This is a genomic window from Comamonas serinivorans, from assembly GCF_002158865.1.
Classification (GTDB): Bacteria; Pseudomonadota; Gammaproteobacteria; order Burkholderiales; family Burkholderiaceae_C; genus Comamonas_E; species Comamonas_E serinivorans.
On record NZ_CP021455.1, the window covers coordinates 2,552,925 to 2,668,267 of the forward strand.

Below are 115,343 nucleotides of genomic sequence, written 5' to 3' on the forward strand. Positions count from 1 at the left end.
CGGGCATTCGTTTTTGACTCATCGGCAACGACACCGTACTGCCACAACTTGATCTGCAATGCGTTTGACCAAACGTCGCAGAGCAACCCATCCTGCACATCGCCGGCGACATAAAGCGCACGCCGATGATCACCCGCCCAGCCGGCGAGTTGCCCGCGTCGTTCGGCAGGCCCAACACGTGATCGGCGCCGAACGCCATGCCGGCCCCGCCCTCGTCGCCCGCGTTCTCGCCGTGAAGCCGGGCGACGAGGTTTCAGCCCAGCGCAGCATGGCAACCAGCCGGGGCGCCAGCCCGCGCAGCACCTCGGCGTCGGCCGTGTTCGCGCTCAAGCGATGCGCCGCGCTGTGGCGACGGCGGTGAATCGTCTTTTGAGCAGTATTCATGGCCTGTCGATTGCGCATGAACGACATCAACACCATACCCATGGCATCCATGCCTCATCCTGCGCAGCAGGCTTGCGCCGCCCTGCCCGGCCAGCCTCAACGCCACCCGCCCCGGCGCGCGCGGTGTGCGGCCTGGCGCAGGTTGGCACTCGGGGGCAGAAAGCCCGCCGCCACGGTGCCGTCACCCAAGGCGTCGGCCAGGCGCGGCGCGTCCAGGTTCAGCCGCTGCCACAAGGCGTGCGTGCTGGGGTTGTCACCAAACAGCAGCTGCGTCACCAGCGGCGCCAGCGGCGTCTGCGCGGGGTCGATCAGCAGCACCAGGCGCGGGTCGTCGCGCTCGGGCTCTTCGAGCAGCCCCACCCAGCCCATGGCCTGCAGCGCATCGAACGCGGGCTGCACCTGCTGCGCGTCCAGCCGCAGGCGCCGCGCCAGCCAGGGCATGCTGCGGCCGCGGGCCGGGCCGCGCTGGGCGCGCGCCAGCAGCTGCAGCACCTCCAACGCCACCTGGAACTGCCAGCCGCCCGTGCTGGGCCGCCGCGCCACGCCGGCCATCAGTGCGGGCGCGTAGGCGGCCACCACCGCCCCCAGCAAGATGATGAGCCAGGCCACGTAGACCCAGACCAGCAAGATGGGCAAGGTGGCAAACGCCCCGTAGATCAGCGAATAGGTGGGGATGTTGCTGAGGTACAGCCCGATGCCCCAGCGCCCCAGGCTGAGGCAAGCCGCGGCAAACAGGCCGCCCGCCAGCGCATGCGACCAGCGCACCGGCGTGTTCGGCACCAGCTTGTAGAGCAGGCTCAGCCCCAGCATCAGCAAGGCCACCTGGGCCGTGTTCAACAGCACGCCCATGCCCGGCGCGACGTCGTTCACCCAGCCGCGCGCTTCCGCCATCAGGAACGAGGTGATGGCCACGCTGCCGCCAGCCGCCACCGGCCCCAGCGACAGCACGGCCCAGTACAGCAGCAGGCGCTGCGCCCAGGGCCGCGACTCGCGCACCCGCCAGATGGCGTTCAACGTCTGGTCGATCGTGTAGATCATGGACAGCGAGGTGAACACCAGGCCCACCAGGCCCAACAGGCCCAACTCGTTCGCCTGTGCGGCGAACTGCGTCAGGTAGTCGAGCACGGACTGCGAGATGCTGCGCGGCACCAGGTTGTGCACCAGCCAGCGCTCCAGCGCGACCTCGAGCTCGCGAAACAGCGGAAACGCCGTGAAGATGGCCAGCATGACGGCCAGCAACGGCACCAGCCCCAGCATGGTCGTGAAGGTGAGCGAGCTGGCCGTGAGCGCCAGGCTATCCTGGTTGAAGCGCTCCCACAGCGTGAGCGCGGTGTTGCGCACCGGAAAATGCGGCAGCAGCGACTGCAGTCGCTCAGGCACCAGGCGGGACAAGCGTTTGATGACGCGCATGCGTCGCTATGATGCCACCACACAGGGCCAAGTGACCCATACTCCCCGCGTGCCCGTGCGGTTGAACCGTTGCATGGTCATGATGGATTCCATGGCAGCGGATCAATCCACTGGGGTGCACCGGCGCTGCCGCTGTGAGGCCACCCTGCTGGGCCAACGCATGACATCCGGCCAGCCTGCTCGCCACCTACCGTCCCCTCAGACCCGCCCATGCCGCCCATGCCGCGCACCGACAGCCACCGCCACGACATCCAGATTGGCGAAGACGCCTGGATCGCCCACCTCGACGTGTCGGGGCGCGAACACACGGCCGTGCCCATCGACGACGCCCTGCAGCGCGCATCCGACCTCTGGAATGCGCTGGAGACGCTGTGCGACGCAGGCTGCTGCGGGGTGGACGCCTTCGACTTCGCGCCCGACAGCGTGCGCCAGGCCGCCGCAACCTTGGACCGCCGCCAGCTTGCCGCAGCGCTGCACGCCATGCACCAGACCATCGAAGCCCTGCCCGTCAGCGTCGTCGTGAGCCAACGGCTCAACTTTGTGGGCGACAAACGCACGGTCCTGGCCTTGCTGGCCCACCTCCACCGCCACGTCCAGCCCACATGAACGCAGACCCGTCCACCAAGGCCACGCCGGACCGCACCGGGCCGGGCCCGGCTTCACAGGCCGACCCCGCCTCTTCTCTGACGCCTCATCGGGCCACTGGGGTCGCTGAAGCCGCGGGGGCCACGTCCTTGCCCCCCGCGCCAACCGGCGCCCAGCCCACGCCCAGCGCAGCGGGCCTGCAGGCGGCCCGGCGCACGCGCGCGGCGGCGGTGGCCTGTGTGCTGGCGCTCATCGCGCTGTGCATGGGCTGGGAGCTGGCCTGGGCGCCCACGGTGCCCGGTGGCTCGTGGGTGCTGGCGGCCAAGGCCCTGCCGCTGCTGCCCGCCCTGCCCGGGCTGCTGCGCTTGCGCATGTACACCTACCGCTGGCTCAGCCTGCTGGTGTGGCTGTACGTCACCGAAGGCGTGGTGCGCGCTGCGTCTGAAATGGGCCCGAGCCGGCTCCTCGCGCTGGCCGAGGTGGCGCTGGCTGCCGCCCTCTTCGTCGCCTGCAGCCTGCACGTGCGGCTGCGGCTGAAGCACGCTCGGGCCGCCGCGACTGGGTTGAGCACAGCAACCGACGGGACCACCGGAGCCACGGCCATCCAGGCGGCAAGCAAGCACTCGGCCTGATCGCCCCGCCCTTGCGCCCGCGCCATGGATGTCCTCGTGCTGCACTGGCAACAGGCCAGCGCATTGCGCGCCTGCAGTATCCAGCCCTCTTCGATGGGCAATCATCGGGCACCACCCCATACTGCCGCTCAAGATGGCACGACACGGCGTGCCCTCCACCCAGGCAGACCGCCCGTTGCCAGCCCGAGTGGGGTGATCGGAATCGCAAACGCCGAGGCCGCACCGCCTCGCCGCCATCGCGCATGCGATCACCAGCCGAAGGCGACCCGCGTGGCCTGCGGCACAGCCGCCAGCAGGCACGTGGGGCGACGCGTCAGCGCAGGATGATGTCGTAGGCCACCGGCCCCATGGCCGATTCGCTTTGCAGCGAGATCGGCTTGCCGATGAACTCGGACAAGCCGGCAAGGTACTGCTGCTCGTCGTCCAGCAGCAGCTCGATCACCGTGGGCGTGGCGATGACGCGGAACTCCTGCGGGTTGAACTGGCGCGCCTCGCGCAGGATCTCGCGCAGGATGTCGTAGGCCACGGTGCGCGCGGTCTTCACCTCGCCCACGCCCTGGCACACCGGGCACGGCTCGCACAGCATGTGGGCCAGCGACTCGCGCGTGCGCTTGCGCGTCATCTCGACCAAACCCAGGCTCGAGAAGCCCGACACGCTGGTCTTCACGCGGTCGCGTTCCAGCTGCCGGCGCAGCTCGACCAGCACGGCCTGCTGGTGTTCGGGCTTCACCATGTCGATGAAATCGACGATGACGATACCGCCCAGGTTGCGCAGGCGCAACTGGCGCGCGATGGCGTGCGCGGCCTCCAGGTTGGTCTTGAACACCGTCTCGTCAAAGTTGCGCGCACCCACATAACCGCCGGTGTTCACGTCGAAGGTCGTCAGCGCCTCGGTCTGGTCGACGATGAGGTAGCCGCCCGACTTCAGGTCGACCCGCCGGCCCAGCGCCTTGGCCAGCTCGTCCTCGATCGAGAACAGGTCGAAGATCGGCCGCTCGCCCTTGTAGTGCTGGATGCGCTCGACCACGGTGGGCATGAACTCCTGCGCAAACACCAGCATGCGGGCGTGCTGCTCGCGCGAATCGATGCGGATGCTCTGCGTCTGGTCGCTCACCAGGTCGCGCAGCACGCGCTCGAGCAGGTCCAGGTCGCGCCGCAGCAGGTTCTTGGGCGGCAGGCGCAGCGCATCCTTGCGGATGCGGGCCCAGGCGGCCCGCAGGTAGGCGATGTCTTCGGCCAGTTCGGCATCGCTGGCGTCTTCGGCGTTGGTGCGCAGGATGAAGCCCCCCGCGCTCGGCGGCTTGTCGCCCTGCTGCTGCGCCAGCTTCACCTCGGCGTCGAAGGCGTCGCGCGCCAGCACCGTCATGCGGTCGCGCAAGGCATCGCGCATCTCGGGGGCAATCTTCTGCGAGATGCCGATGTGGTCGTCCTGCGGCAGGAACACCAGCATGCGGCCGGCGATGCTGATCTGCGTGGACAGGCGCGCGCCCTTGGTGCCGATGGGGTCCTTGATGACCTGCACCAGCAGCGTCTGGCCTTCAAAAATCTGCTTTTCGATGGGCGGCAGCCCCTGGCCGCCATTGCGCGAGACCGCGCCACCGCCTTCGGCCGTGCGCGGCATCACATCGGCCACGTGCAAGAAGGCCGCGCGGTCCAGCCCGATGTCGATGAAGGCCGACTGCATGCCCGGCAGCACCCGTGACACCTTGCCCAGGTAGATGTTGCCGACCAACCCGCGCTCTTGCGTGCGCTCGATGTGCAGCTCCTGCACCGCGGCGCTTTCCACCACGGCCACGCGCACCTCCTGGGGGGACCAATTGACCAGAATCTCCTGCGCGTTCGCGCTGCTTTTTTTGTCGTCCATGGCTTGCTCACATTGAATGGATGAGGGGCCATGCACGAGACATTGGCAGTATCACCCCATCCTCGTTATTCATTCAACGAGGATCAGGCCATACTGCCAAGCATCAACGCCACCAACCCACTGTCTTGAGCAATTGTGCCGTCTCGAACAGCGGCAACCCCACGATGCCCGTGTAGCTGCCCGCCACGTGCGCCACAAACTGCGCCGCCAAACCCTGGATGCCGTAGGCCCCCGCCTTGCCCCGCGGTTCGCCGCTGGCCACATAGCGCGCGACGTCGGTCTCGTTCAGCGGCGCAAAGCGCACCGCCGACACCGACAGGGCGGCCGCCCGTTGCCCGCGCCAGGCCACCGTCACCGCCGTCAGCACCTGATGGGTGCTGCCCTGCAGCGCGCGCAGCATGTGCGCGGCATCGGCGTCGTCGGTCGGCTTGCCCAGGATGCGATCCCCCAGCGCCACCGTGGTGTCAGCGCACAGCACAGGCGCCTGGGCGAGGTCCTCGCCGGGGTCGATGCCGCCCTGGATCGCCAGGCCGGGCTGGCCCGCTGCGGCACGCGCCAGCTGTTGCAGCGCCCCATCCAGCTTGGCCTGGGTGACGCGCTGGACATAGTCCGCCGGCAGCTCGCCCACGCGCACGGCCTCCAGCGCCTCGGCTGCGGCGGCGTCAGCCGGCAACAACACCGCGTGCGGCACACCCAGCTGCGTCAGCAGTTGCGCGCGGCGCGGGCTTTGCGAGGCCAGCAACAGGCGGGGCGTGGCAAACGGGTGAGCAATCATGGCTGGCAGGCGCACGCGGCGCGGGGTGGTGAACGGCGTGCGACTCTAGCGCATGGCGGGCTGGCTTCGCCGCCTCGCGCCACTTGGCGCATGCCAGGCGCTCACCGTCATCGCAGGCCCCGCCCGCGAACCTTCACAGGAGATTGGGGCATCACTTGTCGAAGCTGGCGCTCAGCGCACGCAGGTGTGTGGTCATCAACGCCCGGCTGCCTGGTATCCAACGCAGGCAGAGCCAGCCGCCATGGCACATGGATGGCCGCCTGTGCAGCTGCGCGCCAACCCGCCTCGCCACGGCCGCCCGCGGATGCATCACAGGGTCGACGTGGCCGATGGACGCTTGATTGCTCCAGGTATGGCGCCATTGGCAGCACTGCGGTGTCGTGCGCACCCCGTACTGGCCTGCTTCACCGATGTTGATGGTTTGTGCCGCACAGCAAAACAGACATTCCAGATCGTTGACCCGGCGGCCGTGGCGCGCCGATGATGACCGCAGAAGAGACGTCAACAGGAGACACCGCATGAACGACTTGAAGGCAACGACTCGGCGCAACACCGCATCGCATCTTGGCGGCTCCAGCAGGCGGGCCTTCGTGGGCAGCGCAGCAGGCTGGCTGGCCGGCGCCATGGGATCTGCAGCGTTGCCCAGCTGGGCATCTGACTCCGGCAGTCAGCCCATTCGCGTGGTGGTGCCTTTTGCCGCTGGCGGCTCCACCGATGCCCTGGCCCGCCTGTTTGCCCTGCACCTGGGCAAGCATCTGAAAGCGGTGACCTTGGTGGAGAACGCGCCCGGCGCATCGGGCACGCTGGGTGTGCAGAAGGTGATGCGCGCGCCTGCTGATGGGCGCACCTTGCTGTTGGGCATCACCGGTTCGCAGCTGATTGCGCCGGCCTTGCTGCCCACGGCCACCTACACCAGCGAGAAGGACTTCATCCCCATTGGCCGCATTGCCCAGACGGGCGTGCTGGTGCTGGCCAACGGCCAGTTCGCCGGCAGCACCGTGGCTGATATGGTGGCCGAGTCCAAAAAGAGCAAGGTGCCGCTGGCCTATGGCACCTGGGGCAGTGGCTCGGGTGGCCACCTGGTGATGGAAAGCGTGCGTCAGCACACCGGCATGGCGCTGGACCAGGTGCCCTACAAAGGTGAGGCGCCCGTGATGCAGGCCATGTTGGGCGGTGAGCTGGCCTGGGGCACGGCGGCTGCCTCCATGGCGCTGTTGCAGCATGTGCAAAGCGGCAAGATCAAAGGGCTGGGCATCTCGGGTGGCAAGCGCTGGTCGCGCTTGCCCGAGGTGAAGACATTCGAGGAGCAGGGCATCCCGCAGGTGCCCGCCAGCTGGTTTGGCGTGTTCGTGACCAAGGGCACGGCACCCAGCGTGGTGCAGCGGCTGCGCCAAGCCTTCGATGCCGTGTATGTAGATCCACAGGTGCACCAAAGCTTGCGGAGCCTGGGGCTGGACCCCGATCCCATCAGCACGGCGGCATTCACCGAGCAGATTCGGCGCGAGGCCGACATCTGGCGCACATTGGTGGTGAGCAGCGGCGCCAAGGCCGTGTGATGGCATGACGCGTGCCCATGGGCTCAGGCGCGCTCACCATGCCGGGGGGCTCTGCGCCGCCATGGCGCCTGCCATGCGCTGCTCGAGCGGTGCCAAGCCCATCCAGGCTGTTTGAATGCCGCATTGGGACAAGTCAGGCGCGCAAACTCACTTTGCTTGGTTGTTTGGCAGAACATGACGCCCGTGAAATCGGTCGAAGCTTCAATGCGCTGCCATCCTTTGGAGATCCCACGAGACTGAACAACCTGGCGCACGTTGTTCAGACCAACAAGGCGCGCGTTGCCGCCTTGTTGGTGCATCACTTCTTCTGCGGTGGCAGATCCGTGCAGGTGCCGTGCGCCACCTCGGCCGCCATGCCCAGGCTCTCGCCAAGCGTTGGGTGCGGGTGAATGGTCTTGCCGATGTCCACGGCGTCGGCGCCCATTTCAATGGCCAGCGCGATCTCGCCGATCATGTCGCCCGCGTGCGTGCCGACGATGCCGCCGCCCACGATGCGGTGGGTCTCGGCGTCGAACAGCAGCTTGGTGAAGCCCTCGTCTCGGCCGTTGGCGATGGCGCGGCCTGAGGCCGACCAGGGGAACAGGCCCTTGGTGACCTTCACGCCCTGGGCCTTGGCCTGTTCTTCGGTCAGGCCGACCCACGCGACCTCGGGGTCGGTGTAGGCCACGCTGGGGATGACGCGTGCGTTGAAGGCGCTGGTGGCCAGCTCCTTGTTGCCCTGCAGCTCGCCGGCGATGACTTCGGCGGCCACGTGGGCCTCGTGCACGGCTTTGTGTGCCAGCATGGGCTGGCCGACGATGTCGCCAATGGCGAAGATGTGCGGCACATTGGTGCGCATCTGCACGTCCACGGGGATGAAGCCCCGGTCACTCACCGACACCCCCGCGGCCTCGGCGCCGATCTTCTTGCCATTGGGCGTGCGGCCCACGGCCTGCAGCACCAGGTCGTAGGTCTGCGGCTCAGGCACCTGCACTCCCTCCTTGGCGGCCTCGAAGCTGACCTGAATGCCTTCGGGTGTGGCCTTGGCCGCGACGGTCTTGGTGTTCACCATGATGTGGTCGAAGCGCGGCGCGTTCATCTTCTGCCAGACCTTGACCAGGTCGCGGTCGGCGCCCTGCATCAGGCCATCCAGCATTTCGACCACGTCGAGGCGTGCGCCCAGCGTGCTGTAGACCGTGCCCATCTCCAGGCCGATGATGCCGCCGCCCAGGATCAGCATGCGCTTGGGAACGGCCTGAAGGTCCAGCGCGCCGGTGGAATCGACCACGCGCGGGTCATCGGGCATGAAGGGCAGGCGCACCGCCTGGCTGCCGGCCGCGATGATGGCGGCCTTGAAGCCGATGACCTGGCTCTGGCCCGTGGTGGCGCTGCCCTCGCCTTCTGTCAGCTCGACCTTGAGCGCGTTGGCCCCCACGAACTGGCCGAGGCCGCGCACGGTGGTCACCTTGCGCATCTTGGCCATGGCGGCCAGGCCACCGGTCAGCTTGCCGACGACCTTGTCCTTGTGGGCGCGCAGGGTGTCGATGTTGATCTGGGGGGCGCCAAACTCGACGCCCGCCTTGGCCAGGTGCTTGACCTCGTCGACCACGGCGGCCACGTGCAGCAAGGCCTTCGAGGGGATGCAGCCCACGTTCAGGCAGACCCCGCCCAACGTGGCATAGCGCTCAACCAGCACCACCTTCAAGCCCAGGTCGGCCGCGCGGAAGGCCGCCGAATAGCCGCCCGGGCCGGCGCCCAGCACGAGCACGTCGCACGACAGGTCAACGGGGCCGCCAAAGTCGACCGCTTGCGGCGCAGGCGCCTGGGTCGATGGCGCGGATGCAGGCGCAGCAGTATCAGCCGATACTCGTTCATCTTTAGACGGGGATAGCGGTGTACTGCCCGCAGATGGGGCAGGCGATGCCGAAGCATCCTGCGCCTCCAGGCTCAGCAGCACGCTGCCCTGGTTGACGGTGTCGCCCACCTGGACCTTGAGCGCCTGGACCACGCCGGCGTGGCTCGAGGGAATCTCCATGGACGCCTTGTCCGATTCGACGGTGACGAGCGACTGATCGACGGCCACGGTGTCGCCGGGCTTGACCAGGATCTCGATGACGGCGACGTCTTTGAAATCACCGATGTCGGGGACCTGAATGTCGATGCTTGGCATGGTTCACTGCTCCTTGGTTGGGGATGGCGCAACGGCGCCAGCCCGCATGCGTTGTCAGTTGCACATGGTAGCTTGCGAAACAGCCTCAACCGGCGCGCGGCCGGGTGGCTCGGGCCCGTTGCAGCCGGCCGTGGCGGGGTTTGGGGTGGGCACGCAGACCCTCGCACAACGGCCGTTCCATATCGCCTTGGCGACATTCAGGATTTGGTATGTGTGGTTTGCCGTTGAATACACCTGCATTGGCGGCGCATACTCAGGCTTTTTGACGAGGCCCGCCATGACCGACCGACTGCCCCCGCTTGACCCCAGCACCTGGACCGAGGTGCAACGCCAGTCGGCCCAGGCCGTGACAAGCGGGCCGCGCGGCGGGCTGGTGGGGCCCTTCGTGCCGTTGCTGCGCAGCCCCGAGCTCATGGACCATGTGCAACGCTTGGGGGAGTACCTGCGCTACCGCAACGCGCTGGGTCATGCCCTGGGCGAGCTGGCCATCTGCATCACCGCACGGCACTGGACGCAGCAGGTCGAGTGGGCGATTCACGCGCCGATTGCCGAGCAGGCCGGCGTGGCCGCCAGCACGCTGCAGGCCATCGCGCGCGGCGAGCGCCCCGACGCGCTGACGCCCGACCAAGGGCTGGTCTACGACTTCTGCACCGAGCTGTACCGCAGCCAGCGCGTGGGTGACGCGGTGTGGCAAGCCTTCGTGGCGCGCTTTGGCGAACAGGCGGCGCTGGACCTCACCGGGATTTGCGGCTACTACAGCCTGCTGTCCATGGTCATGAACGTGGCGCAGACGCCGACGCCGCCTTCGAGCTGGGCGCCCTTGGCGCCGCTGAACGGGCGCGCGTCCCGCTGAATCAAGCGGCGGCTGGCGCAGTTCAAGCGCCTGTTGCAGGTGATGCAGGCGTGGCAAGGACAGCCTTCGCGGGTGAGGAAGGCGGTTTCCCTGGAAAGGTGCAGGGATTACGCATTGCGCCCCGGCGAGCCACAGACATGCCGCCCCCGCGCTTGGGCGCGCCCCCTGCGGGCATCAAACGGCGGATTCGCCCTCTTCGCCGGTGCGGATGCGCACCACGCGCTCGACCGAGGTGACGAAGATCTTGCCGTCGCCAATCTTGCCGGTGCGTGCGGCGTTGACGATGGTGTCCACGCAGCGTTCGACCAGGTCGTCCGCCACCACGACCTCGATCTTGATCTTGGGCAGGAAATCGACCACGTACTCGGCGCCGCGGTAGAGCTCGGTGTGGCCCTTCTGACGACCAAAGCCCTTGACTTCGGTGACCGTCAAGCCCGTCACGCCGACATCTGCCAGGCCCTCGCGAACTTCTTCCAGTTTGAACGGCTTGACGATGGCGGTGATTTGCTTCATGGATGTACACAAGGTGAAGGATGAGAAACGCACGCCGGACACCGCAATGTCCGACGCAGCAGCGCCCACATGCTAACCGCCTTTGTAACCAATCTGCGCGATGGACCGGCCTGCAGCCGCGCCGGCTGCGTGCCATCGGACGAATGCAGCCCGTGGCATCGCCGCCCGCGATGCCTCAACGGCCGCACGCCGTGGTCAGTGCGATTGGCGATCCAGCACCGACTGGGCGCCCTTGCCCACGCCCCACAGCGCGCCGGGCTCGCGTTGGTCCACGAGCTGCTGGACCACCTCGTCCACGGTGTAGCTGCTGGGGCCACCCACACCTTCGCCCACGGGAACGCACGACGCCCGGTCGATGCCGAATTCGAGTTTGGCGCCGGCGCCAAACCGCGGCGGCACGACCTGATGCAGGGCGTAGCTCATGTCCACGGGCGGCTGACTCGCGCGGTACACGACGTCACCCTTGGGGTTGAGGATGGTGTAACAAGAGGCCGACGCCGTGGCACACGCCATCAGGCCCAACATCAATGCGAGTGCGTTCTTCATGCGGCCCATTATCCCGACCTTGACGCAAATTGACACGATTTTTGCGATCTGGCGCGTTCAGATGTGCATGGGGCGCGACGGATTGCACGCGCAGGCTGCGGAACCGGCCCCGTGGCGACCCTTGGGCCTGCCCTCGCCCAGATGGTTTGAGGCGTGATGGATCAGGCCAGGTGAGGCAGGGGGCGCGTCAGTCGAGGGCTAGAAGGCCTGAGCCTTCCTCAGGCACGGCCAAGTGTCACAGAGGCTGGCTGTGCGCCCCGCCCCCAGACGACGCGCAAGCCGGACAGACTGGCACCGCCGTGATCGGAGAAGCGACCTCGCCAATCTGTGACGCGAACGGCAGCAACCAGCAAGCAGCAAGCAGCAAGCAGCAAGCAGCAAGCAGCAAGCAGCAAGCAGCCAAGGATGCCGCCACAACGCCGCCGCAGACGCAAGCCACAATCGACGCCATGCATGTGCGCTGGTTGGCCACCCTGTCCTGGCCGGAATTCAGACACCACCCGTGGCGCAGCCTCACGGCCGTGATCGCGATCGCCCTGGGAGTGGCGCTGGCCTTCGCGGTGCAGGTCATCAACGCCTCGGCGCTGGCCGAGTTCGGCCAGGCCGTGCGCACCACCCAGGCCCAGGCCGACCTGGTGCTGCACAGCCGACAAGGGCCGTTGCCCGACACCCTCCTGGCGCAGCTCGTTCGCCACCCGGAGGTGGCCACGGCCCAGCCCGTGCTGACGGCCGAGGTGCGCCTGCAAGACGCCCAAGGCCGCTGGCAGCCGCTGCGGCTGATCGGCCTGGACGCGCTGAGCGTGGCCGACACCGCCCCCGATCTGCTGCCGCGTCGGCTGGCGGAGGCGAACGGCGCCACTGCGCCAGCCGATGCCGCCCCCGCCCGCCAGGCGGCCACCCGCGAAGCGTCGGCAGCGGCGTCGCCTCGGTCTGACGATGCCGCAGCCGACGCCTCGCGGGGTTGGCAGGACTGGTTCGCGCCCGACACCGTCTATTTGAATGCCGCCGCCCTGCGCCTGCTGTCGCCCAGCGCCCGCACAGGCACACGCGTGCTTGTTGATTTGAGCATGGGGTATGCCCATGCTTCCGATCAATTGATCAATGAGACAGCCTCATACTCTCCAAGCTCTTCATCTAGCCAGCACCCGTTGCGGCTTGCCGGCCGCCTGGCGGCCGGTGGCCCGCCCACCGCCGTGATGGACGTGGCCGCCGCGCAAGCGTTGCTCGGCCGCCAGGGCGAGCTGTCCCGCGTGGACCTCAAGCTGCACCGCAGCCTGTCGCCCGAGCAGGCCCAGCGGGTGCTGGCCCTGCCCGCCTCGGTGTGGCTCAGCCGCCCGCAGGACGCGACCGCGCGCACCGCATCGCTCACGCGGGCCTACCGCGTCAACCTGTCGGTGATGGCGCTGGTGGCGCTGTTCACCGGGGCCTTCCTCGTCTATTCGGTGCTGGCGCTCAGCGTGGCGCAGCGCGCGCCGCAGCTGGCCTTGCTGGGCGTGCTGGGCTGGAGCCCGCGCGAACGCCAGCGCCTCATCCTGCACGAGGCCTTGGTGCTGGGCGGCCTGGGCGCGGCCCTGGGACTGGCCCTGGGCTACCTGCTGGGCTGGGGCGCGATGCAGCTGCTGGGCGGCGACCTGGGGGGCGGCTACTTTGCGGGCCAGGCACCGCAGCTGCTCGTCTCGTGGCCGGCCGCCGCCCTGTATGGCGGCCTGGGCGTGCTGGCTACCGTGGCGGGCGCCTGGTTGCCCGCACGGCAGGCCGCCGCGCTGCCGCCAGCCCACACCCTCAAAGGCGCAGGCGTGGCCGATGCCCAACCCTTGCCGCTGGTGTGGGGCCTGGGTCTGCTGGCCCTGGCCGCCGCGCTGGCCGGCTTGCCGGCCGTGAACGGGGTGCCGGTGGCCGCCTACGCCTCGGTCGGGCTGCTGTTGCTGGGCGGCATGGCCTTGCTGCCGCTGGCCGTGGCCACGGCGTACGACCGGCTGGCGCCCTGGGTGCGCCGGGCCGCCCTGCCGTTGCTGGCCGTCGAGCGCGCACGGCGCTTGCGCGCCCTGGCCGCGGTGGCGGTGAGTGGCGTGGTGGCCGCCCTCGCGTTGTCGACCGCGCTGACGGTGATGGTGGCCAGCTTTCGCGCCTCGATGTTGAGCTGGCTGGACACCGTCCTGCCGGCCGAGCTCTATGTGCGCATGCCCACGCGTGACCCCGATGCCGGCCAGGCCTCACCTGGCCGGGCCGAGCCGCTGCCCGCCGGGCTGCTGTCGGCCCTGGCTGCGCTGCCGGGACTGACGGCCACGCCGCAGCGCAGCGAGCCCTGGCCACTGGACCCCACCCAGCCCGCGCTCACGCTGATCTGGCGCGACCTGAGCGCCGGTGCAGCACAAAGCCTGCCCCTGGTATCCGGCCCTGCCGATTCAGGGGCAAACGGCAGCGCCGAATACCCCCGCATCTACATCAGCGAACAGGTGCGCGACCAGCAGCAGCTCGCTGTGGGGCAGGTGTGGCCGGCGCTGGCCCGGTTTCTGCAAACCGACGGCCGCTACACCGTGGCCGGGGTGTACCGCGACTACGCCCGGCCCGGCGGCAGCGTGACCCTGGACTGGCGCGACCTGCAGGCACGCGGGGCCCCGCAGGCGCCCACCGACATCGCCGTGCGCCGGCGGGACCCTGACCTGAGCCCCGAGCAAGCACTGCGCCTGGTGCGCGACCAGGTGCGTGCACACGCTGCCCCGCCAAGCCGTCACACGCCAACCAACGCGGTTGCCGAGCCCAGGCCGCCAAGCGCCGGCGATGGCGCAAGCGATGCGCGCCATGCCGCGAGCGACAGCGCGGGCGACCGCGACGCCGCCAGTGAGGCGGACACCCGAATCCGCGCCCAGACCGCCCCCCGCGCCGGCCCCCAGCCAGCCACCGCCGGCACCGCAGCGGCGCCGGCACCCCAGGCCGCCCTGCCCGAGGTGCACAGCACGGCCGCGCTGCGGGCCCGTTCGATGGCGATCTTCGACCGCAGCTTTGCCGTCACCTACTGGCTGCAGATGATCGCGGTCGGCATCGGCCTGTTCGGCGTGTCGGCCAGTTTTTCGGCCCAGGCGCTGGCGCGGCGCAAGGAATTCGGCCTGCTGGTGCACCTGGGGCTGACGCGCGCGCAGATCCGCCGCCTGGTGGCGCTGGAGGGCATGGCCTGGTGCACCATCGGCGCCGTGGCCGGTGTGGCGCTGGGCCTGGCCGTGGCCCTGGTGCTGATCAAGGTGGTGAACCCCCAGAGTTTTCACTGGAGCATGGACCTCCACGTGCCACTGCTGCGCCTGCTGGCGCTGGGCCTGGCCGTGGTGCTGGCCGGCACCGTCACCGCGTGGCTGACGGCGCGGCGCGTGGCCGGCGGCGACGCGGTACGCGCCGTCCAGGAGGATTGGTGACGCCCGGCCGACTGCACTCACTCACCATGGGTATATGCCCGTTGCCGATTCATATTCATCGGACGCATGACCATACTGCTTGATTCAACATGACTGCCGATTCCTCCCTGTTTCGCCGCATGGCGGCCCTCCCGCTTGCAGATGGCGCACCGCGCCTCGGCCTGACACGGCGCCAGGGCCTGCTCGGGCTCTCGGCCGCCGGGCTGGCGCTGGGTCTGCCCGGTGGGGCCGCGCGTGCGGGCCCCATGTTGGCCACGGCGCCGAACCCGAGCGGCCAGAAACCGGACCACGCCAATCAAATGAGCGCGAACCGGGCCGGCCTCGACCCGCATCCTGGCCTGCCCGATCCGCGCCCGTTGCGGCTGGGCGCCCGCGGCACAGGCGCGCACCAGCAGCCGGGCGACTGGCACGACCACGGCAGCCACCCGGAGTGGGACACCGAGTGGTGGTACATCACCGGCCACCTCGGCGAAGCGCCAGCCAACGGCGTCTCGCCTGCTGCCACCGCGCTGCCATCCCACGCGCCTGCGGCAAGGCCAGCCTATGGCTTTCAGCTGACCTTCTTCCGTTCGCGCGTGCCGAACACCACCGACCTGCACAGCGCGCTGGCGGCCCGGCACCTGATCTCGGCGCACCTGGCCGTCAGCGATGTGCGCAACCAGCGCCTGCTGCACGAAGAGCGCATCGCGCGCGCCACGGCCGATGCGCGCCTGGGCCTGGGCGAAGCCACGGTCGGCGACCTGGGCGTTCGCCTGGGCAACTGGCAGCTGGTGCGCGACGACACCGGACCCCAGCGCCTGCACGCCCGGCTCCCCGGACGCGAGCTGGGCCTGGACCTGCGCTTCGACCTGACGCAGGCGCCCATCGTGCAGGGCGACGGCGGCCTGTCTCGCAAAGGGCCGGATGCACGCCAGGTCAGCTACTACTACTCGCTGCCGCAGCTGCGGGCGCACGGCGAGCTGCGGCTCGCCAGCGGGCAGCGCCTGCAGGTGCAGGGGCGCGCCTGGCTGGACCACGAATGGAGCACGGCCTTGATGCACCCGCAGGCCGTGGGCTGGGACTGGATCGGCATGAACCTGAACGATGGCAGCGCGCTGACGGCGTTTCGCCTGCGCGATGCCCAGGGCCGCACGATCTGGACCGGCGGCAGCTGGCGCGCACCCCCCGAGCCTGCAGAGGCGAGCGCCGTGCAAACGAGCGCCGTGCAAACGAGCGCCGTGCAAGTGGGCGCAGTGCAAACGGGCGCAGTGCGCGTGTTCGGCGGGCAGGCCTTGCAGTTCGAGCCGCTGACCACCTGGCGCAGCCCTGCCACCCAGGCCAGCTACCCCGTGCACTGGCGCATCCGCACGCCGGTGGGCGTGTTCGGCGTGCGCGCACTCATCGACGCCCAGGAGCTGGACGCCACCGCCAGCACCGGCGCCATCTACTGGGAAGGCCTGAGCGAGCTGCAGGACGAGCGCGGCCGCGTGCTGGGCTGGGGGTATCTGGAGATGACGGGCTACGCCGGCCGACTGCGCCTGTGAGGACTGGCACACCGGCCCAAGGAAGGTCTGCACAAAGCCGCCGATCCCGGGTTCACCCCCAAAATGCCCATTTGCCTGCCATGCAGGCGCCCGAGTGCAAGCCTTCACGCGCTCCAGTTTCTCGGTCAGGTTCCAATCGGTTGGCCGGGTCGAGCGGACGGCGTTTGTCGGGGCGCATGGCGATGTACCCGACCACGTCGCTTCGGGTATCAGGTGCGTGTGGCCTGCGGCTGCAACGGATTCCTGAGCGCCCGCTCCCGCACGATCCGGTAACCGCCCGACAGGTAGTTGGGAAGCGCATTGGGGTGATCATCCGTGGCGGTGTGAAGCCATACCTTGCGTGCCCCGGTCGCGAAAGCCTGTTCCGTCGCCGCCGTCAGCAGGTCTCGGCCGAGGCCACGACCTCGATACGTCGGAAGCAATCCAAAACCCTCGATCTTCACGCCTCGGGTCAAGCCGTTGAGTTCAAAACATCCCGCCTCATCCCCTGACACCTGAGCGACCCAAAAAGAGACCTGTGGCTGGCGAAGGTGCTCTTGCCAGCGCGCGGAACTCCAGCGACGGCGCTCGGTCCAGAACCCGGCTCCCACCTCTGACCACAGGCGTTGGCACAAGGCCGCATTGCGCAGCTTCACAGGAAGGACCTGGAGGCCCGCGGCCTGAAACGCCCTCGGCTGAAATGTGGCCGGCGTACATTCGAGCGTGAAGCTGCGGTGATGCATCAAGTTGCGCTTAACGGGTGAACTCAGCGAAAGTCAAAAGCGGTCTGACGGAGCGAGATGTTCTGCATCTTTGGGGACGGATCTGCTGAACGTCTCCGCCATCCGTGTCGGCCATCCCGGCCCAGTGGCCCGCCGGCGCTGAATCAGGTCTTCGGTCAACCGAACGGAACTCAGCCGCTCCGGGGCGAAGCATGCGGAGTCTATATGCCCTCGCGCTCGGCTGCGTCGCAAGTGATTCGCACGGTCTTCGTCAAAAACATGCGTCGGCGATCTCGATGACGCAGAACAAGGGTCTGCATACGGCGGCATCAGCGTGTACGCTGAATCGGGCCTGATGCAGGCGGTGCGGGCACGGCAGGCCATGTTCGCGCTGATGGACCTTTCCTAGGGGTTTGCAGCAGCCAGGGATTTTCCCTCTAGGACGGGGGGCAGGCTGCGCCCAGCATCTGCGCCTCAAGGCCGGGGCTGCACAGCGCACCCCGAACCGCCTTGCCATCCCGCCACCACCACAGGAGATCTGGCTTCATGAGCAAGCTCAACCGCCGTCAGTTCCAAACCCTGGGCGCCGCGGCGCTCGGTTTTCCGGCCGTCGTCCGTGCGCAAGACAAGTACCCCAATCGCCCGGTGCGCGTGGTCGTGCCGTTCGCCCCCGGCGGCGGCACCGACACGCTGGGCCGCGCCATCTGCCAGAAGCTGACCGAGTCGCTGGGCCAGCCCTTCGTGATCGACAATAAGCCGGGCGCCAGCGGCATCATCGGCACCGACGCCGTGGCCAAGGCCGCGCCCGATGGCTACACCTTGAACTTCAACATCAGCACCGCGTTGCTGATCAACCAGTTCCTCTACAACAAGCTGCCCTACAACCCGCTCAAGGACCTGTCCATGGTCTACAAGGCGGCGGACGGCTACACCATCCTGGCCGTTCACCCCAGCCTGCCGGTGAAGACGGGCACCGAGCTGATGGAGTACATCAAGGCCAACCGCGGCAAGCTGACCTACGGCTCGTATGGCCAGGGCTCCTTCCCGCACCTGGCCGGCGCCTACCTCGACCACATCACCAACGGCGGCATGCAGCACGCGGCCTACAAGGGCGAGGCGCCCTGCGTGCAGGACCTGCTGTCGGGCCAGATCCACATGACCTGGGCCAGCGCCATGAACCTGAAGCAGCACGCCGCCACCGGCAAGCTCAAGCTCATCGGCGTGCAGGGCAACAAGCGGCTCCCCACCCTGCCCGACCTGCCCACGCTGCCGGAATCCGGTCTCAAGGGCGATGCGTTCGAGCTCGTGGGCTTCCTGGCCATGGCCGCACCGGCCAAAACACCGATGGCGATCCAGGAGCTGATCGCGGCCGAAATCCGCAAGGCCTTTGCCGACCCGGCCATGAAGGAGCGCATCGACACCATGGGCTACGGCATGGTGCCCGACTCCAGCCCCGAGCGCTTCCTGGCCGACTACAAGCGCGACACGCCCAAGTGGGAGGCGCTGGTCAAGCTGTCTGGCGTGAAGCTGGACATCTGACATCGGGTCGTCAAGCGACGCCCCTCCCACAACCCGAACGGCGCCCCAGGCGCCGTTTTGTTCGCCCGGGTGCGGCTGAACCGCGAGCGCGACGATGGTTGAAGAGCCGGGTGGCCCCTCGGCCGGTTGCTGGCACACCGTGTCCCTCACGCCGAGGTCTTCGAACACGGCATCGACACTGGCGCCCCCCCTCACCACTGCCGTCGCGGTCAAGACGAGCATCGCCGACCAGGGGAGTGCCCACCACAGGCGAAAGCGCCTCGGACCCCCGCGCGACCGGCGCTACCCCAGCAGCCGAGCCCAGACCAGCCGCTTGTCGGCCAGGCTCAGGGCCGGCCAGGCCTTGACCTCGTCGAAGGTGCGTCGGCAGCCCCGGCACACGGCATCGCCTTGCGCGGTGGAACACACGGCGATGCACGGCGAATCCGGTTGAGCCTGCGCCCAGGCCTGCCATTGCGCCTGCTGGGCCGCGCTCAGGGCCGCGAGCGGCCAGTGCGCCAGGCGCAGGGCCAGCATGCGGCCCCAGACCTCGAGCCAGGGGTTGACCTGGGCAACCCGCGCGGCGTGCGCCGTCAGCTGCACGATGAGGGCCTGCACGTCGTGCCGGCTGATGGCCGGGGCGGACTCGCGGTGTCCAGGCGGGCTGACCGCCGGACTGGGCGACGGATAGGACTCGGCATGCGCCACATGCGCGCCAGTATGGCCATCAACCCGTTTGACCTGAATCGAGAGTGCAGGGAAACTCCCTGAATCCTGCGTTGAGGCCGTCAATCCCAACTCAGAGCCCCGCCCGTCTGGTACTCGATGACGCGGGTCTCGAAAAAGTTGCGCTTCTTCTTCAGGTCGATCATCTCGCTCATCCAGGGGAAGGGGTTTTCCTCCTGAGGAAACAACGCGGGCAGGCCAATCTGCACGGCCCGCCGGTTCGCGATGAAACGCAGGTAGCTCTTGAACATGCCGGCATTCAGGCCCAGCACGCCGCGCGGCATGGTGTCCTCGGCGTAGGCGTACTCCAGCGTCACGGCCTGCTCGAACAGGGCCACCACCTCGTCCTGGAAGCTGCTCGTCCACAGCTGCGGGTTCTCCAGCTTCACGGTGTTGATGAGGTCGATGCCGAAGTTGCAGTGCATGGACTCGTCGCGCAGGATGTACTGGTACTGCTCGGCCGCGCCCACCATCTTGTTCTGGCGGCCCAGCGACAGGATCTGCGTGAAGCCGACGTAGAAGAACAGCCCCTCCATCAAGCAGGCGAACACGATCAGGCTCTTGAGCAGCTTCTGGTCGTCGGCCAGGGTGCCGGTCTTGAAGTGCGGGTCGCTGATCTGGTCGATGAACGGGATCAGGAAGGCGTCCTTGGCGTGGATGGACGGCACCTCGTGGTAGGCGTTGAAGATCTCGGCCTCGTCCAGGCCAATCGACTCGACGATGTACTGGTAGGCGTGCGTGTGGATGGCCTCTTCGAAGGCCTGGCGCAGCAGGAACTGCCGGCACTCGGGCGCCGTGATGTGGCGGTAGGTGCCCAGCACGATGTTGTTGGCCGCCAGCGAATCGGCCGTGGTGAAAAAGCCCAGGTTGCGGCGCACGATGCGGCGCTCGTCCTCGGTCAGGCCGTGGGCGCTTTTCCACAGCTCGATGTCGCGCTGCATGTTCACCTCCTGCGGCATCCAGTGGTTGGCGCAGGTGGCCAGGTACTTCTCCCAGGCCCATTTGTACTTGAAGGGCACCAGCTGGTTGACGTCCGTCTCGCCGTTGATGATGCGTTTGTCGGCGACGCTCACGCGGCGTGCGCTGGCTTGCTCAGGGATGCGCAGGCCCGCTTGGGCGATGGGGTTCGCCGCCGGCGCCCCCCCTCCGGCAGCGAGCGGCGCAGACGGCATCTTGGGGCTGAGCACGGCATCGGCCCAACTGGGCCGTAACGCCGCCATGGGCGCCGCGCTGGCGGCAGTCGCCGCCGCACCTGGGATCGTCGCCCGTACGGACCCGGCCGCGCCTGGCAAGGCCGCACCGCTTGGCTGCAGTGAGCGTTCTGCCGCTGTGCTGGCCGGCTCCAACTGCGTGTCGTCGTCGAAGTTCAACATGTTGAACACCTTGGTGAAAGATTGAATGGAGGGTATGCATGGCTCACCGATGACCAATGTTCGGCAGCATCGGTGTACTGTCTTCATGCGCTTGCTTGAGCCACAGCGCATCTGGCTGCGCGAGCTCACTGGCAGGCTTCACAGTCCGGGTTGTCGATGGCGCAGAACTTCACATCGCTCGCAGGCAAGGCGCTGGCCAGAATCGCTTGCTCGGCAGCACTCAGGCCGGCGCTCGCCGGCGTGGCGCCGCTTTGCACGGCATTCAGGCTGCTGCGGTTCACCGTGGATTTCTCGGCCTGCGTGGCGCTGGTGGTGCGCAGGTAGTACGTGGTCTTCAGTCCGCGCACCCAGGCCAGCTTGTAAACGGCATCGAGTTGCTTGCCTGACGCCCCTTGCAGGTAGAGGTTCAGGCTTTGTGCTTGGTCGATCCATTTCTGTCGGCGCGACGCGGCTTCCACCAGCCACTCCGGTCCCACTTCAAACGCCGTGGCATACAGCTGCTTGAGCCAGTCGGGCACGCGCGCGATGGCGCCCAGCTGGCCGTCGTAATGCTTGAGGTCCATGACCATGACGGCGTCCCACAGGCCCAGGCCCTTCAGCTCACGCACCAGGTGCTGGTTGATGACGGTGAACTCGCCCGAGAGGTTGGACTTGACCGAGAGGTTGCCAAAGCACGGCTCGATGGAGGCATCGACCCCCACGATGTTGGAGATGGTGGCCGTGGGCGCAATGGCCACGCAGTTGCTGTTGCGCATGCCGTGTCGGGCGATCTGCGCCCGCAGCGCGTCCCAGTCCAGGGTTTGGCTGCGGTCCACGTCCAATTCACCGGGCAATCGGGTATCGGCCAGACGGCCCAGCGTATCCAACGGCAACTGCCCCATGCTCCACAGCGACCCCTCGTAGCTTTCGTAGCGGCCGCGCTCCGCAGCCAGCTCGCTCGACGCGGCGTAGGCGAAGTAGCACACGGCTTCCATGCTGCGGTCGGCAAACTCAACCGCGCCCGCGCTGGCATAGGGCAGGCGCAGCTGATACAGGCAATCCTGAAAGCCCATGATGCCCAGGCCCACTGGGCGATGGCGCGCGTTCGAGGCGGCGGCCTGCGGCACGGCGTAGTAGTTGATGTCGATGACGTTGTCCAGCATGCGCATGGCGGTGCGCGCCGTGCGCTGCAGCTTGGCCAGGTCCAGCGTCAGGAAGGCGCCCGCATCTGCGGCCTGACTGTCACCCTGGGCCGATTCGACCAAAACCAGGTGGCGCGCCAAATTGATCGACCCCAGGTTGCACACGGCAATCTCGTCGTCGCTGGTGTTCAGCGTGATCTCGGTGCACAGGTTGCTCGAATGCACCACGCCCACGTGGGGCTGCGGCGAGCGCAGGTTGCACGGGTCCTTGAAGGTGATCCAGGGGTGGCCGGTCTCGAACAGCATCGAGAGCATCTTGCGCCACAGGTCCTGCGCCGGAATCCGCTTGAAGTGCGCGATCTCGCCGGTCTGCGTCCTGGCCTCTGCGGCTTCATACGCGGCGTTGAAAGCGTTGCCGTACAGGTCGTGCAGTTCGGGCACGTCCGAGGGCGAGAACAGCGTCCACTCGGCCTTGGCCAGCACGCGGCGCATGAACAGGTCGGGAATCCAGTTCGCCGTGTTCATGTCGTGCGTGCGGCGGCGGTCGTCGCCGGTGTTCTTGCGCAGCTCCAGGAACTCCTCAATGTCGAGGTGCCAGGTCTCCAGGTAAGCGCAGACGGCGCCCTTGCGCTTGCCGCCCTGGTTCACGGCCACGGCGGTGTCGTTCACCACCTTCAAGAAGGGCACCACGCCCTGCGATTCGCCGTTGGTGCCGTGGATGTGGGCGCCCAGGGCGCGCACGCGGCTCCAGTCGTTGCCCAGGCCGCCCGCGAACTTGGACAGCAGCGCGTTGTCGCGGATGGCGCCGTAGATGCCGCCCAGGTCGTCCGGCACCGAGGTCAGGTAGCACGACGAGAGCTGCGAGCGCGGCGTGCCGCTGTTGAACAGCGTCGGCGTGCTGCTCATGAAGTCGAAGGACGACAGCAGCTCGTAGAACTCGATGGCGCGCGCGTTGCGGTCGTCCTCGCGCAGGGCCAGGCCCATGGCCACGCGCATGAAGAACTGCTGCGGCATCTCGATGCGGCGCTTGGCGATGTGCAGGAAGTAGCGGTCGTACAGGGTCTGCAGGCCCAGGTAGTCGAACTGCTCGTCGCGCTCGGCCCGGAGCACGGCCGCCAGGCGCGGCAGGTCGAACCCGCGCAGCTCGGCGTTCAGCAGATCGGCCGCGATGCCACGTTCGATCAGCGCGGCGAAGTGGGTGGTATAGGCCGATTGCCGATCATGAGCCGGCACCGTTTCACCCCATACCTCACGAGCCACGCTGTCCAGCAGCAAGCGGGCCGACACCTGGCTGTAGCCCGGATCAAGCTCGATGCGCGTGCGCGCGGCCAGCAGCAGGGCCTTGTCCACCTCGGCCTCGGCCACGCCATCGTAGAGCGTGCGCTCGGCCTCCTGCATGACGGGCGCGGGCTGCACGTCGGCCCCCAGGCCCCCGCAGGCGGCCGCCACCCGCTGTGCCAGCGCAGCCAGGTCCAGCGGCACCAGGCTGCCGTCGGGCCGTCGCACCCGCAGGGTGGTGGCTGCTGCCGAGGCGCCCGTGCGGGCCGCCTCCAGCGTGGCCAGGGTCGCGCGCTCCTGGGCGCGGGCCTCGCGGTACAGCACGTAAGCACGTGCCACGTCGTGGTGGCCGGAGCGCATCAGGGCCAGCTCCACCTGATCCTGTACGTCCTCGATCAGCAAGCTGCCGCCTGTGGGCTTGAGCCGCTGCAAGGCGCGCAGCACGGTGTCGGTCAGGGCTTCCAGGTCGTCGCGCGTGCTGGCCGCGGTGACCACGCCGGCGCCCTTGACCGCCACAAAGGCCTTGCCCATGGCGACGGTGATCTTGGCGGGCTCGAAGGCGACGACATCGCCCGAGCGGCGCTTGAGCCGATAGGCCAGCCAGGCGGCGGGCTCGCAAGACAAGGTGGCAACGGCATCCGCCGCAGGAGACAAGGTTGCAGACATGGGCACTCTCGAAAGGCAGTGGGTGGCATGAAACGCGCAGGCGGCACGCCGTGGCCGTCCAGGCCGGACGGCCACCAGCCAGGCGAAGCCAAGCCGCCTGCGCGCAGGAGGGACGCGGACCAGCGAGCCAGGGCTACGCCGGGCCGTGGATCAAAAAGAGAGGGTCAGCGCCCGCGTTGCGGGGCGAAGGATGGGGGGCATGCCGACGCAGATGCCCAGGTCCTGGTGCACCACGCGTCAACGGGGTGCACAGGACGCGCCATGCAGTGCACGGCAATCGCAAAAGGGGAACTCAACAGACGCGCGGCAAACGCTGCCGGCCAACACCACACAGGCATGGCGTACTCCTTGTGCCGGCGACCCCGCCTGGCATGGAAGGTGAAACACTCGCCGCGCGCGATGCGCGGCGTCGCTGTTGGCCGGTATCCAGACTGGTGGGATCCATCGATCGGCCTTCCCAAGGCGCAGGGCTTTCCTGCTGACCTCAGTGGCCCATCCTGATCGACGGCTGCGTGCAGACGCAGCACCCACTTACTGTTGCGGGGGCAGTGCATTCGAGGGACGGCAGCTGTGCAGCCACCGTCACCGACCATGCTTCCCGTTTAACCCTGCTCCACGATGTGGAACAGCGGCACCAACGGCGCGATTCTATGTCACGCCCCCGGCAGCTCGCCCAAAATCCGCGCCGCGGCCGCGGGCAAATCGCCGTGCCAAGCACCCGCGCAAGCCGGCAACACCGGCCCGCGTCAGAGGGTCAAGCACGCAAACGCCCTGGCGTGAAAAATCTGCCACACCCGAGGGCGTCGAGCGACCAGCGATGACACCGCTTTGCGCAACAATCGTCGCTGCCATGTCCAGCCCACACCCCACGGAAACCGCGCTCACCTGCCCCAGCTGCAAGGCCCGCCAGTCGCCCGACGCGGCGCGCTGGCCGCGCCTGCATCCGCACGTGCTGACCAACGGCCTCAGCTGCCAGCTGTGCGAGCAATGCCTGGGCATGCTGGTGGACATCGCCGAATACTCGACCTGGGTGGCGCGGCAAAAGCCGCTGCACGCCTCGGCCGATCCCGAGACCGCCACCGCCCTGCCCGAGCTGACGGACGCGGCCGAGCGCGTGCAGAGCTGGCAGGCCCTGGCGCTGCCATCGGCCCTGCCCGTGGCCCTGACCACCGAGGGTGACGAGCCCGAACTGGGCGAATGGGCCGATTCGCTGCCGGCTCCGCTCAAGCCCCGCAGCGCCGGCCCGGCCGCGCCAGCAGGCGGGGCCGCGGGCACGGCCACCGGCGACAGCCTGCACGCCCTCGTCTGCCCCAGCTGCCAGCGGCTGATGCTGCGCTACCGCGTGACCGAGCCCGACATCGGCCTGGATTTCTGCTTCGCCTGCACCCTGGTCTGGCTCGACCACGGCGAGTGGGAGCTGCTGGCCCAGCAGGGCCTGCACCTGAAGATCACGCACATCAGCACCTCGTACTGGCAGCGCAGCCAGCAGCGCCAGCGCCTGCAGGCCCAGCGCGAGGCTCACCTGCGCGAGCTGCTCGGCGATGCGGCCTTCGACCAAGCCATGGCCTTTCAGCGCTGGCTGGCCCAGCAACCCGAGCGCGAGGCCATCCTGCGCTTTCTGCGCAGCGACCCGCCGCTGGAGGCCTGATGCACATTCAGAGGTATATCGCCATTTTCATTGAAACCAAAATGAAAATGGCGGATACCCATTCAAATCCTCAAGCAAAGCCGTTCAAAAGCCGTCGGCTGGCCGCATCAGTTCGCATGGGCCGAACGCCTCAGTTCAGCAGCGCCACCTGGGTTTCGCGCTCGCCCTCATAAGGGTTGCGGCCATGCCAGACCTGCAGGTTGTCGACCAGCATCACGTCGCCGGCCTGCCAGCGCCAATGCACGGTGCGCGCGGCGCAGGCGGTGTCGATCTGGTGCAGCTCCTCGGCCGACAGCGATTCGCCGGTGCCCAGCGTGGCGCCCGTGGGGTGTTGCTGCGTGGCGCGGATCTGACGCGACAGCGCATCGCTTTGCGATTGCGGCCGCATGTGGATGACCGAGCGGTACAGCAACTGGCCGGTCTGCGGGTGGCTGACGAAGGGGTCCAGCGGCGTCAGCAGCGTCAGGCTGCCATCGGGGTTCCAGATCGGGGTCAGGCCTTTGTGCGCGCACAGCCGCTCCACGTCCTGCGGGTCGTCGGTGAAAAAGGCGTGGTTCCAGCCGCGCAAGTCCATGTGGGCGTAAGTGGGCTGCAGCGCATCCGACTTGGGGCCGTAGTTGGTGGCCATGCGCGTCTTGTGCGCGTGCAGCTTGGCGACGGCGGCCTGGGGCAGCCCTGCCACCAGGGTCCGCATGTCGCCGATGGTGGTTTCACCGCCCCTGGCCGCAATGCGGCGGGCGAAGAAGGCCAGGCGGCGCGGGTAGTCGCGCATGTAGGCCATCTCGGAATGCAGCGCCAGCTGCACGCTGGCCTCCAGGCGCGTGGCCTCCATCACGTCGCCCTTGACGGCCGAGCGCGGCGCGCGGCCGCCCGCATAGTCGCCCGTGAACTTGGGGAATTCGGCCACCAGCGCGGCGAAGTCGTCCGTCTCGGCGATGGGAAAGCCGCGCAGCACCACCGTGCCGTGGCGCACGATGAGCGCGTCGATGATGGGACGGACCTGGGCAAACCAGGCGCGGAACGCGGCCCGGTCCCGCAGGCCGTCGTCGGCGCATTCGATGAAGAGCGGCGCCTGGCCGGGTTCACGCTCGTGGCAGCGCACGCGCGCATCCAGGCCCAGGGCGCTGGCGTCCAGCAGCCGCGGTGTTTCAGGCAGGGCGCGGCTGGTGTAGGCCACCACGGGGCGGTTCATGGGCGCGTCGATCACGGTGTGCATGGGATTCTCAATCAATGGGGTATGGATGGATTCCCGTTCAAATTTGAACGGCAATGGCGCAATACTGCGCATCAATGTCAATGCCGGTAGCGTGTGTCAAGGCGGTCCAGCTCGCGCCGCACGGCGGCCCATTCGCGTTCGCCCCGGATGGCGGCGCCGCGTGCAAACGCATCGCGCGTGGCCTGCACGGCAGCCGCGTCGAACTCGATCACCTGCCCGGCTCCGGCCGCCATCGCATCGACCTGCACCTTGCAGGCCGACTCCAGCCAGTAGATGTTGAAGAACGCCTCGGCGATGGTGCGGCCGCACACCAGCAGCCCGTGGTTGCGCAGGATGACGGCGTTGTGCGGGCCCAGGTCATCGACCAGCGCCTGTTGCTGTTCGGGCAAGACCTCGGGGCCTTGAAAGTCGTGGTAGCCGATGCGGCCATGGAACACCGCCGCTTGCTGCGAAATGGGCCGCAGCCCGCCTCGCATGGCCGAGACGGCCGTGCTGGCCCGCGTGTGCGTGTGCAGCACACACACCGCATCGTGCCGCGCGGCGTGCACAGCGGTGTGGATGACGTAGGCGGCCGGGTTCAGGCCGAAGCCGTCGTCCGGCTTGTACAGCACCTCGCCATCGAGCCGGATCTTGTAGAGGCTGGAGGCGCAGACCTCCTGGTACAACAGGCCGTAGGGGTTGAGCAGGATCTGGTCGGGCTCGCCCGGCACACGGGCCGTGATGTGGTTGTAGATCAGGTCCGTCATGCCATACCGGTGCAAGGCGCGGTACAGCGCCGCCAGGTCTTGGCGCATGGCCCATTCCGCGTCCGACACACCGGCCAGCGGCGAACGGGTGGGGCCAGCCGTGCAAGGCGCAGGCCCAGGCGCGGCGGGTTGCGGCATGGCAGCCGCCAGGGGGGATCGCAGCAGGTCGTTCATGCTCACTCCATCGCCAGGCCCAACTCGCGCATGCTGCGGCGGTCGGACTCGTGCTGCGCCAGCGCGTACTGGCGATAGGCCTGGCTGCCCTCGAAGCGGTTGGGCATGGATTCGATGTCCAGCGCTCGCGCATAGGCCGCGTCCTGCGTGGCTAGCCTGAGCGCCTGCTCCAGCCGGCTCACCACGGCTTCGGGCAGGTTGCGCGGCCCGGCCAGGCCGATGGTCGAGCGCACCACGATGTCGTAGCCGGTCTCTTTAAAGGTCGGCACCTGCGGCCACCGGGGCAGGCGCTTGTCCTCAGCCACAGCCAGCAGGCGCAGCTTGCCGCCATTGGCCATGGCGCCCCAGCCCGCCTCCAGCATCACGTCGACGTGGCCGCCCAGCAGGGCCGTCACGGCATCGGCCCCGCCCTTGAACGGCACGTGGTTGAGCTGGATGCCGGCCTGCTGCTGCAGGCGATGGATGGCGATGTGACCCAGGGTGCCGCTGCCCACGACGGCCACGCTGAGCTGGCCGGGATTGGCCTTGGCAAAGGCCACCACCTCGGTCAAGGACTTGAACCGCGAGGCCGTCGGCACGGACAGCGCATAGACGTAGCTCGTCAGGCCCGCCACGTAGCTGAAATCCTGCGCCACGTCGTAGCTCACCTTCTGCAGATGCGGCAGGCGGAACACGGCGGGCGTGATCATGGCCAGGGTGTAGCCGTCGGCGGCGGCGCTGCGCGCCATCTGCGACGGCGCCAGCGTGCCGCCGGCACCTGGCTGGTTGTGCACCACCACGGGTTGCCCCAGGTCCTTGCCCAAGGCCGCCGCCAGTGCGCGCAGCTGGGCATCGGTGGGCCCACCGGGAGGAAACGGCACCACCAGCGTGATGGGCTTGCGGGGCCAGGCGTCGTTGGCGTGCGCGGGCCAGGCGGCCAGGCCGAGCAGGCCCGCGGTCAGCTGCAGGGCAGCGCGGCGGCGGGGATGGGAGGTGGGCAGGGTCATCGAGGAGTCTCCAGGAAATCGGGGGTGCCGTGCCGCCTCGGGGCGGTCTGGTCACGGCTGCGGACTGTAGGCAGCGCAGCGGTTTCCCGAAATTCCCATTCAAGGCATGGCGATTCCATGGTGGAATCACACTCGCGCGCCACATGGCGATTTTTCGCCCATCCAAACCCAGTAACTCGGTACAGTCGATGGCTCATCATCGATAAGCACGCCATACCCATCGAACCCGTTCCACATGCGCATCGACGACCTGCACGCCCTCATCGCCCTGAGCCAGCACCCCAGCCTGCACGCCACCGCCCACACGCTGGGGGTGACGCAATCGGCGCTGTCCAAGGCCCTGGCCCGGCTCGAGGCCCAGGCCGGCGCCACCTTGTTCGAGCGCAGCAGCCAGGGCATCGCCATCACCGCCATGGGCGAGACCCTGCTGCGCCACGCGCGCCAGGTGACCCAGGCCATGCACGACCTGGAGACCGAGCTGGGCGACGAGCGCAGTGCGAAAGCGGGCTTGATCCGGCTGGCCGCGCTGCCGCACCTGGTGCCCTCGTTCATCACGCCGCTGCTGGCCGAGTTCCACCTGAAGCGGCCCATGGCGCGCTTTTCCATCCGCACCATGCTGAGCCCGCAGCTGCTGATCCACCTGGAAGACGGCCTGGTGGACCTGGTCATCGCGGCCAAGCCCGAAGCCAGCCACCCCGGCCTCGCCAACGCCAGCCTGGGCCTGCTGGACGTGTGCATGGTGGCGCGCGCCCGGCACCCGCGCCTCACGCAGCTGCGCAGCCTGGGCGACCTGGTGCACGAGCGCTGGGTGCTGCCCGATCGCGGCATCTACCTGCGCCACTGGTTCGAGCAACTGTTTGCCCGGGCCGATTTGCCCCTACCCCCGGTCGCGGTGGAGAGCAGCCATTCGCAGCTGGCCTTCACCCACCTGCTGCGCCAATCGGACCTGCTCGGCCTGGTGCCGCGGCAGCACCTGAGCCAGCCCGAGGGCCAGGGCCTGGCCGCCTTGCCCGGCGTGGACATGGCCGCGCAGTACGACCTGCACGTGTTCTGGCGCGCCAAGGGCGTGTTGAGCCCGGTGGCCCGCGAGTTTCGCGACGCCCTGCTCGCACGCGGCCAGGACGCGCCGCTGTGAGCGTGGCGGGATGCCAGCGCGCGCCCGTCGCTCACACCGCCAGCGACCACGGCTGTGGCATGGGGCAGCCACAACGAATCCCGTCGCAACTGGTCAAGCCCGATGAAGCCGCCTCACTGCGCCACGCGGCGACCCAAGGCCCGCCAAGCCGCTGATCTACCCCAGCAGTCTGCCCGGTTGCCGGCCCCGCAAAGCAGCTTGTCCTGCGCACCGACAACGCCGGCCTTCACCTGCAGCTTCATGCGCTCGGTGCATCCGGCGCTTCCCCCACAGCGGTGCCTACGCAGCCAACCCGGGGCAGCGGGACCACAGGATGCCGCTCGTCGGCGACCCTGCCCGCCACCATTGCACAATCGCGGCTTCACACCGCCACCGCACCATGAGCCCCTGGACCGACTCCGAAGCCGCCCTGCTGCAGGATCTGCTGCGCAGGTCCCTCGCCGATGCGCACGGCTCCCAGGCCAACCGGCCGCAGGCCGACGCGCCGCAAGCCGTGTTGTGCCTGTGCGCCGAATGGTGTGGCGTCTGCCGCGAATTCCGCGCCGCGTTCGAAGCCGCTCAGGCCGACCATCCCGAGTGGCTGTTCCGCTGGGTCGATGTCGAGGACGACGCCGAGCAGCTCGATGAGCTGGACATCGAAACCTTTCCCACCCTGGTGCTGGGCTCGGCCACGCGCACCGTGTTCGCGGGCCCGGTGCTGCCCCAGGCCGGCGCGCTCGAGCGTCACCTGCGCCTGCTGACGGCCTGAGCCCCTGCGGCGACCGGTTGTTTGTTGTTTGCCTGTTTCCGGCCCCACGATCCCATGTCCATCTCCTCCTACATCAAAGAAATCGGCCGCGGCAAGCGAGGCGCCCGCGACCTGTCGCGCGAGCAAGCCGCCGACCTCATGGCGCAGCTGCTGGACGGCCAGATCAGCGCGCTGGAAATCGGCGCCTTCTGCATCGCCATGCGCGTCAAGGGCGAATCGCCCGAAGAGCTGGCGGGCTTCCTCGACGCCGTGCAGCCGCGGCTGGCCCTGGTGTCGACGGGGGGTGCGCCCACGGTCGTCATCCCCGCCTACAACGGCGCGCGCAAGCTGCCCGCGCTGGTGCCGCTGCTGGCCCTGCTGCTCGCGCGCGAGGGCGTGGCCGTGCTGGTCCACGGCTCGTTGAGCGAGGTGAACGCCGACGCCCGAGTGACCAGCGAGAGCGTGCTGCGCGAGTTGGGCATCGATCCCCTGGCTCAACCTGGGCCAGTGGCCGCCGGCCAAGTGGCCTACGCCCCCACGGCGGTGCTCAGCCCTGCGCTGGACGCGCTGCTGCAGGTGCGCCGCACCCTGGCCCTGCGCAACAGCGCGCACAGCCTGGTCAAGCTCATGAACCCCGTCCAGGGCCCCGCGCTGATCCTCACCAGCTACACGCACCGCGAATACATCGAGCCCATGGGCCACACCCTGCGCCTGGTCGGCCATGCGGGCCTGATCCTGCGCGGCACCGAAGGCGAGCCCGTGGCCGACCCGCGCCGCACGCCGCGCATGGATGCCGTCATCGGCCAGGACCTCCTCTGCGTAGACGAAGGCGAAACGGGCTCGCTGGCCAAGCTGGACGAGCTGCCCACCGACGTGAGCGCCGCCAGCACCGCGCGCTACACGCGGGCTGTGCTGGCGGGCGAGCTGCCCCTGCCCGAGCCCATCGCGCGCCAGCTGCGCCACGTGCTGGCCCTGCTACCGCGCCTGGCCCAATCCTAGGCCGGGCGGGCAACGCCGCGATCCGGCCGTCCGCACCTCCATCGGGCAACCGAAGGCTGCACGCACACCGCCCCAGGTCGCCAGGGTGCACGTAACACCCTCACGGCGCTGCGCCGTCGGTGGCGGTCACTCACTCGAAGAGGTCGAACAGCGACCAGTCGTGCATGGCACCGGGCGACAACGCCTCGGCCAACTCGGCCTTCATGCCGGCGTGGTCACACACCTCGCCCTGCTGCGCGTGCAGGCGGTCAAAGTCGCTGTGGGTGTTGAAGAAGGCGTGCGACCCGCACGCCACATCGATCGAGATGCCCTGGCGCTGATGTGCCGCCCGCACCTGGCCGACGGTGTAAAAGCGCTGCTTGCCGTGGTGGCGCACAAGTCGTCGCCCACCTTCTGGATCTGCCGCCGCGCCTACAGAGGCCGCGTGGCGCATGCAGGCGGCACACGCACCGACCCTGCGCCGGACTGGGCCTGACCGCCGCTCACGCCATCCTCACCGCCGTGCCAGTGACGGAGACCAGCATCATGCCGTTGGTCTCGCCCAGCACCTCGTAGTCGAAGTCGATGCCGACGATGCCATTGGCACCCAATTCCTGGGCGGCGGCCTTGGCATCGGCCAGCGCCGATTCACGCGCGCCGGCCAGCGCGCGTTCGTAGCCGCCGGCACGCCCGCCAACCACGTCGCGCACGCTGGAAAACATGTCGCGGAAGATGTTGGCGCCGATGACGGCCTCGCCATTCACCAGCCCCAAAAACTGGGCAACCTGGGCACCGCCCTGGCCTTGCGGCACCACGGTGGAGAGGAAGAAATCGTCGGAAGATTTGGAGAACCAACCCATGCATGCCTCGCTTGCGGCGCTTGCTCGCGCCCACGGTGCGCACCGGCCCGGTGCCGGCAGCGCAGCAGCAGCATAGCAGCGGAGTGGCCGCCCAACAGGCATGCAGCCCGTCGGCCGCTGCAGTCCCGCGGTGGCGGATGCCAAGGGGCCGGCCAAAGCGCACCGCGCGTTGGCAGCAGCAGTATACCCAGCATTCCGCTTCATCGAAAACGGAGATGGGCACATACTGCCTGTCAACTTCAAGTTCCTTCAACCTTGGTCAGGCCTGCCAGCACGTGCGCCGCACGCGCCTGACGGCCTGAATCGGGCTGCTCCTGAGTCGCCGCAGATGGGCCAAGCCCTGCCCGCTCGCCACGGGCCAGGGCGAGCACGGCGGGCCGTCAGACCTTGGCCAGCGCCTGGTCCAGGTCGGCGATCAGGTCGTCAACGTGCTCGATGCCCACGCACAGACGCACGGTTTCCTCTTTCACGCCGGTCTTGGCCAGCTCCTCGGGCGACAGCTGGCGGTGCGTCGTGCTGGCCGGGTGCGTGGCCAGCGACTTGGTGTCGCCGATGTTGACCAGGCGCGTGAACAGCTGCAGCGCATCGAGGAAGCGCGCGCCCGCCGCACGGGCGTCGTCGCCCGGCGCCGATTTCACGCCGAATGTGAACAGGCCCGAAGCCCGCCCGCCCATGTATTGCTGGGCCAGCGCGTGGTCGCGGTGGCTGGCCAGGCCGGCGTAGCTGACCCACGACACCTTGGGATGCGTTTGCAGCCATTCGGCGACTTTCTGCGTGTTCTCGCAGATGCGGTCCATGCGCAGCGCCAGCGTCTCGATGCCCTGCAGGATCTGCCAGGCGTTGAACGGCGAAATGGCGGCCCCCATGTTGCGCAGCGGCACCACGCGCGCCCGGCCGATGTAGGCGGCGGCGCCCAGCGCCTCGGTGTAAACCACGCCGTGGTAGCTCACGTCCGGCTCGTTCAGGCGCGGAAAACGCTGCTTGTGCTGCGCCCACGGGAATTTGCCGCTGTCCACGATGATGCCGCCCAGGCTGGTGCCGTGGCCACCCATGTACTTGGTCAGCGAATGCACGACGATGTCGGCGCCGTGCTCGAACGGGCGCAGCAGGTAAGGGCTGGCCACGGTGTTGTCCACGATCACCGGCACGCCGTGCTTGTGGGCAATGGCCGCCACCTTGGCGATGTCGGTCACGTTGCCGGCCGGGTTGCCGATGGACTCGACGTACACGGCCTTGGTGCGCGCGTCGATGAGCTGCTCGAAGCTGTCGGGGTCGTTGTGGTCGCCAAAGCGCGTCTCGATGCCGTATTGCGGCAGCGTGTGCGCGAACAGGTTGTAGGTGCCGCCATACAGCGCCGTGCTGCTGACGATGTTGTCGCCGGCCTCGGCGATGGTCTGGATGGCATAGGTGACCGCCACCTGGCCCGAGGCCACGGCCAGCGCGCCAATGCCGCCCTCGAGCGCCGCCACGCGCTGCTCCAGCACGTCGGTGGTCGGATTCATGATGCGCGTGTAGATGTTGCCGGGCACCTTCAGGTCGAACAGGTCGGCGCCATGCTGGGCGCTGTCGAAGGCGTAAGCCACGGTCTGGTAGAGCGGTACGGCGACGGCTTTGGTCGTGGGGTCGGGGCTGTAGCCGGTGTGGACGGACTTGGTTTCGAACTTCCAGGTGTCGGACATGAGGTCTCCTGTTGCGCTGATTGGCTGAAGGCAGATCAACCAATCGGCAGTATGGTGCATTCACCGTTCATTGTTGAACGCCAATGAGCGCATACCCATATGCAAAATACGCACATAGCCTGGGCATGCGACGCCAACCTGCCGCGCCCAAGGCGATGCAGGCGATCACGGGACGTTGCGGCGAAGCATACCCGCAGCCAGCGGCGACTGGCACCACGGTGGTGCCAGTCGGGATCGCGCCATGGCGGCGCGGCAGGCGTTTCGGCGCAACGACAGACCGGCACCGTGAAGGATGGGTTGCGCGGGCGACGGGATCAGGCTTTGGCGCCGGACTGGCCCACGACAGGACAAGCCGCCGCTGGCGAGATGAAACAGCAATGGGGGTCTGGCCGGGCCCCGCACGGCCTGCCAGCGGCGGCGTGGATTGCGCGGGCGTCAGCTTGAAGCAACCGAGAAGGTCGAGTTGTACGCCTTCTTCAACCGCATGAACTTTGGCGGTTCAACGCGGTGCCCGCCGTCGGCCCGGATGGGATCGAGACCGGGCATGGCCGTGCTCCAGGCCAGATGGCATCCGGCGGGGCGGGAATGGGGGTGCGGGTTTGGTGCCGAGGGGCGTAAGACGCGCTGCGTCCTGATCCCGGGTGGCGTCCGCCAGGGATGCGCGGGCATTCGGGGCGTCCCGGGCTCAAGGCCTCAGCGGCGCGGCCCGCGCAGCTGCTCGCGGTGCTTTTCGATGCGGGCTTCGCGCTGGGCGTCTTCGCGTTCCATGGCCTTGCGTTTGGTGTAGCCCGACCAGTCGGCCCAGGACCACCAGAGCACGGCGAGGACGAAGGGGATGGAGACCCAGCCCAGCTGCTCCCACGTCCAGTTGTAGACCGGGCCGAGCTTGTACCACTGCCAACCGAAGAGGGCCACGCCAATGCCCAGGAACCACATGACATACCCCTTTTTGTAAACTGATGCGCTTATGCTACGTCAACCCACCCGGGATTGAATGCGTTTAAGCATTGGTTTTTCGCAGTTTTTCAGCAAAGAGCACAGCCCATGAAGAAGACCCTCGTCGCGCTTGGCGCCCTGGTTCTGGCAGCGGCCCCCGCCATGGCGGACGAAGCCCTGGCCAAAGCCAAGAACTGCATGGCCTGCCATGCGGTGGACAAGAAGGTCGTGGGCCCGTCCTACAAGGACGTGGCCAGGAAGTACCAGGGCGATGCCGCCGCCGTGAGCAAGCTCACCACCAAGATCCTCAAGGGCAGCAGTGGCGTGTGGGGCGCCGTGCCCATGCCCGCCAACGCCGCCGTGTCCGAGGCCGACGCCAAGAAGCTGTCGGAATGGATCGTGAACCTCAAGTGAGCCCGCAACAGCTCCGCAGCTGACCCATGGCCACGGCGCGCCTTCGATCCGCTCACGGTCGTGTCGGATCGACTGGCTAGACAAACCGGAACATCCTGCCGTCATCCCATGCCCCCACGCCGCAGGTGAACCGGTACGCATCGCCGTGATCGCGCGCTTGCCGTCGTCCGTTGGACGCACTTCCTGCAACAGCCTTCGACCGTGTTGCCCTGTCAGGCCGGCTGCCTGGCATGGGCGGTGCGAAAATCGGCATGGATGGAGGGTATGCCTCCGCAGCCATTGGTTCGAAAAAGCAAACCGGGTCATACACCGGATCACCGGCAAGCCCTCAGCCCACTCGACGTTCAAGCCCGTTCAGCACGCGATCAAACGCGGCTCGGCGCGGCCGCAGCGGCCATCTGGCATGGCCCGAAGGGCACGCACCTGACCATGCCTGTGCCGCAACCGGATCACACCCGCCACGCCCCTACCGCCCTCAGTCCAGCCGCGCCAGCACGGCCTTGGACGCGGGCACCTGCTCCTGCGCCAAGGCCTGTCGGTGCTTGTCCAGGCGCTTGAGGTCGTACAGGTAGTTGACCATCAGCCCCCAGGACTGGCGGCGTCCCTTGACCGACAGGTCGGCCGCCCAGTTCAGGCGCTCGACACAGGCGCCGTTGCCCAGGTGGAAACGCGCCACCGGGTCCAGCGGCTTGCCGCGGCTGAATTCGCGCACCAGGTAGTGCGCCGCCATCTGCAGCAGCCAGGCGCGCGCCGCAGATTTCTCGTGCCAGCTCGCCAGATCGGCCTGGTCCAGCGCCTGCAGCACGGCCTCGCCCGTGGGCGGCTCGGCCTCCAGGCCCAGGGCGTCGGCCAGGGCCTGCCTGGCTTTGGTGGGCAGCGCGGCCACGCGCTCGGGCGCTTGCGCACGCAGCCAGCGCGCAAAGCCCGGCAGCGGCGACAAGGTGGCGAAGTGCTTCACGTTCGGCAGGTCCTGCTGCAGGGCCTCGACCACGCGTTTGATCAGCGAATCGCCAAAGCTCACGCCCTTGAGCCCCGGCTGCGTGTTGCTGATGGAGTAGAAGACGGCGTGGGTGGCCCGCGCCAGGTCGGCCGGCTCGGCGTGCTCGTCCAGCAGCGGCGCCATGTGGTCGGCCATGCGCTCGCCAAAGGCCACCTCGACGAAGATCAGCGGCACGCCCGGCAACCGCGGGTGAAAAAAGCCGTAGCAGCGGCGGTCGGCGTCCAGGCGGTTCTTCACATCGGCCCAGCTGGTGATGTCGTGCACCGCCTCGTACTGGATCAGCTGCTCGACCAGCGAGGCCGGCGAATCCCAGCTGATGCGGTCCAGCCGCAGCGAGCCCAGCTCGAACCAGCTGGTGAACAAGGCCTCGAGCTCGGCGTCCAGCGGCAGCAGGCGGCGGTCGCCGGGCAAGGCCTGGAGCAGCTCGCCCCGCAGGTCGACCAGGAAGCGCATGCCCTGCTCGAACGCGGCAAAGCGCTGCAGCAAACGCCCGCGTGGCGACGCCAGGGCCCGCCGCAGGCGCACCTCGGCAGCGCCCTGCTCCTGCGTGCCCCAGGCACCGTCGAGCTGCAGCCGGGCGCACTCGATCAGCTCGGCGTCGGGCGCAAATTGCTCGGCCAGCAGCAGCCAGAAATCCTGCCGCTCGGCCGGGCAGGCCTGCGCATACCAGTGGGCGAGGTGCTCGGCCTGCTTGGCGGCTTCGACATCGCTGCGGGCTTCGGCGATGCCGTGCAGGTCGGCCAGCAGTTTGCGCAAGGCGCGCGGCGACAAGGCCTCCTCGCTGCGCCGCAGGCTCACGGCCAGGCGCGTGCGGGTGGAACGGGGTTGGGCGGCCGCAGCCTCGGGTGCGGTGGATGTGGCAGATTCAGTCAAACCGGTTCTCACACAAACAAGTTTGGGTATGAACCCGCAGTCGGTGGTGACACATCGGCAGCGGACCCATACCCCATGGACACAGACGGACACGAGGTCGATTCAGACCCCATTGTTCCACCTTGGGCAGCGGCCTGTCCCGGCCCTGCTCAAGCACTCACAGGTGGCGTGGCTGCTTGCGGCCCCACAGCCAGATCAGCAGGCCCGCCGCCATCATGGGCACGCACAGCCACTGGCCCATGCTCAGGTTCATGGCCAACAGGCCCAGGAAATCGTCGGGCTCGCGGAAGTACTCGGCCACGAAGCGCAACAGGCCATAGCCGAAGAGGAACGCCCCGCTGACCTGGCCCAGGCCGCGCGGCTTGCGCGCGTACAGCCACAGCAGCACGAACAGCAGCAGGCCTTCGAGCAGGAACTGGTAGATCTGCGACGGGTGGCGCGGCGCGGCGCCGGCCTGCGGAAACACCATGGCCCAGGGCAGCGACGGGTCGGCCAGGCGGCCCCACAGCTCGCCGTTGATGAAGTTGCCGACGCGGCCCGCGGCCAGGCCGGTGGGCACACAGGGCGCCACCAGGTCGGCCACCTCGAAGAAGCGGCGACCGCGCAGCTTGGCGAACAGGCCCATGGCGGCAATCGTGCCCAGCATGCCGCCGTGAAAGCTCATGCCCCCCTTCCAGATGGCGAACACCTCCAGCGGGTGCGCGGCGTAGAACTCCGGCTTGTAAAACAGGCAGTACCCCAGCCGCCCGCCCAGGATGGCGCCCATCACCCCCATGAACAGCAGGTCCTCAACATCCCGCGCCGTCCACGGGCCCGGCATGGAGACCCCGGCAAACGGCTGCTGGCGGATGCGCACGCGCGCCAGCGCATAGAACAGGGCAAACGCCACCAGGTAGGTGAGGCCATACCAGTGCACGGCCAACGGACCGATCTGGACCGCCACGGGGTCGATGTGGGGATAAGTCAACATGGCCGCGATTGTGCCTGCGGCGCCTGGGTCGGCCGCTTCGGCATTCCGTGCCGGGCCAAGGGTTTCGGGGCACACGGGTGCCGGATGGCGGGTTGCATGCCGCCCCCGCCTCAACCCCGTTCATCATCCGCCACTGCGGATCTGGCACGCCCCACGCTCAAGCAGTATGCACCCCTTCTCGTTTTGAAATGAACGGGCATGGCACCATACTCCGTTACAACGCAATCAACCCCTGCAACACCTGCGGATGCCGCAACACCAGCCGCAGCTCGTGCTTCATGCGCGTGTTGCGCAGCCGGCGCGATTCGCGCAGAAAACTCCATTGCACGGGCGAGACCTGGGCCTGCAGCACCTGGGCCGACAGGCGCGGCGGGCGGGGCAGGCCAAACAGGTCGGCCGCGGCGTCGAAGTAGTCGCCGGCCTTGAACACGCTGTCGTCGCACACCTGCACCACGCGCTGCGGCCGGCCCAGGGCCAGCGCCCGCAAGGCGGCCCGCGCCAGGTCGTCGGCATGGATGTGGTTGGTGTAGACGTCGTCCTCGGGCAGCAGGCAGGGCGTGCCGCGCAGCAGCCGGCCGCGCGGCGTGCCGCCCTCGCGGTCGGGCGCGTAAATGCCCGGAATGCGCAGGCACGAGACGCGTGTGGACCAGGTGCTGCGGCGCGCCAGCGTGCGCAGGCTGCGTTCGGCCGCCACGCGGCGGCGCGCGCGGGCGCTTTCGGGGTTCACGGCCCGCGTTTCATCGAGCCAGGCGCCGGCGCAGTCGCCATACACCCCGGTGGTCGAGCCATAGACCAGCGCACGCAGCCGGGTGTCCTGATGGCGCCAGCGCAGGCGCCTGAGGCGCCGCGCCAGGCGCGAGGGCGGCTGTCCGCCCTGCCCCGCCGCCAGCCCCAGCGCACGCGCGCGCCGCTGGCGCCGGCCCTGCGCCGCCAGCCACACGCGAGCCAGGGCCTCGGTGCGCGGGTCGGTGTCGCCCCGGCCGGGCGGCGGCGCCAGGTGCAGCCCCCACGTGGCCAGCGCGCCCAGGCGCTGCAGCGGCCCACGCCGGCGCGGGTCGTCGAGGTCGCCCACCAGCGGCGTGACGCCCAGCGCGCGCAGGGTCTGCAGGCGCTCGGGACTGCCGCCGGAGGTCAGGGCGCGCACGGTGACGCGCCCCGCCGCCACGCCCGACGGCGCCGGCCGGCCCTGCAGCAGCCGGGCCACGCGCGAGCCCACGTCGCCACAGCCCACGATGAGCACACGCAGGCGCCGGAAACGCGCCGGCAAGGCGCCCTGCGGCGGCGTGGCGGGCCGGCGCGAGGCCGTGCGGGCGGGGGCAGGCCGGGCAGAGGTGGTCCGTACCGCAGGAGGTGGCATGGGGATTGGGGGCAAAATCGGGGGCTTTTGAGCGCGAAAGCCCACGAGCATAGACGAGGTCATGAGCCATCACATCACGGTGCGCCCCAGCGGGCGCGAGTTCCAGTCCGACCCCGGCGAGACCCTGCTCGCCGCCGCCATCCGCCAAGGCATCGGCCTGCCCTACGGCTGCAAGGATGGCGCCTGCGGCTCCTGCAAGTGCCGCAAGCTCGAAGGCACGGTGGTGCACGGTCCGCACCAGGAAAAAGCCCTGTCCGCCGACGAGGAAGCCCAGGGCTTCGTGCTGACCTGCTGCGGCGTGGCCGAGGGCGACGTGGTGCTGGAGTCGCGCCAGGTGACCAGCGAAGGGGCCTTCCCCATCAAGAAGATGCCGGCGCGGGTGTTCCAGCTCGAGCGCCTGAGCCACGACGTGATGCGCATGACCCTGCAGCTGCCGGCCTCCGACGTGCTGCAGTACCACGCCGGCCAGTACATCGAGTTCATCCTGCGCGACGGCAGCCACCGCAGCTACTCCATGGCCAACGCGCCCCAGCACATCCTGCGCGCGCCCTCGCCGGGCGCCACGCCGGTGCCCATGGTCGAGCTGCACATCCGCCACATGCCGGGCGGCAAGTTCACCGACCAGGTCTTCGGCAGCTTGAAAGAGCGCGACATCCTGCGCATCGAGGGGCCGTTCGGCAGCTTCTTCCTGCGCGAGGACTCGGATAAGCCCATCGTGCTGCTGGCCTCGGGCACGGGGTTCGCGCCCATCAAGGCCCTGCTGGAACACATGCAGGTCAAGGGCATCCGCCGCCCCGTGACGGTGTACTGGGGCGGCCGCCGCCCGCAGGACCTGTACATGGACGGCTGGCTGCGCGAGCAGGCCGGCCACATGCCCGAGCTGCGCTACGTGCCCGTGGTGTCCGACGCCCTGCCCGAAGACGGCTGGACCGGCCGCACCGGCTTTGTGCACCAGGCCGTGCTGGACGACCTGCCGGACCTGTCCGGCCACCAGGTCTACGCCTGCGGCGCGCCCATCGTCGTCGATTCGGCCCGCGCCGCCTACCTGGCCCAGGCCGGCCTGCCCGATTGGGAGTTCTATGCCGATGCCTTCACCAGCGAAGCCGACAAGACCCACACGGTGTCGGACTGACGCGGCCCGCGCAGCGGCGCGACCCGGCACGCCAGCTCGTGTGGCCCGCATGACCCGTCTGGCCCTTGTGGCCCGCCCGCCGGCCAGGTCGATGCGGCCTGGGCCCCAGAGCTGCCCGGGCTTGCTGTGCACACCGGCCGGTTGGCCTACCCCGCTGAGTCGCCGCTCAGCCGGTTGCCCTGCCCCCGATTCGTCGGCCAGAGACCTGGTCGGTACAACAAGTCACTCCGCCAATCGCCTGACCCACGGAGTATGAACCTCTTGCCGTTTTGAATGCATCGCAAACTGGCCCATACTCCATTTGATTCTTTGACCCTCACCCACACCACCATGACCACTCGCCGCCACCTGCTGCACACCGGCGCCGCCCTCACCCTGGGCTCGCTGGCTGGCCTGTCTGCCCCGCTGGCCCACGCCAACACCGTGATCCGCCTTGTCGTGCCCTATGCGCCGGGCGGCCCGCTCGACGTGTCGTCGCGCCTGATCGCCGAGCAGGCCCAGGCGCACGGCCTGGGCACCGTCATCGTCGAAAACAAACCCGGCGCCGGCGGCAACATCGGCTCGGACTACGTCGCCAAGGCCCCGGCCGACGGCACCGTCATCGGCCTGGCGGCCGTGGCCACGCACGCCATCAACCCCTGGCTGTTCAGCAAGATGCCGTTCGACGCCGCCAAGGACTTCGCGCCCATCACCCAGGTCGCGCGCGTGCCCAACGTGCTCATCGTCAACGCCGACTGGGCCAAGCAACACGGCATCGCCACGCTGGCCCAGCTCATCGCCTACGCCAAGGCCCACCCCGACAAGCTGAACTACGGCTCAGGCGGCAACGGCTCGGCGGGCCACCTGGCGGGTGAGTACTTCAAGCAGCGCGCCGGCATCACGGCCACGCACGTGCCGTTCAACGGCGCCAACCCGGCCACGCTGGCCCTGCTGGCCGGCCAGGTCGACTTCAACATCGACAACCTGGCCACGGCCGCGCCCAACATCAAGAGCGGCAAGGTGATTCCGCTGGCCGTGACCACGGCCACGCCGTCCGAGATGCTGCCCGGCGTGCCCACGCTGAGCGCCACGCTCAAGGGCTTCGAAATCGACACCTGGTGGGGCCTGGTGGCCCCGGCCGCCACGCCGGCCGACGTCATCGCGCGGCTGAACAAGGCCTTCGTCGCCGCGCTGAACAGCACGCACACCAAGGCCCGCTTTGCCGCCATGCTGGCCACGCCCGCGCCCACCACGCCGCAGCAGTTCGGCGCGCTGATGGAGCGCGAACGTGCCCGCTACGCCCAGCTGGTCAAGGCCTCGGGCGCCAAGGTCGACTGAACACGGCGCGCCGCGCCCCCGCCCTGCTTGCCACCCCAGGAGGTGCCCCATGTCCATGTCAGACCAACCGACGACTGCAACCCTGCGCATCCGCCCGTTTGCCCCGGCTGACGCCGCGGCGGTGGTGGCGCTGTGGCAGCGCTGCGGGCTGACACGCCCCTGGAACGACCCGCACAAGGACATCGCGCGCAAGCTGGGCGTACAGGCCGACTGGTTCCTCGTGGGCGAGTCCGTCGCGGCGGATGCGGCTCCGACCGACTCCGCCCCAGCCAAGCCCGCGACACCCGGCGCCGGGGCTGCGCCGCTGATCGCCAGCGTGATGGCGGGCTACGACGGCCACCGCGGCTGGGTCAACTACCTGGCCGTGGACCCCGATCACCAGCGCCATGGCCACGCCTCGCGCCTCATGCAGCAGGTCGAGGCCCTGCTGACCGCCGCCGGCTGTCCCAAGCTCAGCCTGCAGGTGCGCCAGGGCAACGACGCCGCGCAAGCCTTCTACGCCCGCCTGGGCTATGCGGTGGATCCCGTGACCAGCATGGGCAAGCGGCTGATTCCGGACTGACGCGCCCGCGGCGCACGCTGGTGTCTGCAGCTGCGGGCCTGGCGCGACGCCGCGACGCTTCAGCGAGTCCAATTCCAATCGGTACTCGCACAAGGCGAGTTTCTCGGCCTGCTGAGCCCCAACGGCGCCGAGCCCTCGGTCGTGCAGTCGGCCGAAACCGTGCTGCAGGTTCGGCAAGACCCCGCTCACCTCCCTCCTCGCCAGGCTGAACCGCTGCGCAAGCGCCCCCCTCCACACCGGATCGCTCAGCCGCCTGCCGCACCCCTGGTCGCTGGACCTGTTCTCGGCCGAGTGAGGCCAACGCCTCGCTTGGCGCGTGATCGACGCCGTTGGCGTCGACCTGACGCGATCTGGCACGACCTCTGTGGCGTGTGACGGCTTGGAGCGCGGCAGTCCGGCCCGGCCCCCAAGGTGAAGGTCCAGCGCGGCGTGACCGCTGCGGGCACGCGGCCAGCCACGCGCCGGCGTTCGACACGAGGGCGAACACGGTATCGGCGGTAACCCATCCGCTTGGGGTTCAGCGCGTCATCCGTCACGCTCACCCGACGGCCGACCCCGAGAAGCCAGCGTGCCGCACGCACGCCAGGCTGCGGCCGGCGTCATCCAGGCGACGATTTGCCCCGCATGCCAATGGTTGGCATGCCAAGCATCTTCCTACAATCGCCGCATGCCCCCCGACGATCCCCTGTCCGCCGCACCTTCGGCCACGGCCCAACGCGAACTGCTCTACGCCATGGGCCAGGTGCACAAGCAGTGGCGACGCATCGTCGACCGCCTGCTGTCACCACTGGGCCTGTCGCAGGCGCTGTGGCTGCCGCTGCTGCACCTGGCCCACGCGCCAGGCGCCATGCGCCAGAAAGACCTGGCCCAGTCCCTGGGCCTGGACAGCTCGTCGGTCGTGCGCCTGGTCGACGGTCTGGCCGCCAAGGGCTGGATCACCCGCGTGGACGACAGCGACCGTCGCGTGAAAAAGATCGAGCTCACCCCCGAAGGCCAAGCGCAAGTGCAGGCGTTGCGTGGCCTCATCGAGCACGAGCGCGCCCTGGTGCTGCACGGCCTCTCCGCCGACGAGATCGTGCAGACCCACGCCGTGGTGCAGCGGCTGCTGGCCCGCATGCAGGCGCTCGATGCCTCGCCGGACACCACCGACACCGATGCGGCCGGCGCCGCGCCCCCGGGCGACACCACGCCATCGGGTCCGGCCTGATGGCCGCGTACGATTCGATCAGGTGAAGCAGTATGGTCACTTTCCCGTTTTCAATGAAACGGCAACAGCCTCATACCCCACCCACAAACAATCCCAAGCCGCTGACACTGCCGCCCGGCTGCACCCTGCCCTCACCGCTTTGACCGCCCCATGACCCCGCACCCACCGGCCTTAGCCCCCCGCACCGCCAAAGTCCCCCTGTGGCTGCTGGTGATGGTCACCCTGGCCGGCACGCTGGCCATCCACATGTTCGTGCCCGGCCTGCCCGACGCCGCGCAGGCGCTGCACAGCCCCCCGGGCCAGATGCAGCTGACCATCACCGTCTACGTCATCGGCCTGGGCGTGGGCCAGCTCATCTACGGCCCGCTGTCGGACAGCCTGGGCCGCCGCCCCATGCTGCTGATCGGCCTGAGCCTGTACACCCTGGCCGGGCTGGTGGCCTTGCTGGCGCCCAACGTGGGCACGCTGATCGGGGCGCGCCTGCTGCAGGCCCTGGGCGGCTGCGCCGGCCTGGCCCTGGGCCGCGCCATCGCGCGCGACACCGCCACGCCCGAAACGGCCGTGGCCAACCTCGCGCTGCTCAACCTCATGATGATGGTGGGCCCGGGCCTGGCCCCGCTGGCCGGCACGGTGATCGACGCCGCCTGGGGCTGGCGCGGCATCCTGGCCGTGCTGGTCGCCATGGGCGCGGTCACGCTGCTCGGCGTGTGGCGGCTGCTGCCCGAAACCAGCCAGCCGACCGGCCAGCTCAACTGGCAGCGGCTGCGCCAGGACCACGTGCGCCTGCTGCGCTCGCGCGGCTTCGTCAGCATGGCGCTGGGCGGGGGCTGCGCCACCATGTGCTCGTACGGTTTCCTGTCGGCCGCGCCCTTCATCTTCACGCAGCAGCTGCACACCAGCAAACACACCATGGCCGTGTCGCTGGGCCTGATGATCGCCGGCATGGCGGTGGGCAATGCCGCCACGCGACAGCTGGCGGGCCGCGTCTCCCTGCAGCGCGTGCTGCTGGGGGCCAACCTGTTGTGCCTGCTGCTCTCGGCCGTGCTGCTGGGGCTCACCGCGGCCGACCAGGTGCACCTGGCAGCCCTGATCGCGCTGATGCTGGTCTTCAACATCGGCATCGGCCTGACCAGCCCTGCCGCGCTGTCGCAGGCCCTGAACGCCGAACCCGAGCTGGTCGGCACCGCCGCCGGGGTCTACGGCTGCCTGCAAATGGCGCTGGGCGCCCTCGCCACGCTGCTGGTCAGCCTGGGCAGCAACCCGCTGCTCGCCGCCATGGCCGTGCTCTTCGGCGGCAACGTCATCGGGGCCGTGGGGTTTCGGCTGGCGTTTCGGAAGTGAGGCCCTGGGGTGGCATCGCGTCATGCAGCGCCCAGTTGATCGCCACGGCCCGATGGGTTGGATGCGCACCAGCATGCCGATCCCGATGTGACTTGCCCGCTTGAGGGCGGCTTCAGGGGAAACGGTGCCGCACCGTGAACCATCCCAACGCCTCCAAGCGGCTGCGGCTCATGACACGGAGGTCCCCGCTGGCCAGACCGAGCGTCCTCGGCACCAGGAGTTCCTGACGGGTGAACGCGCTGAATCCGAGTGTTGAAGGGCCAGTTTGGGGCGCAGCACCAGAGGCTTGCGCCCCTCGCCAAGCCTCCCGTCTCTCGGCTTGGCCTCATCAGCCCCGGCGCAGCCACCAAGCCAGGCCCGAGACCGCTGCCGCCAGCGCCATCACCGCAGCCCAACCCGCCTGGGCCAGCAGCATGGCACCCAGGGCCGAGCCTGCGGCCATGCCAACGAACATGCCCGTCAGCAGCACCGCGTTGAGCCGGCTGCGCGCGGCCGGGTCGATGCCGTAGACCATGCTCTGGTGCGCCACCAGCGTGGCCTGCACGCCCAGGTCGAAGGCCACGGCGCCCAGGGCCAGCAGCACCAGTTGGGCCGTCGCTGGCAAGGTGGAGCCCAGGCCCATGACCGCGAAGCTCACGGCCGCCAGGGCGGCGCCCAGGCGGGCCACGCGGGCCGGGCCGCTGCGGTCGGCCAGCTTGCCCGCCAGCGGTGCGGCCAGCGCACCGGCGGCACCGGCCAGGCCGAAGGCGCCGGCCACGCTGGCGCCGATGTGGAAAGGCTCGGCCTGCAGCATCACGGCCAGCGTGGACCAGAACGCGCTGAAGCCCACCGACAGCAGGGCCTGCGCGGCCGTGGCGCGGCGCAGCGCAGGGTGCTTTCGCCACAGCTGCGCCAGCGAGGCCAGCAGCGCGCCATAGCCCAGCCGCGTGGTGGCCGCGAAGCGCGGCAGCAGCCGCCAGGCGGCCAGCCCCACGGCCGCCACGCCGACGGCCGCGCCCGCGTAGACCACGCGCCAGTGCCAGTGCTCGGCCACGAAGCCGCTGACCACGCGCGAGAGCAGGATGCCCAGCAGCAGCCCCGTCATGACCGTGCCCACGGCCTTGCCACGCTCGGCCGCCGGCGCCAGCGTGGCGGCGGCTGGCACGATGTCCTGCGCCAGCGTGGCGGCCAGGCCGATCGCCAGGCTGGTGGCCAGCAGCAGGTGCAGCGAGGGCGCGGCAGCCGTGGCCAGCAGCATGGCCGCCAGCACGGCGGCCTTGACCAGGATGATGGTGCGCCGGTCGAAGCGGTCGCCCAGCGGCGCCAGCAGCGCGATGCCCAGCGCATAGCCCAGCTGCGTGAGCGTGGGCACGGCGCCTGCCGCGCCGGGCGTGGCCTGCAGGTCGGCCGCCATGCGGCCCAGCATGGGCTGGCTGTAGTACAGCGCGGCCACGGACATGCCGGCGCCGGTGGCCAGCAGGCCCAGCAGCGGGGCCGGCAGGGCGGGCGCCGTTTCGGCGTTCATATTCATTGTTTGCATGAGATGGTCTTTCCAGATGTCAACGCCGGCAAGTGTCGCGGCGCAACCTCCCTCCTGGAAGTACCTCAGCCCGCACAATTGCTATACGCTTGACGCATGAAAGACGCGATTCCACATCCAGCGTCAGGCGACCGCCTGCTGCTCATGGACACCTTTGTGCGCATCGTCGAGGCCGGCAGCCTGTCGGCCGCGGCGGCGCAGCTTCAGGCCACCCAGCCCACCGTGAGCCGGCGGCTGCAGCTGCTCGAGCGCTCGCTGGGCGTGCGCCTGTTGCAGCGCTCCACGCACGCCATGCGGCTGACGGTGGACGGCGAACGCTGCTTCGTGCGCGCCAAGGAGTTGCTGGCCAGCTGGGCCGCGTTCGAGGCCGACCTGCGCGGTGCCCAGCAGGAGCCCGAGGGCACGCTGCGCGTGGCCATGCCGCACGCCTTTGGCCAGGACCGCTTCGTCGCGCCGCTGGCCGGCTTCCTGCGTGCGCACCCGCGCGTGTCGGTGGAGTGGCTGCTGCGCGACGACGTGCGCGACTTCATCGCCGCCGGCATCGACTGCGCCGTGCAGGTCGGCGAGCCCGCCGACCCCTCGGTCGTGGCCGTGCGGCTGTCCGAGGTGCCGCGCATCGTGGTCGGCGCGCCGCAGCTGCTGGGCGGCGCGCCACCGCCGCAGGACGCGCAGGAACTCGCCGCCCTGCCCTGGCTGGCGCTGCAGACCTTCTACCGCCACGAGATTGCGCTGCGCCACCGCGCCAGCGGCCGGCTCGCGCGCATCGCCTTGCAGCCCCGCGTGAGCACCGACAGCCTGTACGCGCTGCGCAGCGCGGCCTTGCAAGGCCTGGGCGTGTGCGCGGGCTCGGCCTGGCTGCTGGAAGACGACATCGCCCAGGGCCGGCTGCTGCACCTGGCACCGCAGTGGGAGGCACCACCGCTGCCCGTCTACATCGTCTACCCGCAGGCGCGCTACTACCCGTCGCGGCTGCTGCGCTTCGTAGCGGCGATGCGGGCGGCTGTGCCCCGGCTGACCGGGGCCGACGAGTCCGGCGACGCCACGCTGGCCTGAACCGTGGGCGCCTCAGCCCCCGGCGTTGGGCCAAGCGCGAGCACGGCCACAGCCCGCCGTGGCCGCGCCGCCAGGGACTCGCGATCGTCGCTGCGAGTCGGCCAGCCATCCGTTCGCGCGGTGGACGACCCCGTACCACGCGGAGCCGCGCGTGCGTGTTGACCACAGACCAAAGAGTATGGCCCGGTTCTCATTGATTCAACAACGAGAACCAGGCCATACTGCATCCAGTGTTCCGCGCCGCCTCAGCGCAGGTTGCCCACCATGTCGGCCGGCACCACCCATGCGTCGAACTGCTCGCCGGTCACGTATCCCGACGCGATGGCCGCGTCGCGCAGGCTCAGGCCCTCCTTGTGGCCCTTCTTGGCGATGTAGGCGGCCTTGTCGTAGCCGATGTGCGGGTTCAGCGCGGTGACCAGCATCAGCGACTGCTGCACCAGGTGCGCAATGCGCTCGCGGTTGGGTTCGATGCCGACCGCGCAGTTGTCGTTGAAGCTGACCATGCCGTCGGCCAACAGGCGCACGCTCTGCAGGAAGTTGTGGGCCACCACCGGGCGGAACACGTTGAGCTCGAAGTTGCCCGACATGCCGCCGATGTTGATGGCCACGTCGTTGCCCATGACTTGCGCGGCCAGCATGGTCACGGCCTCGCTCTGCGTCGGGTTGACCTTGCCCGGCATGATGGACGAGCCGGGTTCGTTCTCGGGGATGCTGAGCTCGCCGATGCCGCTGCGCGGGCCGCTGGCCAGCCAGCGCACGTCGTTGGCGATCTTGTTCAGGCTGGCGGCCAGGGTCTTGAGCGCGCCGTGGGCGTGCACCAGCGCATCCTGCGAGGCCAGGGCCTCGAACTTGTTGGGCGCGGTCACGAACGGCAGGCCGGTGATGGCGGCCAGCTCCTGGGCCACGCCCTCGGCATAGCCCTTGGGTGCGTTCAGGCCCGTGCCCACGGCCGTACCGCCCAGCGCCAGTTCGTACAGGTGCGGCAATGCGGCCAGCACATGCTTTTTGCCATGCTCCAGCTGCGCAACCCAGCCCGAGATCTCCTGGCCCAGGGTCAGCGGCGTGGCGTCCTGCAGGTGGGTGCGGCCGATCTTGACGATGTCGTCAAACGCCTGGGCCTTGGCGGCCAGCGTGCCCAGCAGCAAGTCGATGGCGGGCAGCAGTTTGTTCGTCAGCGCATCGACGGCCGCCACGTGCGAGGCCGTGGGGAACACGTCGTTGGACGACTGGCTCTTGTTCACGTCGTCGTTGGGGTGCACCAGGCGCGATTCGCCGCGTTCGCCCCCCAGCAGCTCGCTGGCTCGGTTGGCGATGACCTCGTTCAGGTTCATGTTGGACTGTGTGCCCGAGCCGGTCTGCCAGACCACCAGCGGGAACTCGTCGGGGTGCTTGCCCTCGATGACCTCTTGTGCGGCCGCCACGATGGCGTCTTTCTTCTGGCCGTCGAGCAGGCCCAATGCATGATTCACCGCCGCCGAAGCGCGTTTGACCTGGGCCAGCGCGCGGATGATCTCAACCGGCTGCTTTTCGCTGCTGATCTTGAAGTTCTGCAGCGAGCGCTGGGTCTGCGCCCCCCAGAGCTTGTCCGCGGGCACATCGATGGGTCCAAACGTGTCTTTTTCCTGGCGGGTGGCCGTCATCTCGTTCTCCTGAAGCGATGCAAATGCGAATCAAATCGAATTGAAGCGGGCGAGAGGCTAACGCATGGCGGCCGCCCGCGGTGGCCGCTGCGCTTGCCCCATCCTGGAATCAGGGTTAAGCCGGATGCACGGGCGACCTCTTCGAGCCCCCGCTCATCAGAGCACGCCATGGCCAACCGCAAGGAGCTGATCGCCATGGCCAACACCAAGCCGGGCCTGCACACCGAGGTGGGCCTTGCACCTGCAGACTCGTTCAGCGGCACACAGCGCACCGCCGACACCGACAGGGGCGTAAGCACGTCGTCAATGTTTCACGCATCTCAAGATGAAGCTTGAGCAGTATGGCCGATCTGTCGATATTCAACCATCGTAGATCGCGTCATACTCCGCAAAAACTGACCACCCCATCGGCCATGTCTGGAGATGACAAACCCGGCATGGGCAAGGCCTTGGAATCGCTCCCCACCCGCTCCTGCTGCCGCAGGTCGCTTTTGCGCCCCGAGTCGCTCAGGCAGTAGCGCCCGCCGCGCGGCCCGGTGCACACCAGGCCACTGCGGCAGCTGCAGCCCGCTGCCTCGCCTGGCCGCCGGGCGGCTGCAGCAAGCCCCGGCGCGCGGGCGCAGCGCCGGCCTCGCACACGCGCTTGCTGGCGCTGATCGAGCCGTCCTGGCCCACAAAGCGCGAGCCGGCGCAATGCGCGACCCCGCCTTTCTTGCCGCTGCAGGGCGTGTTCGCGGCCTGGCCCCAGGGCCAGCAGCGCCATGGTTGCCAGCAGGACCAGCTGCCTCATGGCTGACACGCCATGAACGCGGTGCGTGCGCCGTGCGGCGCGGCCATCAGCTCAGGCTGGCCCGCAAGGCGGCGCGCATCTCGGGCTGGGCCGCATACAGCTCGGCCGGGTTGGCGCCGGTGAGCATGCCTTCAAAGCGCGGCCGCGTGTTCTCGACCATCTGCGGGTGCGTGAAGACGTAGAAGCGCCCCTCGCTCACGGCGTCATAGGTCATGCGCGAGACGTCGGCCGCGTCGATGGTGCCGGCCGCCACGCCCTGGTTGAGCAGGCTGCCGCTGGGGCGGCTGGGCGTGGCGCGGGCCAGCTCGGCCGGCCGCACGCGCTGCGAGTTGTTGATGCCTGTGGCCACGAACCAGGGGCACAGCACCGAGCAGCGCACCTGCTGGGTCAGCAGGCTCAGCTCCTGCCACAGGGTCTGACTCAGGCCCATCACGGCGTACTTGGAGGTGGTGTAGATGCCCAGAGTCGGTGCCGCCGTCAGCGAGGCCATGGAGGCCGTGTTGACGATGTGCGCCTGGTAGGCCGGGTCCGCCTGGGCCGCCTTCAGCATGTGCGGCACGAAGGCGTTCAGCCCGTTCACCACGCCGTACAGGTTCACGCCCATCAACCATTGCCAGTCGGTGTCGCTGCCTTCCCAGCACAGGCCGCTCAGCGCCACGCCGGCGTTGTTGAACAGCAGGTTCACCTGTCCGAACTCGGCCAGCGTCAAATCGGCCAGGGCCTGCACCTCGGCGGCCTTGGACACGTCGGTGCGGCGCGTGACCACCGAGGCGCCCTGCGCACGCACGAGCTGCGCCGTCTCCTGCAGCGCCGCTTCGTCGATGTCGGCCAACACCAGCTTCATGCCCTTCGCCGCGCCGTCGCGTGCGAACTCGCGTCCAAATCCCGAGCCTGCGCCGGTGATGACGGCGACCTTGTCCTGAAATTGATCCATGTTGTCTCCTGAAGATGGGCCAGTGCCGCAGCAAGGCGGCCCGGCCACTGTAGACGCTGGCGACCGCGGCGGGCGTCACGCACAGGCAGCTCGGTGCACCCCGGGCGTTGGCAGGCGGCCGCGCCATGTCCAGCCGGCGACAACCACTAGGTACTAACCCTAGACGCCATTCGGCACCCCACCCCTACATTGCGCGCTCTTGCAGCGCGTCAGGCTCGCCCCCGCCAGGCGCGGTCGCCGCGCGCCCCCTCAGCGCCTCTGCCGGTGCGCGCTCGTCCTGTTCCGGCACCTTTTCGGTCGAGAAACACCATGACATCCACCCCCATCTCCCGCCGCGCCGTGATGGCGCTCGGCGCTGCCGCCCTGTCCACCGCTGCGCTGCCGGCGCGCGCGGCCGACGCCTACCCGAGCCGGCCGCTCAAGCTCATCGTGCCCTTTCCGCCTGGCGGCCAGACCGATGCGCTGGGCCGCGCGCTGGGCAACTACATCAGCAAGGAGCTGGGCCAGCCGGTCATCGTGGACAACAAGCCCGGCGCCAACACCCACATCGGGCTGGAGCAGCTGCTGCGCGACCCGGCCGACGGCTACAGCATGCTGATCGCCGGTGCGCCCTCGTTCATCCAGAACCCGCTGCTGCTCAAGAACATCACCTACGACCCCAAGAAGGACATCCAGCTGCTGCTGCCGGTGACCGACATGCCCATGATGATGGTCGTGCCCGCCAACCACCCGGCCAAGACGGTCAAGGAGTTCATCGCCCTGGCCAAGGCCAGCCCCGGCAAGCTGACCTTCGGCTCGACGGGCACCGGCGGCTCGGTGCACCTGTCGACCGAGCTGTTCGAGCAAATGGCCAGGATCGACCTGACCCACGTGCCCTACAAGGGCAGCGCCCCGGCCATGTCCGACCTGCTGACCGGCCGCATCGACGTGATGTTCGACGGCCCGACCACCAGCTTGCCGCACGTGCGGGCCGGCAAGCTGCGGCTGCTCGGCATCACCAGCAGGGACCGCGCCTCCTTCGTGCCCGAGGGCGTGCCCATCATCGAGAGCCTGCCGGGTTACCAGAGCACGCTGTGGTTCGGCATCATCACGCGCCAGGGCATCCCCGACGAAGCGGGCAAGCGCCTCAAGGCCGCCGTCGACAAGGCGCTGCTCGACCCCGCCTTTCAAAAGCAGGTGACGGACCTGGGCAACCTGCCGCGCAAGCCGATGACGCACGAGCAGATCGCCAGCTTCCTGGCCAGCGAAGACCGCCGCTGGACCGACCTCATCAAGAGTCGCAACATCCACCTGGAGTAATGCCGAATTGCCGTTGAATAGACAACGGCAATTCATCCATACCCCATAACCCGCCTGACATGGTGGCACTGCACGGCCCGCACGTGCCCCCCGCTTGCCAGGCCCACCGCTGCACCGCCATGTCCGCCCCAGCCTCCCTGCCCGCTTCCCTCGCCCAGCACCACGCCACGGTTCACCCCTACGCCGGGCTGGACTTCAACTGGCTGCTCGACTCGCGCAGCAGCGCCCACCCCGACAAGACCTTCCTGACCTGGGAGCCCTTCCAGCAGGCCGACGGCAGCGAAGGCCAGGCCAAGGCCTACACCTATGCCGCCTTCCGCGACCACGTGCTGGCCACGGCGCGCGCGCTGCTCGCGCAAGGGGTGAAGGCCGGTGACACGGTGCTCATCCACCTGGACAACTGCCCCGAATTCCTCTTCGCCTGGTGCGCCTGCGCGCGCCTCGGTGCCGTCGCCGTCACCACCAACACGCGCAGCGCACCCGACGAGCTGGACTACTTCGCCAGCCACAGCCAGGCCGTGGGCGTGATCAGCCAGACCGGCCTGGCCGACCGCCTGCCGCTGGGCGCCAGCTCGGGCCTGGGCTGGGTCGTGCTGCTGGACGACATCGGCCAGCAGCAGACGGTGCCGGCCCAGCTGCCCGCCCACCTCACCTGGGCGCAGTTCATCGCCCGCGGCGAGGGTCGCGAGCTGCCAGCGCTGCCGGCCGACCCCGAGCGCAGCATGTCGGTGCAGTACACCTCGGGCACGACCTCGCGTCCCAAGGGCGTGCTGTTCACGCATGCCAACGCGCTGTTCTCGGGTCGGCAGAACGCGCTGCACGAGGGCCTGCAGGCGGACGACGTGCACATGATCCAGATGCCGCTGTTCCACCTCAACGCCCTGGGCTACTCCTTCCTGGCCTCGCTCTGGGCCGGCGCCTCCATCGTGCTGCAGCCGCGCTTTTCGGCCAGCCGCTTCTGGCCCGTGGCCGTGCGCAACCGCTGCACCTGGGGCTCGATGGTGCCGTTCTGCCTGCGCGCCATCCACGCCCAGGGCCCGGCGCCGCAGCACCATTTCCGCATGTGGGGCATGGGCGCGCGCGACGTGCCCATGGCGCTGGAGCTGGGCGTGCAGACCCTGAGCTGGTACGGCATGACCGAAACCATCTCGCACGCGATCTGCTCCATGCCCGGCCTGCCCTCGCCGCTGGGCTCCATCGGCTGGGCCTCGCCGGCGTACGACATCCGCGTGCTGAACGACGACGGCACGCCCACGGCCATGGGCCAGACCGGCCACCTGCGCGTGCGCGGCCGCCGCGGCGTGTCGCTGTTCAAGGAGTACCTGAACAACCCCGAAGCCACGGCCAGCTCGTTCGACGAACACGGTTTCTTCATCACCGGTGACCGCATCACGCTGCTGCCGAACGGCTGCATGCAGTTCGCCGACCGCGACAAGGACATGCTGAAGGTGGGCGGCGAAAACGTGGCCGCCTCCGAGATCGAACGCGTCATCGCCACCGTGCCGGGTGTGGCCGAGGCCGCCATCGTCGGCCTGAAAGACCCGCTGCGCGACGAGCTGCCCGTGGCCTTCGTGCTGTCCACGCTGCCGCAGGCCGAGCACGCCGACCTGATCGAGCGCGTGCTGAGCACCTGCCGCGCCAAGCTGGCCGATTTCAAGGTGCCGGTTCAGGTGCACGTGGTGGACGAGCTGCCCCGCGGCACGCTGGAAAAGGTCTCCAAGGTCACGCTGCGCCAGCGGCTGCAGCCCGCGGCCTGACGCATGCGCGCATCGCAGGCGCCCCGGACTGCCGGCCTCGAGCCGGCCGAGGCGCGGCCCCGCCGGCCTGGGTCCGTGATGACGGGTCAAGCCGGGTGGCGCGCGCCGATGCAACGGCGGCCGGCCGCGCCAGCCCGCCCGGCGTGCTCAGCTCGCGACACTGGCGCGTCGCCTCCTTGCACGCCGCCTACCGAGCAGTATGCATCCACTCCCGTTTTTGAATAAACGGCCACATCACCATACTGCCCCCTTTTTTTAACCCCCCAGGAGTCCCCCCATGCGCACCACCGCTTTGTCCCGCCGCCGCCTTCACGCCCTGAGCCTTGCGGCGTTGGCCGCCTGCAGCCTGACGGTGCCGCTGTCGGCCTGGGCCGCCTACCCCGACAAGCCGCTCAAGCTCATCGTGCCCTTCCCGCCCGGCGGCCAGACCGACTCGGTGGCCCGCGCCCTGGGCACCTACCTGGCCAAGGACCTGGGCCAACCCGTGATCGTGGACAACAAGCCCGGCGCCAACACCGCCGTGGGCACCGAGGCCCTGATCCGCGAGCCGGCCGACGGCTACACCATGGAGATCGTCGCCGGCTCGACCATGGTGCTGAACCCGCTGCTCTACCCCAAGCTGCCCTACGACGTGAAGCGCGACCTCAAGCTGCTGTCGGTCGTGGTCGACGTGCCGCTGATCATGGTCGTGCCCATGGACCGTCCCTACAAAACGGTGGCCGACTTCGTGAGCCACGCCAAGGCCAACCCGGGCAAGGTCAACTTCGCCTCGGTCGGCGTGGGCAGCTCCCTGCACCTCACGGGCGAGCTGTTTGCCGACAAGGCCGGCCTGGACATGGTGCACGTGCCCTACAAGGGCAGCGCGGCCGCGATGACCGAGATCATCGGCGGCCAGGTCGACGTGATCTTCGACGCGCCCAGCACCGCCGTGCCGCAGATCAAGGGCAACAAGGTGCGCGCGCTGGCCGTCACCAGCAAGGCCGCCGTGCCTTTCCTGCCGGGCATCCCCACCATCGCCAGCACGCTGCCGGGCTTCGACACCGGCGTGTGGTATGGCATCGCCGTGCGCAAGTCCGTGCCCGATGACCTGGCCCAGAAGCTCAAGGCCGCCATCGACAAGGCCTTGCTGGATCCGGCGCTGCAAAAGGTCTTCACCGACCAGGGCGCCGTCACCCACAAGCCCGACAGCATGGCCGCGCACGAGGCCTTCATGGACAGCGAACGCAAGAAGTGGCAGGCGCTGATCGGCGCCCGCAAGATCAGCATGGAGTGAGGCAGCGCTGGTGACGGCGCACAACGGGGTGCCCGCACCTGCCTTGGCCTTCGCACCGACCACTGCGCCAGCTGCAAAGCGCTGGTTGGCGCAGATATCCGGCCGTTTGTGGGACGGATGCGGCCGGCCAGCAGACCGGGGCTTCGTGCTCGGTCTGCGGCGACCCGACGCCTGGACATTTCGGAAAAGCGCGTTCCTCAAGACGGGCGCATGAAACTCAAGCTGGGTCCGATGTGGTCGCGCGGCGTCTTGCAGGTCGTTGGTCGTGTCACTCGTGACCGTGCCAGAGCACGATCCGTCATCTTGTCGGGTGACAATGGGCAGTGCATGCCGCGCCGGCGGCATCGTCGGCGAGCCGGCGCGGCCTGACACCCCAGAAACGCGTGTAACCCGAGCGTGGGCCCGGTCTGGTGACCCATTGCCCGTGGTCCGATGGCCCGATGGCAGGGCCGGACGCGCGCAGTTTCCCATCTCACCCGGCGCCAATGCGCCCCTGGAGCCCCCATGAAAGACCTGCTGACCTTCAACGAGATGCTCACCCCCAAGCTGATCACCGTGGTGTATTGGCTGGCCCTGCTGGCGATCGTCATCGGGGGCGTCGGCAGCATGTTCGCGCCCTACGGCTTCAGCCTCGGCAGCTTGCTGCGCGGCCTGTTTGGCATCGTGTTCGGCGCACTGGGCGTGCGCATCGGCTGCGAGATGATGATCGTGCTGTTCAAGATGAACGACGCGCTGCAGGAGCTGCGCCGCAAGTGACGGCAGTATGCGATCATTCCCGTTGTTCAACAAATGGGATCAACCGCATACCCCTTCACTCATCGGTGTGCATCACCGTCCGAGCTGGTCTTGCGCGCCACCAGCATCACCACGTCCGCCACCGTGCGCAAGGCTTCGGCCTCCTCGTCGCGGATGGCGATGGCAAAGTGCTTTTCAAGGGCGAGCACGATCTCCACGTCCAACATCGAGTCGCCGTCGAAGAACACGCGCAGGTGCTGTGAAAACGCGTCCTCGGCGCGCAGCCGCGACGGGTCGATGTCGAACTCGGTGGCCAGCACCTGCCAGACCCCCTCGACCACCTCGGGCGCGATGCCCTGCGGCCGAAAGCGGTGGGCGTGGATGTCGGCCAAGGTCCGGGGCTCACGCCCTGCAAGCAGCGCCAGGGCCCGCTGCCGGGCCCGTTGCCCACGAATCGCCTGCACCAGCAGCGCGATCACGGCCAGCACGGCCAGTGCCGAGAGCCAGAACCGGGTCAAGCCCTGGCCCCGGCGAGGCGTCGGTCATGAAGCCCCCGCTTCATGGCCCGGTCTGCCATTCGCTCAGCGCTTTTTGCGCGCACCACCGGTGGGGGCTGCGGAGGCACCGGGCCGCGCCAGGCCGGGCCGCGCTTGGCTTGGCCTCCCCGCGCCTGACCTGGCCTGACCTGGTCGGGCCGCGCCTGGCCGGGTCGGACTGGACCGCGAGGCGGATCCGGTGCCGCCGGCCGCGCCCTGGCCCGACCCGGTCACGCGCGGCGGCAAGCCGGTGTGCTGGGTGAGCAGGCGGCCGGGCACCGGCTCGCTGCGGCGAAAACGCACGTCGCCCTGCGGCTCGCGCGCATCGCGGGCGCCATCGGCACCACGCACGGGCGCAGCCTTGGCCTTGTTCATGGCGTGGGCCTTGCCCTGCTGCGAGACGACGGCGCGCGCGGCCTGGCCGGTGCCGGTCGTGCTGTTTTTCTTGCGCGCGCTGGTGTAGGCACCGTCGACCAGCGGCTGGAAGGTCGGGATGAGGTGTTGCTTGCCGTTGCCGATCAGGTCGGCCCGGCCCATGGCCTTGAGGGCCTCGCGCAGCAGCGGCCAGTTGTTGGGGTCGTGGTAGCGCAAAAAGGCCTTGTGCAGGCGGCGGCGGCGTTCGCCCTTGACCACGTCCACGGTTTCATCGGCCGTCTTGGCCTTGCGGTGGATGCGGTGCAGCGGGTTGCGCGTGCTGTGGTACATCGCCGTGGCCGTGGCCATGGGGCTGGGGTAGAAGGTTTGCACCTGGTCGGCGCGAAAGCCGTTCTTCTTCAGCCAGACGGCGAGGTTCATCATGTCTTCGTCGCTGGTGCCGGGGTGGGCGGCGATGAAGTACGGGATCAGGAACTGCTTTTTGCCCGCCTCGGCGCTGTACTGCTCGAACATCTGCTTGAAGCGGTCGTAGCTGCCGATGCCGGGCTTCATCATCTTGGACAGCGGTCCGGTCTCGGTGTGCTCGGGCGCGATCTTGAGGTAGCCGCCCACGTGGTGCTGCACCAGCTCCTTGACGTACTCGGGCGACTGCACGGCCAGGTCGTAACGCAGGCCCGAGCCGATCAGGATCTTCTTGACGCCCTTGAGCGCGCGCGCGCGGCGGTAGATCTTGATCAGCGGGTCGTGGTTGGTCGTCAGGTTGGGGCAGATGCCGGGGTACACGCAGCTGGGCTTGCGGCAGGCCGATTCGATCTCGGGGCTGCGGCAACCCAGCCGGTACATGTTGGCTGTCGGCCCGCCAAGGTCGGACACCACGCCGGTGAAGCCCGACACCTTGTCGCGGATGTCTTCCAGCTCGCGGATGATGGAGTCTTCGGAGCGGCTTTGGATGATGCGGCCCTCGTGCTCGGTGATCGAGCAGAACGTGCAGCCGCCGAAACACCCGCGCATGATGTTCACCGAGAAGCGAATCATCTCCCAGGCGGGTATCTTGGTGTCGCCGTCGTGCCGGCCTTGCGAGTCGGCGTATACCGGGTGGGGGCTGCGCGCATACGGCAGGTCGAACACCCAGTCCATCTCGGCCGTGGTCAGCGGGATGGGCGGCGGGTTCATCCACACGTCGCGCGCCGTGGTGCCCTCGCCGTGTGCCTGCACCAGCGCACGCGCGTTGCCGGGGTTGGTCTCCAGGTGCAGCACGCGGTTGGCGTGGGCATAGAGCACCGGATCGGACTTGACCTGCTCGTAGCTCGGCAGCCGGATCACCGTGTGGTCGCGGTCGGCGCGCAGCTTGTGCTGCAGGCTGGGGTTGGGCACGAAGCGGATGGGCTGCGGCGTGCTGAGGTCGGGTGCGCCCTGCCCACTGGCCCCACCTGCCGCGCTGGACGACGCGCACGCCGATCCCGCCATCGACGCGGCCTCGCCAGGCCTTGCCTGGCCTGGCCGGGCCTCGTTCTGCATGCCGATGGGCGTGTAGGGGTTCACGTGCTCGTCCACGCGACCGGGCATGTCGACCTCGGTGGAATCGATCTCGACCCAACCCTGCGCCGAGTCGTCGAGGTGGCGGCGCACGAAGGCCGTGCCGCGCACATCGGTGATCTGGCTCACCGGCTCGCGCCGCGCCAGGCGGTGGGCGACCTCCACCAGCGCGCGCTCGGCGTTGCCGTACAGCACCAGGTCGCACTTGCTGTCCACCACCACCGAGCGGCGCACCTTGTCGCTCCAGTAGTCGTAGTGCGCGATGCGGCGCAGGCTGCCTTCGATGCCGCCCAGGATGATGGGCACGTCCTTGTACGCCTCGCGGGCGCGCTGGCAGTAGACGATGGCCGCACGGTCCGGCCGCTTGCCGCCCACGTCGCCCGGGGTGTAGGCGTCGTCGCTGCGGATCTTCCGATCCGCCGTGTAGCGGTTGATCATGGAATCCATGTTGCCCGCCGTCACCCCCAGAACAGGTTGGGCTTGCCCAGCGCCTTGAAGGCCTCGGCGCTGTGCCAGTCGGGCTGGGCGATGATGCCCACCCGAAAGCCCTGGGCCTCGAGCACGCGGCCGATCACCGCCATGCCGAAGCTGGGGTGGTCCACGTAGGCATCGCCCGTCACCAGGATGACGTCGCACGAGTCCCAGCCCAGCTGCTCCATCTCGGCCCGGCTCATGGGCAGGAATGGCGCGGTGCCGAAGCGCTTGGCCCAGTAAGGCCGGTAAGAGGTCAGGGGTTTGGCGTTGCGCGGAAATTGCGAAACGTCGATGGGGGCGTTCATGCGGGGCTCTCGAGGGCGGAACCGGTGATTTTAAAGGCGCAAGCCGTTTTGCGTGCGATCGGGGTATCGCCGAGCCTGCGATGGTGCAAAAACGGCGAGGCATGCGTACTGCCTGCCGTCACCTCAGGCGTGCCAGCACCGCCCCGGGCAAACCCGTACAGAGCGCCCTGACGGGCCGGCCACCACACCTGCCTGCCCTGCCCGGCCGCACCACAAGCGCGCGTGCACCGCGCCACCCGGCGCCACAAGACCCGTGGCGCGTGGGGAATTGATGCATATAATAACCATTCTCATTTGCAATCATCGTTTTCCACCGGCCCGGCCGCCGCCTCGCTGCGCAGTGGGTCACGCCTCGCGCGTCCGCCCGGCCTGTCTCCTTGATCCATCCGATGAACACCACACACGCGCTGGGCGCCACGCTCGCACGGATTCGCAGCGTGGGGCCTCTGGCTTCGCGCATCGTTGCCGCCCTGTTCGGCGGTTATGCCCTGGCGGCGTTGAGCAGCGTGGCAGCCCTGGCCCTGCCCATGGCCACGCCGCAGGCCGTTTTGACCGGCATGCTGGCCAGCTTTGCGGTCTATGCCGGCGCCGTGATCTGGGTGTTTGCGGTGCGCTCGGCCACCCGCGCCTGGCTTGGCCTGGTGGCGGCCGCCTTGCCGCTGGGCCTGATCGCGTGGACGGTGACCCCATGAGCGCGCAGGATTCCGCCGTGACCCGGCCAGCCGCCGCTGCGCCTCAAAAAGCCGCCAAGAAGGCGCCCGGCATCCGTCAGACCATGTCCGACCTGCACATCTGGGCCGGGCTGCTCGTGGGGTGGCTGCTCTATGTCATGTTCCTGACGGGCACCGTGAGCTACTTCAAGGAAGAAATCTCGCAGTGGATGCGCCCCGAGCTGGCCCACCAGAGCACCGTGCCCGACCCGGCGCTGGTCGCGACCCGCGTGGTGCAGCAGCTGCAGACGCTGGCCCCGGACAGTCCGCAATGGAGCTTCAGCCTGCCCGACGCGCGCAGCAACATCGCCAGCGCCTTCTGGCGCAAACCCGGCGCCCAGGAAGGCCGGCGCGGCGCCTTCGGCAACGCCACCTTCGATCCCGCCACGGGCGACACGGTCAAGTCGCGTGAAACGCGGGGCGGCGACTTCTTCTACCGCTTCCACTTCCAGTTCCACTACATGCCGGTGCTCTGGGGCCGCTGGCTGGCCGGCTTCTGCGCCATGTTCATGCTGGTGGCCATCGTCTCCGGCGTGATCACGCACAAGAAGATCTTCATCGACTTCTTCACCTTCCGCTGGGGCAAGGGCCAGCGCAGCTGGCTGGACGCGCACAACGCGCTGTCCGTCTTCGGCCTGCCCTTCCACGCCATGATCACCTACACCGGGCTGGTCACGCTGATGCTGATGTACATGCCGTGGGGCCAGAACGCGGCCTACACCACCCCGGCCGAGCGCCAGGCAGCCCAGCGCACCATCTTCTCGCAGCCGCCGCAGGTCAAGCCCAGTGGCGAGCTCGCGGAGCTGGCCCCCATCGCCGACATGGTGCGCCAGGCCCAGGCCCGCTGGGGCCGCGACAACCTGGGCCGCGTGACCGTGGCCAACCCCGGCGATGCCAATGCCCGCGTCACCATCACGCGCGGCTCGGAAGAGCGCGTGTCGACGACCACGCAGTTCATGCATTTCGAGGGCAGCACAGGCCGCCTGCTGCAGGCCACCGACCAGGGTTCGGGCGGCGCCGCCGAGACGCGTGGCGTCATGGTCGCGCTGCACTTGGGCCACTTTGCCGACCCCGTGGTGCGCTGGCTGTATTTCCTGGTCAGCCTGGCCGGCACGGCCATGGTGGGCACCGGCCTGGTGCTGTGGACGGTGAAGCGCCGCGCCAAGCTGCCCGACCCCGACAAGCCCTACTTCGGCTTCTGGCTGGTCGAGCGGCTGAACATCGCCGCCATCGCCGGCCTGAGCATCGCCATGGCCGGCATGCTGTGGGCCAACCGCCTGCTGCCGCTGGACTTGGGCCAGCGCGGCGTGGCCGAGGTGAATGCCTTCTTCGCCGTCTGGGGCGCCACGCTGGTGTGGGCGCTGGTGCGACCCGCCAAGCGCGCCTGGATCGAGCTGCTGTGGGCCGGCGCCGCCGTGTTGGCCCTGCTGCCGGTGGTGAATGCCCTGACCACCGACCGCCCGCTGTGGCGCAGCCTGGCCAGCGGGGACTGGGTCTTTGGTGGCCTGGAGCTGACGCTCTTCGCCCTGGCGCTGCTGCACGTGGCGCTGGCCCTGCGCACGGCGCGCCACCGACCCAAGGCACGGCCCGTGCGGCCCACAGCGAAACGCCCAGTCAGCCCCACCGGCCCGACCGGCCGCGCCGCGCCTGCCGCGCCTGCCGCGCCGACGCCCGCGCCCCAGATGCCCAACCCGGCCTTGCCGGCAGGCGAGCTGGCCTTGAAGGAGGCCGCGCCATGACGCATGTGCTCATCGCCCTGGTGTCGCTGGTGGCCTTCGCCTTGCTGGCCCTGGCCATGGACCGGCAACAGTCCGACCTCTTCGGGCGCGAGCTGCCGGCCAGCCTGACGCGGCTGCTGCGCAGCGGCGGCTGGGCGGCGCTGACCGGTTCGCTGGCCCTTGCCGTGCAGGCGCAGGGCTGGGCCCTGGGCCTGGTGGCCTGGTGTGGCCACATCAGCTTCAGCGCCGCGCTGGTGATGCTGGGCTTGATCGCCTGGGACAGGCGCAAAGCCTGACAACACCTTCACCATGGGTATGCAGCCATTCTCGTTCAAAAATAAACGGGAATCGCTCCATACTGCCTGGGAATCCATGACCCTGCTTGCACCCGCCATCGGGTGCATCGGTGGGGCGATTTGGGCGCTGGGGGATGGCCATGGACTCGCCGATCGACGACACAGCCGGCTGTGAAGCAGACGGCGCGTAGCGCCAGCCGACGTCCTCCCAACGCCCGAGCCGACTCCGGAAAGACCGGTGTGCACATCAGGCGAACGTCATGAACACGTCATCCCAAGGGCTTACAGACCAGCCACTGAAGCGGGGGCACTGCAAGCGAGGCGTGAACGGAATCATCGCCGCAGGTCGGCCGGCGCGTGGATGGGCTGACCGTTCGCGTCGCTCAATCCCACCAGCAGCGCCCGGCCATCGGGCAACACGCGGAATTCACCCAGGCGCGCCGCTTCAAAGGGCTTTGCCCCGCCTTCCGGGAAAAAGTAGGCGTCGGTCACCAGGGTCCAGCGCCCCTTCAGCCGCTTCAGCGGCATGCGCCGCTCGTTCGCCGCCAAGGCCTCGTCCGGCTGGGCCAGGCGCTGCACCGTGGCGCGCTGCCGGGCATCCAGCGTCACCACCACGTCGGCCCAGCTGCTCAGGGCCATGCCGGGCGCCTCCAGGTCTTTCAGCACCGACGGCGGGATGTCGAAGCGCAGGTCCATGTAATCGCCCTGCATGAGCGAGCGCGGGTCCACCGGCGCCAGCGGCACCCAGATGGCCTCGCCGTGCTGGACGACCTGCTCCTTGCGCCACACGTCGAGGTTGACCAGCCCCAGGCACAGCACAGCGCCCAGCACCACGCCCGCCCATCCCAGGCGATGGCCCGTGCGGCCGGCTGCGGGTGTGCGCGCTGCGTCCGCGGCTGCGGGCACCTGCCGCCACCGCGCCCGCAAGGCCAGCAGCACCAGGGCCAGCGCCAGACCCACGCCCGCCATCACCGCGCCCTTGGTCGCCAGCGACCAGCTCAGCGCGTAATAGAACCGGCTCAACACCACCAGCGCCACCACGCCGCAGGCCCCCAGCAGGCGCCAGCGCGCCCGCATAGCGGCACTCGCGGCCATGAGGGCGACCGGCGCCATCCACGGCATGGCGGCACTCGCCGCCGTGGCCAGGCCCACCGCCAGCCCGGCCAGGGGCTGCCAACGCGCACCGCGGGTGTTGGGCACGGCATCGCCGCGCCAGCGCCGCAGCAAGGCCAGGCCGAACACCAGCACCACCGCGCCCAAGCCCAGGGCCTGCACCGCCATCCCCTGGCGGGACGATGCCGTGGTGGCCACCGTGGCGGAGGCGCTTCCGCCCAGCCAGTCGAGCACGCTGGCCAGCACCACCACGGCGCCCAGCAGGCCATCCGCCATGCCCTCGCCCAGCGCGGCCCACGTCGCCCCCTGCGGGCTGGCGGCCCACGCGGATTCGCGCGCCATCCACAAGCCCCAAAGCAGCACCAGGCCCGTCAGGATCACGGGTGCCCAGGGCGCCAGCAGGGCCTCGCGGCTCACGGCCAGCGCCACCAGCACGCCCAGCACCAGCCAAGCGGCGGCCGCCACGCCGCACAGCTGCTGCACCCAGCGCGGCCGCACCGCCAGCGCCGTCAACCCCAGCAGCGCTGCCTGCGCCACGCCCGCCAGCAGCCACGGCCAGCCCACCGGGCCGTGCGCCGCATCGCCCACCAGCACGCCCAGCCAGACCGACCCCGTGGCCACACCGACCACCGCCAGGCACTGGACGAACAGCGCCGGGCCGGCCCGCATCACCGCCACGCTCGCGCCCCACAGCAGCAGCGCCAGCCCCCAGGCCAGGCCCGAAATCAGCAGGTCTTGCAGCAGCAGCGCCAGCAAGCCCATGGCGCTGAGCATGCACAGCAGCGCCCCCACCATCAGCACGCCCACCAGCCAGGCGGAAGGCTCTTCGTCCTGCGGTGAGGCAGCACCGCTCGGTGAGCCGGTCACCCAGCCTTGGGCCTGGGCCTGAGCCCACCAGGCCGGCATCGGCGTTCTCAGCCCCGCAGCGGCGGGCGCGTTCAGCCCCTGCCCGGCGTGCGGCGATGTGTGCGGCGTGTTCATGCGACCTCCTGTGCGTGATCGGCCTGGCGCGCCCAGCCACGCTGCACCTGCATCAGCCAGCTGGCCGAGCCGCCCAGCCCCAGCATGGCCAGCAGCGTGAGCACGGCGAACCCGCCCACGCCAAAATCGAGGGACAGCACCGCCTCGGCCAGCCAAGTCCACACCATGACGTTCAAGGCCAGCGCGGCCAGGGCCAGCACCACGCCATCGCGCCAACGCGATTGCCAGGCCAGCAGGCCCAGCACGCCGATCAGCCCCCCAGCCAGCACCGCCAGCCCGCTGCGGCTGGCGCCCCAGACCAGCGCCAGGACGCCAAATGTCGTCCAGTTGGCCAGGGCGATGGCGCTGGCCACGCGCCACGACACGCGGCCCAGGCCGCCGGGCAGGCGCGTCCAGGGCAGGCTGGCCACGGCACACGGCACCCCAGCCAGCAGCAGCCAGCCCACCATGGCGGCGATCTGACTGGGCTGCAGGGCATCCGAGAACCACAGCCACTCGTCCCCGCGGCCGCTCCAGAACGTCAGCCCCAGGCCGGCCACCAGCACCCACAGCGTCCACAGCAAGTCGCTGCGCTGGGTCAGGGTCCAGACCAGCAGCAAGCCGGCCCAGGCGGCGAACAGCTGCCAGGCGTCGGCGCCGGTCTGGTAGGTCTGCCCGACGAACGCCAGCAGCCCGCCGAGCATCAGGCCCGCAGCCAGCAGGGCCGCCGTGCGCGCGCGCGGCCAGGCGATGGCGGCCAGCACGCAGACGGCCAGCGCCGCCTCGATCAGGCCGAGCTTGAACCCCCGCGTTTGCGCCTGCCAGTTGGCGGCGATCCAGAAAATCAGGCCGCAGCCCAGCAGCAAGGCCGCCACCAGCGCCAGCCCCCGCGCCAGCAGGCTGGCCAGGGCCTCGGGTGGGCGTGTCGCCAGCCGGTACAGCGGCGCCCTCGCATCAGGGTGGGCCGCCTGCGCGGCGCGGTACAGGTGTTCGTCCAAGGGCTCCTCCTCGGCCCCGAGCGGGCCATGATCCGGTCAGCCCCGACTCTAGCGGCACGCGCCGGCTTGGCTGGCCGCGCGCGGCAGCGTGGCGCACTGGTGATACCGGCGGGCGCACACCACGGCACCGACGTGGCGGCCCTGGCCTTCGCACGCTCGGCGCCACAGCACGGCCAGCACGGCCTGGGCCAAACACATGCCGCGCCGGCCTACCGCAAGCCGGCCACGGCACATGCCACACAGGCGAAGGCTGCACCAGGCACGGCCCACAGCCGCACGATCACGCCGCCGACCGGGCGCCATCGCCTTGAACGGTATCACTGTCAACAACCATCAGCATCACCCCACGCTCGTCATCCAATCATCGACAAATGAGCGATACCCCACCCCATCACCATCTCATGCGCAGCGTGCCGTGTGCTCACACCCCCAGCGCCAGCCCATCGCGGCGGTGATCGGAACCGGCGGCGTACACCGGCAAATCGCTTTGAACAGCACCGCCAACAATCAGCCAGTATCACTCCACTCTTGTCATCCAATCATCGATAAATGAGCGATACCCTACCCCTTCACCATCCCATGCACACCGTGCCGTGTGCTCACACGCCCAGCGCCAGCCCATCGCGGCGGTGATCGGAACCGGCGGCGTACACCGGCAAGGCGGTACCGGCCTGGTCGGCAGGCAGGCGCGCGATGAGCTGGGCACTGCCGAAGTCCAGGCTGTCGGCCGGCATCACCGTGGGCCGGTGGCCGAGCTCGCGCAAACCGTCCACCACGGCGGTGGGCACGGTGGCCTCGAGGATGAGCTGCCCCGCGTCGTCGATGCGCCAGCGCGGCGCATCCGAGCACGCCTGCGGGTTGCGCCCTTCCAGCAGATGGCGCAGCACCATCTGCACGTGGCCCTGGGCCTGCATGTTGCCGCCCATCACGCCAAACGCCATCACCGGCTGGCCGCCCCGCGTGACGAAGGCCGGGATGATGCTGTGCAGCGGCCGCTTGCCCCCGGCCACCTGGTTCACGTGGCCCGGCGTGGTGACGAAGCCGATGCCGCGGTTGTGCAACGCAATGCCCGTGCCCGGCACCACCACGCCCGAGCCAAAGCCTTTGTAGTTCGACTGGATGAAGGACACCATGCGCCCGTCCGCATCGGCCGTGCACAGGTAGACCGTGCCGCCCGACGGCGGGGCGCCGGGCGCGTGGGTGCCGGCGCGCGCCGGGTCGATCAGCGCCGCACGCGCCTTCAGGTAGGCCGGGGCCAGCAGCTCGGCCGGCGTGTGGCGCATGTGTGCGGGGTCGCCCACGTGCGTGTGCAGGTCGGCAAACGCCAGGCGCATGGCCTCGATCTCGAGGTGCATGCGCGCGGCCGAGCCCGGCGCCGTCTGCGCATGGGGCAAGTGCGCCAACAGGCCCAACGCCATCAAGGCCGCCAGGCCCTGGCCATTCGGCGGGATTTCATGCACCTCGTGGCCGGCAAAGGGCAGCGCAATCGGCTGCACCCATTCGGGCCGGTGCCCCTCCAGGTCGGCCAGCGCCAGCGCGCCGCCGTGCTGCGCAGCCCACGCCACCATGGCACCGGCCAGCCGGCCGCGGTAAAAGCTCTCGCCCCGCGTGGCGGCAATCTCGGCCAGCGTGTCGGCCTGGTCCGGCAGGCGCCACAGCTCGCCCACGCGCGGCGCGCGCGGCCGGCCCTGGTCGTCCGCCAGCGTGAAGGCCTCGAAGCCCGGCTGGCCCGCCAGATCGACCACCGACTGCGCCCACTGGCGCGCGATGACGGGGCTGACCGGAAACCCCTCGCGGGCGTGGCGCATGGCGTCGTCGAACAGCTGGTCAAACGGCAGCGCCCCAAAGCGTTCGGACAGCGCCACCCAGGCCGACACGCCGCCGGGCACGGTCACGCTGTCCCAGCCCAGGCGCGGCATGGCCGACAGGCCGGCAAAGCGCTCGGGCGACCAGGCCGCCGGCGCCCGGCCCGAGGCGTTGAGCCCATGCAGCGCCTGGCCGTCCCAGACCAGCGCAAAGGCATCGCCGCCGATGCCGTTCATCACCGGCTCGACCACGGTCAGGCAGATGGCCGCCGCCAGCGCCGCGTCGATGGCGTTGCCGCCCCGCATCAGCGCCCGCGCACCCGCCTGGGCCGCCAGCGGTTGCGAACAGGCCACGGCATTGCGCGCCAGCACCGGCTGACGGGCCAACATCGGCAGGGGCTGGGACATGGGTGCTCCTTGGAGGGTGAGAGGTGTCCGCGTCAGGCCACCCCAGAAAAAAGCAGGACGCCGCGCCAGCGTTCAATGCCAGCCGCCACGTCCTGCCCCTGGATTCGCCGCACGCCAGCGTGACGTGCGGCAGCCCGGCTCAGATCAGCTTGACCAGCTGCTTGCCGAAGTTCTTGCCCTTGAGCATGCCGAAGAAGGCTTCGGGCGCATGCTCCAACCCCTGGGCCACGGTTTCGCGCGGGCGCAGCTTGCCGGCCTTGACCAGGTCGCCCAGCTCTTTCAGGGCCGGCGCCCAGCTCTTGGGGAATTCGCTGACGATGAAGCCCTGCATCTTCAGCCGCTGGATGAGGAACAGGCTGGGGTTGTCGATGGCCGTGGGCGCGCCGTCGTAGCCGGCGATGAGGCCGCACAGCGCGATGCGGCCGAACGCGTTCATGCGCGGCAGCACGGCGTTCATGATCATGCCGCCGACGTTCTCGAAATAGCCTTCGACGCCGTTCGGGCACACCGCTTTCAGGGCCTTCGACAGGCTCTGGGCATCGGCATGCGGGCGGTAGTCCACGCACACGTCGAAGCCCAGCTCCTGCTCGGCATAGGCGCATTTTTCGGGGCCGCCGGCAATGCCCACCGTGTGGCAGCCGCGCGCCTTGGCCAGCGCAGCAAAGGCGCTGCCCACGGCGCCACTGGCCGCGCTGACCAGCACCGTGTCGCCGGCCTTGGGCTGGATGATCTCGTTCAGGCCCACCCAGGCCGTCACGCCGGGCATGCCCACGGCGCCCAGGTAGTACGACAGCGGCACGGCGTCATCGGTGGGCAGCTTGGTCCAGGCCTTGCCGGGCAGCTGACTCCACTCCTGCCAGCCGCCATGGCCCAGCACGCGGTCGCCGGGCGCCAGGCCCTCGAACCGCGACTCGACCACCTCGCCCACGGTGCCGCCGCCCATGGGCTCGCCCAGGGCCTGCGGTGCGGTGTAGCTCTTGGAGTCGTTCATGCGCCCGCGCATGTAGGGATCCAGGCTCAGGTAGTGGTGGCGCACGCGCACCTCGCCCTCTGCCAGCGGCGGCAAGGGGGCTTCCTGCAGCTTGAAGTTGTCGGCACTGGCCGCGCCGTCCGGACGGCTGGCGAGGATGATCTGGCGGTTGAGGGTCATGAGGTCTCCTGGTTGCACTGCGACTCGATCGACGCACAGTATGGGCCATTCGCCGTCGATTATCAAACGGGATTTACCGCATACCCCAAAGCCAGCAAGGAGAAGCAGCGGCGCATGGCACCACGCCGCGCGCCCTGGCAGGCCTCAATCGGTGGGCGGGTCCACCGGCTTGCCGGCGCCGTTGAACACCACGCCATCGTTGCGGTTGACGTAGCGGAAGGTGCCGCTGCCCTGTGCACACAGGTCGCCGTCGCCGTTGTAGATGTGCGATTCGACGAAGGCCATGCTCTTGGTGTGGTGCACCACCCGGCCCTTGGCGACCAGCTTGCCCGTGGCGCCGGGCAAGCCCGGCCGCATGAAGCTGGTCTTCATCTCGATGGTGACCACCCCCGAATCCAGCCGCAGCGAGCGCGCGGCCGTGGCCATGGAGACGTCCATCAGCGTCATGACCGCGCCGCCATGCGCCACCTGGTAGGTGTTCATGTACTGGGGCAGCACCTCGAAATGCATTTCCGACTCGCCGCCATCGAACTTTTCCAGCGTGAAGCCCAGCAGGTTCACGAACGGGATGGAGGCACCAAAATTCAAGCTCATGGGTGTACTTCTGCAACAACAGCGCGTGGTTGGCGGCACACGAAACCGCGCATGAACATCATGCAGTATGGGCCAGCTGTCGTTTCAGATGAAACGCGAGCACAGCCATACTCCTCAAATCATCAGCCGCCCACGACGGCGCTGACGCCCCCGTCGACCACCAGACCCTGGCCGGTGATGTGCTGGCCGGCGTCGGAAGCCAGCAGCAGCACCGCGCCCTTCAGGTCCTCGTCGCCGCCCAGGCGGCCCAGCGGCGTGCCGGCGGCCATCTTGTCGGCGCCCATGTTCTCGATGGCGCCATGCGTGAGCTTGGTGGGGAAGAAGCCGGGGCAGATGGCGTTCACGCGGATGCCGTGGTGGCCCCACTCGGTCGCCAATGTGCGCGAGAAATTCAGCACCGCAGCCTTGGAGGTGTTGTAGGCCAGCATGTTGAGCCCGGCCGGGTTGCCACCCAACGCGGCGATCGAGGCCACGTTGACGATGGCGCCCTTGCGGCGCGGGATCATGGATTTCTTGCCCACCTGCTGGGCCAGCAGGAAGTAGCCTCGCACGTTGAGGTTCATGACCTTGTCCCAGGCGTCCAGGGGCAGATCCTCGGCCGGCGCGGCCCACGACGCGCCGGCGTTGTTGACCAGGATGTCCAGCGGCCCCAGGCGCGCCAGCGCCTCGTCGGCCAGGCGCGTCACATCGGCCGGATCGGCACAGTTGGCGGCGCACCAGCGCGCATCGATGCCGGCGGCCTGCAGCTGCTGCACGGCGTGTTCCAGTTCATCGGCCTTGCGCGCCGACAGCATGACCTTGGCACCCGCTTCGCCCAACGCCTGGGCCATCTGCAGGCCAAGGCCGCGCGAGCCCCCGGTCACCAGGGCGGTTCTGCCCGTCAAATCAAACAGCTGCTGCACGGTACGCGTCATGAACAAGGTCTCCGGAAAGGCGGGCGTCACAGGTCGGCGCAGGGCATGGGCGCCTGGCTCGGCGGCCATTCTAGGCAAGCGCCGCGGCCACCCGAGTGCCGCAGGCATCTGCGCGCGGTGCCCAGGGGCCACCGCGCAGGCCATCGGCAAGCCCTCCAACAGGCCGGGCTTCTGGCAGATGCCCCCGCGCCGCATGGTGCCCCTGGCCGTTACAGCCCGGCGACACCGGCGCCCGACACGCGATCCGACACGCAACGACAATGGCTGGCCGCGCCCCGGCGCCGTCTTGACCCATCCCGGCTACCTGCCATGACGGCTCACTGCGCTTTCGGCTCGCCCAGCGCCTGCGTTGGCGGGTCGCCGTTCACCCCCACAACCTGGATTGGCCATGTCGACTTCCTTTTCCACGGCTCACCCGCTTCGCATCGGCGTCATGGGCGCCGGTGCCGTCGGGTGCTACTTCGGCGCCCTGCTCGCACGGGCCGGCCACGCCGTCACGCTGATCGGCCGCCCCGCGCATGTGCAAGCCATTGCCGACCGCGGCCTGCGCCTGCAGACCAGCACCGAGGATGTGCACATCCCCCTGGCCGCCAGCACCGAGGCCAGCTCCGTGCGCGACGCCGACGTGGTGCTGCTGTGCGTCAAATCGGGCGACACCGAGGCCACGGCCGCGCAGCTCAAGCCGCACCTGCAAGCCGGAGCCCTGGTGCTCACGCTGCAGAACGGCGTGGACAACGACGCGCGTGCGCGCGCTGTGCTGGGACCTGCGCACCCCGTGGCCGCGGCCGTGGTCTACGTCGCCACGGCCATGGCCGGACCCGGCCACGTGCAGCACTTCGGACGCGGCGAGCTGGCCATCGCGCCGTCGCCGCTGAGCGAGCGCGTGGCGCGCGAGTTCACGGCCGCCGGCATCCCCACCGAGGTGTCGGACAACGTGCGCGGCACGCTGTGGGCCAAGCTGGTGATGAATTGCGCCTACAACGCGCTCTCGGCCTTGACGCAGCAGCCCTACGGCTGGCTGGTGCAGCAGCCGGGCACGCCCGAGGTCATCGCCGACCTGGTGGCCGAATGCCTGGCCGTGGCCGAGGCCGATGGCGTGGTGTTTCCCAGCGACGTGCACGCGGGCGTTCGGGCCATCGCGCAGACCATGCCGGGGCAGCGCTCGTCCACCGCGCAAGACCTGGCACGCGGCAAACCCAGTGAGATCGACCACCTGAACGGCTACGTGGTGCAGCGCGGCGCGGCGCTGGGCGTGTCCACGCCCGTCAACCGCACGATGTGGACGCTGGTGCGTCTGCGCGAGCGCGCGGCTCAGGGCTGAGCCACGGCGTGCGATCAGCGCCGCCGCAATGCTGCTCGGCAGCCCTCAAGCAGGCTTGATGCGTCACAAAGGGGTACTTTGAAGGGCACGTGTTGCAGTCAACGGGCGCCAGGGACGACGCCGGGGGCGGTTCCAGCACCGTCACAGGCCTCCGATACAATCGCCATTTCCCACCCCGCGGACACCCTGCGCTGTCCGTACGCGAAATGACCAAATTCGTCTTCGTCACCGGTGGTGTGGTGTCTTCCCTGGGCAAAGGGATCGCCTCCGCCTCCTTGGCCGCCTTGCTTGAATCGCGCGGCCTCAAAGTCACCCTCATCAAGCTCGATCCCTACATCAACGTGGATCCAGGCACCATGTCGCCCTTCCAGCATGGCGAGGTCTTCGTGACCGACGACGGCGCCGAAACCGACCTGGACCTGGGCCATTACGAGCGGTTCATCGAAACGCGCATGCGCCAGGCGAACAACTTCACCACGGGCCGCATCTACCAGAGCGTGCTCGAGAAAGAGCGTCGCGGCGACTACCTGGGCAAGACGGTGCAGGTCATCCCGCACGTCACCAACGAGATCCAGGAGTACATCAAGCGCGGCGCCGGCATCGGCACGCAGGACGCCGTGGACGTGGCCATCTGCGAGGTCGGCGGCACGGTGGGCGACATCGAGTCCCTGCCCTTCCTCGAGGCCGTGCGCCAGCTGGCCCTCAAGCTGGGCCTGAACAACTCGGCCTTTGTGCACCTGACCTACCTGCCGTGGATCGAGACGGCCGGCGAGCTGAAAACCAAGCCCACGCAGCACACGGTGCAAAAGCTGCGCGAGATCGGCATCCAGCCCGACGCGCTGCTGTGCCGCGCCCAGTACGCCGTGCCCGAGGAAGAGCGCGAGAAGATCTCGCTGTTCACCAACGTGGCCGAATGGGGCGTGATCAGCATGTGGGACGTGGACACCATCTACAAGGTGCCCCGCATGCTGCACGAGCAAGGCCTGGACGGCCTGATCTGCGACAAGCTGCGCCTGAACACCAAGCCGGCCGACCTCAAGCGCTGGGACGACCTGGTGCACGAGACCGAGCACCCGCAGGGCGAGGTCGACATCGCCATGGTGGGCAAGTACGTGGAGCTGTCCGACAGCTACAAGTCGGTGAACGAAGCCCTCAAGCACGCCGGCATGCACAACCACGTGCGCGTGAACATCACCCACATCGACTCGGAAACGATCTCGGACGACGACGCCATTGCCTTGCTGGGCAAGTACGACGGCGTCCTGGTGCCCGGCGGCTTTGGCGTGCGGGGCGTGGAAGGCAAGATCTCGACCGCGCGCTTTGCCCGGGAACACAAGGTGCCCTACCTCGGCATCTGCCTGGGCATGCAGGTCGCCACCATCGAGTTCGCCCGCCACGTCGCGCGCCTCAAGCACGCGAACTCGACCGAGTTCGACCCGCGCACGCCCGAGCCCGTGATCGCGCTGATCACCGAGTGGAAGGACGCCGACGGCAGCATCCAAAAGCGCACCGAAAGCTCGGACCTGGGCGGCACCATGCGCCTGGGGGCGCAAAGCTCGGACGTGGCCGCCGGCACGCTGGCCCACAGCATCTATGGCGACGTGGTCACCGAGCGCCACCGCCACCGCTACGAAGCCAACGTGACCTACCTGGACAAGCTGCGCGCGGCCGGCCTGGTCATCTCGGCCCTCACGCAACGCGAGCAGCTGACCGAGATCGTCGAGCTGCCCACCAGCGTCCATCCCTGGTTCATCGGCGTGCAGTTCCACCCCGAGTTCAAGTCCGTGCCCTGGGCCGGCCACCCGTTGTTCAACGCCTTCATCGCCGCTGCCATGGCGCAGCGCCAGGCCGCGGGCAAGCCGGTCGGGCTGGAAGCCCGGCAGGACAACGTGGGCCTGGCCTGACCAATAGACAGTATGGGCGGATTGCCGTTTGCGAACCAACGGCAACCACCCCATACTCCACCCATGCATCTTGAGTAGCCGATCATGAAACTCTGCGATTTCAAGGCAGGCCTGGACCAGCCGTTTTTCCTCATCGCCGGCCCGTGCGTGGTCGAGTCCGAGCAACTGCAAATGGACGTGGCGGGCCAGCTCAAGGAGATGACGGCGGCGCTGGGCATCCCCTTCATCTTCAAAAGCAGCTACGACAAGGCCAACCGCAGCTCGGGCACCAGCTTCCGCGGTCCCGGCATGGACAAAGGTCTGGAGATCCTGGCCAAGGTCAAGCGCGAGCTGAACGTGCCCATCTTGACCGATGTGCACACCGAAGCCGAGATCCCGGCCGTGGCCGCCGTGGTCGATGTGCTGCAGACGCCCGCCTTCCTGTGCCGCCAGACCGATTTCATCCGCGCCTGCGCCCAGTCGGGCAAGCCGGTGAACATCAAGAAGGGGCAATTCCTGGCCCCGCACGACATGAAGAACGTCATCGACAAGGCGCGCGCCGCGGCCGCAGAAAAAGGCCTGGAAACCGACGCTTTCATGGCCTGCGAGCGCGGTGCCAGCTTTGGCTACAACAACCTCGTGAGCGACATGCGCTCGCTGGCCATCATGCGCGAGACGAACGCCCCGGTGGTGTTCGACGCCACCCACAGCGTGCAGCTGCCCGGCGGCCAGGGCACGTCGAGCGGCGGCATGCGCGAAATGGTGCCCGTGCTGGCCCGTGCGGCCGTCGCCGTCGGCGTGGCGGGCCTGTTCATGGAAACCCACCCCGACCCCAATCATGCGCTGTCGGACGGCCCCAACGCGGTGCCGCTCAAGCACATGAAGGCGCTGCTGGAATCGCTGCAGGCGCTGGACGCCGTGACCAAGCGCGCCGGCTTCCTCGAAGCCCACTTCGAGGCCTGAGTCCCTCCCCCGTTCAAAGGACACCCCATGGCAAGCGGCTACGTGATGGCCTGGGTCACCGTGACCGACCCCGAGCAGTACGAGGACTACCGGCGCTGGAGCACCGAGGCCATGCGCGTGCACGGCGCCGAGGTGTGCGTGCGCGGCGGCCAGATCGAGGTGATGGAGGGCGACTGGACGCCCGAGCGCCTGGTGGTGCTGAAGTTCGCCAGCCTGCAGGCGGCACGAGACTTCTACCATTCGGCCGAATACCAACGCGCCAAGGCGGCGCGCCAGGGGGCAGCGGTCATGCGCCTGCTGTGCGTGGAAGGCACCTGAGCTGCGAAAATCACCCCTGGCCGCCGGCCGCGCGCCGGCCCGGCGTAATCCCGACATGACATGGGTATGCGCCCACTCGCGTTGATTGACTGACGCAAGCGCGGCGATACCCCTTTATTTTCAAGTTCTCCAAGCATCTCAAGAAAGGTTCTCCCATGAGCGCAATCGTAGACATCGTTGGACGCGAGGTCCTGGACAGCCGCGGCAACCCGACCGTGGAATGTGACGTGCTGCTGGAAAGCGGCGTGATGGGCCGTGCCGCCGTGCCCTCGGGCGCCTCGACCGGCTCGCGCGAAGCGATCGAGCTGCGCGACGGCGACAAGAGCCGCTACCTCGGCAAGGGCGTGCTCAAGGCCGTCGAGCACATCAACACCGAAATCAGCGAAGCCGTGCTGGGCCTGGACGCCGCCGAGCAAGCCTTCCTGGACAAGACCCTGATCGACCTGGATGGCACCGACAACAAGAGCCGCCTGGGCGCCAACGCCATGCTGGCGGTGTCCATGGCCGTGGCCCGCGCCGCGGCCGAGGAATCAGGCCTGCCGCTGTACCGCTACTTCGGCGGCATGAACGGCAACCAGCTGCCCGTGCCCATGATGAACGTGATCAACGGCGGCGCCCATGCCAACAACAGCCTGGACCTGCAGGAGTTCATGATCATTCCGGTGGGCGCGCCCACCTTCCGCGAAGCCCTGCGCTACGGTGCCGAGGTGTTCCACGCCCTCAAGAAGATCATCGACGGCAAGGGCATGAGCACGGCCGTGGGCGACGAAGGCGGCTTTGCACCGTCGGTCGAGAACCACGAAGCCGCGATTCAGCTGATCCTGGACGCCATCACGGCCGCCGGTTACACGCCGGGTCAGGACATCGTGCTGGCCCTGGACTGCGCCGCCTCTGAGTTTTACAAGGACGGCCAGTACGTGCTGGAAGGCGAAGGCGGCCTGAAGCTGACGGCCCAGCAATGGACCGACATGCTGGCCACCTGGTGCGACAAGTACCCCATCATCTCGATCGAAGACGGCATGGCCGAAGGCGACTGGGACGGCTGGAAGCTGCTGACCGAGAAGCTGGGCGACAAGGTGCAGCTGGTGGGTGACGACCTGTTCGTGACCAACACCAAGATCCTGAAGGAAGGCATCGACAAGCACATCGCCAATTCCATCCTGATCAAGATCAACCAGATCGGCACGCTGACCGAGACCTTCGCCGCCATCGAAATGGCCAAGCGCGCCGGCTACACGGCCGTCATCTCGCACCGCTCGGGCGAAACCGAAGACAGCACCATCTCCGACATCGCCGTGGGCCTGAACGCCGGCCAGATCAAGACCGGCTCGCTCTCGCGTTCGGACCGCATGGCCAAGTACAACCAGCTGCTGCGCATCGAGGAAGACCTGGGCGACGTGGCCGTGTACCCGGGCCGCGACGCGTTTTACAACCTGCGCTGACGCAGAGCCTCCTGGCCGGGACCACCCCGGCCTGTTGCGCAGGGCACACCACGTCGGCCAACGCTTCTCCACCAACACCAGCCCCGCAGAACATCCTCAAGCTCTCCACCCTGTACCAGTTCGGGGGCGACCTGCGGCAATGGCGTGTCGGCGGCGGCGTGCAGTGGCAAAACCGTCTCTGCAACACGGACACCACGGCGGGTGTGGCTTGGCGCAACCAGCAAGGTGCCCATGCCATGGCCGACCTGATCGTCGGCTACCGCCTGGCGCCGGGAGCCGGCATCCAGCTCAACATCAGCAACCTGTTCGACAAGGTGTACCGCGCCATCGGCCATTCGACCGAATGGGCACGGATGTCGACGGCGAGCCACGTGCCATCAAAGTCACGGCCCGATACACCTTCTGACGTCGTGTAGGCGCTTCAACGCGTGCAGGCCGTCTTCACGCCCTACAATTACGCTCCAATGCGCCGGCGGCCTGCCGGGCCGCCTGTACCTCCATCGCACCCATGGTCAACCGCATCGTCTTCGTGGTCCTGATTTCGGCGCTGGCCATCATCCTGGGCCAGCTCTGGTTCACGCGCGGTGGTCTGCCCACCTCCAGCGACCTGCAACGGCGGCTGCATGCGCAGCTGGCCGCCAACGCCAAGATGCAGCTGGCCAATGACCAGCTGGCTTCCGAGCTGTCCGACCTGCGCGACGGCCTGGAAACGGTGGAGGAAAAGGCCCGCATCGAGCTGGGCATGGTCAAGCCCAATGAAATCCTCGTGCAGATTGCGCGCTGACCGCATGCACACCCACACCTGCCCACGGACCTCTCGGTCCGTTTTTCATGGGCGGATGACCGCAGGGCCAAAGGCCTGTCATCCAGCCTGGTGGACCGACAATTCGAGAATATCGTCGCCTGACGCGTCCTTTTCCCCGGTTGGCCGCCATCCCAGGTGGCGATAGAAGCTGTAGGACCGAACGTTCGGATCGCTGGAACACGCCAAGAACAGGCGCTGGAATCCTCGACGCCCGAGGCTTTCAACCATCATCGCCAGCAGGGCCTTGCCGATTCCTTGGCCTTCGTACGCGGGAAGCAGGGCCAACACCACGATCTCGCCGGTATCCCTGTCGCCAAAGCAGTAGCCAATCATCTGGCCCTCCATGCAGGCCACGAAGCCGGGGCAACTGCCATCCTGGATACCCCTGCTCCAGGACTCGGCGGTGATGCCGAGTGCACGCAAATCTGCTGCGGAGAATGCATTTTCTCGCGTCAGCCCTCGGATCCTGATGCACAAGGAGGCGTCATCCGGCGTGGCCGGGCGAAATGTCAGCGTGGTCCTGTTCATGCGGTCTGTCTTCACTGAAAAACCCGTGAAACCTGAGGGGGCGTCTCCCCCCAGCCCGTGGCCTTTCGACGCCTCAAGAGGGCTCGGAAGGGCGGTTGAAGTAGAGCAGGTCGCGCCCCGCAAATCGACCGCCGGCCATCTCCAGGGCAAACCGCGCGCTGTCGCGCTCGCGCTGCTCGGCCATCCAGGCATCGGCCTCGTCGGAGGTGGCGCCCAGGGCAATCACGGTCTCGCGCCCCATGGCCAGGGCCGACTCGAAGGTCTCGCGGATCACGTAGTCCGCATTCGCCTGCACCAGCGCCAGGGCATGCTCGCGGTCCCAGGCCCGCACCAGCACCTGGGCCTGCGGAAAGCTCTGCTTGCACAGCTCGGTGATGCGCGTGGCGGCTTCGGCGTCGTCCACGCAGACCACGATGGCGCGCGCCTGGCCGGCACCCGCCGCGTGCAGCACATCCAGCCGGCTGCCGTCGCCAAAGTACACCTGGAAGCCGTAGCGGTTGGAATCGCGCACGGCCTCGGCATCGGCGTCGATGATGGCGATGCTGGCCCCGCGGGCAATCGCGCCCTGGCTCACGATCTGGCCAAAGCGGCCGAAGCCGATCAACAGCACCTTGCCGCACAGGTTTTCGGCCGGCGCCACGCCGTCCATGGACGGCGCCACCGTGCCTTGCAATCGCTTCATCGCGATGAGCACCACCGGCGTGAGCGCCATGGACAGCACCACGATGGCCGTCATCACGGCCCCGGTCTGGGCAGAGATCACCCGCTCGGACACCGCCGTCGTGTACAGCACGAACGCGAACTCGCCCCCTTGCGCCATCAGCACCGCGCGGTCCAGCGCGTCGGCATGGCTGCTGCGCGTCAGCCGCGCCACGCCATACACCCCCAGGGCCTTGACGGCCATCATCACCAGCACGCCCAGCACCACCTGCTGCCAGTACTGCGCCACCACCGTCAGGTCCAGCGACATGCCCACGCCCAGGAAGAACAAGCCCAGCAGCAAGCCGCGAAACGGTTCGATGTCGGCCTCGAGCTGGTGCCGGTAGGCCGACTCGGACAGCAGCACGCCCGCCAGGAAGGCGCCCATGGCCATGGACAAGCCCCCCACCTGCATGAGCAGCGCCGCACCCAGCACCACCAGCAAGGCCGCGGCGGTCATCACCTCGCGCGCCTTGGCATTGGCCAGCACTCGGAACATGGGGTTGAGCAGCCAGCGCCCCACCGCCAGCAGCAGCAGCACCGCGCCCACGCCCATGGCGACCGCCACCCAGCGCGAGCCCTGGGCCGCACCAGCCTGCGGCGGCGCCACAAAAGCCACCCAGGCTAACAGCGGCACGATGAGCAGGTCTTCGAACAGCAGGATGGACACCATCTTCTGCCCGCGCGTCTGCGCCACGTCGCCGCGCTCGCTCAGGATCTGCATCACGATGGCGGTGGACGTCAGCACAAAGCCCATGCCGCAGACGAAGGCCACCGCCGGCGTCAGCCCCACCGCCAGGCCCAGCAGGGTCAACACCAGCGCGCACGCGCCCACCTGCAGGCTGCCCAGGCCAAAGATGTCGCGCCGCAGGCTCCACAGGTGCGAGGGCCGCATCTCCAGCCCGATCACGAAGAGGAACATGACGACGCCCAGCTCGGCCGTGTGCAGGATGGCCTGCGGATCCTGGAACAGGCGCAGGCCGAACGGCCCGATGACCACGCCTGCGGCGAGGTAGCCCAGCACCGTGCCCAGCCCCAGGCGCTTGAACAGCGGCACGGCCACCACGGCCGCCCCCAACAAGGCCACCACGTGGCCCAAATCAACCGATGTCGATGCCGCACTCATGCCATCCCCTCACAACAATGCCCGCGATTGTGAAGGGAGATCGGCAGCGGCCCGGTGCCACCTCCCGATCGGGTGGACGTGGCTTTGCAAAAGAAGGTAACTGAACGCAGTATGGGCCCATCACCGATCTTCAACAAACGGACATCACCGCATACCCATCTCCCACTTGCCACCACATCATGGTTTGCGCTTGAGCGGGCACCACCTTGTGCGGGTCGCGGTTTGTCCACTTCGTGCCGGGGAACGCGGCTGGCTATCCCGACGCCGAGATGAGACCCGGGACAAGACGGATGACATGGCGCACCGGTCCATCTGTCCGATGAGCAGGCGACAGCGCGCACCTGCCCACGGACCCAACGGGGTTGAGCACCTGCATCCACGGTGGAGCATCAAGAGGGTGCGCCAGGCGCTGAAGGTGGCAGCTCACGCCTGGCCCTGCGAGTTGGAGGCGCACAACCGGCTGGTCAATCAGGTGGGCATCAAAAGGTGAGCCTCGCGCGCCCCTCAGCGTCCGCCGCGAACCGGATCCAGTGCCTCCGGGGCATGTCGACGACAAGCGGCGACGAATGGCACGCAGTATCCGGCGCTTCCCGTCATCGCCTCATCGGCAATCGCCCTATACCCCATGCCACACGGCTTCAACGCAGGTGCGCGGGCACGGTCTCGCCCAGGGCCTCGTCGATCTTCAGGCCTTTGGGCAGCGGGAACTTCATGGTCTCCGCCTCGCCTGCCATCTTGCGCACGCTGACGGCGCCCAGCTCGCGCAGGCGCTCGATCACCTGCTGCACCAGCACATCGGGGGCCGACGCGCCGGCCGTCAGGCCCACGCGGGTCTTGCCCGCGAACCACTCGGGCCGCAGTTCGCCGGCGTTGTCCACCATGTAGGCGGCTATGCCCTTGCGCTGCGCCACCTCGCGCAGGCGGTTGCTGTTGCTGCTCGTGGGGCTGCCCACGACGACGACGACGTCGACCTCGGTCGACATCAGCTTGACCGCGTCCTGGCGGTTCTGCGTGGCGTAGCAGATGTCCTGCTGTTTGGGCTCGCGGATCTGCGGAAAGCGCGCCTTGACAGCCGCCGTGATGCCCGCGGCATCGTCCACCGACAAGGTGGTCTGCGTGACCACGGCGAGCCGGTCGGTCTGCCGCGGCGCCACGCGCGCCACGTCGTCCACGGTTTCGACCAGGTGGATGCCCTCGTCGAGCTGCCCCATGGTGCCCTCAACCTCGGGGTGACCCTCGTGGCCGATCATGATGAATTCGTAGCCTTCACGCGCGAGCTTGGCCACCTCGACGTGCACCTTGGTCACCAGCGGACAGGTCGCGTCGAAGATCTGGAAGCCGCGGGCCTCGGCCTCTTGCTGCACGGCGCGGCTCACACCGTGTGCCGAAAACACCAGCGTGGCGCCGGGCGGCACCTTGGCCAGGTCTTCGATGAAGATGGCGCCGCGTGCCTTCAGCGACTCGACGACGTAGGTGTTGTGCACGATCTCATGGCGCACGTAGATGGGCGAGCCGAACTTGGCGATGGCGCGCTCGACGATTTCGATCGCCCGATCCACGCCGGCGCAAAAGCCGCGTGGCTCGGCCAGCACCACCTCGCTGCCGTGCATCACGGTGTCCGCCCCGCTCGATGCAGAAGACGGACCGGTCACAGCACACCAATCAGTTGCACTTCAAAGGTCACCGGCTGGCTGGCCAGCGGGTGGTTGAAGTCGAACTGCACCGCGCCGTCCTCGCGCACGGCCTGCACGGCGCCCGCGTAGCTGCCCGAGCCGTCCGGTGTGGGGAACTGCACCACATCGCCCACGTGGTAGACCTGATCGGGGTCCCCCAGCTCGATCAGCAGCTTGCGCGCCACCCACTGCACCATGTCGGGGTTGCGCTCGCCAAAGGCCTCGCCCGCGGCCAGGTCGAACTGGGTGTGATCCCCTTCGTTCAGACCCAGCAGGCGCGCCTCGACGGCGGGCGACAGCTCGCCCGTGCCCAGCGACAGGGTGGCGGGCTTGTCCTTGAAGGTGTTGATCACATCGCCCTGCGGGCCGGACAAGCGGTAGTGCAAGGTGAGGAAAGAGCCGGGTTGAACGGTGGTCATGCTGAAGGGGTATGCGGTGTGGCGCCTGACGCGGGCATGCCCATGAACACGGGCTGCATGGCAGCTGCCAGCGTCCCTGTCAGACCGGCCACATCGGGGATTGAATAAACTGGCGCCGATTTTAGGTGCCCGCGCCGCGCCTCCTCAGCATGCCCCTCAAAGACCTTCCCGCCGACCTGCGCCCCCGCGAAAAGTTGCTCGCCCAGGGACCTGCCGCGCTGGGCGACGCCGAACTGCTCGCCCTGCTGCTGCGCACCGGCCTGCAGGGCAAGAACGTGCTGGTGCTGGCCCAGGAACTGCTGGACCGCTTCGACGGCGTGGCCGGTCTGCTGGGCGCCAGCCTGCAAGACCTGCAGGCCACCAAGGGGCTGGGGCCGGCCAAGCGCGCCGAACTGGCCGCTGTGCTGGAATTGGCGCGCCGTGCGCTGGCGTGCCAGCTCAAGGCGCAACCCGTGTTCGGCAGCCCCGAAGCGGTGCGCCACTACCTGCAGCTGGCCTTCGGCCACAAGCCGCACGAGGTGTTCGCCGTGTTGTTCGTCGATGCCCAGAACCGCTTGATCGCCATGGAAGAGATGTTTCGCGGCACGCTGACGCAAGCCAGCGTGTACCCGCGCGAGGTGGCCGTGCGCGCGCTGCAGCTGAATGCCGCCGCCGTGCTGCTGGCCCACAACCACCCCAGTGGCGATGCCACGCCCAGTACCGCCGACCAGCAGCTGACGCAGCGGCTGAAAAGCGCACTGGCCCTGATCGACGTGCAGGTGCTGGACCACTTCGTGGTCGTGCGTCACGAAGTCGTCTCCATGGCCGAACGCGGCTTGATGTAGGAAATGCCCATGGCCCAGAAGTCCGCCGGCCTCCACCGTTCGCCCCCACCGCCTCCGAACAGCCCCAAGCCACGCTCTGCCGTCGCCCAGGCCCTGCACGCGGCCTTGCAGGGCGCCGCGCCCGCCAGCGCGCCACCCCCGACTTCGCCGAGCGGCCCAGGCACCCCAGCTGCCGCTGCCGCACCCTCGGCCCACACGACGCCCGCTGCTTCGGCCCCGGCGGGGCGTGCAGGCCCGGTTCGAGCGAAAGCGCGCCCCACCCCACCCGCAACCCTGCCTGCGCCGACTCAGGCGCCAGCGCGGGGGCCGGGCCACGCGCCGCGCCACGATCCCCTTGCCACAATCGCCCAGCCTGCAAATGCACCCCTGCCCACGCCGCTGGCCCAGGCCCTGGCCCCGCTGCGCAACGCGGTGCAGGTGCGCCTGCCCGAAGCAGGCCCCAGCGCCCGTGCCGCGCAACCCCGCGCAGCCGATCTGGCGCCCCCCTCATTTGCCGACCTGCTGCGCGAGCAGAACCGCCGCCCCCCACCCCAGGCCCTGCTGGACAAGCTCGCGGACGCCGAGGCCACGGCGCCACGCGGTGCGTCACGCCCATCACAGGCACCCGGCAGTATGACTGCATTGCCGATCAGCAATCATCGGAAGCATGACCATACTGGGCTGCATCGTGCGCAAGACGGGTTCACAGCACCGCCCGGCCAAACCACCGAAGCCGCGCATCCCCTGCAAGGGCTGCGGGTCGCCCACCAGGCCCTGAAAGCCCAACGCGCCCAGGCCAAGGCCGACGAGGCCCAGCGCCGTTCGGCGGCGCAGGCGCGCGACGTCCAGCGCCAGGCCTTTTTGCGCGCCGTGGGCGCCGTCACCGCCCTGCCCGACCCCCAGCGCGCCCAGCACCACCTGCCGCGCGACCCCGTGCCGGCGCAGCGCCTGGCCGACGAACAGGCCGTGCTGCGCGAATCCCTGTCCGATGAGTTCGACGCGGGCACGCTGCTCGACACCGACGACAAGCTCAGTTTTCTGCGCCCCGGCGTCAGCCTGGACATCGCGCGGCGCCTGCGTCGCGGCGAGTGGACGATCCAGAAGCAGGTGGACCTGCACGGGCTGCGCACCGACGAAGCGCGCGAGGCACTGGGCGCCTTCATCCGCGAAAGCCACCGCGCCGGCGTGCGCTGCGTGCGCGTGATCCACGGCAAAGGCCTGGGCTCGCCCGGCAAGATGCCGGTGCTCAAAAGCCGGGTGAACCGCTGGCTGGTGCAAAAAGCCGAAGTCATGGCCTTTGTGCAGGCCAATCCCAACCAAGGTGGCGACGGCGCCGTGGTCGTGCTGCTGCGCCCGGCCCGGCGCTGATCAGTTCGGGCACGGCGTCACCCGGCTCAGCGCTGGCCACCCTGGCACACAGGCAAACGAGCGCCTGGGCGGCGGGCCGACGCGCGCCGGAGTCGCGTGTCGGAGATCAGCATGCGCATGCGGCGCATCGAGGCGGGCGTCCAGCCGTGTTGCCGCGGCGATGGCGCGCAACGCCGTCAACGCGATGCCGCGAGCAAGCCCGAGCCCTGGGGCTGGCGCCAGTTTGTTTCTTCAAAAAACCCAAGCGAGTTGCGGCAGCATGATTTTTTGAGCTATACTTCGCAGCTTCAGCGGCTGTAGCTCAGTTGGATTAGAGTACTTGGCTACGAACCAAGGGGTCGTGGGTTCGAATCCTGCCAGCCGCACCAAACGCAAAGCCTTGCAACTTCTCGAAGTTGCAAGGCTTTTTCGTTGCGGGTCGTTGGGTGCGATCAGCCCGAGCCTGCCGCATGGCCAGGCCAGGTGGCGCCAGGCACACCCACACGGTGATGCTCGCCTGGGCCGTGCGGCGCAACCGCAATCGGGTCAGGCCAGCAGATCAACCCAGTATGCCCTGGTTTCCGTTTCACGTTGAACGGCAATCAACCTATACCCCATTCTTCACAGCGCAGCCCAAAAAGCCTTCACCGCTGCATCGGAGTTCAGCCGATGCACCTGCAGGTGACGCCCGTGTTGCGCCAGACCGACTTCGATGCGCGGGCGGTGATCCCGGTCGTACCGCCAGACGTAGCGCAAAAACGCCAGAAACTCGGCGTTCAGGCGCTCCTCGCAGCCTTCGGGCAGGTCAGGCCGCCGGCCGCCACGCCGGTTGCGCGCGATGACGCGCCACAGACACAGGCTGCGTGGCGGATCCAGCCAGATCAGGGCATCGGCCAGCGGCAGCCGCAAGGCAAACGTGGTGCGGTCGTAGTTGCCTTCGCTGATCCAGCCCGGGCCTTCGGTCGATGCCTGCACGCGCGCACGGAATGCCGCCTCGTCGGGCTGGGTCCAGCCGGGCAGCCAGAACAGGCGGTCCAGGTGCACCACGGGCAGGTTCAGGCGTTCACCGAGCCGGCGCGCCAGCGTGGATTTGCCACTGCCGGGCCGGCCGATGATCACGATGCGACGCGGGCGGGCGGCCGGGCCAGACGACTCGTGGGGCATGCGCGTCACCCGCCCTTGTTGCGCATCCAGTCGGCCGTCTGCATGAAGCTGCGCGCCAGGCGTTCGCGCAGTGCGGCGTCCACGTTCAGCTCGCCCATGGCCTGGCTCATGCAGGCGACCCATTGGTCGCGCTCCCGGATGCCGATGGCGAACGGCAGGTGCCGGGCCCGCAATCGCGGATGGCCAAACCGGCTGACGTAGTGGTCGGGGCCGCCAAGCCAGCCGCACAGGAACCAGAACAGCTTCTGCCGTGCCTCGTCCAGATCGGGGCCGTGCGCGGCGCGCAGGGCCGCGTAGGCCGGCTCCAGGTCCATGAGGTCGTAAAAGCGCGTCGACAAGGCCTGAACCACGGGCTCGCCCCCCAGCATCTCGAAGGGCGTCAACGGGGACTCGGGCGGTGGCGAAACGGAATCGGACATGCGGTGGGACGAGGAGAGAGGAGAGGCAGCACCGGAAACCCGGCGGCGCAAGTGTACGCAGCCCGGCTGTTGCCTGTCGTCATCGCCCAGGGGCGCCTTGCACCGAATTGGACCCACGATCCCGCGAGGGGCGTTGCGGGCTTCGACCAAGTGGCCCGGCCACAGCCACCTGGCTGCCTGGCTGCCTGGACGGGTTCGGGCGATGGAAGGCCCCCGCTGCGGCCGGGTGATCAGGCGATGCCTGGGAATGCGACCGCTTCGCGCCGCCGCAGGACTTGGAATCTCTGGCCATGCAATGGCACGCAAGGCCCGCATGATGGCAGGCAAGTTGATCGGCAGCCAAAGAACGGTGCGGCCCGGCCTCAGTCCACGGGAACAGGACCGACCACACCGCAGCCCACGCACCACCTTGGGACTTCACCCGACAGACAGCCTGGCACGGCATGTGCAACATCCCGACCCAGGCTGCAGGGCCGATGCAAGGGCGTCGTCTGTGCAGCCTCGGGCCCGCCACCAACGCGGGCCTGGGCGTGGCAGGCCGCCACCATCCGTGGCGCGCCTGTCCCCTCGTTCCATTTCGGGAGATTCCTGTGTTGCACACCCACACCTCGCGTCGTTCTGGCGCATTCGGCGCGGTCAGCGCCCTGGCCCTGGCCTGCGCCCTGTCGCTGAGCGCCTGCGCGTCCTCGCCCACCGCATCCGCCCAGCCTGCTGCGGCGCCGCCTGCGGCCAGCACCGCGCCCCAGGCCAGTGCGCCGGCCCAGCAAGGCCAGCGCAACGTGGTGGTGCTGGCCACAGGCGGCACCATCGCCGGCGCGGGCGCCACGGCCATGAACAGCGCCTCGTACAGCGCCGCCAAGGTGCCGGTCGACAAGCTGCTGGCCGGCCTGCCCGAATTGGCCAAGGTGGCCAACGTGCGCGGCGAGCAGGTGTTCCAGATCGCCTCGGAGAGCTTCACCAACGACAACCTGCTGACGCTGGCCCGCCGCGTGTCGGCACTGTCCAAGCAGGCCGATGTCGATGGCATCGTCGTCACCCACGGCACCGACACGCTGGCCGAAACCGCCTACTTCCTGAGCCTGACCGTGCACACGGACAAGCCCATCATCGTGGTGGGCAGCATGCGTCCGGGCACCGCCCTGTCGGCCGATGGCGCGCTGAACCTGGTCGATGCCGTGAGCGTGGCCGCCTCGACCGACGCCAAGGGCAAGGGCGTGCTGGTCACCATGAACGACGAAATCCAGACCGCCCGCGATGTGAACAAGGACGTGAACATCAAGACCGGCGCCTTCCTGAGCCAGTGGGGTCCGCTGGGCATGGTGGTCGAGGGCAAGAACTACTGGTTCCGCGCGCCCGTCAAGCGCCACACCAACCAGTCGGAGTTCAACATCGACCAGATCCAGTCGCTGCCGCCGGTCGAGATCGTCTACAGCTACGGCAACGTGCCGCCCACGGCCATCGACGCGTTCGCCAAGTCGGGCGCCAAGGCCATCGTGCACGCCGGCACCGGCAATGGCTCGGTGGCCGACCGCATCGTGCCCACGCTGAACGAGCTGCGCAGCAAGGGCACCATCATCGTGCGCGCCAGCCGCGTGCCGTATGGCTTCGTGCTGCGCAACGCCGAGCAGCCCGATGACAAGTACGACTGGGTGGTGGCGCACGACCTGCGCCCCGAGAAGGCCCGCCTGCTGACGGCCCTGGCCTTGACCAAGACCACCAACACGCGCGAGATCCAGCGCATGTTCTGGGAGTACTGAATACCCCGTTTTGTTTCATGCCACCGAGCGGCTGGGCATCTGCGAGGCCAAGAGCTACCTCGAAGGCATCCAGCCGCCTCGGACGCGCACAGCAGTTCGGCCGCCGGAACGGCGCCCGAGCAGCGTTGGGTTTTGAAAAGAAATGGGGTATCGGGCAATTGCCGCTATTCAGATAACCGCAATGCACGCATACTGCCTTCTTTTAGCATGTCATGCACGGCCTTCACAGGCTGCTGGCCATCGTCAGCAGCAAGCGGTCGCCCTTCTCTCTCGAGGTGCCCACGATGGCCGAACAGGGCTTTGCCGGCGCCGACCTGGACATCTGGTTTGGCCTCTGGGCCCCGCGCGGCACGGTACCGGCACAGACCGGAAGCAGACGGGGCATCCAGCAGCCCTGGCGGTCATGGCCGCGCCACTGCCTCATGGACGGGCGCGCAGCACGTCATCGCCATGTTCGACCCCACGGTGCTGGCGCCCAGCCTCATGAAGCGCCTGGCAGGCCGGCTCGTCGGTCCTCGCGTCATCAGCGGCGGCGTTCGCAGTCGGCCCGCGCGCAGCCGGTGGACGCGCGGGGATCAGCGCAGGCTCTCCAGCGCACGGATGAGCTCGCTGGCCGCGATCGCATCGAGGTCGGCCCAGGTCATGCGATGGTTGTCGCTCCAGCCGTTGGTGCGTGTGCGCGTGACCTCACCCAGCTTCTGCTCGGGCTCCCAGCTGATGTCGCCCACCGCCATGCCGGGATCGAGGTCGAGCGAAATGCAGCCATGCGGGCCGTTGAACTCCATCCAGCCGATCCAGCCGCCGTCCTGCGGCGCACCGCGGTCCCAGCCTTTGCTGGTCAAGCCCATGACCTTGCCCGTGGCCACCGTGACGCCCACCCAACGCGAGAGCACCGTGCCCTGGCGCTCGGCCTCGCTCAACGCGTAGGTGTCGCGCCCCAGCTGCGCAAACGGCTGCAGCAGCTCGTAGTCGGCAAAGATCTGGCCGAAGGCCTGCTGGTCCTCGGCGCTGATGTGCAGCGCATGGGGCACGCCCACGCGGATGGCGTGCTCGGCATCGGCGCTGGCGGGCAGTTCGAAGGGCGCGTCGTCCGCGGTGGTGAGGCTGCCATCTTCGGCCAGGCGAAAGCAGGCGAGCAGCTGGCCGCCGTGGTTGGGGAATTGGGCGTCGTGGCGGGCCTGGCGTTCGGCCTCGCTCAGTGCAGGCTCGGTGGGGTCGAGGTCGGTGGCGAGGGTGTCGCTGGCAGAAGAGGCCTTGGCGACGAGGAACACGCCCCAGACCAGGCGCTGGGCGATGTGGCGCACCAGGGGGTGTTGGGCGATGAAGGTCTGGAAGTTGCCGGGGCTCCAGCGCCGCTGCTCGCACATGGCGGTTTCGAGCCGCTGGATTTGCTGGGCGGCGATGGTCTTGGCGTCTTTCTTGAGGGCTTTGTAGCGTTCGCTGGCGTCCTGGGCCTGGGCCGGGTCGTCGGCTTTGTTGGGCTTGGGCAGGTCTTTGAGGCGGGCGCCGGCACGCCCGCCGGTGAAGTCGCGCACCCAGGGTTTCAAGGTTTCGTCGAACCCGACCTTGAATTGGCGGGGGCCGAAGTCGAGCAAGAGGCTGCCTTGCGCATCCAGGCCGAGGTCGGGGGCCAGGCGGTCTTCGAGCTCTTGGGTGGTGAGGCCGCGGGCATCGGCGATGGCCTGGATCTTGTCCCTGGCCTTGTCCTGCAGGCCTTTGAACTTGAGCTTTTGGGCGATGCCGTTGAGCAGCATGAGGGCGGTGTCGGTGCCGATCTGCTCGAGGATGTCCAGGCCGAGCACGGCCCGGGCATGGGCCGATTCACCGGGCCAGGCGCGGATCAGGGGCGTGAGGCGGCGCGCGGTGTCGTCGTTGCCCAGCAGGCCCAGGGTGGTGAAGCCCCAGTTGTCCTTGGCGGGGGCGCCGGCGGCCAGCCAGGCGCCAAACAGGTCCCAGGCGAAGGCGGCGAGCGAGTCGGGGGTGCAGGCCGCGCGCACCTGGTCGAGCCCGGCATACAGGCCTTCGGTGCGCGGGAAGCTGAGCATCTGGCCCAGGGCCTGGAGGGCGTCTTCGCCCAGGGCTTTGCCGCGGGCGAGCACGGGCCGGCTCCAGGCCTCGGGCTGCCAGAAGGCTGGCAACGGGGGCAGCTTGCTGGGGTACAGGTCCAGCGGGTCTTCGCCCAGGATGGCCTGCACCCCCTCGGCCACGGCGGCATCCGGGTAACGCTGCGCCGTGCGGTGGATGAGGTCCGCATGGCCTTGGCTGGCCAGCAGCCGCAAGGCCTTCGCGGCCACGTCACGGTCCTCACCCGGCTTGCCCAGCGCAGGGGCGATCAAACCGGCGGCCGCATGTTCGGGCCAGCGCAGCAGCCAGCGCAGGGCATGGGACCGGGTGGACTTGAGCCGGAAGGCCGCGCGGGCCACCGAAGGTGCCAGCTCCACCGCCCCCACGTGCAGCGCCAGCTCGATGACCTCGGTGGGCCGGCTCTGCATCAGGCGGGTCAAACCCGGCAGCGCCGCCACGCCCCACTGCAGCACGGGCGCGGCAGGGTCGTACACGTTGACTTCGCCGGCCACGGCATTCCAGAAGGCCAGGCCCAGTGGCTCGGGCAAGGCCACTGTGGCGGCGGCACTGAGGGAGCCGTAGAAATTCCGCTCTTGCCGGGCACGCGCCAGGGCCTGCAACCAGGTCTCGATCAAGGCCTGGGCATCGCCCGCCACAATGGCCTGCGCGCACTGCGTGATGTAGCCAATCTTGGGGTTGCGGTAGTGAAACGCGAGGTCCTGCGCCAGGCTTTGCGCCTCCTGGGCGGTGACCGACGTGGCCGGCGCTTTCCAGTGGTTGGCCTGGTGCCAGGCCTCTTTTTCGCCGGGCGCCCACCGTTCCTGGGCCGGCACGCCCACGGGTTCGAGCATCAGGGGCTTGGCCACGGCCTTGGCCTTGCGCGCCCGCCGCCACGGCGGCTGCGCCAGCACCGCCGGCAGGTCGGCGACGGTGGCCACGTCCACCGGACCCGCGAGCTTGTTCGCCTGCTGCACCACCACGGCCCAGCCTGCGGGCTCCAGCCAGGGGGCCGCCAGGCTCACGATGGGGCCGAGCTGACGCAGCGCATCCTGCAACACGGGGATGAGCAAGCTCACGTCCTTGCCACCGCCCACGCAGGCCCGCGCCAGGCCCACCAGGCCCGCCAGCGGCCAGCGCGCCACCGCCTGCTTCAGCCGGGCCTGGGTGCCTTTGTCCTGCGCCGCCACCCGCGCCAGGGCGTGCAGGGCATCGGGGTGGTTGATGGCCATCAACCGCTGCGCGGGCGCATCCTGCGCCGCGGCCAGTGCCAACGCGGGCAAGGCGCCGAGCCCGAAACGCACCAGCATGTCGTCCAGCGCCGCCGGCGTGTCAAACAGCCCCGCCCCGTCCGAATCCCGGGCCCGGGCGAGCTGGCTCACCGCCTGCGCGTCGGTGGTGCAGGCCAGCAACCACTGGCTCTCGCCCGACAGGGCGCCGCTGGCGGGCAGGTTGCCCAGCAGTGCCGCCATGACCTCGGCCGACTCGGCGAACAACGGCCCCAGCAGCGGCTGCCGGGCCACCGGCACCTCGGGCAACACCGCCAGCACGGCCGCCACACAGGCCTGCCACTCGGCCTCATCGGCATGCACCAGGTGTTGGCGGACGCGGAACCAGGCGCCCTGCAGCGGGTGCAAGCGGCTGCGGTCGTTGGGCAAGCCCGGCTGCCACACCGTCAGGGTCCAGTGCGAGCGCGCGCCATAGTTGAACTCGGCCGTGGCCTGCAGGCTGCGCGCCAGCATGCGCACCACCTCGGGCAAGCCGTGCGCGTCGACGAGGTACGCGACCAGGTGAGCCGGGTCCGTGCGCATCTCGCCATGGTTGTGCATGTGCACCGCCACGTTGAGCAGCATCTGATCCGCGTCGGCGTCGGGCGCCACCTCGTCCTGCGCCAGGCGCGTGCTCAGCACCGTGAGGCCATGCGCGAAGGTGCTGTGCGAGAGGGACGGGTCAAACCGGAACCGCAGCGACTTGCGCAAGGCCTGCCAGGCCTTCGCCCGGGCCAGGCTTGGCGGGGCATCGCCCGGCGCGTCACGGCGCGGCAGGGCCATCAACCGATGCAGGATGGCCTGGCCGAAGCGATCGGCCACGCGCTCGCCGGGCTCCCCCGCGTGCACCGGTGCCCAGGCACTGGCGACCTGCGTCTGGATGCGGGCCACCTGCGCCTGGGTCAGGTCGGCGGGCAGGCGCGCCAGCAGCTTGGCGGCATCAGCCTGCACGTTGGCGCTCAGCTGCAGCGAGGTGGTGTAGCCCCAGTCCGAGCCCAGATGCGCCTCCTCGAACCAGGCGGCAACCATGTCCCAGGCGCCGTCCGACAGGCCGAACCGCTTCTTGACCCGCAGCGGCGTGAAGGCCTTGGCCGAGGTGTTCTCGTAGTCGCCAGCAGCCAGGGCTTGCAGCACTTGTGGCCAGGCCTGCACGGCCTCTTCGTCCACGCTGGGCTGAGCGCGCCGCGCAGCCAGGGCGTTGTCGATGTCCTGCGGCGCGGCGGCCAGCCAGGTGCGGGCGTTGTCAAGGCCGGCGCCCGTTGCGTCCACTGCGGCCCCCGGCACGGGGTTGGCATCCGCTGCGTCCGTCACCGCGTCACTCGCGGCCTCACCCGCCACGTGTGCGGGGGGCTTGGCCTCTTCAGCCAAATCACCTGAAGGCTCGGGCGGTTTGGCGCCCCGCTCCGCCCGAGGCGCGGCGGGGGCCTTGGCGGGCGCCGCCGCCGAACCCGGTGACGCCGGCTTGGCCACCTTGGGTGTGGCACCGGCCGCCAGAGGCGCCTCGCCCGCCGCCACGTAGCCCTTGCCGGTCTTCTCCTTGATCAGCTTGTCCCGGGCGACCTGGGCCTTGGCCTCGTCATCGAACGACTTGACCTGGCTTTGTCCCTGCGTGCCGATCTTGCCCCAGGCAATGTGCAGCTCGTGGCCCTGCTGCTCGATCTGCCAGAACTTGCTGGACTTGCCATCGTTGAATTCGTAACGCTGCATGCACCCTCCTCCATTGACCAGTATGAGCCAATTCTCGTTTTCTTCTAAACGACAAATAGGCCATACCCCATGCACGTGCCAACGCTGCGTTCAGCTGAGCCACGTGTTGCTGCGCCTGACAAGCATACCCGGCACGCGCGACATCCTTGGGCCCTGCCAGCCGCCCTGGGCGCCACCTGGCCAACGCTGGAATGGCGCTGGGGCACACCCGGCGCCGCACCCAGCATGGCAGCAGACACCCCCAGCCCCCTCGCCGCCTCACACCGCCAGCCTCGGCCGGGCTCACGCAGCACGTGTTGCGATGACCACGGGCGACAGGCGCTGCGCCAAGGTGCATCGGGTGGCGATCGCCCGCGCCCCCAATGGCAACGGGTGCAATCGGCCACCCGGCCATGCGGCGGCGCGCCCTCTTGCACAATGCACGCGTTTTGTCGCGCCGACAGCCGCACGCTTTCGGTCCCACCCATCGCCGCCATGCGGCCTCCACAGCTCGACCCACACCATGACCTCTGCCCTGCCCCCTTCGTTTGACCTGATCGTGATTGGCGGTGGCTCGGGCGGCGTGCGTGCGGCCCGTTTCGCCGCCCAGCGTGGCGCCCGCGTCGCGGTGGTCGAAAGCGGCCCCATGGGCGGCACCTGCGTGAACGTGGGCTGCGTGCCCAAGAAGATGTACAGCTTTGCGGCGCAACACGGGGAGGACATGGCCCTGGCGCGCGGCTACGGCTGGCGGGTGCCAGACGGCATCGCGCTGGACTGGGCGCACCTCAAGCGCGTGCGCGCAGCCGAGATCTCGCGCCTGAACGGCATCTACGAAGGCCTGATGAGCGGCGCCAAGGTCGAACGCATTGCCGGCCACGCCAGCCTGACGCCCCAGGCGGGCGAACACCACACCGTGCAGGTGGCGCTGACCGCAGGCGGAACACGCGCGCTGCAGGCGCGCCACGTGCTCATCGCCACTGGCGGGCGGCCGCGCATGCCCCAACTGCCGGGCATCGAGCTCGCCGTCAGTTCGGACGACATGTTCGACCTGCCCGTGTTCCCCAAGCGCCTGCTGGTCGTGGGCGGCGGCTACATCGCCTGTGAAATGGCCAGCATCTTCAACGGCATGGGCGCCGAAACCCACCTCATCTACCGCGGCGAGCAACCCCTGAAGGCCTTTGACGACGAGGTCGCCCGCTTCGTCACCCACGAAATGCGCGGGCACCACATCCAGCTGCACCTGTCGGCCGTGCCCAAGGCCCTCACGCGCCTGGACGATGGCAGCGTGCGGCTGACCACCGCCGATGGCCGCAGCTTTGACGGCGACACCGTGCTGATGGCCATCGGGCGCGAGGCCAACACGGCCGGCCTGAACCTGGAAGCCGCCGGCGTGGCCACGCGCGACAGCGGCCAGGTGCAGGTCAACGAGCGCTTTGAAACCAGCGTGACCGGCATCTATGCCCTGGGCGACGTGGTCGGCCGCATGGAACTCACGCCCGTCGCGCTGGCCGAAGCCATGGCCCTGGTCGATCAGCTGTACGGCCCCGCGCCCGGCAAGGCCGCGCGCCAGATGAACTACGACAACATCCCCACCGCGGTGTTCACGCACCCGGCCATCGGCACCGTGGGCCTGACCGAAGCCCAGGCGCGCGACCGCCATGCCGCCATCGAGGTCTACCGCACCGACTACAAGCCGCTGCGCCACGCACTCTCGGGCAGCGCCTCGCGCGAGCTGATCAAGCTCATCGTGGACGCCCAAAGCCAGCGCGTGGTGGGCGCACACATGGTTGGCCAGGACGCAGGCGAAATCATCCAGGGCATGGCCGTCGCCATCCAGGCCGGGGCCACCAAGGCGCAGTTCGACCAGACCATCGGCATCCACCCCACCAGTGCCGAGGAGTTCGTGACCCTGCGCGAGGTGTCGCGGCGCTGACGGTCAGATTTTCAGTCATTGACGAGTATCGGCGCATGGCCGTTTGCAAGACAACGGCCATGCACAGATACTGCTGATGGACGTGAGGCTGCAGCTGCTACATGGCCGGCGTGAAGGTGTGTGAACGAAGCCTGGGTGGCCCTGGCATGGCGGCGAAGGATCGCTGCGGCACGCCCATCGTTGAGATGGCAAGCCTGTGGTGGCGCTCCCCCGCTCAAGGAAACCGCCCTGCCCCGCGAGCAAGGCACCGGCATAGGGGTACAGGCGGTACCTGGCGTCGTGGTGGACTTGGGTGTCTCCTTGCATCGCCAAGCTTCATTCGATCGAACTCCACCATCGACATCTGGCGTTTCGCCCAGGTTTGCCGGGTGGCCAACGACCTGCACGGTTTCGGTGCCAGCGATCTGGCGTCCGTGGCCACGCATTCCGGGTCATCGGCGCCGTCCTGGGCGACGGCATCGGTGCCTCGCGCCAAGCGTTGTGGCTTGGCCTTTCCCAAGAAGAGCGAACTTCCGCCGTCACCCTTGCCCGCCCTCGTGGCCGCTTGAGCGTGGCATGGGCACCCGCTTTGAACACCATCGCTCGTTGAAGGTGGCGACCACGCATAATGGCGACTGTTCTGGGGACGTAGCTCAGCTGGGAGAGCGTCGCGTTCGCAATGCGAAGGTCGGGAGTTCGATCCTCCTCGTCTCCACCACATGCAACGCCCAACTGTTCTCAGTTGGGCGTTTTCATGTGTGCTCGCATGACACCACACGCTGGGCGCCTCAGATCGCCAGATGATGCCGGCCGACAGGATGCCGATGCCCACCGGCGGGCCGGCCAGCCGATAACGCCTGGCTGGATAAACAGCCACATCGGAGCAGGTATGGCGCCATCACCGTTTTCAAGCAAACGGGAATCTGCCCATACCCAGCCATCAATCAAGACCCGCTCCTCCGCACAACCAGGCGTTGGCCACCTGCGGCGGCGGTCAGACCGCGCGACGTGTCACGTTGCGGTCGGTCTCTCAAACCAGCTCGGCCAGATCGGCGGCGTTGAAGCCTTGCAGCGCCTGGCCCTGTTGCACCTTCTGCGGCCACTGTGCATCGGAGATCAGCGCGCGCCCCACGGCGATCAGGTCGAACTCGCCGCGCTCCATGCGCTGGCGCAGGTCGCCCTGCAGATCCTCGGCGCCGGCATCCTTGCCCACGAAGGAGCCGAAGAAGTCGCCGTTCAAGCCCACCGAGCCCACGCTGATGGTGGCCGCGCCCGTAAGCTTCTTGGCCCAGCCGGCGAAATTCAGCCCCTGGTCGCCGTCGATCTCGGGGAATTCAGGCTCCCAGAAGCGACGCTGCGAACAGTGCAGCACGTCCACGCCGGCCGCCACCAGCGGCGCCAGCCAGCTCGTCATCTCGTCGGGCGTGGTCGCCAGGCGCGCCTTGTAATCCTGCTGCTTCCATTGGCTCACGCGCAGGCACAGCGGGTAGTCCGGTCCCACGGCCGCGCGCACGGCACGCACGGCCTCGGCCGCAAAGCGCGAGCGCTCGGCGATGGTGGCGCCACCAAAGGCGTCGCCGCGTGCGTTCGTGCCCTGCCAGAAAAACTGATCGATCAGGTAACCGTGGGCGCCGTGCAGCTCGACGATGTCGAAACCCAGGCGTTGGGCATCGGCCGCCGCGCGCGCGAAAGCGGCCACGGTGTCGGCCACGTCTTCCTCCGTCATCGCCGTGCCGCGGGGATCATTGGGCCCGACCAGGCCCGACGGGCTTTCGACGGGGGCCGACGGCTCCCAGCTGCCCTTGCTGCGCGTCGAACCCGTGTGCCAGAGCTGCGGGCCGATGCGCCCACCGGCTGCGTGCACGGCCTGCGCCACCTCGTGCCAGCCGGCCAGCGCGGCCTCGCCGTGGAAGAGCGGAATGCCAGGCATGTTGCGCGAGGCCGGGCGGTCGATCACCGTGCCCTCGGTCAGGATGAGGCCGACGCCACCCGCCGCGCGACGGCGGTAGTACTCGGCGTGGGCGAGACCAGGAATACCGTCCTGGGCCATGCCCCGCGTCATGGGGGCCATGACCAAGCGGTTGGACAGGGTCAACCCCTTGATCGTGAATGGGGTGAACAGCACGTCGTTGGACATGGATGCATTCCTTTCGTGAAGGTGTCAGTGGAAGTCAGCCGGCATTGTGCCGAGGTGCAGGACCGCTGCACGCATGCGCCGGGGACAGAGCGTGGGGCAACGAGCCGCCGTCATCCAAGCCGGCAAACCGCTCAGCCCTGAATGCCTGCTCACGGGGCGCCTAGCCGGACGGGCGTGACCATGTGCGAACCATGCTGTCTTTGGCTGGGGGATGCCGATCCAACGGGCCTTTGTCTTTTCGAGTGCGCCAGTCTGACAAGACATGTCCTCTGAACGGGTGCCAGCCTTATACTGGGGTGAGTATTCAGACAGCGGATGCCGAAGTCGCGGCAAAGGATCATGCACGATGCGTTTTAAGGGTCTTCATTCTTCCATCAAAGCCATGAGCGCCTTGGCCGTCACCGCCCTGTTGGCCTATCCCGGCGTGGCGCAGGCCCAGGTCATCACGACTGTGGCGGGCACAGGTACACCCAACGGTGCGGCCGGCAACTGCGGCAGCGGGCTTGCCACGGGCGTGAATCTTGAAGGCATCGGTACCCGGGCCAACGCCATCGACGCTGCGGGGAACCTCTACATCACGCAAGAGAACGTCATTTGCAAGGTGGACACCAGCGGCGTCATCACCACGGTGGCCGGCAATGGCACGGCTGGCAACAGCGGTGACGGCGGCCCTGCCACCAGCGCTTCATTCATGTCGATCACAGCACTGGCCTTGGACAGTGCAGGCAACCTGTACATTGGGTCCATGGCGGGCGGCGTCCGCAAGGTAGACACCGGCGGCATGGTGACGGCCGTTTCGAGCCTCAATGGATTCGTCGTCTTCGACATCGCGTTTGACAGCGCGGGCAACCTGTACGCCTCTCAGACTTTTGACAACAAAATCATCAAGATGGACATCGGTGGCACCGTCACCGCAGTGGCGGGCACCGGCTCCGCTGGTTACAGCGGCGACGGCGGGGCCGCGACCAGCGCAATGTTGGATTACCCTTTCGGACTGGCCTTTGACAGTGCCGGCAATTTGTACGTTGCCGATGTTGGCAACAAAGTCGTCCGCAAAATCGACTCCCTTGGCATCATCAGCTCGGTGCCCGGAGGAGCATTCACCGGCGACATGGGAACCAGCATGAATTCATCCGGCATTGCCTTCGACAGTGCAGACAATCTGTACATCTCCAATGGCTCAGGCCATACCGTTCTCAAGGTAACCCCCGATGGCGTCAACACGATTGTGGTGGGGGATGGCACCAGCGGTTACAGCGGGGATGGCGGACTCGCCACCCAGGCCCAACTGAACGGGGTTGCGGACGTTGCCTTCACCAGCACGGGTGCCATGTATGTGGTGGATGGATTCAATGGTGCTGTCCGCCTGGTCTCGTTCTCCAACCTGGCTGTGACGGCATCGTTGCCTGCCACGGCCACCATCGGCATGCCGTACAGCGGCACCATCACGATCACCAACCTGGGCGCGGGCCCTGCCAATTCAGCCGCGACCCTTGCGGTCACAGGCTTGCCCGACGGCGTCACCCTTGGCGCTTGCAACATTGCCAGCTTGGCGGTTGGAGACAGCGTCACGTGCACCGTCAGCGGCAGCCCCACGGCAGCGGGCACCTCCGCAGTGACCGCTACCGCCACAGACACGGCGGATTTTGACCCTAGCAACAACAGCGCCTCCGCCTCGGTGACCGTATCCAGTGCCCCCGTGAGGCCCACAGCTACGCCCGTGCCGACGTTGAGTCAATGGGGCGTGGCGCTGATGACGCTGCTGCTGGCGGCGGGTGGGTGGATGTCGCGTCGTGCGAGCGGGCGCCGCCATTGACCTCAAACTTCCTCACGTGAAACTGCGGAATCCTTCGACCCTGAGGTCAGCAGCCGCAATGCGACGAGTGCCGACAGCGCCACGGCAATGGCTCCTGCAAGGTAAACGGCCTCGATGCCCCGTGCGCCTGCCAACGCGCCCAGCACAGGCCCTGTGATGCCCAGGGCCATGTCAAGGAATGCGACATACGCTCCCATGGCCAAGCCCCGACTTTGTGGAGGTGCCCGGCGAACGGCTTCCACGCCAAAGCCGGGAAAGGCCAGCGAGTAACCAAAGCCCGTCAGCGCGGCGCCCGCATAGGCCACGGCTGGGCTCTGAGCGCCCCAGATGAGCAGTTGACCCAAGGCCTCGATCACCACGCAGATCAACGCCACGCGCGCACCGCCAAGCTTGTCGGGCAAATGGCCGAACAAGATGCGCGCGGCAATGAACGCCAGGCCGAAGACCGTGAACGCCAGTGAGGCATTGCCCCAATCACGGGCAGCGAACAACAGGGCAATGAAGGCCGTGATGACGCCGAAGCCGACGCTGCACAAAGCCAGCCCTAGCCCAGGACGCCACACCATGCCCAGCACCTTGTAGAAAGGCGTACGGCGCACGGCCGTTGGAGCCACAGCCCGGACATTTGCCATGCATGTCAAGGCCAGCAGGGGCAGCACCACGGCAGCCACAGAGATGCCGGCGAAGCCATGAGCGCCTTGAACAGCGATCCCAAGCGGCGCCCCCGCCGCATAGGCACCGTACATGGCCATGCCATTCCAGGCCATGACCTTGCCGGCGTTGTGCGGGCCGACCAGTCCGATCCCCCAGCTCAACGAGCCAGTCACGATCAGGCTTTCGCCACAACCCAGCAGGACGCGGCCCAGCAACAGCATCCACACCGATGCCACAGGAGACGCGAAAGCCAGGGACGCCTGGTAGGCCACACCCGACGCTGATGCAAACAGAAGACCGGTGATCACAGCCCGCTTGGCGCCGCGTGTGTCGGACAGGTTGCCGGCCCAGGAGCGAGACAGCAATGCAGCGGCGAACTGTGCACCGATGACCACGCCCACGACCAGGGGGCTCATGCCCAAGGTGCCGGACACCTGCAAGGGAAGAACCGGCAGCGGCAACCCGATGGTGAGGAAGCTGACGAACACCGCCAAGGTGATGGGCAGCAACGTGAGAAAGACGTTGACGACAGGAGGTGAGAGGGCCGCCTGGGCCACTGTCGCCTGAGAACGAGAAGACATCCAAAACTCCAAACATGAGCATTTGCTCGATATTTGAAATAATATGAGTCATTACTCACATTGAAAACTCGCATTCGGGAGGTCAACATGCCTGCGCTGCCTCAGCCACGACGCGTCCCCCGCCAAAGCCGTTCTCGGGCCTTGGTGGATGCCATCCTGGAAGCCACAGCTCGCGTTTTGACCGAGCGCGGCTACGCCGGAACCAACACCAACCTGGTGGCCGAGCGCGCTGGCGTGAGCGTGGGGTCGGTCTATCAATATTTCCCCAACAAGGACTCGCTCATCACAGCCCTTCATGAGCGGCACGCACTGGACATGCAAACGGCGATGGACACCGTGCTGGCGGGCGCTGCCCCCCTGGGTTTGCGGGGCAAGCTGGCAGCCATCGTGCACGCCTGGCTGGCTGCGCACCAGGTCGCGCCCGAGTTGCACCGCGTGTTGGAGCAGGAGTTTCCGTTCTTCGATGCGCCGCCCGATCAGAGTCCTGCCGACCAAAGCATCCGGCACCGCATCCGCCAGTTGCTGGAAGACCATCGGGACGAGGTCGCACCACCCGATCGTGAATTGGCGACGTGGATGGTGCTGCAGACCATGGAGTCCCTGATCCACGCGGCCGTCATTCCACCTGGCGCCCCTTGCCCGGCCCGACAGGTCGAGCAGGCCATCGTCAACATGCTGACCGGCTACCTGTGCGGTTCACACACGCGTGAAGTTTGAGCCGGCCACCTCCGCCGACGAATCTGGGCCTCACCGCCCGGGCAACTTCCCCTCGACGCCCTTCACCAGAAACGCCATGCTGCGCAGCATGGCGTCGTCGGCGTCCTGACCCGCGGACAACAGGGTTTGGTCGCCGTTGTCACGCAGCGGCCCGCGCCAGATCCGGAAGGTCCCCGCTTTCAAGCCCGCGGTGATGTCGTCCACCTGCTGGCGTGCAGCCTGCGGCACATCGGGCGCCAGCGACGCCAGCCCCACGGCGCCCTCCTTCACGCCCCACCAACTGGCTGCGGGGCGCCACTCGCCTTTCAGCACGTGGTTCACGGTCACCCGGTAATACGGCAACCAATCCACCACCACCGACGCCAGGTGCGCGGTCGGGGCGTCGCCGGCCATGTCGGTGTTCCAGCCAAAGCCGCGCTTGCCCATTTTTTCGGCCGTCTTCAGCACAGCGGTTGAATCGTTGGTGCTCAGCACCACGTCCGCGCCGCCGTTGATGAGGCTGGCGGTGGCTTCGCCCTCCTGCGGGGGATTGAACCAGTCCCCCACCCAAATCACCCGCGTGATGACCGCAGGGTTGGCGCGCTGGGCACCCAGCGCAAAGCCGTTGATGCTGCGCAACACGTCGGGCGTGGGCGTGGCAGCGACCACGCCCAGGGTGCCCGACTTCGTCACGTGGCCCGCCACCAGGCCCGCGAGGTAGGCCCCTTCTTCGCGGCGCACGTCGTAGCTGGCCAGGTTGGCAGCCGTCTTGTCATCGCCGGCCAGCTCGAACTTCACCTGCGGGTATTCGCTGGCGACCGTCAGCATCACCTCGCCATAGCGCCGGGCCGTGCCGAACACCAGTTGCGTGCCCTGCTTGGCCAGCTCGCGCATCACACGTCGGGCATCGCCCTCTTGCGACACGCTCTCGATGTAGCGGGTGTGAATGCGGTCGCCAAACTCCTGCTCCAGCGCCTGACGCGCCTGCTCATGGGCATGCGTCCAGCCACCGTCCCCCACCGGCCCGCGGTAAACGAAGGTCATGCGCAGCGGCTCGGCTGCCGCCGCAGCGGATGCGGCTTGCGCCGAGCCCTGCATCACCCCTTGTGGGGCCGTGCCGGGCTGCTCGGTCGGGACCGGTTGATCGCGTTGGCCGCAGGCGGACATGCCGGCCAGCAGCGTGCACGACACGCCCCAGACAAGCCAGTGCCTGCGCGACCTCATGAACCGCTGGCTGCCGGCTTCTTGGCGGCTGGCGCCGGGCCAAAGCTGACGCCCCCGGACCCCTTCGAGGCAGCGGGCGCCGGTGCGGGGACTTCGTCCTTTTTGCCGCAGGCCGTCAGGCCGATGGCCGCAGCCAGGGCGGCTGCCAGGACGATGAGGCGCTTGGGGGAGGTCGTGTCTGCTTGCATGCTGAAGATCCTTTCCTTGAAATCATGCCACTTGCATGGACCCCTCAGGTCCCATGCCCGCGAACTTGGAGCCTGCGGCCGGCAGCAAGTTGCAGGGCGATCGCCTGCGACTGTGACCAAACTGCACAGGGCATCACAGGATGCATCAGCCCGGCACCCACAGGTACTTGACGAGGAACAGCACGCTGATGATCCACACCATCCAATGCACCTCGCGCGCCCGGCCCGTGAGGAGCTTGAGCAAGGCATAGCTGATGAAACCCAGCGCCAGGCCATTCGCGATCGAATAGGTGAACGGCATGGCCAGGGCCGTGATGGCCGCCGGCACCGATTCGGTGCTGTCCTCCCAGTCGATGTCGACCAGATCGCGCAGCATCAGGCAAGCGACGAACAGCAGCGCTGGGGCTGTTGCGTACCCCGGCACCGCGCCGGCCAGCGGCGCCAGAAACAGGCAGGCCAGAAAGGCCAGCGCCACCACCACGGCCGTCAGACCGGTGCGGCCACCCGCCTGCACACCCGCGGCGCTTTCGACATACGCCGTGGCGCTGGACGTGCCCAGCAACGAGCCCGCAAAAATGGCCGAGCTGTCGGCCAGCAAGGCGCGGTTCATGCGCGGCATGCGTTCGGGCACCAGCAGCCCGGCGCGCTTGGCCACGCCCATCAGCGTGCCCGTGGCGTCGAACATCTCGACCAGGAAAAACACCAGCACCACATTGACAAAACCCATGGACAGCGCCGCGCCGATGTCGAGCTGGAACAGCGTCGCATCGATCGATGGCGGCGGCGCGAACACGCCCTGAAAGGTGTTGCCCGCGAAGGCAAACGACAGCCCCGTCACCCCCAGGATGCCGATCAGGATGGCGCCGGGCACGCGCAGGCGATCCATCACCACGATGGCGATGAAGCCCACGATGGCCAGCACGGCCGGCGGCTGATGCAGGTCGCCCAACGTCACCAGCGTGGCCTTGTCCGCCACCACGATGCCAGCCGTCTTCAACGCGATCAGGGCCAGGAACAGGCCGATGCCCGCCGTGATGGCCGCTCGGATCGACGCCGGAATGCCTGCGATGATCTGTTCGCGCAGCCGAAACAGCGTGACCAGCAAGAACAGACAGCCCGAGACGAACACCGCCCCCAGCGCCGCCTGCCAGCTGTACCCCATGTGGCCCACCACCACGTAGGCGAAATAGGCGTTCAGCCCCATGCCGGGGGCGATCGCAATCGGGTAATTGGCCAGCAAGGCCATGGCGATGGAGCCCAACGCGGCGATCAGGCAGGTGGCCACGAACACCGCATCCTTGGGCATGCCGGCGTCGCCCAGGATCTGCGGGTTCACGAACATGATGTAAGCCATGGTCACGAACGTCGTCAGGCCAGCGATCACTTCGCGCCGCGGGGTGGTGCCATGCGCCTTGAGCGCAAACGTGGATTCAAGCCAGTTCATGAAACATCTGCCTTCTTTGCATGCTGGGCGCACAGGCCCGTGCCTGCGCAGGCGCGCATGATGCACCAAGCCCGCCATGCCAACCGGCGCACCTTGTCGCCAGGCCCCCAACGAAAAGCGGGCCCCAGCCCGCTTTTGTTCGTCTGCTGACGTGCTGTCATGCCTGCACGCGCTGCGCTTGCCGGCGACGCCAGCCTGCGACACCCAGCACGCCCAACGCCATCGCCAGGCCGGGCACCACGCCCCCACGGGCACGGGCACGGGCGCCACGGGATCCGGGTTGGACGCCCCACCCGAATACGAGGTACCGATGATGGTCAGGTAGCTGTCATTCACGTCAAACCCGGCAATCGTGGCCAAAAACGGCACGCTGGCTTGAATGCGTCCAGGCCCCGGCACAACGGCCACGCGCCCCGCGCTGTAGCCACTGGTGCCCACTGGCGCGAACGACGAGGTATCGACCGCCACGCCATTCAGCTGCAGGCTGGCCAGCGCGGTGGTGGGCACGGCCAGGTTCAGGAAGTTTTCGGCAAACGGCGACAGGCTGGTGGGTGCCGTGAACGCGTAGCTGCTCAAAGTCTGGTTGATGCCGCCGATGAAGGTGAAGGCAGGGTCGCCGTGCCCGGCAGCACCAGACCCCTTCAAAAACTGCCCCACCAGCACGGGGTGGTTGGCGGTGATGTGCAAATCGTGCGCCATGTCGATCTGGTGGAACTCGCCCGCATTCAGCGTGGCCACCACCGAGCCATTGACCGTGACCTGTGTGCCATCGGTGGCCGCCAGGATGCGCACCAAGTTGCCCGCCGCGCCCGTGTTGGCCGTCTCGGGCACCACGTAGGTCGTGGCCCAGCGGTTGACTGGGGGCAGTTGCGTGAACAGGTGATCGCAGTACTCCGTCCCCACGGGCACCTGGGCACAGTTGGCCCCGGAAAACACGGCCAGGGGTTTGTCAGCGGTGATGCGCGAACCTGACAAGTCGTTGCCGCTGGGTGCGTTGTACAGCACGGACTCGCCCGCGTTCAGCGCAACCGTGAAAGGCACCCCGGCCAGCTGTCCCGACGACAGATCGGCCGCTGGCGTGATGGTCGCGGTCGTGCCATCTTGCGTGGCGGTCAGCGACACCTGAAGGAATCCCAACAAGGCCTGTTGCCAACCCAGCAGCCGATAGTCCGTGCCCAAGGCTGGCAGGTCCAGCAGGTAGCTCATGTCCGTGGAGGCTTGCTGGCGGTTGAGGAAGTAACCGCTGATGGGGCTGGCGGACTGCACCCGCAACGCCTTGCCCAGCACGGTGTTGCCCGGGTCCAGGAACTGGCTGGGGGGAACGGTCACGTCAGCCACACCGGTGGCGTCGATGGTGAACGCCTGGTTGAACACACCATCCTTGCTGGTCACCGTACCCGTCGCCCCGGTAGCGCCAAAAATGAAGAGGTGCCCGACGGCGGAGGCATCGGCATTCGGATGCCCGACCGCCACGAAATCAGCCCAGGCCGGCGCACTGCAGGCCAAGGCGGCTGACAACACCCAGGTCGCGGGGCGGCGAGCCCCCTGATCTACAACACGTTTCGGCAGAGCAAGGCGCATGACAGACACTTTCTGTGTTTCAACCGTGAAAAAGTGCCGCATTCCAATGAAATCAAGTTTGCGCACCGCCTGGCATTCTATGGCCCTCCCCTCACACGACCAGTTGCCTGCAACTTCCGCAACGGTTTGCAACGTTGCGCCACCGCCACACACTCAGCGCAAGGCCTGGCCCCTGAGCATCCGCCACAGCAGTAGCCGAGTCGCCAGGCCTCCCACAAAAAGCGGGCCTGCCGCTTCCGTTCATCTGCCGCGCGCTATCACGCCTGCGCTTGGCGGCGACGCCAGCCTGCGACACCCAGCACGCCCAACGCCATCGCTAGGCCGGGCAACACGCCACCCACGGGCACGGGCATGGGCGCCACGGGGTCCGGGTTGGATGCTCCGCTTGAATACGAGGTGCCGATGATGGTGAGGTAACTGTCGGCTGAGGTGAACCCAGCGATGGTGGCCAGGAAAGGCGCGCTGGCCTGGATGCGGCCTGGGCCGGTGGCAATGGCCACGCGACCTGCGCTGTAGCCGCTCGTGCCCACGGGCGTGAAGGCAGAGGTGTCAACCGCCACGCCATTGAGTTGCAGGCTGGCCAGCGCCGTGGTGGGCACCGCCAGGTTCAGGAAGTTCTCGTCGTAGGGCGACAAGCTGGTGGGGGCCGTGAAGGCGTAGCTGCTCAAGGTCTGGTCCATGCCGCCGATGAAGGTGAAAGCAGGATCACCGAAACCCGTGGCACCAACGCCTTTCAAAAATTGCCCAACCAACACCGGATTGTTGGCGGTGATGTGCAAATCGTGCGCCGTGTCGATCTGGTGGAATTCACCCGCATTCAGGGTGGCCACCACCGTGCCGTTGACCGTGACCTGCGTACCGTTGGTGGCCGCCAGGATGCGCACCAGGTTGCCCGCCGCGCCGGTGTTGGCCGTTTCGGGCACCACGTAGTTGCGAGACCAGCGGTTGACGGGCGGTAATTGCGTGAACAGGTGGTCGCAAGCAAACACGCCAACTGGCACGTTGGCGCAGCCAGACCCCGAAAACACCGCCAGGGGTTTGTTGGCCGTGATGCGCGAGCCCGTCAGGTCGTTGCCAGTGGGCGCGTTGTAGATCACGGACTCGCCCGCATTCAGCGACACGGTGAACGGCACACCCGCCAACTGGCCCGATGACAGGTCGTTGGCGGGCGTGATCGTGGCCGTGGTGCCGTCTTGCGTGGCGGTGAGCGACATTTGCAGCGATCCGGCCACGCTGTTTTCCCAGCCCATCACCCGGTACTCCGTGCCCAAAGCCGGCAGATCGAGCAGGTAGCTCATGTCAGTGGTGTATATCTCGCGATTGAGGAAATAGCCGCTGATGGGGCTGGCTGACTGCACCAGCAGAGCCTTGCCCAGCACGGTGTTGCTGGGGTCCAGGAACTGGCTGGAGGGCACGGTCACCTCGGCCACGCCTGAGGCATCGACGGTGAAGGTCTGGTTGAACACCCCGTCCTTGCTGGTCACCGTGCCGGTTGCGCCGCTGGCTCCAAAAATGAACAAATGCCCAACAGCGGCCGATGTGTAGTTGGGATGGCCGACCGCGATGAAGTCGGCCCAGGCAGGGGCAGCACACGCCATGGCGGCCGACAGAACCCACGCAGGGCGGTTGAGGACAAGGGTGAAGCGTTTCAACAAGCTGGGCATGGGCGATCTCGGCAGGTCCGTGAAGGTGAACGGCGCTTCACAACAATGCAGCACCTGCACGAACGTGGCCGTCACACAGGCTGGCATTCTATGGTTCAGGCTGCCGAATCGTTGTACGCAGGTAACAAACGTGATTTGACGTGTTGCAACGCCGCCAATCGTCACCGTAAGGCCCTGCCCCGGTGCATCAGCCACAGCAGGTAGCCGCCGCCCAGCATGGCGGTCAACACCCCGACGGGCAATTCCTGCGGCGCGACCAGGCCACGCGCCAGCAGGTCGGCCCCGGCGAGCAGCAGTCCGCCCAGCAAGGCCGACAGCCACAGCAAGCCGGCGTGCCGCACCCGCACCAGGCTGCGCACCAGGTGCGGCGCCGCCAGGCCCACGAAGCTGATCAAGCCCGATTGCGCCACGGCCGCCCCGGTGGCCAGGGCCAGCACGGCCACCAGCCCCATGCGCATCCAGGCCAGGCGCAGGCCCAGCGTGCGGGCCGTGTCCTCGCCCAGCGCCAAGGCATCCAGGGCGCGTGACAGCCCCCAGCCGCACACCGCGCACGGCACCAGGGCACCCAGCAGCACCCCGCAGGCGCTCCAGCCCACGAACGCCGTGCTGCCCAGCAGGAACGACTGCATGGCCGGCAGGATGTCCGGCCGCGCGATGAGCACCAGCGAGGCCAGCGCCGTCAACACCACGCCCACGATGACCCCGGCCAGCAGCAGCCGCAGGCCTTGCTGCACCCCTTTGGCCAGGGTCAGCGTGATGAGCACGGCCAGGGTCGCGCCCACAAAGGCCGCGCCCGTGAGCCCCAGCGCACGATGAGGGCCGTGGCGTACGGCGTGCCGCCGAAGGCGGCCATGGCCACGGCCACCCCCAGGTTGGCGCCCGCCGCGCTGCCCAGCAGGTAGGGGTCGGCCAGGGGGTTGCGGAACAGGCCTTGCGCCACCGCGCCCGCCAGGCCCAGCAAGGCGCCGGCCAGCCACGCCCCCAGGGTGCGCGGCAGGCGGATGTCCCACACGATCTGGGCCGCGACCGGGTCGCGCCACAGCGCGGCCGGGCCTTGCCAGCCCGTGCTGCCCACGGCCAGGCCGCCGGCCAGCACGATCAGGCTCAGCACCACGGCCAGCAGGCCGACCCAGGCCGCGCGTCGCTGATTCATGCCATGACCCCAGGCAGTATCAGCCCATCGCCGTTTCTTTCCAAACGGCAATGTATGCATACTCCATGATCCCTCATGGCGCATGTCCCGTCGTGCGCGCCACGCGGCGGTTCACGCAATCGGCCACGATGGCGGCCGCCTCGCCCAGGCGCGGCCCCGGCCGCACCAGCACATCGGCCTGGGCCCGCGTGAACAGGCACACCCGCCCCTCGCGCACGGCCGGCATCTCGTTCCAGCCCGGGTAGCGAAAGCTCACGCGTTCGGGCACGGCGGCGTCGGGCAGGTCGGCCCGCTCGCTGCTCATGATGAACTGCGGCCTGGCGCGCACCACGTACTCGGGGTTCAGGCGCGGGAACGGCCCGAGCTCGGCCGGCAGCGCGTTCACCAGGCCCAGCGCCGACAGCACCTCGCCGATGAACGACTGCGGCCCCGCGCCGTACGGGCCCGCACTGGCTTCGAAGAACACCGTCATGCCTTTGGAAGCCGCCGGCATGCGCGCAACGGCCTCGCGCAGCTGGCGCTCGGCCTGAGCCCACACCGCATCGGCGCGCGCCGCTGGCAGGCCCAGCAGCTGCGCCAGCGTGCCCAGCACGCGCCGCGCATCGGCCATGCCCCCCTTGGGTTCGATGGTCAGCACCGGAATGCCCAGCGCCTGCAGGCGCTCGACCCCGCGCGAGGCGGCGCTGGCCAGCACGATGTCGGGCCGCTGCGCCACGATGGACTCCACATTGGGATCGACCCCGCCACCCACCTGCGGCAGCCGCGTCACGCCCGCGGGCCAGTTGGAATAGCGGTCCACGCCCACCAGCCGGTCGCAGGCCCCGAGCGCGCAGACCGACTCGGTCAACGACGGCAACAGGCTCACGATGCGCTGCGGCGGCCGCTTGAGCTGCACCAGGCGGCCGTGGTCATCGCGGATCTGAATCGCGCGCGGTGTGGTCAACGTGGCCTGCGGCCCGGCGGGCGCCGCCGCGGCCGGCATCGACGCCGTCAAGAGGGCCACCAGCAGCCCGGCGCACCCGGCAGCGCCAAGCGCCACGCGTGCAAGCGTCGCGAACGACCGACGGGGACGCGCGGCCCATGCGCAACCCGGGTCGATGGCATGCGGAGTATCGCGCCCTTGCCGTTTGTTTGTCATCGCCGAGTTCACCATACTGCCTTCACCTCTTTGCACCGAAGCCGCCACAACAGCCTCAAGCCTCGCCCTTGGCCATCAGCGGCAGGCCCGCCACCATCAGGCACACGCGCTCGCACCGGGCCGCCACCTGCTGGTTCAGGCGCCCCAGCGCATCCACGTAGGCGCGCACCTCGGCACCCATGGGCACCACGCCCAGGCCGATTTCGTTGCTGACCAGCACGACCGGGCCGGCGCAAGCGGCCAGGGCCTGCAGCAGCTCGGCACTGCGGTCAACCAGGGCCTGCACCTGCAAGCCCGTCGCCTGATCCTGCACCGATGCGGCCACGGCTTCTCCCCCGGCAGCGGCATCGGCAGCCTGGGCGCTGGCTTCACCACCTGGCCCACCGGGCGGGGCGAACAGGACATTGCTCAGCCACAGCGTCAGGCAGTCGACCACGAGCAGGTGCTGCGGGTCATGCCAGGCCGGGCTGCGGCGGATGGCGCCGGCCAGGTCGAGCGGCGCCTCGATGCAGGCCATGCGCGGCAGCGCCTGCGCGCGGTCGGCGCGGTGCCGCGCAATGCGGTCGTGCATCTCGGCGTCGTGCGCCTGGGCGGTGGCGATGAAGCTGGCGCCATGCGCTGCGTCCTGCAGCCAGCGCGCGGCCAAGTGCTCGGCCCGGCGCGACTTGCCGCTGCGCTGGCCGCCCAGCACCAGCTCGCGCGCCACCACGCGCAAGGCCTGGGGGTTCGGGTCTGCGGCCCCCATGGCTCAGAAGCCCGGCGTCCAGCGCAGCTCGGCGTAGGCGGTGCGCCCGGCCTGGGCATAGCCGCGGGCCAGCTGGTACTGGCGGTCGGCCAGGTTGTCCACCCGCAGCAGCAACTGCCAGTCGGGGGCCAACCTGGTGCTGGCGTACAGGTTCAGCACCCCGAAGCCGCCCAGCCGGCTGGTGTTGGCGGCGTTGTCGTAGCGGTGCGAGGTGGCCTGGAACTCGCCCCCCAGCGTCCAGCCGCCCAGCTGCGTGTCGGCCCCCAGCTTGAGCAACTGCTTGGCGCGGCGTGCCAGCAGCTTGCCGGTGTCGCGGCTGTGCGGGTCCTGCAGGTCGATGGAGCCGCTCAGGTTGACGCTGCCCAGCCGGTGGCGGGCCGCCAGCGTCAGGCCCTCGTAGACCGCGCGGCCGCCGTTTTCGTAGCAACCGAAGGCATCGGCGCAGGGTCCGGCCGCGCCGAACGCGATCAGGTTGCGCACGCGGTTCTGGTACAGGGTGGCTTCGACGCTGCTGCCGCCATCGGCCCAGCGCAGGCCCAGCTCGACGTTGCGGCTCTTTTCGGGTTGCAGGTCAGGCGCGCCATACTGGCTGAAGCGGTGGTACAGCGTCGGCACCCTGAAAGCAGTACCAGCCGCTGCCGTCACACGCCAATTCGGTGCAAACTGATACCCCCATGCAAATTGACCCGTGGTGGCGCCCCCGAATTCGCTGTCGCGGTCGTGGCGCAGGTTCAGCTGCAGCGTGTGGGCGCCGCCCTGCCAGCCCCAGCCCAGGGCCAGCGCGTTCTGGTGCCGGCTGGTGTCGATGGGGTCGTTGACCAGCGCATCGCCGCGGTGTTCCAGCGTCAGGCTCAGCCGGTGCGCGCCCAGGCGCAGCGTGTTCTGAAACAGCGCGTCGCGCAGCGTGGTCTTGGTGGCGTAGGGGTCGGGCGACGTGCGGTAGCGCGTGGTCGACTGGCTGACCGACAGGCGCGAGTCGTAGACCTCGCTCCACCGCGCCGCCCAGGCCAGGCTGGCCGTGGTCAGCTGGTTGACGCCGTGCTCGTCGATGCCCTGGGTGCCAAAGCCGTCGTACTGGGCGTCCATCTTGCTGTGGCTGAAGGCGGCTTCGAGCCGGTGCGCACCATTGACCTGCCAGCCCAGGCGGGCGTTGGCCGCGGTGTTGCGGTAGCCGTCCTTGTCGGGGTTGTAGGCGGCGTCGGGCCGGGCATTGAAGCCCGAGCTGGTGGCGCGCGACGCGCCCAGCGCGTAGTCCACCGCCCCGGCCTGGCCGCTGATGCCGGCCTCGGCCCGGCGCGTGCCCTGGCTGCCCAGGCCCACGGCCACGTTGGCCTTGGGCGCGCCGTCACCCTGGCGGGTGTAGATGAGGATGACGCCGGCCACGGCGTCCGAACCGTACACGGCCGCCGCGGGCCCGCGCAGGATTTCGATGCGCTCGATCTGGGCCAGCGAAATCGCCTCCCAGGGCGCGCCACCGGTCGATTGCGAATCCACGCGCACGCCGTTGACGTAGACGGCGGTGAAGCGCGTTTCGGCACCGCGGATGTAGATGCTGCTGGTGGTGCCGGGGCCGCCGTTGCGCACCAGCTCCATGCCGGGTTGGCGCGCCAGCAAATCGGCGATGTTGACCGCGCCGCTGCGCTGCACGGCCTGGTCGTCGAGCACGGTGACATCGGCCAGCACCTGCGCGGCCGGCTGCGGCGTGCGCGTGGCCGAGATGACCACATCGGGCAGGCTGGCGGCAGCGGCCGCCAGCGTGCCGGCGTCCGACCGCTGCGCGGACACGGTGCCGGGATTGGACACATCGGCCGCCTGGGCCTGAGACTGGGCCTGAGCGCCAGGCGCGAACGACGCACACAGGGCCGCAACGGCCAGGGGCAGGCAAGCCTGCGACGAGAAGGGAGAATGGGACATCATGGGGAAACAGCCTGCAAGGCGCCAGCATCCCCGCCAGCGCGCACCGCAACACGACGCACGCCTGCCCTGTCTGGCAGAACGCACCTCGACCGCGTTGGCTGATATCCGGGCTGACGCGTTCATGCCCGCACGTCGCCTTCCCAGGTGCTTGTTCAAGGCATCCCAGTGGCTGAAACCGTCGTCATGAGGTGCGGGCCGTGATCCGCATTCAGCCGATCCACAGCGCGTCTTACCGTTGCGGGGGCAGCGCAGGTTCGGCAACCGTGCCCGGGTGGGGGGTCCCTCCTGCTTCCCATTGAACTGCGGCGTGTGAACCACGCCTGCGAGCACCAACGTGGGCGCGATTGTACGGGCGCCCCTGGTCGCGCCCTGCAGCACAGGCGTCAGGGGACTGAGCCATCGCCCATCACGCCAGGCTGGACCATGTCGAGGTACGCGTGGCGCGGCGCATGGGTCCGCCGGGAAGCCCTGGCCTTGCGGGCTTGCGCCGGCCATCCGCCTGCGCGGCGACCGTGGTGGACGGGCCCGTCAGGCCGGTTGCCGTCAGCCCAGGGCGCCGGCGGCGCGCAGCTTGGCGATTTCGTCGGCGTTGAAGCCGTAGTCGGCCAGCACGTCGTCGGTGTGCTGCCCCAGCGTGGGCGCGGGCCCGGCAGGCCGTTTGGCCACGCCTTCCAGGTGGAACGGCGAGCCGATGGTTTCCTCGTCACCCAGCGGGACGATGGCCCCGGCGATGCGCATCTGCTCGTCGTCGTGCATGTCCTCGACCACGCCGATCACGCCATAGGTGATGCCTGCGGCATCGAGGCGCCGGCGCCATTCCTTCAGGTCGTGCTGGATGAACACCTCGTCCAGGATGGGGATCAGCGCCAGGTGATTCTGGCGGCGCAGCTCCGGCGTCGCAAAGCGCGGGTCCTGGGCCAGGTCGGTGCGCTCCATGGCCTTGAGCAGCGGGGCGGACTGGGCCTCGTTGAGCACGGCCAGGTTGATCCAGCGGCCGTCCTTGGTGCGGTAGCTGTTGCCAAAAGCATTCACGGTGTGCGTGCGCGGCGGGCGGTACTCGACCGGCACCTGGAACAACGCAGCCTGCGCCATCCAGGCGTTGGACCACACGCCGCAGGCCAGCAGCGAGGTGTCGACGTGGCTGCCCTCGCCCGTCATCGCGCGGCGGTACAGGGCCGTGACGATGGCCGCATACAGCGTCATGCCGCTGGGCATGTCGCCCATGCCGGGCAGCGACCGGATGGGCTGGCTTTCCTCGCTGGCGCGCATCAGGTCCATCAGGCCGGTGCGGGCCCAGTAGACGGTGGAGTCGAAGCCGGTCTTGTCGGCCTCGGGGCCGGTCTCGCCGTAGGCGGTGAACGAGGCGTAGATGAGCTTGGGGTTGAGGTGCTTGAGGTCTTCGTAGGTGATGCCGAGCTTGCGGCGCACCGGCAATGGCTGGTTGGTGACGAAGACATCGGCCTGCTCGACCAGGCGGTGCAAGGCGGCCAGCGCCTCGGGCGTCTTGAGGTTGAGGGCGAGGCTGCGCTTGTTGCGCGACATCAGCTCCCAGGGGTAGTTGCGGTCGGACTCGGGCATGCCCGGCGCGCGGTACAGCTCACGGAACGAATCACCCGTGTGCGGCTCGATCTTGATGACATCGGCACCGAAATCGCCCAGCACGGTGGTGGCCACGGGCGCCGCGATGAAACTGGCGCAATCGAGCACGCGAAGGCCTGCGAAAGGCAAAGCGGAGGGGGACGCTTGCACAGTGGACATGGTCGGTTCGTTTCCTTGGGTCAAAGCCGGCAATGTGACCCCAAACCGACCCGGACTGTGTGATCTGGGCGACAAAGCCTGCTGCCATCATGGAGAACATTACATGGCAGTATGCTGCACTTTCCGTTGTTCAAAGAACGGAAATTGCCCCATACTACTCACTCACTCCAGACGATCCAACCCATGTAATGGGTCAACAGGATGAGCAGGCCAAAGCCGATGCGGTACCAGGCAAACGGCACGAAGGAGTTGCTGGAGATGAAGCGCAGCAGCCAGCGCACGCACAGCCAGGCGCTCAAGAACGCGAACACCAGGCCCACCAGAAACATGGGCAGGTCTGCCCAGGACAGCACGTCGCGCGCCTTGTAGAGGCTGTAGACGCCGGCGCCGATCAGGGTGGGAATCGCGAGGAAGAACGAGAAATCCGTGGCCGCCTTGCGCGACAGCCCCAGCAGCATGCCGCCGATGATGGTGGCGCCCGAGCGGCTGGTGCCGGGCACCATGGCCATGCACTGCACCAGGCCGACCTTCACCGCGTCCAGCCAGCGCATGTCGTCCACGCTGGCGACCCGGGTCTGCGACTGGGGCCGACGCTCGGCCCACAGGATGACAAAGCCGCCGATGATGAAGGTCGTGGCCACCACCAGCGGCGTGAACAGGTTCTCCTTGATGGCCTTGCCGAACAGCAGGCCCAGCACCACGGCGGGCAGGAAGGCCAGCAGCACGTTGACCGCGAAACGCTGCGAGTCACGGCTGCGGGGCAAGGTCACCACGGTGTGGCGGATGCGCTGCCAGTAGACGAGGATGACGGCCAGGATGGCGCCGGTCTGGATCGCGATCTCGAACACCTTCTCGCGCTCGCCATGGAAATCCAGCAAGGCCCCGGCCAGGATCAGGTGGCCGGTGGAGGAAATGGGCAGAAACTCGGTCAGGCCCTCCACGATCCCCATGATCGCGGCCTTGATCAACAACAAAACGTCCACGTCGTCCTTCCTGGTCAGTGCCAGCAGCAAAAGGCGCAAATCTTAGCCAGAAGGCGAAAGCCCCCGGCCACGTCCGCCTGGCTTTGGCGTCCGGTTGGGCATGGCCGCGGCCGCACTCGTGGCGCACGCCCGGCGTGCGGGCGGACCACCGCGCATGGTGCGCGCGGTTTGGGCACAGCAAGCCCGGGCGCCCCCCGAGGCACCACCCTTGTGCTCTGCCCAGCCGGCTTTCGAGCGAATGTTGAACGGCGGCCACTGCATCACGATGGCGGCGTTTCGCGCCGGCCTGTGCATACGGACGAGGTGTCCGCGCCGGTCCACCTGCGTCGCCCGTTGCGTCCGTGCCTGCGAGGTAAGCCGCGACCCGAATGGCACGGAGTCGTTCCTTTCCGCGCGGTTGCCTCACCTTGGCGGGCAACAAAAAGCCGCCCCAAGGGCGGCTTCAGAGACAGACCCGCGCAGGCCTCGTGTCAGCGGTGGCCGTGACCCCGGCCCCGGTGGTGGCCATGACCGTGGCCATGGCCGCGCCAGTGGCGGTCATCGCGGTAATACCGACCGCCGTAGTAGTAGCGCGGGGGCGGCGGTGCGTAATAGACGGGGCGCGGCGGCGCGTAGTACACGGGCGGCGGCGGGGCCACGTACACCGGAGCCGGCGCCACGTACACCGGCGCGTTGCCAAACCCCACGCTGACGCCGGGTGCGCCCACGCCCACGTTCCAGTACACGTCGCGCGCCTGCGCCTGGCCGGCCACGCCCAGGGCGGCAGCCACGGCCACACCGGCCATGACCGCCCAGCGCTTCACGCGGCTGGATCGGGGGATCGATTGCGTCAAGTCATTCATCACTTGGCTCCTTGTCCTGCCGAGCGTGCACGGCACGCTCCAAAAAAATGAATGGCGCGGTGGCCCGCCTGTGGCGCGGCACCCGCCTGAGACCCTAACGCGGACGCGGGCTCGGGCGTTGTCACCATAAGCGTTTCCGGCGTTGCCAGATGTAAGCCATCGGGATTCACCCGGGCCATGAAGGCCTGGGTGAAAACCCGAGCCAACTACAATTTGCGACATGAACACGCCGCATCCGAGTGCCCCTGCCTCCCCTGAGGCCGATACCCCCGCCAAGCCCAGCCATTTCCTGCGCCAGGTCATCGAGGCCGACGAGGCCGCCAACACCTACGGCCAGCGCAGCTGGGGCGGCAGCCCGGGCGATGCGGCCCACCACCGGGCCGGCATCGTCGACCCGGCCAAGGTGCGCATGCGCTTTCCACCCGAGCCCAATGGCTACCTGCACCTGGGCCATGCCAAGAGCATCTGGCTGAACTTCTCGCTCGCGCACGACCACGGCGGCGTCTGCCACCTGCGGTTTGACGACACCAACCCCGAGAAGGAAGAGCAGGAGTACGTGGACGCCATCCGCGAAGCCCTGCGCTGGCTGCGCTACGACACCGAATTCGCCGACGGCCTGGCGCCCGAGAGCGCTGCCTGCATGGCCCCGCGTGAGCAGGCCCACGAGTACTTCGCCAGCAACTATTTCGACTTCATGTACCGCGCGGCCGAGTACCTGATCGAGGCCGGCCTGGCCTATGTGGACGAGCAGACACCCGAGCAGATGAGCGCCAACCGCGGCGACTTCGGCACACCGGGCAAAAACAGCCCTTTCCGCAGCCGCACGCCGGCCGAAAACCTGGCGCGCTTTCGCGAGATGCGCGATGGCCAACTGCCCGATGGCGCTGCCGTGTTGCGCGCCAAGATCGACATGGCCAGCCCCAACATCAACCTGCGTGACCCGGCGCTCTACCGCATCCGCCATGCCACGCACCACAACACGGGCGACCGCTGGTGCATCTACCCCATGTACACCTATGCGCACCCCATCGAGGATGCGCTGGAGCAGATCACCCACTCGATCTGCACGCTCGAGTTCGAAGACCAGCGCCCGTTCTACGACTGGCTGCTGGCGCGGCTGTGTGAAGGCGGCCTGCTGGATGCGCCCTCGCCGCACCAGTACGAGTTCGCCCGCCTGAACGTGACCCACATCCTCACCAGCAAGCGCAAGCTGCGCCAGCTGGTGGAAGAAGGCCACGTCGACGGCTGGGACGACCCCCGCATGCCCACGCTGGCGGGCCTGCGCCGCCGTGGCTACACGCCCGAGGCCATCAAGCTGTTCTGCGAGCGCAGCGGCGTGACCAAGACGGGTGGCGCCTGGACGGAGTACGCCGCCCTCGAAGCAGCGCTGCGCGACACGCTGGACCCGGTGGCCGCACGCGCGCTGGCCGTGCTCGATCCCGTGGCGCTGCACATCGTCAACTGGGAGGCGCTGATGGGCGCCGGCCACCTGGAGCCC

Annotated in this window: 92 protein-coding genes, 2 tRNA genes, 3 pseudogenes and 2 riboswitches (1 of these 99 only partly in view); of the genes and pseudogenes, 43 read left to right on the forward strand and 54 right to left on the reverse strand. The window is 68.6% G+C overall.

Features of this window, described 5'->3' with window-relative positions; genetic code table 11:
- Positions 1-129: 129 nt before the first annotated feature.
- Together CCO03_RS19765 and CCO03_RS10860 are read right to left on the reverse strand one after the other, a co-directional pair.
- Entirely contained in the window at positions 130-435 is a 306-nt protein-coding gene (locus tag CCO03_RS19765) for a hypothetical protein (protein ID WP_157667638.1), read from the reverse strand.
- Positions 436-480: 45 nt separating this feature from the next.
- Positions 481-1,794 (reverse strand): YihY family inner membrane protein, encoded by a 1,314-nt coding sequence (locus tag CCO03_RS10860; protein ID WP_087280965.1) that lies wholly within the window; start codon positions 1,792-1,794, stop codon positions 481-483.
- A gap of 219 nt (positions 1,795-2,013) precedes the next feature.
- Between CCO03_RS10860 and CCO03_RS10865 the strand changes: the two genes are divergently transcribed.
- Together CCO03_RS10865 and CCO03_RS10870 are read left to right on the forward strand one after the other, a co-directional pair.
- A complete protein-coding gene (locus CCO03_RS10865) occupies positions 2,014-2,400 on the forward strand; it encodes a DUF6331 family protein (protein WP_087280967.1) in 387 nt (128 codons plus the stop codon).
- Positions 2,401-2,528: 128 nt separating this feature from the next.
- Positions 2,529-3,011 carry a DUF2069 domain-containing protein gene (locus CCO03_RS10870; protein WP_418236018.1) on the forward strand — a complete coding sequence of 161 codons (483 nt, stop codon included), beginning with the start codon at positions 2,529-2,531 and terminating at the stop codon, positions 3,009-3,011.
- Positions 3,012-3,324: 313 nt separating this feature from the next.
- Here the strand turns inward: CCO03_RS10870 and rng are convergent, their stop codons facing one another.
- From rng to CCO03_RS19770, 3 genes are all read right to left on the reverse strand, one after another.
- A complete protein-coding gene (gene rng / locus CCO03_RS10875) occupies positions 3,325-4,875 on the reverse strand; it encodes a ribonuclease G (protein ID WP_087280971.1) in 1,551 nt (516 codons plus the stop codon).
- Between the two features lie 103 nt (positions 4,876-4,978).
- Entirely contained in the window at positions 4,979-5,650 is a 672-nt protein-coding gene (locus CCO03_RS10880; RefSeq protein WP_087280973.1) for a Maf family protein, read from the reverse strand.
- 151 nt (positions 5,651-5,801) lie between these two features.
- Entirely contained in the window at positions 5,802-6,275 is a 474-nt protein-coding gene (locus CCO03_RS19770; RefSeq protein WP_157667639.1) for a hypothetical protein, read from the reverse strand.
- On the opposite strand from CCO03_RS19770, the gene CCO03_RS10885 reads away from it, so the two are divergent.
- A complete protein-coding gene (locus CCO03_RS10885; RefSeq protein WP_157667640.1) occupies positions 6,274-7,206 on the forward strand; it encodes a tripartite tricarboxylate transporter substrate binding protein in 933 nt (310 codons plus the stop codon). The genes CCO03_RS19770 and CCO03_RS10885 overlap by 2 nt on opposite strands.
- 298 nt (positions 7,207-7,504) lie before the next feature.
- Here CCO03_RS10885 and lpdA read toward each other — a convergent pair whose 3' ends face one another.
- Positions 7,505-9,355 carry a dihydrolipoyl dehydrogenase gene (gene lpdA, locus CCO03_RS10890; RefSeq protein ID WP_087280978.1) on the reverse strand — a complete coding sequence of 617 codons (1,851 nt, stop codon included), beginning with the start codon at positions 9,353-9,355 and terminating at the stop codon, positions 7,505-7,507.
- A gap of 277 nt (positions 9,356-9,632) precedes the next feature.
- Between lpdA and CCO03_RS10895 the strand changes: the two genes are divergently transcribed.
- On the forward strand, positions 9,633-10,208 hold the full coding sequence (locus tag CCO03_RS10895) for a carboxymuconolactone decarboxylase family protein (protein WP_087280980.1): 576 nt from the start codon (positions 9,633-9,635) through the stop codon (positions 10,206-10,208).
- Between the two features lie 174 nt (positions 10,209-10,382).
- Here the strand turns inward: CCO03_RS10895 and CCO03_RS10900 are convergent, their stop codons facing one another.
- Entirely contained in the window at positions 10,383-10,721 is a 339-nt protein-coding gene (locus tag CCO03_RS10900; RefSeq protein WP_087280982.1) for a P-II family nitrogen regulator, read from the reverse strand.
- A 195-nt stretch (positions 10,722-10,916) separates the two neighbouring features.
- Positions 10,917-11,267 (reverse strand): hypothetical protein, encoded by a 351-nt coding sequence (locus CCO03_RS10905; RefSeq protein ID WP_157667641.1) that lies wholly within the window; start codon positions 11,265-11,267, stop codon positions 10,917-10,919.
- A gap of 449 nt (positions 11,268-11,716) precedes the next feature.
- Here CCO03_RS10905 and CCO03_RS10910 point away from each other — a divergent pair, with 449 nt between their 5' ends.
- Positions 11,717-14,674 (forward strand): ABC transporter permease, encoded by a 2,958-nt coding sequence (locus tag CCO03_RS10910; protein WP_157667642.1) that lies wholly within the window; start codon positions 11,717-11,719, stop codon positions 14,672-14,674.
- A gap of 89 nt (positions 14,675-14,763) precedes the next feature.
- Complete coding sequence (locus tag CCO03_RS10915; protein WP_236903775.1) at positions 14,764-16,197, forward strand: lipocalin-like domain-containing protein; 1,434 nt, start codon at positions 14,764-14,766, stop codon at positions 16,195-16,197.
- A 209-nt stretch (positions 16,198-16,406) separates the two neighbouring features.
- Here CCO03_RS10915 and CCO03_RS10920 read toward each other — a convergent pair whose 3' ends face one another.
- The gene (locus tag CCO03_RS10920; protein ID WP_087280990.1) at positions 16,407-16,919 is read right to left on the reverse strand and encodes a GNAT family N-acetyltransferase; all 513 of its coding nucleotides are present in this window, start codon (positions 16,917-16,919) and stop codon (positions 16,407-16,409) included.
- Between the two features lie 525 nt (positions 16,920-17,444).
- On the opposite strand from CCO03_RS10920, the gene CCO03_RS10925 reads away from it, so the two are divergent.
- Positions 17,445-18,437 carry a Bug family tripartite tricarboxylate transporter substrate binding protein gene (locus CCO03_RS10925; protein WP_087280992.1) on the forward strand — a complete coding sequence of 331 codons (993 nt, stop codon included), beginning with the start codon at positions 17,445-17,447 and terminating at the stop codon, positions 18,435-18,437.
- 282 nt (positions 18,438-18,719) lie between these two features.
- On the opposite strand, the gene CCO03_RS20415 is transcribed toward CCO03_RS10925, so the two are convergent.
- On the reverse strand, positions 18,720-19,208 hold the full coding sequence (locus CCO03_RS20415; RefSeq protein WP_236903776.1) for a DUF1289 domain-containing protein: 489 nt from the start codon (positions 19,206-19,208) through the stop codon (positions 18,720-18,722).
- Positions 19,205-20,362 (reverse strand): ribonucleotide-diphosphate reductase subunit beta, encoded by a 1,158-nt coding sequence (locus CCO03_RS10935; protein ID WP_087284556.1) that lies wholly within the window; start codon positions 20,360-20,362, stop codon positions 19,205-19,207. The genes CCO03_RS20415 and CCO03_RS10935 overlap by 4 nt, the downstream gene beginning before the upstream one ends.
- On the opposite strand from CCO03_RS10935, the gene CCO03_RS19775 reads away from it, so the two are divergent.
- A complete protein-coding gene (locus tag CCO03_RS19775) occupies positions 20,361-20,540 on the forward strand; it encodes a hypothetical protein (RefSeq protein ID WP_157667643.1) in 180 nt (59 codons plus the stop codon). The genes CCO03_RS10935 and CCO03_RS19775 overlap by 2 nt on opposite strands.
- A gap of 100 nt (positions 20,541-20,640) precedes the next feature.
- Here CCO03_RS19775 and CCO03_RS10940 read toward each other — a convergent pair whose 3' ends face one another.
- Positions 20,641-23,580 carry a ribonucleoside-diphosphate reductase subunit alpha gene (locus CCO03_RS10940; RefSeq protein WP_087280994.1) on the reverse strand — a complete coding sequence of 980 codons (2,940 nt, stop codon included), beginning with the start codon at positions 23,578-23,580 and terminating at the stop codon, positions 20,641-20,643.
- 400 nt (positions 23,581-23,980) lie between these two features.
- Positions 23,981-24,234, reverse strand: a riboswitch (cobalamin riboswitch).
- A gap of 196 nt (positions 24,235-24,430) precedes the next feature.
- Here CCO03_RS10940 and CCO03_RS10945 point away from each other — a divergent pair.
- Entirely contained in the window at positions 24,431-25,228 is a 798-nt protein-coding gene (locus CCO03_RS10945; protein ID WP_087280996.1) for a TFIIB-type zinc ribbon-containing protein, read from the forward strand.
- Positions 25,229-25,358: 130 nt separating this feature from the next.
- Here CCO03_RS10945 and CCO03_RS10950 read toward each other — a convergent pair whose 3' ends face one another.
- The 3 genes from CCO03_RS10950 to CCO03_RS10960 all read right to left on the reverse strand — a co-directional run bounded on the left by CCO03_RS10950 (position 25,359) and on the right by CCO03_RS10960 (position 28,350).
- Entirely contained in the window at positions 25,359-26,444 is a 1,086-nt protein-coding gene (locus tag CCO03_RS10950) for a TauD/TfdA family dioxygenase (RefSeq protein ID WP_157667644.1), read from the reverse strand.
- 77 nt (positions 26,445-26,521) lie between these two features.
- Positions 26,522-27,364 carry a class II aldolase/adducin family protein gene (locus CCO03_RS10955; RefSeq protein WP_236903777.1) on the reverse strand — a complete coding sequence of 281 codons (843 nt, stop codon included), beginning with the start codon at positions 27,362-27,364 and terminating at the stop codon, positions 26,522-26,524.
- Positions 27,365-27,366: 2 nt separating this feature from the next.
- Positions 27,367-28,350 (reverse strand): tripartite tricarboxylate transporter substrate binding protein, encoded by a 984-nt coding sequence (locus tag CCO03_RS10960; RefSeq protein WP_087280999.1) that lies wholly within the window; start codon positions 28,348-28,350, stop codon positions 27,367-27,369.
- Between the two features lie 235 nt (positions 28,351-28,585).
- Here CCO03_RS10960 and CCO03_RS10965 point away from each other — a divergent pair, with 235 nt between their 5' ends.
- The 3 genes from CCO03_RS10965 to ybiB all read left to right on the forward strand — a co-directional run bounded on the left by CCO03_RS10965 (position 28,586) and on the right by ybiB (position 31,211).
- Positions 28,586-29,485: a LysR family transcriptional regulator gene (locus CCO03_RS10965; protein ID WP_087281001.1), complete on the forward strand. Its 900-nt coding sequence runs from the start codon at positions 28,586-28,588 to the stop codon at positions 29,483-29,485.
- Between the two features lie 379 nt (positions 29,486-29,864).
- A complete protein-coding gene (locus CCO03_RS10970; RefSeq protein WP_157667645.1) occupies positions 29,865-30,233 on the forward strand; it encodes a thioredoxin family protein in 369 nt (122 codons plus the stop codon).
- A gap of 54 nt (positions 30,234-30,287) precedes the next feature.
- Positions 30,288-31,211, forward strand: a complete 924-nt coding sequence (gene ybiB / locus CCO03_RS10975) for a DNA-binding protein YbiB (protein ID WP_087281005.1) — start codon at positions 30,288-30,290, stop codon at positions 31,209-31,211.
- A 130-nt stretch (positions 31,212-31,341) separates the two neighbouring features.
- On the opposite strand, the gene CCO03_RS10980 is transcribed toward ybiB, so the two are convergent.
- The 4 genes from CCO03_RS10980 to CCO03_RS10995 all read right to left on the reverse strand — a co-directional run bounded on the left by CCO03_RS10980 (position 31,342) and on the right by CCO03_RS10995 (position 34,665).
- Positions 31,342-31,587, reverse strand: coding sequence for a hypothetical protein (locus CCO03_RS10980; RefSeq protein WP_087281007.1), 246 nt, complete (start codon positions 31,585-31,587; stop codon positions 31,342-31,344).
- 106 nt (positions 31,588-31,693) lie between these two features.
- Positions 31,694-32,050, reverse strand: a complete 357-nt coding sequence (locus tag CCO03_RS10985) for a heavy metal-binding domain-containing protein (protein WP_087281009.1) — start codon at positions 32,048-32,050, stop codon at positions 31,694-31,696.
- A 380-nt stretch (positions 32,051-32,430) separates the two neighbouring features.
- Positions 32,431-33,729 carry an O-acetylhomoserine aminocarboxypropyltransferase/cysteine synthase family protein gene (locus CCO03_RS10990; protein WP_087281011.1) on the reverse strand — a complete coding sequence of 433 codons (1,299 nt, stop codon included), beginning with the start codon at positions 33,727-33,729 and terminating at the stop codon, positions 32,431-32,433.
- A 693-nt stretch (positions 33,730-34,422) separates the two neighbouring features.
- Complete coding sequence (locus CCO03_RS10995) at positions 34,423-34,665, reverse strand: TIGR04438 family Trp-rich protein (protein ID WP_087281013.1); 243 nt, start codon at positions 34,663-34,665, stop codon at positions 34,423-34,425.
- 108 nt (positions 34,666-34,773) lie between these two features.
- Here CCO03_RS10995 and CCO03_RS11000 point away from each other — a divergent pair, with 108 nt between their 5' ends.
- A complete protein-coding gene (locus CCO03_RS11000; RefSeq protein ID WP_087281015.1) occupies positions 34,774-35,079 on the forward strand; it encodes a c-type cytochrome in 306 nt (101 codons plus the stop codon).
- Positions 35,080-35,554: 475 nt separating this feature from the next.
- Here CCO03_RS11000 and CCO03_RS11005 read toward each other — a convergent pair whose 3' ends face one another.
- The 3 genes from CCO03_RS11005 to CCO03_RS11015 form a co-directional block, all read right to left on the reverse strand.
- Complete coding sequence (locus CCO03_RS11005; RefSeq protein WP_236903778.1) at positions 35,555-36,952, reverse strand: malonyl-CoA decarboxylase; 1,398 nt, start codon at positions 36,950-36,952, stop codon at positions 35,555-35,557.
- Positions 36,953-37,109: 157 nt separating this feature from the next.
- Positions 37,110-37,922, reverse strand: coding sequence for a prolipoprotein diacylglyceryl transferase (gene lgt / locus CCO03_RS11010; protein WP_087281018.1), 813 nt, complete (start codon positions 37,920-37,922; stop codon positions 37,110-37,112).
- A 214-nt stretch (positions 37,923-38,136) separates the two neighbouring features.
- Entirely contained in the window at positions 38,137-39,279 is a 1,143-nt protein-coding gene (locus CCO03_RS11015; RefSeq protein WP_236903779.1) for an NAD-dependent epimerase/dehydratase family protein, read from the reverse strand.
- Between the two features lie 61 nt (positions 39,280-39,340).
- Here CCO03_RS11015 and CCO03_RS11020 point away from each other — a divergent pair, with 61 nt between their 5' ends.
- The 5 genes from CCO03_RS11020 (at position 39,341) to CCO03_RS11040 (ending at position 44,838) form a co-directional block, all read left to right on the forward strand.
- Positions 39,341-40,411: a CDP-6-deoxy-delta-3,4-glucoseen reductase gene (locus tag CCO03_RS11020; RefSeq protein ID WP_087281022.1), complete on the forward strand. Its 1,071-nt coding sequence runs from the start codon at positions 39,341-39,343 to the stop codon at positions 40,409-40,411.
- A 330-nt stretch (positions 40,412-40,741) separates the two neighbouring features.
- The gene (locus CCO03_RS11025) at positions 40,742-41,728 is read left to right on the forward strand and encodes a Bug family tripartite tricarboxylate transporter substrate binding protein (RefSeq protein ID WP_087284561.1); all 987 of its coding nucleotides are present in this window, start codon (positions 40,742-40,744) and stop codon (positions 41,726-41,728) included.
- Positions 41,729-41,783: 55 nt separating this feature from the next.
- Positions 41,784-42,290: a GNAT family N-acetyltransferase gene (locus CCO03_RS11030; RefSeq protein WP_087284562.1), complete on the forward strand. Its 507-nt coding sequence runs from the start codon at positions 41,784-41,786 to the stop codon at positions 42,288-42,290.
- Positions 42,291-42,957: 667 nt separating this feature from the next.
- Positions 42,958-43,497 (forward strand): MarR family winged helix-turn-helix transcriptional regulator, encoded by a 540-nt coding sequence (locus tag CCO03_RS11035; RefSeq protein WP_087281024.1) that lies wholly within the window; start codon positions 42,958-42,960, stop codon positions 43,495-43,497.
- Between the two features lie 150 nt (positions 43,498-43,647).
- Positions 43,648-44,838 (forward strand): multidrug effflux MFS transporter, encoded by a 1,191-nt coding sequence (locus CCO03_RS11040; RefSeq protein WP_087281026.1) that lies wholly within the window; start codon positions 43,648-43,650, stop codon positions 44,836-44,838.
- A 328-nt stretch (positions 44,839-45,166) separates the two neighbouring features.
- Here CCO03_RS11040 and CCO03_RS11045 read toward each other — a convergent pair whose 3' ends face one another.
- Positions 45,167-46,357 carry an MFS transporter gene (locus tag CCO03_RS11045; protein WP_087281028.1) on the reverse strand — a complete coding sequence of 397 codons (1,191 nt, stop codon included), beginning with the start codon at positions 46,355-46,357 and terminating at the stop codon, positions 45,167-45,169.
- 96 nt (positions 46,358-46,453) lie between these two features.
- Between CCO03_RS11045 and CCO03_RS11050 the strand changes: the two genes are divergently transcribed.
- A complete protein-coding gene (locus CCO03_RS11050) occupies positions 46,454-47,410 on the forward strand; it encodes a LysR family transcriptional regulator (protein WP_087281030.1) in 957 nt (318 codons plus the stop codon).
- A gap of 245 nt (positions 47,411-47,655) precedes the next feature.
- On the opposite strand, the gene fumC is transcribed toward CCO03_RS11050, so the two are convergent.
- Positions 47,656-49,050, reverse strand: coding sequence for a class II fumarate hydratase (gene fumC, locus CCO03_RS11055; RefSeq protein ID WP_087281032.1), 1,395 nt, complete (start codon positions 49,048-49,050; stop codon positions 47,656-47,658).
- Between the two features lie 168 nt (positions 49,051-49,218).
- Here fumC and CCO03_RS19780 point away from each other — a divergent pair, with 168 nt between their 5' ends.
- The gene (locus tag CCO03_RS19780; protein WP_157667646.1) at positions 49,219-49,386 is read left to right on the forward strand and encodes a hypothetical protein; all 168 of its coding nucleotides are present in this window, start codon (positions 49,219-49,221) and stop codon (positions 49,384-49,386) included.
- Positions 49,387-49,886: 500 nt separating this feature from the next.
- On the opposite strand, the gene CCO03_RS11065 is transcribed toward CCO03_RS19780, so the two are convergent.
- Positions 49,887-50,774 (reverse strand): SDR family NAD(P)-dependent oxidoreductase, encoded by an 888-nt coding sequence (locus CCO03_RS11065; protein ID WP_087281034.1) that lies wholly within the window; start codon positions 50,772-50,774, stop codon positions 49,887-49,889.
- Positions 50,775-51,083: 309 nt separating this feature from the next.
- Here CCO03_RS11065 and CCO03_RS11070 point away from each other — a divergent pair, with 309 nt between their 5' ends.
- The 4 genes from CCO03_RS11070 (at position 51,084) to CCO03_RS11085 (ending at position 55,859) form a co-directional block, all read left to right on the forward strand.
- A complete protein-coding gene (locus tag CCO03_RS11070) occupies positions 51,084-52,073 on the forward strand; it encodes a Bug family tripartite tricarboxylate transporter substrate binding protein (RefSeq protein ID WP_087281036.1) in 990 nt (329 codons plus the stop codon).
- A 119-nt stretch (positions 52,074-52,192) separates the two neighbouring features.
- On the forward strand, positions 52,193-53,830 hold the full coding sequence (locus tag CCO03_RS11075; RefSeq protein ID WP_087284564.1) for an AMP-binding protein: 1,638 nt from the start codon (positions 52,193-52,195) through the stop codon (positions 53,828-53,830).
- Between the two features lie 277 nt (positions 53,831-54,107).
- Positions 54,108-55,103 (forward strand): Bug family tripartite tricarboxylate transporter substrate binding protein, encoded by a 996-nt coding sequence (locus CCO03_RS11080; protein ID WP_087281038.1) that lies wholly within the window; start codon positions 54,108-54,110, stop codon positions 55,101-55,103.
- Positions 55,104-55,607: 504 nt separating this feature from the next.
- Entirely contained in the window at positions 55,608-55,859 is a 252-nt protein-coding gene (locus CCO03_RS11085) for a DUF4282 domain-containing protein (RefSeq protein ID WP_087281041.1), read from the forward strand.
- A 59-nt stretch (positions 55,860-55,918) separates the two neighbouring features.
- Here the strand turns inward: CCO03_RS11085 and CCO03_RS11090 are convergent, their stop codons facing one another.
- Together CCO03_RS11090 and CCO03_RS11095 are read right to left on the reverse strand one after the other, a co-directional pair.
- Positions 55,919-56,356 (reverse strand): acyl carrier protein, encoded by a 438-nt coding sequence (locus CCO03_RS11090; protein ID WP_087281043.1) that lies wholly within the window; start codon positions 56,354-56,356, stop codon positions 55,919-55,921.
- 63 nt (positions 56,357-56,419) lie between these two features.
- Positions 56,420-59,064: pseudogene (locus CCO03_RS11095) on the reverse strand (YgiQ family radical SAM protein).
- Between the two features lie 389 nt (positions 59,065-59,453).
- Between CCO03_RS11095 and CCO03_RS11100 the strand changes: the two are divergent.
- Genes CCO03_RS11100 through CCO03_RS11110 form a run of 3 tightly spaced genes read left to right on the forward strand, consistent with a single transcriptional unit; the run spans position 59,454 to position 61,788 of the window.
- Positions 59,454-59,756 carry a DUF3649 domain-containing protein gene (locus CCO03_RS11100; protein WP_087281045.1) on the forward strand — a complete coding sequence of 101 codons (303 nt, stop codon included), beginning with the start codon at positions 59,454-59,456 and terminating at the stop codon, positions 59,754-59,756.
- Positions 59,753-61,513, forward strand: a complete 1,761-nt coding sequence (locus CCO03_RS11105; RefSeq protein ID WP_087281048.1) for a PepSY-associated TM helix domain-containing protein — start codon at positions 59,753-59,755, stop codon at positions 61,511-61,513. Before CCO03_RS11100 ends, CCO03_RS11105 begins: the two co-directional genes overlap by 4 nt.
- The gene (locus CCO03_RS11110; RefSeq protein WP_087281051.1) at positions 61,510-61,788 is read left to right on the forward strand and encodes a DUF3325 domain-containing protein; all 279 of its coding nucleotides are present in this window, start codon (positions 61,510-61,512) and stop codon (positions 61,786-61,788) included. The genes CCO03_RS11105 and CCO03_RS11110 overlap by 4 nt, the downstream gene beginning before the upstream one ends.
- Before the next feature lie 333 nt (positions 61,789-62,121).
- On the opposite strand, the gene CCO03_RS11115 is transcribed toward CCO03_RS11110, so the two are convergent.
- The 6 genes from CCO03_RS11115 to CCO03_RS11140 all read right to left on the reverse strand — a co-directional run bounded on the left by CCO03_RS11115 (position 62,122) and on the right by CCO03_RS11140 (position 69,730).
- Positions 62,122-63,882, reverse strand: coding sequence for a GDYXXLXY domain-containing protein (locus CCO03_RS11115; RefSeq protein WP_087281054.1), 1,761 nt, complete (start codon positions 63,880-63,882; stop codon positions 62,122-62,124).
- Positions 63,879-64,859: a DUF2157 domain-containing protein gene (locus CCO03_RS11120; RefSeq protein ID WP_087281056.1), complete on the reverse strand. Its 981-nt coding sequence runs from the start codon at positions 64,857-64,859 to the stop codon at positions 63,879-63,881. Before CCO03_RS11120 ends, CCO03_RS11115 begins: the two co-directional genes overlap by 4 nt.
- Before the next feature lie 599 nt (positions 64,860-65,458).
- The gene (locus tag CCO03_RS11125; protein ID WP_087281058.1) at positions 65,459-67,072 is read right to left on the reverse strand and encodes a gamma-glutamyltransferase family protein; all 1,614 of its coding nucleotides are present in this window, start codon (positions 67,070-67,072) and stop codon (positions 65,459-65,461) included.
- 139 nt (positions 67,073-67,211) lie between these two features.
- Positions 67,212-68,222 (reverse strand): NADP-dependent oxidoreductase, encoded by a 1,011-nt coding sequence (locus CCO03_RS11130; protein ID WP_087281060.1) that lies wholly within the window; start codon positions 68,220-68,222, stop codon positions 67,212-67,214.
- A 144-nt stretch (positions 68,223-68,366) separates the two neighbouring features.
- Positions 68,367-68,816, reverse strand: coding sequence for a PaaI family thioesterase (locus CCO03_RS11135; protein ID WP_087281063.1), 450 nt, complete (start codon positions 68,814-68,816; stop codon positions 68,367-68,369).
- Between the two features lie 122 nt (positions 68,817-68,938).
- Positions 68,939-69,730 carry an SDR family oxidoreductase gene (locus CCO03_RS11140; RefSeq protein ID WP_087284566.1) on the reverse strand — a complete coding sequence of 264 codons (792 nt, stop codon included), beginning with the start codon at positions 69,728-69,730 and terminating at the stop codon, positions 68,939-68,941.
- 388 nt (positions 69,731-70,118) lie between these two features.
- Between CCO03_RS11140 and CCO03_RS11145 the strand changes: the two genes are divergently transcribed.
- The 7 genes from CCO03_RS11145 (at position 70,119) to CCO03_RS11175 (ending at position 76,441) form a co-directional block, all read left to right on the forward strand.
- Positions 70,119-71,051 carry a ketopantoate reductase family protein gene (locus CCO03_RS11145; RefSeq protein ID WP_087284568.1) on the forward strand — a complete coding sequence of 311 codons (933 nt, stop codon included), beginning with the start codon at positions 70,119-70,121 and terminating at the stop codon, positions 71,049-71,051.
- Between the two features lie 206 nt (positions 71,052-71,257).
- On the forward strand, positions 71,258-72,955 hold the full coding sequence (locus CCO03_RS11150; RefSeq protein ID WP_087281066.1) for a CTP synthase: 1,698 nt from the start codon (positions 71,258-71,260) through the stop codon (positions 72,953-72,955).
- Positions 72,956-73,039: 84 nt separating this feature from the next.
- Positions 73,040-73,897: a 3-deoxy-8-phosphooctulonate synthase gene (gene kdsA, locus CCO03_RS11155; RefSeq protein ID WP_087281068.1), complete on the forward strand. Its 858-nt coding sequence runs from the start codon at positions 73,040-73,042 to the stop codon at positions 73,895-73,897.
- Between the two features lie 27 nt (positions 73,898-73,924).
- Positions 73,925-74,215 carry a DUF1330 domain-containing protein gene (locus CCO03_RS11160; RefSeq protein ID WP_087281070.1) on the forward strand — a complete coding sequence of 97 codons (291 nt, stop codon included), beginning with the start codon at positions 73,925-73,927 and terminating at the stop codon, positions 74,213-74,215.
- Between the two features lie 155 nt (positions 74,216-74,370).
- The gene (eno, locus tag CCO03_RS11165; protein WP_087281072.1) at positions 74,371-75,657 is read left to right on the forward strand and encodes a phosphopyruvate hydratase; all 1,287 of its coding nucleotides are present in this window, start codon (positions 74,371-74,373) and stop codon (positions 75,655-75,657) included.
- A gap of 236 nt (positions 75,658-75,893) precedes the next feature.
- Positions 75,894-76,073 (forward strand): hypothetical protein, encoded by a 180-nt coding sequence (locus tag CCO03_RS20685; protein ID WP_335583018.1) that lies wholly within the window; start codon positions 75,894-75,896, stop codon positions 76,071-76,073.
- Between the two features lie 92 nt (positions 76,074-76,165).
- Positions 76,166-76,441, forward strand: coding sequence for a septum formation initiator family protein (locus CCO03_RS11175; protein WP_087281077.1), 276 nt, complete (start codon positions 76,166-76,168; stop codon positions 76,439-76,441).
- Between the two features lie 78 nt (positions 76,442-76,519).
- Here the strand turns inward: CCO03_RS11175 and CCO03_RS11180 are convergent, their stop codons facing one another.
- The 4 genes from CCO03_RS11180 to CCO03_RS11195 all read right to left on the reverse strand — a co-directional run bounded on the left by CCO03_RS11180 (position 76,520) and on the right by CCO03_RS11195 (position 80,907).
- Positions 76,520-76,990, reverse strand: a complete 471-nt coding sequence (locus tag CCO03_RS11180) for a GNAT family N-acetyltransferase (RefSeq protein WP_087281079.1) — start codon at positions 76,988-76,990, stop codon at positions 76,520-76,522.
- A 73-nt stretch (positions 76,991-77,063) separates the two neighbouring features.
- Positions 77,064-78,815 (reverse strand): monovalent cation:proton antiporter-2 (CPA2) family protein, encoded by a 1,752-nt coding sequence (locus tag CCO03_RS11185; protein ID WP_087281081.1) that lies wholly within the window; start codon positions 78,813-78,815, stop codon positions 77,064-77,066.
- 638 nt (positions 78,816-79,453) lie between these two features.
- Positions 79,454-80,425 carry a 4-hydroxy-3-methylbut-2-enyl diphosphate reductase gene (ispH, locus tag CCO03_RS11190; RefSeq protein ID WP_087281083.1) on the reverse strand — a complete coding sequence of 324 codons (972 nt, stop codon included), beginning with the start codon at positions 80,423-80,425 and terminating at the stop codon, positions 79,454-79,456.
- Positions 80,426-80,463: 38 nt separating this feature from the next.
- Positions 80,464-80,907, reverse strand: a complete 444-nt coding sequence (locus CCO03_RS11195; protein ID WP_087281085.1) for an FKBP-type peptidyl-prolyl cis-trans isomerase — start codon at positions 80,905-80,907, stop codon at positions 80,464-80,466.
- Positions 80,908-81,056: 149 nt separating this feature from the next.
- Between CCO03_RS11195 and radC the strand changes: the two genes are divergently transcribed.
- The 3 genes from radC (at position 81,057) to CCO03_RS11210 (ending at position 83,446) form a co-directional block, all read left to right on the forward strand.
- The gene (gene radC / locus CCO03_RS11200) at positions 81,057-81,731 is read left to right on the forward strand and encodes a RadC family protein (protein WP_087284570.1); all 675 of its coding nucleotides are present in this window, start codon (positions 81,057-81,059) and stop codon (positions 81,729-81,731) included.
- A 9-nt stretch (positions 81,732-81,740) separates the two neighbouring features.
- On the forward strand, positions 81,741-83,078 hold the full coding sequence (locus tag CCO03_RS20770) for a Smr/MutS family protein (RefSeq protein ID WP_418236019.1): 1,338 nt from the start codon (positions 81,741-81,743) through the stop codon (positions 83,076-83,078).
- A 290-nt stretch (positions 83,079-83,368) separates the two neighbouring features.
- A tRNA-Arg gene (locus tag CCO03_RS11210) sits at positions 83,369-83,446 on the forward strand.
- Between the two features lie 232 nt (positions 83,447-83,678).
- On the opposite strand, the gene CCO03_RS11215 is transcribed toward CCO03_RS11210, so the two are convergent.
- Both CCO03_RS11215 and CCO03_RS11220 read right to left on the reverse strand, forming a co-directional pair.
- A complete protein-coding gene (locus CCO03_RS11215; protein WP_157667648.1) occupies positions 83,679-84,221 on the reverse strand; it encodes a P-loop NTPase family protein in 543 nt (180 codons plus the stop codon).
- Positions 84,222-84,226: 5 nt separating this feature from the next.
- The gene (locus CCO03_RS11220) at positions 84,227-84,640 is read right to left on the reverse strand and encodes a group II truncated hemoglobin (protein WP_087281089.1); all 414 of its coding nucleotides are present in this window, start codon (positions 84,638-84,640) and stop codon (positions 84,227-84,229) included.
- A 650-nt stretch (positions 84,641-85,290) separates the two neighbouring features.
- Between CCO03_RS11220 and CCO03_RS11225 the strand changes: the two genes are divergently transcribed.
- Positions 85,291-86,397 (forward strand): type II asparaginase, encoded by a 1,107-nt coding sequence (locus tag CCO03_RS11225; protein WP_418236059.1) that lies wholly within the window; start codon positions 85,291-85,293, stop codon positions 86,395-86,397.
- 575 nt (positions 86,398-86,972) lie between these two features.
- On the opposite strand, the gene CCO03_RS11230 is transcribed toward CCO03_RS11225, so the two are convergent.
- Positions 86,973-91,433: a WGR and DUF4132 domain-containing protein gene (locus CCO03_RS11230; RefSeq protein ID WP_087281091.1), complete on the reverse strand. Its 4,461-nt coding sequence runs from the start codon at positions 91,431-91,433 to the stop codon at positions 86,973-86,975.
- 502 nt (positions 91,434-91,935) lie between these two features.
- Here CCO03_RS11230 and gorA point away from each other — a divergent pair.
- Positions 91,936-93,345, forward strand: coding sequence for a glutathione-disulfide reductase (gene gorA, locus CCO03_RS11235; RefSeq protein ID WP_087281093.1), 1,410 nt, complete (start codon positions 91,936-91,938; stop codon positions 93,343-93,345).
- A 621-nt stretch (positions 93,346-93,966) separates the two neighbouring features.
- Positions 93,967-94,042: transfer RNA gene (locus CCO03_RS11240), tRNA-Ala, on the forward strand.
- A 312-nt stretch (positions 94,043-94,354) separates the two neighbouring features.
- Here the strand turns inward: CCO03_RS11240 and CCO03_RS11245 are convergent.
- Positions 94,355-95,461, reverse strand: a complete 1,107-nt coding sequence (locus CCO03_RS11245) for an NADH:flavin oxidoreductase (RefSeq protein ID WP_087281095.1) — start codon at positions 95,459-95,461, stop codon at positions 94,355-94,357.
- Between the two features lie 382 nt (positions 95,462-95,843).
- Between CCO03_RS11245 and CCO03_RS11250 the strand changes: the two genes are divergently transcribed.
- Complete coding sequence (locus CCO03_RS11250) at positions 95,844-97,277, forward strand: IPTL-CTERM sorting domain-containing protein (RefSeq protein WP_157667649.1); 1,434 nt, start codon at positions 95,844-95,846, stop codon at positions 97,275-97,277.
- A gap of 2 nt (positions 97,278-97,279) precedes the next feature.
- Here the strand turns inward: CCO03_RS11250 and CCO03_RS11255 are convergent, their stop codons facing one another.
- Positions 97,280-98,512, reverse strand: a complete 1,233-nt coding sequence (locus CCO03_RS11255) for an arabinose transporter (RefSeq protein WP_087284576.1) — start codon at positions 98,510-98,512, stop codon at positions 97,280-97,282.
- A gap of 87 nt (positions 98,513-98,599) precedes the next feature.
- Between CCO03_RS11255 and CCO03_RS11260 the strand changes: the two genes are divergently transcribed.
- The gene (locus CCO03_RS11260) at positions 98,600-99,229 is read left to right on the forward strand and encodes a TetR/AcrR family transcriptional regulator (protein WP_087281099.1); all 630 of its coding nucleotides are present in this window, start codon (positions 98,600-98,602) and stop codon (positions 99,227-99,229) included.
- 30 nt (positions 99,230-99,259) lie between these two features.
- Here the strand turns inward: CCO03_RS11260 and CCO03_RS11265 are convergent, their stop codons facing one another.
- From CCO03_RS11265 to CCO03_RS11315, 12 genes and pseudogenes are all read right to left on the reverse strand, one after another.
- Positions 99,260-100,432: a BMP family ABC transporter substrate-binding protein gene (locus CCO03_RS11265; RefSeq protein WP_087281101.1), complete on the reverse strand. Its 1,173-nt coding sequence runs from the start codon at positions 100,430-100,432 to the stop codon at positions 99,260-99,262.
- A complete protein-coding gene (locus tag CCO03_RS11270) occupies positions 100,429-100,620 on the reverse strand; it encodes a hypothetical protein (protein WP_087281103.1) in 192 nt (63 codons plus the stop codon). The genes CCO03_RS11265 and CCO03_RS11270 overlap by 4 nt, the downstream gene beginning before the upstream one ends.
- A gap of 145 nt (positions 100,621-100,765) precedes the next feature.
- The gene (locus CCO03_RS20425; protein WP_087284578.1) at positions 100,766-102,064 is read right to left on the reverse strand and encodes an NCS2 family permease; all 1,299 of its coding nucleotides are present in this window, start codon (positions 102,062-102,064) and stop codon (positions 100,766-100,768) included.
- 402 nt (positions 102,065-102,466) lie between these two features.
- A pseudogene (locus CCO03_RS20430) lies at positions 102,467-103,687 on the reverse strand (IgGFc-binding protein); the annotation flags it as partial.
- 215 nt (positions 103,688-103,902) lie between these two features.
- Positions 103,903-105,309 (reverse strand): IgGFc-binding protein, encoded by a 1,407-nt coding sequence (locus tag CCO03_RS11280; RefSeq protein ID WP_157667650.1) that lies wholly within the window; start codon positions 105,307-105,309, stop codon positions 103,903-103,905.
- Positions 105,310-105,470: 161 nt separating this feature from the next.
- Positions 105,471-106,462 (reverse strand): annotated as a pseudogene (locus CCO03_RS11285) (FecCD family ABC transporter permease).
- 73 nt (positions 106,463-106,535) lie between these two features.
- Complete coding sequence (locus CCO03_RS11290) at positions 106,536-107,465, reverse strand: ABC transporter substrate-binding protein (protein WP_236904131.1); 930 nt, start codon at positions 107,463-107,465, stop codon at positions 106,536-106,538.
- 190 nt (positions 107,466-107,655) lie between these two features.
- A complete protein-coding gene (locus CCO03_RS11295) occupies positions 107,656-108,345 on the reverse strand; it encodes a bifunctional adenosylcobinamide kinase/adenosylcobinamide-phosphate guanylyltransferase (protein WP_205690291.1) in 690 nt (229 codons plus the stop codon).
- 3 nt (positions 108,346-108,348) lie between these two features.
- A complete protein-coding gene (locus CCO03_RS11300) occupies positions 108,349-110,262 on the reverse strand; it encodes a TonB-dependent receptor domain-containing protein (RefSeq protein WP_236903781.1) in 1,914 nt (637 codons plus the stop codon).
- 79 nt (positions 110,263-110,341) lie between these two features.
- Positions 110,342-110,611, reverse strand: a riboswitch (cobalamin riboswitch).
- A 194-nt stretch (positions 110,612-110,805) separates the two neighbouring features.
- Positions 110,806-112,020, reverse strand: coding sequence for a CaiB/BaiF CoA transferase family protein (locus CCO03_RS11305; protein WP_087281107.1), 1,215 nt, complete (start codon positions 112,018-112,020; stop codon positions 110,806-110,808).
- Between the two features lie 158 nt (positions 112,021-112,178).
- Entirely contained in the window at positions 112,179-113,003 is an 825-nt protein-coding gene (locus CCO03_RS11310) for an undecaprenyl-diphosphate phosphatase (RefSeq protein ID WP_087284582.1), read from the reverse strand.
- 470 nt (positions 113,004-113,473) lie between these two features.
- Positions 113,474-113,845 (reverse strand): hypothetical protein, encoded by a 372-nt coding sequence (locus tag CCO03_RS11315; RefSeq protein ID WP_236903782.1) that lies wholly within the window; start codon positions 113,843-113,845, stop codon positions 113,474-113,476.
- Positions 113,846-114,065: 220 nt separating this feature from the next.
- On the opposite strand from CCO03_RS11315, the gene glnS reads away from it, so the two are divergent.
- Positions 114,066-115,343: the 5' portion of a glutamine--tRNA ligase gene (gene glnS, locus CCO03_RS11320; RefSeq protein ID WP_087281109.1), read on the forward strand. It continues 600 nt past the right edge of the window; only the first 1,278 of its 1,878 coding nucleotides appear in the window; its start codon is at positions 114,066-114,068; its stop codon lies beyond the right edge, outside the window.

Coding starts and splice junctions, on each gene's coding strand:
- CCO03_RS19765 (WP_157667638.1), bottom strand. CDS start 435: ATGGATGCCATGGGTATGGTGTTGATGTCGTTCATGCGCAATCGACAG.
- CCO03_RS10860 (WP_087280965.1), bottom strand. CDS start 1,794: ATGCGCGTCATCAAACGCTTGTCCCGCCTGGTGCCTGAGCGACTGCAG.
- CCO03_RS10865 (WP_087280967.1), top strand. CDS start 2,014: ATGCCGCGCACCGACAGCCACCGCCACGACATCCAGATTGGCGAAGAC.
- rng (WP_087280971.1), bottom strand. CDS start 4,875: ATGGACGACAAAAAAAGCAGCGCGAACGCGCAGGAGATTCTGGTCAAT.
- CCO03_RS10880 (WP_087280973.1), bottom strand. CDS start 5,650: ATGATTGCTCACCCGTTTGCCACGCCCCGCCTGTTGCTGGCCTCGCAA.
- CCO03_RS10885 (WP_157667640.1), top strand. CDS start 6,274: ATGGGATCTGCAGCGTTGCCCAGCTGGGCATCTGACTCCGGCAGTCAG.
- CCO03_RS19770 (WP_157667639.1), bottom strand. CDS start 6,275: ATGGCGCCGGCCAGCCAGCCTGCTGCGCTGCCCACGAAGGCCCGCCTG.
- lpdA (WP_087280978.1), bottom strand. CDS start 9,355: ATGCCAAGCATCGACATTCAGGTCCCCGACATCGGTGATTTCAAAGAC.
- CCO03_RS10895 (WP_087280980.1), top strand. CDS start 9,633: ATGACCGACCGACTGCCCCCGCTTGACCCCAGCACCTGGACCGAGGTG.
- CCO03_RS10900 (WP_087280982.1), bottom strand. CDS start 10,721: ATGAAGCAAATCACCGCCATCGTCAAGCCGTTCAAACTGGAAGAAGTT.
- CCO03_RS10905 (WP_157667641.1), bottom strand. CDS start 11,267: ATGAAGAACGCACTCGCATTGATGTTGGGCCTGATGGCGTGTGCCACG.
- CCO03_RS10910 (WP_157667642.1), top strand. CDS start 11,717: ATGCATGTGCGCTGGTTGGCCACCCTGTCCTGGCCGGAATTCAGACAC.
- CCO03_RS10915 (WP_236903775.1), top strand. CDS start 14,764: ATGACTGCCGATTCCTCCCTGTTTCGCCGCATGGCGGCCCTCCCGCTT.
- CCO03_RS10920 (WP_087280990.1), bottom strand. CDS start 16,919: ATGCATCACCGCAGCTTCACGCTCGAATGTACGCCGGCCACATTTCAG.
- CCO03_RS10925 (WP_087280992.1), top strand. CDS start 17,445: ATGAGCAAGCTCAACCGCCGTCAGTTCCAAACCCTGGGCGCCGCGGCG.
- CCO03_RS19775 (WP_157667643.1), top strand. CDS start 20,361: ATGGGCGCCGCGCTGGCGGCAGTCGCCGCCGCACCTGGGATCGTCGCC.
- CCO03_RS10935 (WP_087284556.1), bottom strand. CDS start 20,362: ATGGCGGCGTTACGGCCCAGTTGGGCCGATGCCGTGCTCAGCCCCAAG.
- CCO03_RS10940 (WP_087280994.1), bottom strand. CDS start 23,580: ATGTCTGCAACCTTGTCTCCTGCGGCGGATGCCGTTGCCACCTTGTCT.
- CCO03_RS10945 (WP_087280996.1), top strand. CDS start 24,431: ATGTCCAGCCCACACCCCACGGAAACCGCGCTCACCTGCCCCAGCTGC.
- CCO03_RS10950 (WP_157667644.1), bottom strand. CDS start 26,444: ATGCACACCGTGATCGACGCGCCCATGAACCGCCCCGTGGTGGCCTAC.
- CCO03_RS10955 (WP_236903777.1), bottom strand. CDS start 27,364: ATGAACGACCTGCTGCGATCCCCCCTGGCGGCTGCCATGCCGCAACCC.
- CCO03_RS10960 (WP_087280999.1), bottom strand. CDS start 28,350: ATGACCCTGCCCACCTCCCATCCCCGCCGCCGCGCTGCCCTGCAGCTG.
- CCO03_RS10965 (WP_087281001.1), top strand. CDS start 28,586: ATGCGCATCGACGACCTGCACGCCCTCATCGCCCTGAGCCAGCACCCC.
- CCO03_RS10970 (WP_157667645.1), top strand. CDS start 29,865: ATGAGCCCCTGGACCGACTCCGAAGCCGCCCTGCTGCAGGATCTGCTG.
- ybiB (WP_087281005.1), top strand. CDS start 30,288: ATGTCCATCTCCTCCTACATCAAAGAAATCGGCCGCGGCAAGCGAGGC.
- CCO03_RS10985 (WP_087281009.1), bottom strand. CDS start 32,050: ATGGGTTGGTTCTCCAAATCTTCCGACGATTTCTTCCTCTCCACCGTG.
- CCO03_RS10990 (WP_087281011.1), bottom strand. CDS start 33,729: ATGTCCGACACCTGGAAGTTCGAAACCAAGTCCGTCCACACCGGCTAC.
- CCO03_RS10995 (WP_087281013.1), bottom strand. CDS start 34,665: ATGTGGTTCCTGGGCATTGGCGTGGCCCTCTTCGGTTGGCAGTGGTAC.
- CCO03_RS11000 (WP_087281015.1), top strand. CDS start 34,774: ATGAAGAAGACCCTCGTCGCGCTTGGCGCCCTGGTTCTGGCAGCGGCC.
- lgt (WP_087281018.1), bottom strand. CDS start 37,922: ATGTTGACTTATCCCCACATCGACCCCGTGGCGGTCCAGATCGGTCCG.
- CCO03_RS11015 (WP_236903779.1), bottom strand. CDS start 39,279: ATGCCACCTCCTGCGGTACGGACCACCTCTGCCCGGCCTGCCCCCGCC.
- CCO03_RS11020 (WP_087281022.1), top strand. CDS start 39,341: ATGAGCCATCACATCACGGTGCGCCCCAGCGGGCGCGAGTTCCAGTCC.
- CCO03_RS11025 (WP_087284561.1), top strand. CDS start 40,742: ATGACCACTCGCCGCCACCTGCTGCACACCGGCGCCGCCCTCACCCTG.
- CCO03_RS11030 (WP_087284562.1), top strand. CDS start 41,784: ATGTCAGACCAACCGACGACTGCAACCCTGCGCATCCGCCCGTTTGCC.
- CCO03_RS11035 (WP_087281024.1), top strand. CDS start 42,958: ATGCCCCCCGACGATCCCCTGTCCGCCGCACCTTCGGCCACGGCCCAA.
- CCO03_RS11040 (WP_087281026.1), top strand. CDS start 43,648: ATGACCCCGCACCCACCGGCCTTAGCCCCCCGCACCGCCAAAGTCCCC.
- CCO03_RS11045 (WP_087281028.1), bottom strand. CDS start 46,357: ATGCAAACAATGAATATGAACGCCGAAACGGCGCCCGCCCTGCCGGCC.
- CCO03_RS11050 (WP_087281030.1), top strand. CDS start 46,454: ATGAAAGACGCGATTCCACATCCAGCGTCAGGCGACCGCCTGCTGCTC.
- fumC (WP_087281032.1), bottom strand. CDS start 49,050: ATGACGGCCACCCGCCAGGAAAAAGACACGTTTGGACCCATCGATGTG.
- CCO03_RS19780 (WP_157667646.1), top strand. CDS start 49,219: ATGGCCAACCGCAAGGAGCTGATCGCCATGGCCAACACCAAGCCGGGC.
- CCO03_RS11065 (WP_087281034.1), bottom strand. CDS start 50,774: ATGGATCAATTTCAGGACAAGGTCGCCGTCATCACCGGCGCAGGCTCG.
- CCO03_RS11070 (WP_087281036.1), top strand. CDS start 51,084: ATGACATCCACCCCCATCTCCCGCCGCGCCGTGATGGCGCTCGGCGCT.
- CCO03_RS11075 (WP_087284564.1), top strand. CDS start 52,193: ATGTCCGCCCCAGCCTCCCTGCCCGCTTCCCTCGCCCAGCACCACGCC.
- CCO03_RS11080 (WP_087281038.1), top strand. CDS start 54,108: ATGCGCACCACCGCTTTGTCCCGCCGCCGCCTTCACGCCCTGAGCCTT.
- CCO03_RS11085 (WP_087281041.1), top strand. CDS start 55,608: ATGAAAGACCTGCTGACCTTCAACGAGATGCTCACCCCCAAGCTGATC.
- CCO03_RS11100 (WP_087281045.1), top strand. CDS start 59,454: ATGAACACCACACACGCGCTGGGCGCCACGCTCGCACGGATTCGCAGC.
- CCO03_RS11105 (WP_087281048.1), top strand. CDS start 59,753: ATGAGCGCGCAGGATTCCGCCGTGACCCGGCCAGCCGCCGCTGCGCCT.
- CCO03_RS11110 (WP_087281051.1), top strand. CDS start 61,510: ATGACGCATGTGCTCATCGCCCTGGTGTCGCTGGTGGCCTTCGCCTTG.
- CCO03_RS11115 (WP_087281054.1), bottom strand. CDS start 63,882: ATGAACACGCCGCACACATCGCCGCACGCCGGGCAGGGGCTGAACGCG.
- CCO03_RS11125 (WP_087281058.1), bottom strand. CDS start 67,072: ATGTCCCAGCCCCTGCCGATGTTGGCCCGTCAGCCGGTGCTGGCGCGC.
- CCO03_RS11130 (WP_087281060.1), bottom strand. CDS start 68,222: ATGACCCTCAACCGCCAGATCATCCTCGCCAGCCGTCCGGACGGCGCG.
- CCO03_RS11135 (WP_087281063.1), bottom strand. CDS start 68,816: ATGAGCTTGAATTTTGGTGCCTCCATCCCGTTCGTGAACCTGCTGGGC.
- CCO03_RS11140 (WP_087284566.1), bottom strand. CDS start 69,730: ATGACGCGTACCGTGCAGCAGCTGTTTGATTTGACGGGCAGAACCGCC.
- CCO03_RS11145 (WP_087284568.1), top strand. CDS start 70,119: ATGTCGACTTCCTTTTCCACGGCTCACCCGCTTCGCATCGGCGTCATG.
- CCO03_RS11150 (WP_087281066.1), top strand. CDS start 71,258: ATGACCAAATTCGTCTTCGTCACCGGTGGTGTGGTGTCTTCCCTGGGC.
- kdsA (WP_087281068.1), top strand. CDS start 73,040: ATGAAACTCTGCGATTTCAAGGCAGGCCTGGACCAGCCGTTTTTCCTC.
- CCO03_RS11160 (WP_087281070.1), top strand. CDS start 73,925: ATGGCAAGCGGCTACGTGATGGCCTGGGTCACCGTGACCGACCCCGAG.
- eno (WP_087281072.1), top strand. CDS start 74,371: ATGAGCGCAATCGTAGACATCGTTGGACGCGAGGTCCTGGACAGCCGC.
- CCO03_RS20685 (WP_335583018.1), top strand. CDS start 75,894: ATGGCCGACCTGATCGTCGGCTACCGCCTGGCGCCGGGAGCCGGCATC.
- CCO03_RS11175 (WP_087281077.1), top strand. CDS start 76,166: ATGGTCAACCGCATCGTCTTCGTGGTCCTGATTTCGGCGCTGGCCATC.
- CCO03_RS11180 (WP_087281079.1), bottom strand. CDS start 76,990: ATGAACAGGACCACGCTGACATTTCGCCCGGCCACGCCGGATGACGCC.
- CCO03_RS11185 (WP_087281081.1), bottom strand. CDS start 78,815: ATGAGTGCGGCATCGACATCGGTTGATTTGGGCCACGTGGTGGCCTTG.
- ispH (WP_087281083.1), bottom strand. CDS start 80,425: ATGCACGGCAGCGAGGTGGTGCTGGCCGAGCCACGCGGCTTTTGCGCC.
- CCO03_RS11195 (WP_087281085.1), bottom strand. CDS start 80,907: ATGACCACCGTTCAACCCGGCTCTTTCCTCACCTTGCACTACCGCTTG.
- radC (WP_087284570.1), top strand. CDS start 81,057: ATGCCCCTCAAAGACCTTCCCGCCGACCTGCGCCCCCGCGAAAAGTTG.
- CCO03_RS20770 (WP_418236019.1), top strand. CDS start 81,741: ATGGCCCAGAAGTCCGCCGGCCTCCACCGTTCGCCCCCACCGCCTCCG.
- CCO03_RS11215 (WP_157667648.1), bottom strand. CDS start 84,221: ATGCCCCACGAGTCGTCTGGCCCGGCCGCCCGCCCGCGTCGCATCGTG.
- CCO03_RS11220 (WP_087281089.1), bottom strand. CDS start 84,640: ATGTCCGATTCCGTTTCGCCACCGCCCGAGTCCCCGTTGACGCCCTTC.
- CCO03_RS11230 (WP_087281091.1), bottom strand. CDS start 91,433: ATGCAGCGTTACGAATTCAACGATGGCAAGTCCAGCAAGTTCTGGCAG.
- gorA (WP_087281093.1), top strand. CDS start 91,936: ATGACCTCTGCCCTGCCCCCTTCGTTTGACCTGATCGTGATTGGCGGT.
- CCO03_RS11245 (WP_087281095.1), bottom strand. CDS start 95,461: ATGTCCAACGACGTGCTGTTCACCCCATTCACGATCAAGGGGTTGACC.
- CCO03_RS11250 (WP_157667649.1), top strand. CDS start 95,844: ATGAGCGCCTTGGCCGTCACCGCCCTGTTGGCCTATCCCGGCGTGGCG.
- CCO03_RS11255 (WP_087284576.1), bottom strand. CDS start 98,512: ATGTCTTCTCGTTCTCAGGCGACAGTGGCCCAGGCGGCCCTCTCACCT.
- CCO03_RS11260 (WP_087281099.1), top strand. CDS start 98,600: ATGCCTGCGCTGCCTCAGCCACGACGCGTCCCCCGCCAAAGCCGTTCT.
- CCO03_RS11265 (WP_087281101.1), bottom strand. CDS start 100,432: ATGAGGTCGCGCAGGCACTGGCTTGTCTGGGGCGTGTCGTGCACGCTG.
- CCO03_RS11270 (WP_087281103.1), bottom strand. CDS start 100,620: ATGCAAGCAGACACGACCTCCCCCAAGCGCCTCATCGTCCTGGCAGCC.
- CCO03_RS20425 (WP_087284578.1), bottom strand. CDS start 102,064: ATGAACTGGCTTGAATCCACGTTTGCGCTCAAGGCGCATGGCACCACC.
- CCO03_RS11280 (WP_157667650.1), bottom strand. CDS start 105,309: ATGCCCAGCTTGTTGAAACGCTTCACCCTTGTCCTCAACCGCCCTGCG.
- CCO03_RS11295 (WP_205690291.1), bottom strand. CDS start 108,345: ATGGGGGCCGCAGACCCGAACCCCCAGGCCTTGCGCGTGGTGGCGCGC.
- CCO03_RS11300 (WP_236903781.1), bottom strand. CDS start 110,262: ATGATGTCCCATTCTCCCTTCTCGTCGCAGGCTTGCCTGCCCCTGGCC.
- CCO03_RS11305 (WP_087281107.1), bottom strand. CDS start 112,020: ATGTCCACTGTGCAAGCGTCCCCCTCCGCTTTGCCTTTCGCAGGCCTT.
- CCO03_RS11315 (WP_236903782.1), bottom strand. CDS start 113,845: ATGAATGACTTGACGCAATCGATCCCCCGATCCAGCCGCGTGAAGCGC.